Source organism: Nocardioides dilutus, from assembly GCF_054779555.1.
The window spans coordinates 282,220-394,631 of sequence record NZ_BAAGYA010000001.1 but is presented as its reverse complement, the minus strand read 5'-3'; the positions used below and the strand labels follow the sequence as shown (position 1 = coordinate 394,631).

General features: G+C 71.4%; 103 protein-coding genes (2 of these 103 only partly in view). 62 read left to right on the top strand and 41 right to left on the bottom strand.

What is annotated here, in order from left to right; all coding sequences use genetic code 11:
* The 3 genes in view from ACYVC6_RS01865 to ACYVC6_RS01855 are tightly spaced (at most 56 nt apart) and all read right to left on the bottom strand, a layout consistent with a single transcriptional unit that may run on beyond the window.
* A protein-coding gene (locus ACYVC6_RS01865) for a hypothetical protein (protein ID WP_460710382.1) crosses the window boundary here: on the bottom strand, positions 1 to 1,291 show its 5' portion. 620 nt of this gene lie to the left of the window's left edge; only the first 1,291 of its 1,911 coding nucleotides appear in the window; the start codon lies at positions 1,289 to 1,291; its stop codon lies off the left edge, out of view.
* Between the two features lie 56 nt (positions 1,292 to 1,347).
* Positions 1,348 to 3,039 (bottom strand): murein biosynthesis integral membrane protein MurJ, encoded by a 1,692-nt coding sequence (gene murJ / locus ACYVC6_RS01860; RefSeq protein WP_460710380.1) that lies wholly within the window; start codon positions 3,037 to 3,039, stop codon positions 1,348 to 1,350.
* Positions 3,036 to 5,399: a DUF6049 family protein gene (locus ACYVC6_RS01855; protein WP_460710378.1), complete on the bottom strand. Its 2,364-nt coding sequence runs from the start codon at positions 5,397 to 5,399 to the stop codon at positions 3,036 to 3,038. The genes murJ and ACYVC6_RS01855 overlap by 4 nt, the downstream gene beginning before the upstream one ends.
* 130 nt (positions 5,400 to 5,529) lie before the next feature.
* Between ACYVC6_RS01855 and ACYVC6_RS01850 the strand changes: the two genes are divergently transcribed.
* Genes ACYVC6_RS01850 through ACYVC6_RS01840 form a run of 3 tightly spaced genes read left to right on the top strand, consistent with a single transcriptional unit; the run spans position 5,530 to position 8,276 of the window.
* Entirely contained in the window at positions 5,530 to 6,915 is a 1,386-nt protein-coding gene (locus ACYVC6_RS01850) for a CCA tRNA nucleotidyltransferase (RefSeq protein ID WP_460713288.1), read from the top strand.
* Positions 6,908 to 7,615: an AIM24 family protein gene (locus ACYVC6_RS01845; protein ID WP_460710376.1), complete on the top strand. Its 708-nt coding sequence runs from the start codon at positions 6,908 to 6,910 to the stop codon at positions 7,613 to 7,615. Before ACYVC6_RS01850 ends, ACYVC6_RS01845 begins: the two co-directional genes overlap by 8 nt.
* Before the next feature lie 4 nt (positions 7,616 to 7,619).
* Complete coding sequence (locus tag ACYVC6_RS01840) at positions 7,620 to 8,276, top strand: acetyltransferase (RefSeq protein WP_460710374.1); 657 nt, start codon at positions 7,620 to 7,622, stop codon at positions 8,274 to 8,276.
* 33 nt (positions 8,277 to 8,309) lie between these two features.
* Here the strand turns inward: ACYVC6_RS01840 and ACYVC6_RS01835 are convergent, their stop codons facing one another.
* The 3 genes from ACYVC6_RS01835 to ACYVC6_RS01825 all read right to left on the bottom strand — a co-directional run bounded on the left by ACYVC6_RS01835 (position 8,310) and on the right by ACYVC6_RS01825 (position 14,522).
* Entirely contained in the window at positions 8,310 to 12,626 is a 4,317-nt protein-coding gene (locus ACYVC6_RS01835) for a PKD domain-containing protein (RefSeq protein ID WP_460710372.1), read from the bottom strand.
* A gap of 179 nt (positions 12,627 to 12,805) precedes the next feature.
* Positions 12,806 to 13,891 (bottom strand): inositol-3-phosphate synthase, encoded by a 1,086-nt coding sequence (locus ACYVC6_RS01830; RefSeq protein WP_460710370.1) that lies wholly within the window; start codon positions 13,889 to 13,891, stop codon positions 12,806 to 12,808.
* Positions 13,892 to 13,919: 28 nt separating this feature from the next.
* Positions 13,920 to 14,522, bottom strand: coding sequence for a PadR family transcriptional regulator (locus tag ACYVC6_RS01825; protein ID WP_460710368.1), 603 nt, complete (start codon positions 14,520 to 14,522; stop codon positions 13,920 to 13,922).
* A gap of 128 nt (positions 14,523 to 14,650) precedes the next feature.
* Here ACYVC6_RS01825 and ACYVC6_RS01820 point away from each other — a divergent pair, with 128 nt between their 5' ends.
* Together ACYVC6_RS01820 and ACYVC6_RS01815 are read left to right on the top strand one after the other, a co-directional pair.
* The gene (locus ACYVC6_RS01820) at positions 14,651 to 17,104 is read left to right on the top strand and encodes a transglycosylase domain-containing protein (protein WP_460710366.1); all 2,454 of its coding nucleotides are present in this window, start codon (positions 14,651 to 14,653) and stop codon (positions 17,102 to 17,104) included.
* Positions 17,101 to 18,522, top strand: coding sequence for a glycosyltransferase family 87 protein (locus ACYVC6_RS01815; RefSeq protein ID WP_460710364.1), 1,422 nt, complete (start codon positions 17,101 to 17,103; stop codon positions 18,520 to 18,522). The genes ACYVC6_RS01820 and ACYVC6_RS01815 overlap by 4 nt, the downstream gene beginning before the upstream one ends.
* On the opposite strand, the gene ACYVC6_RS01810 is transcribed toward ACYVC6_RS01815, so the two are convergent.
* The 6 genes from ACYVC6_RS01810 to ACYVC6_RS01785 form a co-directional block, all read right to left on the bottom strand.
* Entirely contained in the window at positions 18,483 to 19,544 is a 1,062-nt protein-coding gene (locus ACYVC6_RS01810; protein ID WP_460710362.1) for an alanine racemase, read from the bottom strand. The two genes, ACYVC6_RS01815 and ACYVC6_RS01810, sit on opposite strands and share 40 nt — an antisense overlap.
* A gap of 5 nt (positions 19,545 to 19,549) precedes the next feature.
* Positions 19,550 to 20,698: a lipid II:glycine glycyltransferase FemX gene (locus ACYVC6_RS01805; protein ID WP_460710360.1), complete on the bottom strand. Its 1,149-nt coding sequence runs from the start codon at positions 20,696 to 20,698 to the stop codon at positions 19,550 to 19,552.
* A gap of 155 nt (positions 20,699 to 20,853) precedes the next feature.
* Positions 20,854 to 22,092: a bifunctional glycosyltransferase family 2/GtrA family protein gene (locus ACYVC6_RS01800; RefSeq protein WP_460710358.1), complete on the bottom strand. Its 1,239-nt coding sequence runs from the start codon at positions 22,090 to 22,092 to the stop codon at positions 20,854 to 20,856.
* Positions 22,089 to 24,059, bottom strand: a complete 1,971-nt coding sequence (locus ACYVC6_RS01795) for an ArnT family glycosyltransferase (protein ID WP_460710356.1) — start codon at positions 24,057 to 24,059, stop codon at positions 22,089 to 22,091. Before ACYVC6_RS01795 ends, ACYVC6_RS01800 begins: the two co-directional genes overlap by 4 nt.
* 66 nt (positions 24,060 to 24,125) lie before the next feature.
* Positions 24,126 to 24,923: a deoxyribonuclease IV gene (locus ACYVC6_RS01790; protein WP_460710354.1), complete on the bottom strand. Its 798-nt coding sequence runs from the start codon at positions 24,921 to 24,923 to the stop codon at positions 24,126 to 24,128.
* Between the two features lie 19 nt (positions 24,924 to 24,942).
* On the bottom strand, positions 24,943 to 25,632 hold the full coding sequence (locus tag ACYVC6_RS01785) for a serine/threonine-protein kinase (RefSeq protein ID WP_460710352.1): 690 nt from the start codon (positions 25,630 to 25,632) through the stop codon (positions 24,943 to 24,945).
* A 189-nt stretch (positions 25,633 to 25,821) separates the two neighbouring features.
* Between ACYVC6_RS01785 and rpsF the strand changes: the two genes are divergently transcribed.
* From rpsF to rplI, 4 genes are all read left to right on the top strand, one after another.
* On the top strand, positions 25,822 to 26,130 hold the full coding sequence (rpsF, locus tag ACYVC6_RS01780) for a 30S ribosomal protein S6 (protein WP_292678473.1): 309 nt from the start codon (positions 25,822 to 25,824) through the stop codon (positions 26,128 to 26,130).
* A 131-nt stretch (positions 26,131 to 26,261) separates the two neighbouring features.
* Positions 26,262 to 26,819, top strand: coding sequence for a single-stranded DNA-binding protein (locus tag ACYVC6_RS01775; protein WP_460710349.1), 558 nt, complete (start codon positions 26,262 to 26,264; stop codon positions 26,817 to 26,819).
* An 80-nt stretch (positions 26,820 to 26,899) separates the two neighbouring features.
* Positions 26,900 to 27,136, top strand: coding sequence for a 30S ribosomal protein S18 (rpsR, locus tag ACYVC6_RS01770; protein WP_292678476.1), 237 nt, complete (start codon positions 26,900 to 26,902; stop codon positions 27,134 to 27,136).
* Positions 27,137 to 27,160: 24 nt separating this feature from the next.
* The gene (gene rplI, locus ACYVC6_RS01765; protein ID WP_460710347.1) at positions 27,161 to 27,607 is read left to right on the top strand and encodes a 50S ribosomal protein L9; all 447 of its coding nucleotides are present in this window, start codon (positions 27,161 to 27,163) and stop codon (positions 27,605 to 27,607) included.
* A gap of 62 nt (positions 27,608 to 27,669) precedes the next feature.
* Here the strand turns inward: rplI and ACYVC6_RS01760 are convergent, their stop codons facing one another.
* Positions 27,670 to 28,878 carry a hypothetical protein gene (locus ACYVC6_RS01760; protein WP_460710345.1) on the bottom strand — a complete coding sequence of 403 codons (1,209 nt, stop codon included), beginning with the start codon at positions 28,876 to 28,878 and terminating at the stop codon, positions 27,670 to 27,672.
* Positions 28,879 to 29,592: 714 nt separating this feature from the next.
* Here ACYVC6_RS01760 and dnaB point away from each other — a divergent pair.
* Entirely contained in the window at positions 29,593 to 30,924 is a 1,332-nt protein-coding gene (gene dnaB, locus ACYVC6_RS01755) for a replicative DNA helicase (RefSeq protein ID WP_460713286.1), read from the top strand.
* Positions 30,925 to 31,010: 86 nt separating this feature from the next.
* Positions 31,011 to 31,355, top strand: coding sequence for a DUF1801 domain-containing protein (locus tag ACYVC6_RS01750; protein ID WP_460710342.1), 345 nt, complete (start codon positions 31,011 to 31,013; stop codon positions 31,353 to 31,355).
* A 52-nt stretch (positions 31,356 to 31,407) separates the two neighbouring features.
* On the opposite strand, the gene ACYVC6_RS01745 is transcribed toward ACYVC6_RS01750, so the two are convergent.
* Positions 31,408 to 32,472, bottom strand: coding sequence for a LacI family DNA-binding transcriptional regulator (locus ACYVC6_RS01745; protein WP_460710340.1), 1,065 nt, complete (start codon positions 32,470 to 32,472; stop codon positions 31,408 to 31,410).
* Positions 32,473 to 32,654: 182 nt separating this feature from the next.
* On the opposite strand from ACYVC6_RS01745, the gene ACYVC6_RS01740 reads away from it, so the two are divergent.
* From ACYVC6_RS01740 to mmuM, 4 genes are all read left to right on the top strand, one after another.
* Positions 32,655 to 33,962: an ABC transporter substrate-binding protein gene (locus ACYVC6_RS01740; RefSeq protein ID WP_460710338.1), complete on the top strand. Its 1,308-nt coding sequence runs from the start codon at positions 32,655 to 32,657 to the stop codon at positions 33,960 to 33,962.
* A 134-nt stretch (positions 33,963 to 34,096) separates the two neighbouring features.
* The gene (locus ACYVC6_RS01735) at positions 34,097 to 36,340 is read left to right on the top strand and encodes an exo-beta-d-1,3/1,6-glucosidase (RefSeq protein ID WP_460710336.1); all 2,244 of its coding nucleotides are present in this window, start codon (positions 34,097 to 34,099) and stop codon (positions 36,338 to 36,340) included.
* A 63-nt stretch (positions 36,341 to 36,403) separates the two neighbouring features.
* A complete protein-coding gene (locus ACYVC6_RS01730) occupies positions 36,404 to 36,562 on the top strand; it encodes a hypothetical protein (RefSeq protein ID WP_460710334.1) in 159 nt (52 codons plus the stop codon).
* A gap of 49 nt (positions 36,563 to 36,611) precedes the next feature.
* Positions 36,612 to 37,526, top strand: a complete 915-nt coding sequence (gene mmuM, locus ACYVC6_RS01725; protein ID WP_460710332.1) for a homocysteine S-methyltransferase — start codon at positions 36,612 to 36,614, stop codon at positions 37,524 to 37,526.
* Here the strand turns inward: mmuM and ACYVC6_RS01720 are convergent.
* Both ACYVC6_RS01720 and ACYVC6_RS01715 read right to left on the bottom strand, forming a co-directional pair.
* Positions 37,523 to 38,182 carry a hypothetical protein gene (locus ACYVC6_RS01720; protein WP_460710330.1) on the bottom strand — a complete coding sequence of 220 codons (660 nt, stop codon included), beginning with the start codon at positions 38,180 to 38,182 and terminating at the stop codon, positions 37,523 to 37,525. The genes mmuM and ACYVC6_RS01720 overlap by 4 nt on opposite strands.
* A complete protein-coding gene (locus ACYVC6_RS01715; RefSeq protein ID WP_460710327.1) occupies positions 38,182 to 38,712 on the bottom strand; it encodes a flavodoxin domain-containing protein in 531 nt (176 codons plus the stop codon). Before ACYVC6_RS01715 ends, ACYVC6_RS01720 begins: the two co-directional genes overlap by 1 nt.
* A gap of 156 nt (positions 38,713 to 38,868) precedes the next feature.
* On the opposite strand from ACYVC6_RS01715, the gene ACYVC6_RS01710 reads away from it, so the two are divergent.
* Genes ACYVC6_RS01710 through ACYVC6_RS01700 form a run of 3 tightly spaced genes read left to right on the top strand, consistent with a single transcriptional unit; the run spans position 38,869 to position 41,510 of the window.
* Complete coding sequence (locus ACYVC6_RS01710) at positions 38,869 to 39,831, top strand: ABC transporter ATP-binding protein (protein WP_460710325.1); 963 nt, start codon at positions 38,869 to 38,871, stop codon at positions 39,829 to 39,831.
* A complete protein-coding gene (locus ACYVC6_RS01705; protein WP_460710323.1) occupies positions 39,828 to 40,646 on the top strand; it encodes an ABC transporter permease in 819 nt (272 codons plus the stop codon). The genes ACYVC6_RS01710 and ACYVC6_RS01705 overlap by 4 nt, the downstream gene beginning before the upstream one ends.
* A gap of 54 nt (positions 40,647 to 40,700) precedes the next feature.
* Positions 40,701 to 41,510, top strand: a complete 810-nt coding sequence (locus ACYVC6_RS01700) for a MerR family transcriptional regulator (protein ID WP_460710321.1) — start codon at positions 40,701 to 40,703, stop codon at positions 41,508 to 41,510.
* Here the strand turns inward: ACYVC6_RS01700 and ACYVC6_RS01695 are convergent.
* On the bottom strand, positions 41,499 to 42,569 hold the full coding sequence (locus ACYVC6_RS01695; protein WP_460710319.1) for a saccharopine dehydrogenase family protein: 1,071 nt from the start codon (positions 42,567 to 42,569) through the stop codon (positions 41,499 to 41,501). The two genes, ACYVC6_RS01700 and ACYVC6_RS01695, sit on opposite strands and share 12 nt — an antisense overlap.
* Positions 42,570 to 42,714: 145 nt before the next feature.
* Between ACYVC6_RS01695 and ACYVC6_RS01690 the strand changes: the two genes are divergently transcribed.
* Together ACYVC6_RS01690 and ACYVC6_RS01685 are read left to right on the top strand one after the other, a co-directional pair.
* Positions 42,715 to 43,227, top strand: a complete 513-nt coding sequence (locus ACYVC6_RS01690; protein WP_460710317.1) for a hypothetical protein — start codon at positions 42,715 to 42,717, stop codon at positions 43,225 to 43,227.
* Between the two features lie 9 nt (positions 43,228 to 43,236).
* Positions 43,237 to 43,608: a hypothetical protein gene (locus ACYVC6_RS01685; protein ID WP_460710315.1), complete on the top strand. Its 372-nt coding sequence runs from the start codon at positions 43,237 to 43,239 to the stop codon at positions 43,606 to 43,608.
* A gap of 23 nt (positions 43,609 to 43,631) precedes the next feature.
* Here ACYVC6_RS01685 and ACYVC6_RS01680 read toward each other — a convergent pair whose 3' ends face one another.
* Together ACYVC6_RS01680 and ACYVC6_RS01675 are read right to left on the bottom strand one after the other, a co-directional pair.
* Positions 43,632 to 43,865: a hypothetical protein gene (locus ACYVC6_RS01680; RefSeq protein ID WP_460710313.1), complete on the bottom strand. Its 234-nt coding sequence runs from the start codon at positions 43,863 to 43,865 to the stop codon at positions 43,632 to 43,634.
* Complete coding sequence (locus tag ACYVC6_RS01675; RefSeq protein ID WP_460710311.1) at positions 43,862 to 44,512, bottom strand: RNA polymerase sigma factor; 651 nt, start codon at positions 44,510 to 44,512, stop codon at positions 43,862 to 43,864. Before ACYVC6_RS01675 ends, ACYVC6_RS01680 begins: the two co-directional genes overlap by 4 nt.
* 212 nt (positions 44,513 to 44,724) lie before the next feature.
* On the opposite strand from ACYVC6_RS01675, the gene ACYVC6_RS01670 reads away from it, so the two are divergent.
* Genes ACYVC6_RS01670 through ACYVC6_RS01660 form a run of 3 tightly spaced genes read left to right on the top strand, consistent with a single transcriptional unit; the run spans position 44,725 to position 46,963 of the window.
* Positions 44,725 to 45,144 (top strand): hypothetical protein, encoded by a 420-nt coding sequence (locus ACYVC6_RS01670; protein WP_460710309.1) that lies wholly within the window; start codon positions 44,725 to 44,727, stop codon positions 45,142 to 45,144.
* Positions 45,141 to 45,770, top strand: a complete 630-nt coding sequence (gene folE, locus ACYVC6_RS01665; RefSeq protein WP_460710307.1) for a GTP cyclohydrolase I FolE — start codon at positions 45,141 to 45,143, stop codon at positions 45,768 to 45,770. Before ACYVC6_RS01670 ends, folE begins: the two co-directional genes overlap by 4 nt.
* Positions 45,767 to 46,963: an NAD(P)/FAD-dependent oxidoreductase gene (locus ACYVC6_RS01660; protein WP_460710305.1), complete on the top strand. Its 1,197-nt coding sequence runs from the start codon at positions 45,767 to 45,769 to the stop codon at positions 46,961 to 46,963. Before folE ends, ACYVC6_RS01660 begins: the two co-directional genes overlap by 4 nt.
* Here the strand turns inward: ACYVC6_RS01660 and ACYVC6_RS01655 are convergent.
* On the bottom strand, positions 46,956 to 48,038 hold the full coding sequence (locus tag ACYVC6_RS01655; protein WP_460710303.1) for an NAD(P)H-dependent amine dehydrogenase family protein: 1,083 nt from the start codon (positions 48,036 to 48,038) through the stop codon (positions 46,956 to 46,958). The two genes, ACYVC6_RS01660 and ACYVC6_RS01655, sit on opposite strands and share 8 nt — an antisense overlap.
* A 65-nt stretch (positions 48,039 to 48,103) precedes the next feature.
* On the opposite strand from ACYVC6_RS01655, the gene ACYVC6_RS01650 reads away from it, so the two are divergent.
* Positions 48,104 to 48,853, top strand: coding sequence for an SDR family oxidoreductase (locus tag ACYVC6_RS01650; protein WP_460710301.1), 750 nt, complete (start codon positions 48,104 to 48,106; stop codon positions 48,851 to 48,853).
* A 15-nt stretch (positions 48,854 to 48,868) separates the two neighbouring features.
* Here the strand turns inward: ACYVC6_RS01650 and ACYVC6_RS01645 are convergent, their stop codons facing one another.
* Positions 48,869 to 49,318, bottom strand: coding sequence for a group II truncated hemoglobin (locus ACYVC6_RS01645; protein ID WP_460710299.1), 450 nt, complete (start codon positions 49,316 to 49,318; stop codon positions 48,869 to 48,871).
* A gap of 36 nt (positions 49,319 to 49,354) precedes the next feature.
* On the opposite strand from ACYVC6_RS01645, the gene ACYVC6_RS01640 reads away from it, so the two are divergent.
* The 11 genes from ACYVC6_RS01640 to ACYVC6_RS01590 all read left to right on the top strand — a co-directional run bounded on the left by ACYVC6_RS01640 (position 49,355) and on the right by ACYVC6_RS01590 (position 63,358).
* On the top strand, positions 49,355 to 49,642 hold the full coding sequence (locus ACYVC6_RS01640) for a DUF1905 domain-containing protein (protein ID WP_460710297.1): 288 nt from the start codon (positions 49,355 to 49,357) through the stop codon (positions 49,640 to 49,642).
* A gap of 13 nt (positions 49,643 to 49,655) precedes the next feature.
* A complete protein-coding gene (locus ACYVC6_RS01635) occupies positions 49,656 to 50,072 on the top strand; it encodes a hypothetical protein (protein WP_460710295.1) in 417 nt (138 codons plus the stop codon).
* 85 nt (positions 50,073 to 50,157) lie between these two features.
* Complete coding sequence (locus ACYVC6_RS01630) at positions 50,158 to 51,924, top strand: GAF domain-containing SpoIIE family protein phosphatase (protein WP_460710293.1); 1,767 nt, start codon at positions 50,158 to 50,160, stop codon at positions 51,922 to 51,924.
* A gap of 35 nt (positions 51,925 to 51,959) precedes the next feature.
* A complete protein-coding gene (locus tag ACYVC6_RS01625; protein ID WP_460710291.1) occupies positions 51,960 to 53,168 on the top strand; it encodes a YibE/F family protein in 1,209 nt (402 codons plus the stop codon).
* Between the two features lie 4 nt (positions 53,169 to 53,172).
* Positions 53,173 to 54,837, top strand: a complete 1,665-nt coding sequence (locus ACYVC6_RS01620) for a DUF429 domain-containing protein (RefSeq protein ID WP_460710289.1) — start codon at positions 53,173 to 53,175, stop codon at positions 54,835 to 54,837.
* Positions 54,838 to 54,876: 39 nt separating this feature from the next.
* Positions 54,877 to 56,112, top strand: coding sequence for a cytochrome P450 (locus ACYVC6_RS01615; RefSeq protein ID WP_460710287.1), 1,236 nt, complete (start codon positions 54,877 to 54,879; stop codon positions 56,110 to 56,112).
* Positions 56,109 to 56,645, top strand: coding sequence for a TetR/AcrR family transcriptional regulator (locus ACYVC6_RS01610; RefSeq protein WP_460710285.1), 537 nt, complete (start codon positions 56,109 to 56,111; stop codon positions 56,643 to 56,645). The genes ACYVC6_RS01615 and ACYVC6_RS01610 overlap by 4 nt, the downstream gene beginning before the upstream one ends.
* A gap of 11 nt (positions 56,646 to 56,656) precedes the next feature.
* Positions 56,657 to 57,577: an ABC transporter ATP-binding protein gene (locus ACYVC6_RS01605; protein WP_460710283.1), complete on the top strand. Its 921-nt coding sequence runs from the start codon at positions 56,657 to 56,659 to the stop codon at positions 57,575 to 57,577.
* A complete protein-coding gene (locus ACYVC6_RS01600) occupies positions 57,574 to 58,218 on the top strand; it encodes an ABC transporter ATP-binding protein (protein WP_460710281.1) in 645 nt (214 codons plus the stop codon). The genes ACYVC6_RS01605 and ACYVC6_RS01600 overlap by 4 nt, the downstream gene beginning before the upstream one ends.
* The gene (locus ACYVC6_RS01595; RefSeq protein ID WP_460710279.1) at positions 58,218 to 60,377 is read left to right on the top strand and encodes a hypothetical protein; all 2,160 of its coding nucleotides are present in this window, start codon (positions 58,218 to 58,220) and stop codon (positions 60,375 to 60,377) included. Before ACYVC6_RS01600 ends, ACYVC6_RS01595 begins: the two co-directional genes overlap by 1 nt.
* Positions 60,374 to 63,358, top strand: coding sequence for an FtsX-like permease family protein (locus ACYVC6_RS01590; RefSeq protein ID WP_460710277.1), 2,985 nt, complete (start codon positions 60,374 to 60,376; stop codon positions 63,356 to 63,358). The genes ACYVC6_RS01595 and ACYVC6_RS01590 overlap by 4 nt, the downstream gene beginning before the upstream one ends.
* A 42-nt stretch (positions 63,359 to 63,400) precedes the next feature.
* Here ACYVC6_RS01590 and ACYVC6_RS01585 read toward each other — a convergent pair whose 3' ends face one another.
* The gene (locus ACYVC6_RS01585; protein WP_460710275.1) at positions 63,401 to 64,687 is read right to left on the bottom strand and encodes an MFS transporter; all 1,287 of its coding nucleotides are present in this window, start codon (positions 64,685 to 64,687) and stop codon (positions 63,401 to 63,403) included.
* A gap of 139 nt (positions 64,688 to 64,826) precedes the next feature.
* Here ACYVC6_RS01585 and ACYVC6_RS01580 point away from each other — a divergent pair, with 139 nt between their 5' ends.
* Positions 64,827 to 65,291: a hypothetical protein gene (locus ACYVC6_RS01580; protein WP_460710273.1), complete on the top strand. Its 465-nt coding sequence runs from the start codon at positions 64,827 to 64,829 to the stop codon at positions 65,289 to 65,291.
* Positions 65,292 to 65,338: 47 nt separating this feature from the next.
* Here ACYVC6_RS01580 and ACYVC6_RS01575 read toward each other — a convergent pair whose 3' ends face one another.
* A complete protein-coding gene (locus tag ACYVC6_RS01575; RefSeq protein WP_460710270.1) occupies positions 65,339 to 65,926 on the bottom strand; it encodes a maleylpyruvate isomerase N-terminal domain-containing protein in 588 nt (195 codons plus the stop codon).
* A 97-nt stretch (positions 65,927 to 66,023) separates the two neighbouring features.
* Between ACYVC6_RS01575 and ACYVC6_RS01570 the strand changes: the two genes are divergently transcribed.
* The 6 genes from ACYVC6_RS01570 (at position 66,024) to ACYVC6_RS01545 (ending at position 71,938) form a co-directional block, all read left to right on the top strand.
* Positions 66,024 to 66,428 (top strand): YciI family protein, encoded by a 405-nt coding sequence (locus ACYVC6_RS01570; RefSeq protein WP_460710268.1) that lies wholly within the window; start codon positions 66,024 to 66,026, stop codon positions 66,426 to 66,428.
* Positions 66,425 to 67,645: an RNA polymerase sigma factor gene (locus tag ACYVC6_RS01565; protein ID WP_460710266.1), complete on the top strand. Its 1,221-nt coding sequence runs from the start codon at positions 66,425 to 66,427 to the stop codon at positions 67,643 to 67,645. Before ACYVC6_RS01570 ends, ACYVC6_RS01565 begins: the two co-directional genes overlap by 4 nt.
* A 72-nt stretch (positions 67,646 to 67,717) precedes the next feature.
* Positions 67,718 to 68,581, top strand: coding sequence for a hypothetical protein (locus tag ACYVC6_RS01560; protein WP_460710264.1), 864 nt, complete (start codon positions 67,718 to 67,720; stop codon positions 68,579 to 68,581).
* A 56-nt stretch (positions 68,582 to 68,637) separates the two neighbouring features.
* Entirely contained in the window at positions 68,638 to 70,596 is a 1,959-nt protein-coding gene (locus ACYVC6_RS01555) for a M3 family metallopeptidase (protein WP_460710262.1), read from the top strand.
* Positions 70,597 to 70,832: 236 nt separating this feature from the next.
* A complete protein-coding gene (locus tag ACYVC6_RS01550) occupies positions 70,833 to 71,537 on the top strand; it encodes a PadR family transcriptional regulator (protein WP_460710260.1) in 705 nt (234 codons plus the stop codon).
* On the top strand, positions 71,534 to 71,938 hold the full coding sequence (locus ACYVC6_RS01545) for a DUF1707 SHOCT-like domain-containing protein (protein WP_460710258.1): 405 nt from the start codon (positions 71,534 to 71,536) through the stop codon (positions 71,936 to 71,938). The genes ACYVC6_RS01550 and ACYVC6_RS01545 overlap by 4 nt, the downstream gene beginning before the upstream one ends.
* Positions 71,939 to 71,949: 11 nt before the next feature.
* Here the strand turns inward: ACYVC6_RS01545 and ACYVC6_RS01540 are convergent, their stop codons facing one another.
* The 4 genes from ACYVC6_RS01540 to ACYVC6_RS01525 all read right to left on the bottom strand — a co-directional run bounded on the left by ACYVC6_RS01540 (position 71,950) and on the right by ACYVC6_RS01525 (position 75,597).
* Positions 71,950 to 72,882, bottom strand: coding sequence for a hypothetical protein (locus ACYVC6_RS01540; protein ID WP_460710255.1), 933 nt, complete (start codon positions 72,880 to 72,882; stop codon positions 71,950 to 71,952).
* 92 nt (positions 72,883 to 72,974) lie between these two features.
* A complete protein-coding gene (locus ACYVC6_RS01535) occupies positions 72,975 to 73,742 on the bottom strand; it encodes a hypothetical protein (RefSeq protein WP_460710253.1) in 768 nt (255 codons plus the stop codon).
* Between the two features lie 42 nt (positions 73,743 to 73,784).
* On the bottom strand, positions 73,785 to 74,843 hold the full coding sequence (locus ACYVC6_RS01530; RefSeq protein WP_460710252.1) for an alpha/beta fold hydrolase: 1,059 nt from the start codon (positions 74,841 to 74,843) through the stop codon (positions 73,785 to 73,787).
* A complete protein-coding gene (locus tag ACYVC6_RS01525; RefSeq protein WP_460710250.1) occupies positions 74,830 to 75,597 on the bottom strand; it encodes a class I SAM-dependent methyltransferase in 768 nt (255 codons plus the stop codon). Before ACYVC6_RS01525 ends, ACYVC6_RS01530 begins: the two co-directional genes overlap by 14 nt.
* Positions 75,598 to 75,759: 162 nt before the next feature.
* Here ACYVC6_RS01525 and ACYVC6_RS01520 point away from each other — a divergent pair, with 162 nt between their 5' ends.
* The 4 genes from ACYVC6_RS01520 (at position 75,760) to ACYVC6_RS01505 (ending at position 81,495) form a co-directional block, all read left to right on the top strand.
* Positions 75,760 to 76,143, top strand: a complete 384-nt coding sequence (locus ACYVC6_RS01520) for a hypothetical protein (RefSeq protein WP_460710248.1) — start codon at positions 75,760 to 75,762, stop codon at positions 76,141 to 76,143.
* Positions 76,136 to 77,380 (top strand): acyl-CoA dehydrogenase family protein, encoded by a 1,245-nt coding sequence (locus ACYVC6_RS01515; RefSeq protein WP_460710246.1) that lies wholly within the window; start codon positions 76,136 to 76,138, stop codon positions 77,378 to 77,380. The genes ACYVC6_RS01520 and ACYVC6_RS01515 overlap by 8 nt, the downstream gene beginning before the upstream one ends.
* Before the next feature lie 72 nt (positions 77,381 to 77,452).
* Positions 77,453 to 80,221, top strand: a complete 2,769-nt coding sequence (locus tag ACYVC6_RS01510) for an AAA family ATPase (protein ID WP_460713284.1) — start codon at positions 77,453 to 77,455, stop codon at positions 80,219 to 80,221.
* A 47-nt stretch (positions 80,222 to 80,268) separates the two neighbouring features.
* Positions 80,269 to 81,495: a CE1 family esterase gene (locus ACYVC6_RS01505; protein ID WP_460710244.1), complete on the top strand. Its 1,227-nt coding sequence runs from the start codon at positions 80,269 to 80,271 to the stop codon at positions 81,493 to 81,495.
* 9 nt (positions 81,496 to 81,504) lie between these two features.
* Here ACYVC6_RS01505 and ACYVC6_RS01500 read toward each other — a convergent pair whose 3' ends face one another.
* The 3 genes from ACYVC6_RS01500 to ACYVC6_RS01490 are packed head-to-tail and all read right to left on the bottom strand — an operon-like array spanning position 81,505 to position 84,236.
* Positions 81,505 to 82,284 carry an alpha/beta hydrolase gene (locus ACYVC6_RS01500; protein WP_460710242.1) on the bottom strand — a complete coding sequence of 260 codons (780 nt, stop codon included), beginning with the start codon at positions 82,282 to 82,284 and terminating at the stop codon, positions 81,505 to 81,507.
* A gap of 20 nt (positions 82,285 to 82,304) precedes the next feature.
* Positions 82,305 to 83,270 carry an LLM class flavin-dependent oxidoreductase gene (locus ACYVC6_RS01495; protein ID WP_460710239.1) on the bottom strand — a complete coding sequence of 322 codons (966 nt, stop codon included), beginning with the start codon at positions 83,268 to 83,270 and terminating at the stop codon, positions 82,305 to 82,307.
* A gap of 48 nt (positions 83,271 to 83,318) precedes the next feature.
* A complete protein-coding gene (locus ACYVC6_RS01490) occupies positions 83,319 to 84,236 on the bottom strand; it encodes a GNAT family N-acetyltransferase (protein WP_460710237.1) in 918 nt (305 codons plus the stop codon).
* A 142-nt stretch (positions 84,237 to 84,378) separates the two neighbouring features.
* On the opposite strand from ACYVC6_RS01490, the gene ACYVC6_RS01485 reads away from it, so the two are divergent.
* From ACYVC6_RS01485 to ACYVC6_RS01470, 4 genes are read left to right on the top strand one after another with little or no spacing between them, the layout of a single operon-like run.
* Entirely contained in the window at positions 84,379 to 84,726 is a 348-nt protein-coding gene (locus tag ACYVC6_RS01485; protein ID WP_460710234.1) for a response regulator, read from the top strand.
* On the top strand, positions 84,723 to 86,573 hold the full coding sequence (locus tag ACYVC6_RS01480; RefSeq protein ID WP_460710232.1) for a sensor histidine kinase: 1,851 nt from the start codon (positions 84,723 to 84,725) through the stop codon (positions 86,571 to 86,573). The genes ACYVC6_RS01485 and ACYVC6_RS01480 overlap by 4 nt, the downstream gene beginning before the upstream one ends.
* Positions 86,560 to 88,194, top strand: a complete 1,635-nt coding sequence (locus ACYVC6_RS01475) for a sensor histidine kinase (protein ID WP_460710230.1) — start codon at positions 86,560 to 86,562, stop codon at positions 88,192 to 88,194. The genes ACYVC6_RS01480 and ACYVC6_RS01475 overlap by 14 nt, the downstream gene beginning before the upstream one ends.
* A 9-nt stretch (positions 88,195 to 88,203) precedes the next feature.
* Positions 88,204 to 88,605 carry a response regulator transcription factor gene (locus ACYVC6_RS01470; RefSeq protein ID WP_460710228.1) on the top strand — a complete coding sequence of 134 codons (402 nt, stop codon included), beginning with the start codon at positions 88,204 to 88,206 and terminating at the stop codon, positions 88,603 to 88,605.
* 26 nt (positions 88,606 to 88,631) lie between these two features.
* On the opposite strand, the gene ACYVC6_RS01465 is transcribed toward ACYVC6_RS01470, so the two are convergent.
* Together ACYVC6_RS01465 and ACYVC6_RS01460 are read right to left on the bottom strand one after the other, a co-directional pair.
* Positions 88,632 to 89,204: a YceI family protein gene (locus ACYVC6_RS01465; protein WP_460710226.1), complete on the bottom strand. Its 573-nt coding sequence runs from the start codon at positions 89,202 to 89,204 to the stop codon at positions 88,632 to 88,634.
* 168 nt (positions 89,205 to 89,372) lie between these two features.
* Entirely contained in the window at positions 89,373 to 89,507 is a 135-nt protein-coding gene (locus tag ACYVC6_RS01460) for a hypothetical protein (protein ID WP_460710224.1), read from the bottom strand.
* 143 nt (positions 89,508 to 89,650) lie between these two features.
* Between ACYVC6_RS01460 and ACYVC6_RS01455 the strand changes: the two genes are divergently transcribed.
* The 3 genes from ACYVC6_RS01455 (at position 89,651) to ACYVC6_RS01445 (ending at position 93,613) form a co-directional block, all read left to right on the top strand.
* Positions 89,651 to 89,914: a hypothetical protein gene (locus tag ACYVC6_RS01455; RefSeq protein WP_460710222.1), complete on the top strand. Its 264-nt coding sequence runs from the start codon at positions 89,651 to 89,653 to the stop codon at positions 89,912 to 89,914.
* A gap of 59 nt (positions 89,915 to 89,973) precedes the next feature.
* On the top strand, positions 89,974 to 91,803 hold the full coding sequence (glmS, locus tag ACYVC6_RS01450) for a glutamine--fructose-6-phosphate transaminase (isomerizing) (RefSeq protein ID WP_460710220.1): 1,830 nt from the start codon (positions 89,974 to 89,976) through the stop codon (positions 91,801 to 91,803).
* A gap of 88 nt (positions 91,804 to 91,891) precedes the next feature.
* Positions 91,892 to 93,613, top strand: coding sequence for a DEAD/DEAH box helicase (locus tag ACYVC6_RS01445; RefSeq protein WP_460710218.1), 1,722 nt, complete (start codon positions 91,892 to 91,894; stop codon positions 93,611 to 93,613).
* A gap of 4 nt (positions 93,614 to 93,617) precedes the next feature.
* Here the strand turns inward: ACYVC6_RS01445 and ACYVC6_RS01440 are convergent, their stop codons facing one another.
* On the bottom strand, positions 93,618 to 94,526 hold the full coding sequence (locus ACYVC6_RS01440; RefSeq protein ID WP_460710216.1) for an NAD(P)/FAD-dependent oxidoreductase: 909 nt from the start codon (positions 94,524 to 94,526) through the stop codon (positions 93,618 to 93,620).
* Positions 94,527 to 94,554: 28 nt separating this feature from the next.
* Here ACYVC6_RS01440 and ACYVC6_RS01435 point away from each other — a divergent pair, with 28 nt between their 5' ends.
* The 3 genes from ACYVC6_RS01435 to ACYVC6_RS01425 all read left to right on the top strand — a co-directional run bounded on the left by ACYVC6_RS01435 (position 94,555) and on the right by ACYVC6_RS01425 (position 98,527).
* A complete protein-coding gene (locus ACYVC6_RS01435; protein WP_460710214.1) occupies positions 94,555 to 94,989 on the top strand; it encodes a helix-turn-helix domain-containing protein in 435 nt (144 codons plus the stop codon).
* A 19-nt stretch (positions 94,990 to 95,008) separates the two neighbouring features.
* Positions 95,009 to 96,916: a penicillin-binding transpeptidase domain-containing protein gene (locus ACYVC6_RS01430; RefSeq protein WP_460710212.1), complete on the top strand. Its 1,908-nt coding sequence runs from the start codon at positions 95,009 to 95,011 to the stop codon at positions 96,914 to 96,916.
* A gap of 156 nt (positions 96,917 to 97,072) precedes the next feature.
* Complete coding sequence (locus ACYVC6_RS01425) at positions 97,073 to 98,527, top strand: NAD-dependent succinate-semialdehyde dehydrogenase (protein ID WP_460710210.1); 1,455 nt, start codon at positions 97,073 to 97,075, stop codon at positions 98,525 to 98,527.
* A gap of 24 nt (positions 98,528 to 98,551) precedes the next feature.
* On the opposite strand, the gene ACYVC6_RS01420 is transcribed toward ACYVC6_RS01425, so the two are convergent.
* Positions 98,552 to 98,950: a hypothetical protein gene (locus tag ACYVC6_RS01420; RefSeq protein WP_460710208.1), complete on the bottom strand. Its 399-nt coding sequence runs from the start codon at positions 98,948 to 98,950 to the stop codon at positions 98,552 to 98,554.
* Between the two features lie 63 nt (positions 98,951 to 99,013).
* On the opposite strand from ACYVC6_RS01420, the gene ACYVC6_RS01415 reads away from it, so the two are divergent.
* Positions 99,014 to 100,006, top strand: a complete 993-nt coding sequence (locus tag ACYVC6_RS01415) for a DUF2332 domain-containing protein (protein ID WP_460710206.1) — start codon at positions 99,014 to 99,016, stop codon at positions 100,004 to 100,006.
* Positions 100,007 to 100,129: 123 nt separating this feature from the next.
* Positions 100,130 to 101,461, top strand: a complete 1,332-nt coding sequence (locus ACYVC6_RS01410; protein ID WP_460710204.1) for an MFS transporter — start codon at positions 100,130 to 100,132, stop codon at positions 101,459 to 101,461.
* 64 nt (positions 101,462 to 101,525) lie between these two features.
* On the opposite strand, the gene ACYVC6_RS01405 is transcribed toward ACYVC6_RS01410, so the two are convergent.
* The 5 genes from ACYVC6_RS01405 to ACYVC6_RS01385 form a co-directional block, all read right to left on the bottom strand.
* Positions 101,526 to 102,536, bottom strand: coding sequence for a LuxR C-terminal-related transcriptional regulator (locus ACYVC6_RS01405; RefSeq protein ID WP_460710202.1), 1,011 nt, complete (start codon positions 102,534 to 102,536; stop codon positions 101,526 to 101,528).
* A 9-nt stretch (positions 102,537 to 102,545) separates the two neighbouring features.
* The gene (locus ACYVC6_RS01400; protein ID WP_460710200.1) at positions 102,546 to 103,184 is read right to left on the bottom strand and encodes a TIGR03086 family metal-binding protein; all 639 of its coding nucleotides are present in this window, start codon (positions 103,182 to 103,184) and stop codon (positions 102,546 to 102,548) included.
* Entirely contained in the window at positions 103,181 to 104,254 is a 1,074-nt protein-coding gene (locus tag ACYVC6_RS01395; RefSeq protein ID WP_460710198.1) for a sigma-70 family RNA polymerase sigma factor, read from the bottom strand. The genes ACYVC6_RS01400 and ACYVC6_RS01395 overlap by 4 nt, the downstream gene beginning before the upstream one ends.
* A gap of 187 nt (positions 104,255 to 104,441) precedes the next feature.
* A complete protein-coding gene (locus ACYVC6_RS01390) occupies positions 104,442 to 106,025 on the bottom strand; it encodes a glycerol-3-phosphate dehydrogenase/oxidase (RefSeq protein WP_460710196.1) in 1,584 nt (527 codons plus the stop codon).
* Positions 106,022 to 106,621: a TetR/AcrR family transcriptional regulator gene (locus ACYVC6_RS01385; protein ID WP_460710194.1), complete on the bottom strand. Its 600-nt coding sequence runs from the start codon at positions 106,619 to 106,621 to the stop codon at positions 106,022 to 106,024. The genes ACYVC6_RS01390 and ACYVC6_RS01385 overlap by 4 nt, the downstream gene beginning before the upstream one ends.
* A gap of 17 nt (positions 106,622 to 106,638) precedes the next feature.
* On the opposite strand from ACYVC6_RS01385, the gene ACYVC6_RS01380 reads away from it, so the two are divergent.
* Both ACYVC6_RS01380 and ACYVC6_RS01375 read left to right on the top strand, forming a co-directional pair.
* Positions 106,639 to 108,231: an FAD-binding oxidoreductase gene (locus ACYVC6_RS01380; protein ID WP_460710192.1), complete on the top strand. Its 1,593-nt coding sequence runs from the start codon at positions 106,639 to 106,641 to the stop codon at positions 108,229 to 108,231.
* Entirely contained in the window at positions 108,228 to 109,157 is a 930-nt protein-coding gene (locus ACYVC6_RS01375; RefSeq protein ID WP_460710190.1) for a diacylglycerol kinase family protein, read from the top strand. The genes ACYVC6_RS01380 and ACYVC6_RS01375 overlap by 4 nt, the downstream gene beginning before the upstream one ends.
* A gap of 40 nt (positions 109,158 to 109,197) precedes the next feature.
* Here ACYVC6_RS01375 and ACYVC6_RS01370 read toward each other — a convergent pair whose 3' ends face one another.
* On the bottom strand, positions 109,198 to 109,572 hold the full coding sequence (locus ACYVC6_RS01370; RefSeq protein WP_460710188.1) for a hypothetical protein: 375 nt from the start codon (positions 109,570 to 109,572) through the stop codon (positions 109,198 to 109,200).
* A 122-nt stretch (positions 109,573 to 109,694) separates the two neighbouring features.
* Here ACYVC6_RS01370 and ACYVC6_RS01365 point away from each other — a divergent pair, with 122 nt between their 5' ends.
* On the top strand, positions 109,695 to 111,260 hold the full coding sequence (locus ACYVC6_RS01365; RefSeq protein ID WP_460710185.1) for an HD domain-containing phosphohydrolase: 1,566 nt from the start codon (positions 109,695 to 109,697) through the stop codon (positions 111,258 to 111,260).
* A gap of 2 nt (positions 111,261 to 111,262) precedes the next feature.
* On the opposite strand, the gene ACYVC6_RS01360 is transcribed toward ACYVC6_RS01365, so the two are convergent.
* On the bottom strand, positions 111,263 to 111,928 hold the full coding sequence (locus tag ACYVC6_RS01360) for a pirin family protein (protein ID WP_460710183.1): 666 nt from the start codon (positions 111,926 to 111,928) through the stop codon (positions 111,263 to 111,265).
* Positions 111,929 to 111,944: 16 nt separating this feature from the next.
* On the opposite strand from ACYVC6_RS01360, the gene ACYVC6_RS01355 reads away from it, so the two are divergent.
* Positions 111,945 to 112,412, top strand: the beginning of a protein-coding gene (locus ACYVC6_RS01355) for a GH1 family beta-glucosidase (protein WP_460710181.1). Its footprint extends 909 nt past the window's final position; only the first 468 of its 1,377 coding nucleotides appear in the window; it begins with the start codon at positions 111,945 to 111,947; its stop codon lies beyond the right edge, outside the window.

The window sequence follows — 112,412 nt, the reverse complement described above, 5'->3', positions numbered from 1 at the left end:
GCCGGCCCGGGACCGCCCCCGGGTGGTGGTCGTGGTCGTCGTCGACGTACGCCGGGATCGTCCCGCTGCCGCTCGATGACCCGTGGCCCGGAGACGGCCAGTAGTCGTCTCCCTTCGGGCCGCGATGCGGGCCTCCGGCGGTGCCCGGCTGCTCGGTCTCGGTCCGAGGTCGTCGGCGCCCGGTGTCATCGGGAGCGAACAGCGGCCGGACCGGCGGTTCCTCGAAGGGCGGCGGCGGAGGGGGCGGGTCACGGCGCTTCTCCAACCACGAGACGTCGTCGGTCTCGTCGTCGAAGATCGGCAGCCCGGCCTGGGTGGGCTGCTCGGTGACCGCCTCGACGGCCGCGCCGGTGCCGGTGAGGTCGGCGTCGGGCTCGGTCTCGACGTCCTCGGCGGCCTCCTGGTCCGGGCCTTCGACCGGTGGCATCTCGACGTCGTCGGGCCGGGCCAGGATGTCCGGGACGAACGGCAGGGTCACGGTCTCGCTGCGATCGGGGTTGCGGCGCGCGATGGTTGACGCGAGCCCGCCGTCGTCGCCGACGAACTCGTCGAGGAAGGCGTGGATGCCACGGGCGCTGGCGATGTCGCGGACGTCGCGAACCCTGCGGCCCTGAGGGTTGAGGAGCTCGTCGCAGAGGTCGTCCAGCGGGCGCGGGACGCCGGCCCGCACCTGACGAGGCCGCAGCACGCGCCCGTGGTCGCGAGGGACCGGGGGCACCTGTGAGGCCGAGTCGCCGGCCCACTTGCCGGTGAGGGAGGCATGCAGCAGACCGGCCAGGTCGCGGACGTCGGTGCGCGGCTCGCCCGGGGGGAGACCATGCAGCGCGGCGTCGACGCAGAACCCGATGATCCGGATGCCGCCCGCGTTGTCGACGAGGACGTTCTCCGGGACCAGCCGTCCGTGGGGAACGGCGTGCGCGTGCGCCGCCGCGATCGAGTCGGCGACCTCGGAGACGATCCAGGCGGCCTCGCGAGGGGCCAGCGGCCCGTTGGTGGCGAGCATGATGTCGAGCGAGGTGCCAGAGCCCCACTCGTTGACGACGAAGCAGAACTCCGCGCCGCGCTCCGCATCCAGGACCCGCAGGAACCGGGCGTCCTGCACGGTCGCCGACCTCCGCGCGGCCTCGAGCAGCAGCTCCGCGCGCTCGTCGTCCGCCGGGATCACGTGCAGGGCGACGTGGCGCTCCAGGATCCGGTCGTGGGCGCGCCAGAACCGCCCGTGGGGCGTCTCGCTGAGCAGGTCGACCAGGCGGTAGCGGTCGGCGAGCACGTCACCTGCCTTGGTGGTCATCACCAGAGGTGGTGCTGACCGGTGGTCGCGTGCCGCACCCCGCCATCGTAGGGCGGTCAGGACGTCCTGGTCCGGCGTAGCACGGTGCTCAGGACAGACGTGACTTCTTTGAGACCGAGCAGCCGTGCGGTCAGGAGGAACGCCAGCACGGCGGCCACACCGGCCAGGGCGAGCTCCAGCAGCGCCCGGACCGTCGAGGGGTCCTCGGGCAGGTCGGGCAGAAGCAGCCGTACGCCGAGGGCCAGCGCGGCCGACACCAGCACGGCGCCCAGCAGCCGGGCCAGGAAGGCCGGCCAGCCGGCGCCGTCGGCCACCGCCAGCCCGCCGAGCGCGCGGCGGAGGACCAGAGCGGAGATGAGCGCCCCGACCAGGTAGGCGCAGGCGTAGGCGCCCACCAGTGCCGGTGAGGTCCCGCGGTCATTCGTTGCCGAGACCAGGAGCACCGCGGCCAGGATGTTGGTGGCGGCCACGGCGCACTGGATGAAGAAGACGGTGCGCGTCTGCTCCAGCGCGTAGAAGCCGCGCAGCATCAGATAGTGGATGGTGAACGCGACGAGCCCGGGGCCGAAGAGCGCGAGCGATGGCACGTAGTTCTCGACGTACGCCGAGGCGGCGCCGTATCCGAACAGGACCTCGGCCAGGGCGGGCGCGATGACCGGGAGCAGAGCCGCGAAGGGGACGACCACCACGAGTGCCGTGCGCAGGGTGCCGGCCAGCAGACCGCCGAGGCCGGCGAGGTCGTCCGCGGTGGCCCGTCGTGACAGTGCCGGGAGGATCGCGGTCGCCAGTGACACCGTGATGACCGAGTGAGGCACCATCATGATGAGGAAGCTCGCCGAGTAGACCGAGTAGCCGGTGCCCTCCGGGTCGCCCGACGCGGTGCCGCCCGTGGAGAGCCGCACCACGACGGTGTAGGCGATCTGGTTGACCACCACGAAGAGCACGGTCCACCCGCCCAGCCGCAGCGTGTGCCCGAGGCCGGTGCCGCGGAAGTCGAAACGCGGACGGACGACGACGCCGGACGCGGCGAGGTAGGGCACCAGGATGAGCAGCTGGGCCGCGATGCCGAGGGTCGAGCCGATGCCCAAGAGGGCCTCGCGCCCAGCGGTGTAGCCCCCGTCCTGCGGGTCGTCGGCGCCGAAGACGACCAGGTAGACGACGAGCATCGCCACCGAGATCACGTTGTTGGCGATCGGGGCCCACATCATCGGGCCGAACCGGCCGCGGGCGTTGAGGATCTGCCCGACCAGGACGTACATCCCGTAGAAGAAGACCTGCGGCAGACAGAGGCGGGCCAGGTCGACGACCGACTCCCGCGCCTCCGGGCTCCAGTTCGGGTCGACGAACAGCCGCATCAGCCACGGTGCACCGATGACGAGCAGGACCGTGACCGCCCCGAGGAACAGCGCGGCCAGGGTGATGACCCGGTTGGTGTAGGCCTCGCCGCGGTCTGCGTCGTGCTTGGCGGCGCGGACCAGCTGCGGCACCAGCACCGCGTTGAACACACCGCCGGCCAGCAGGATGTAGAGCATGTTGGGGACGGTGTTGGCGACGGTGAACACGTCGGCGTGGATCAGGTTGCCCAGCGCCGCGGCCAGCAGGATCGAGCGGACGTAGCCGGACAGCCGCGACACCACCGTGCCGGCGGCCATGACTGCGCTGTTGGCGAGGACCCTCGAGTCGTCGTCCACGCCGGCGCCAGGGTCGGCGCCAGGGTCGGCGCCAGGGTCGGGGCCAGCGTTGTTCATCGGCGTGCCGTCCGGACCCGGCGGACCAGCCTGAACGCGATGGTCCCGAAGAGCAGTGCGCTCCCTGCCGCGAGGAACAGCCAGATCACGTTGCTCACCCGGGCGGAGCGGATCGAGAGCTCGTCGGAGCCGCCCAGTGGGCGACCTGTCTTGTCGGTGACCACGATCGTGACCTCGTGGACGCCCGGCGTCTCCGTGCGGGCCTCGAGCAGGACCGTGGTGCTGGTCCCGGGGAGGATGTCGATCTTGCCGACGTCCGCGATCTGGAGGTCCGCCGCGCTGGAGCCCTGGGCGGCCAGCTTCACTGTCACCTGCTGGTCGAGGTCGTTGCTGATCGTGGCCGGGAAGCTGCCGTTGATGCTCGAGAGGGTGACGTCTGGGGGCGTGGACACGCTGACCTCCTCGAGGCGCTCCTCGATCCAGACGCGCGAGCGGTCCGCCGCCGCCCGGTTGGAGTCCGGGCGGGCTCTGGCGGCGTACGACACCATCGCCAGCGACTGGTCGGTGACCGTGCCGCCGACAAGGTTGTTCAACGTCAGCAGCGACTGCAGGCTCTCGCCGGCCTGCCGGAGGGCGTTGACCGCGACGAAGTTGGAGGCGTCCAGCTCGAAGGCCGCCTGCCGCTCCGGGTAGTGCACCTCGTCGGCGGACCGCGGCTGCTCGGCGACGTCATCGGTCGCGCGGGTCACCGAGGTGAGGTCGACCCAGTCGAGGTCGAGGCCGGAGAAGAACGACGTGCTCGGCGGCGGCACCCAGTCGGGGGGCAGCAGCACCACCAGGGGCGAGCGCGCCGGCTTGAGGAAACGCACCGCGGCCTCGGCCAGGATGCGCTGGCGCAGGGCGATGATCCCGCGCGGGTCGCCAGGGGAGGGACCGCCGTCTGTCGACCCGCTCGACGTCATCACCACGCGTCGCCCGCTGACGGCGGCGACCGCGGGCGCCTTCGTGAGCGTCCGGTCACTCATCAGGATCACGGTGTCCTCGTCGAGGGAGGCCAGCGCCTCGGGGCTCAGATAGCCGCTGGGCGCCGCGACGACGGGGGTAGCGGTGATGCCCAGTCCGGGGAGTGGTCGGTCCGACCGGGCGCGGGCCCGGGCGTACGCGCGGGCGGCGGCGCGCTCGTGCCGGGCAGCGGCGGAGACGTCCAGGTCGCCGTAGGGCAACGCGAGCACCTCGTCGCTCTGGGTCATGGCCGCGCGCAGCCGGCCGAGCCACTCGCGCGCCGCCGCGGCGGCGGCCCGGGTCTGAGGGTCGAGGTCCTCGGGGAGCTCCGCCTCGGTGGGGTCGACCTCGGGCTCTGCGGTCTCCGCCTCCGACGGGGTCTCGGACGGCGACTCGGTCGGCGACTCGGACGGCGACTCGGTCGGCGACTCGGTCGGCGACTCGGTCGGCGACGGAGCGCCGGTGGACTCCCCGGGGCTCTGCTCGTTGGTCACCTCGCCGCTTGCTTCCGGCGCCGGCGTTGCAGTGGCATCGTCCTCCCCGTCGTCCTCGCCCTCCTGGAGGTTGGGCTCGAGGGAGCGCGGCGGGTTGCCGGACGCGAGCTGTCGCACCGCGTCGAGCAGCGCCGGGTCCACGACCCAGCTCACCGTCCGGTCACCGGCCGTGGCGGCCAGCTCCACCAGCGAGCGCAGCCGGCCCTCGGGCGACAGGGTGGTGATCCATCGCTCGAGGTCGGTCAGCGACCCGTCGTCGGCGTACTCCAGGGTGCCCCGTAGCGGAACGACGACCGAGACGGACTCCCTGCCCTCGCGCCGGTTGGGGACCATCGGCAGGAACGTCCGCGCCCGCCCGTCGGCCACCTCGTCGCGTCCCTCGTCGGCGCGCTGACCCAGGGCGTGCACCCCGAACCAGTAGACGCCGGGGGTGTCGGCCTCCAGGGACGCGGCGTCCACCTTGAGGCTGAACGACTTGGTCTCACCCGGCTGGACGGCGTCGATGGTGTCGAAGCTGCCGGGGTCCAGGACGCGCTCACCGACCGCCGTCGACTCCTCCACCTGCGCGGCGGCTGCGAGCTGGGCACCGGTGGTCATCGGATCCGCGGAGATGAAGGAGTAGACGTTGACCGTCAGCCAAGGCACGGAGTCCGTGTTGGTGACGGTGCCGGCGACCCGCACCGGTCCGGTCGCCGGGATGGAGGACGGGGTCAAGGTCTCGATGGTGACGGTCAGGGGAGTGGTCGCGGCCCGGGGTCGGCGCTGTCGCGGGGCGACGGCGGCGCGGCTGGCGGCCGGCGTGGCCGCCCGGACCTGAGGGGTGATGATCTCCGGGTCGTCCGCCGTGGCCGGGCTCCCCGGCAATGTCGTCGACACCAGCACGGCCGCGGCCACCACGAGGGCAGCACGAAGCGACCTTGGCATGGCGCGACTGTAGTGCTGCGTCCTGTGCCTCAGCTCGGCCCTCCTAGACTGGTCGGTCGTGTCCGCCGCCGAGCCCCGTCCACTCACCGTGGTCGAGCTCCAGCGCGCCGTCGGCGACGTGCTGGACGGGATGGCGGAGGTGCTCGACCCGCTGGGTGCGCGGTTCGCCGAGGCCGGCCACGAGCTGGCCCTGGTCGGCGGGCCGGTCCGCGACGCGATGCTCGGCCGGCCGCACACCGACCTCGACTTCGCGACCTCCGCCACGCCTGAGGAGACCGAGCGGCTGCTGAAGGGCTGGGGCGAGGCGACCTGGGACATGGGCCGCGACTTCGGCACCGTTGGCGCCCGCTCGGGCCCGTGGATCGTCGAGGTCACGACCTACCGTTCCGAGGCCTACGACCCCACCTCGCGCAAGCCGTCGGTGGCATTCGGCGACAACCTGACCGGTGACCTGGTTCGCCGCGACTTCACCGTCAACGCGATGGCGGTGCGCATCCCGGGACGCGTCGTCGAGGACCCCTACGGCGGCGTGGTCGACCTCGCCCAGCGCCTGCTGCGCACTCCCGGCCGGCCCGAGGACTCGTTCTCCGACGACCCGTTGCGGATGCTGAGGGCCGCCCGGTTCGCTGCGCAGCTCGGCTTCACCGTCGCCCCGGAGGTAGTCGAGGCGATGACCGCGATGGCCGACCGGATCTCCATCGTGTCCGCCGAACGGGTCCGCGACGAGCTCGTCAAGCTGGTCTGCGCGCCCTACCCGCGGCGCGGCCTGAGCCTTCTCGTGGAGACCGGGCTCGCCGCCCTGGTGCTGCCCGAGCTGCCGGCCCTGGCGCTCGAGCGCGACGAGCACCACCGGCACAAGGACGTCTACGAGCACACGCTGACCGTCCTCGAGCAGTCGATCGACCTCGAGGACCGGCTGCCCGAGGGCGGTCCCGACTTCGTCTCCCGCTTCGCCGCGCTGATGCACGACATCGGCAAGCCCCGGACTCGGAAGTTCCTCGGTGACGGCACGGTGACCTTCCACCACCACGACGTGGTCGGCGCCAAGATGACGCGCAAGCGGATGCAGGCCCTGCGCTTCTCCAATGACGAGACCGACGCGGTGGCCAAGCTCGTCGAGCTGCACCTGCGGTTCCACGGCTACGGCTCGGGGGAGTGGACGGACTCGGCCGTACGCCGCTACGTGCGTGACGCGGGCGACCAGCTCGAGCGGCTGCACGTGCTCACCCGCGCCGACTGCACGACCCGCAACCAGCGCAAGGCCGACCGGCTGCGCCGCACCTACGACGACCTCGAGGCCCGGATCGCCGCGCTGATGGAGCAGGAGGAGCTGGCCGCCGTACGTCCCGCTCTCGACGGCAACCAGATCATGGAGATCCTCGGCATCCCGCCGGGCCGCGAGGTGGGCCAGGCCTACAACTACCTCCTCGAGCTGCGGCTCGACCGGGGACCGATGGAAAGGGCGGAGGCGGAGGTGGCGCTGCGGAAGTGGTGGGAGACTCGCCGGCATGCGTAGCGACCTCTTCGAGCAGGCCAACCTCGAGCAGCAGAGCCAGGACCGGTTCGTGCTGCAGAACAGCCAGATGCTCCGGGTCTCGCTGGGGCCCGACGTGCTGGCGACCAAGGGCTGCATGGTCGCGTTCCAGGGCACCGTCCGCTTCGACCACGAGAAGGCCGGCGGCCTCGCCAAGCTCGCCAAGAAGATCATGACGTCGGAGGACGTCTCGCTGATGCGGGTCTCCGGCCAGGGCGAGGTGTTCTTCGCCGACCAGGCCGGCTACGTCTATCTGCTCCACCTGGACAACGAGGCCATCTCGATCAACAGCCGCAACCTGATGGCCTTCGACGCGACCCTCCAGTGGGACATCAACCGCACCAAGGGCGCCGGCATGGCGAGCGGCGGCTTCTTCAACACCACCGTGTCCGGGACCGGGACGGTCGCGATCAACGTGGTCGGCAAGCCGGTCGTCCTCGACTGCTCCCAGCAGCCGACCTACGTCGACACGCAGGCCGCGGTGTGCTGGTCGGCCAACCTGGTGCCCGGGATCCACAACGCGATGAACATGAAGTCGATGCTGCGCGGCGGCAGCGGAGAGGCGTTCCAGTACGCCTTCCACGGCCCGGGGTTCGTGGTCGTCCAGGCCTACGAGTGGGTCGGCGCCCAGCAGGGCAAGTCCGGCGGGGGCGGCGGCCTCGGCGACCTGCTGGGCGGGTGACGCCGTGCCAGTCCGGCCCGGCCACCTCACCGTCTTCGCCGTCGCCTCGCCCTACGCCTGGGACGTCGTCGAGAGCGCGTCCCGCGCCCAGCTCACCCCGCACTGCGTCGACAACTACGGCGGCGCGGACGGCCGGCTGCCGGGCCTCGGGGAGCAGGCGGACACCGAGCAGCCGTTCGTCCTCGGACTGTCCTCGTCGCTGCACCGGGCCGCGGCAGCCCACGCCGCGGTCGCCCTCGGTCACCTCAGCCCCACGACGCTGGTCGACCCGAGCGCCGTGGTGGCGAGCACGGTCACGCTCGGCCACGGCTCGTACGTCAACGCCGGGACGGTGGTCGGCTCGCACACGGCGATCGGGTGCCACGTCAACATCAACCGCTCGGCCTCCGTCGGTCACGACAACGTCATCGAGTTCGCGGCCTCCGTCGGTCCGGGTGCACTGACCACGGGCCACGTCCACGTCGGCCCGGCGGCGTTCATCGGCGCCGGAGCGGTCGTCCTGCCCGGGGTGCGGATCGGGCGACGCGCCACGGTCGGTGCCGGAGCCGTCGTGACCCGTGACGTCGCGGACTTCGAGGTCGTGGTCGGCAACCCCGCCCAGGTGATGAGGCCGCGCAAGCACATCGAGCCCGTGGCGGAGGATCGCTGCCCCCACTGCTGACGCCCCGTCGGGTGACGGGGCGTCAGGCCTCGGTCACCAGGACGCGAACAACCCCGTGAGGTCGTCCAGTCCGGATGCCCGCGACATGCCGGCTCGAGGGGTGAGCGGCGGGATCCCCCGCACTCGGAACTTCCTGGTGGCCTTGTCGCGCTGGCCGTCGATGTCGGTGACGAACAGGGTCACCTTCTTGCGCCCGGGCCGCTTGAACTCGATCTTGACCCGCTTGCCGGTGGCGTCGATCTTCTTGCCACCGTTGTGGAAGTTCCAGGCGTAGGTCAGCGGACCCGCGCCCGTCGACTTCCGCGCGGTGAGACGGACGTTCCTCGAGATGTCGGGCTTCCTGGTCTTCAGCTTGATCCGGGCCTTGGGAGGCGTGCTCGCGCCGCCGCCACCACCGCCCGCGGCGGTCACGGTGACCGTCGCTGAGGCCGTGTCGGTCAGACCCTGCGGGTCCGTGATGGTGACGGTCGCGGTGTAGACGCCGGGCGTCGGGTAGCTGTGCGTGACGACCTTGCCGTCGGCGTCCTTGGTGGCGCCGCCGTTGCCGAAGTCCCAGCTGTAGTCGAGATCATTGGGAGTCTCGGCGTCGGTCGTGCCCGCCGCGGACAGCGTGACCTGCTGTCCCGTGCTGACCGAGCTGGGGGTGGCCGACGCCGCCGCGACCGGGGCCGTGTTGGGGCCGCCGCCAGGGGCGGTGGTGTAGCCGTAGTCGTAGTCCCCACAGCCGGTGCCCATGGTGAAGGCCACCGAGCCGGTGAGATCGCCGGCCAGCTGGATGGTGTCCTCGCCCGTCATCGCGTCGACGTTGAAGCCGAGGCAGCCGTAGTCGAACTCCCAGTTGCCCGACTCGCTGCTCGGGTCCGTGTAGTTGTCGACGTGCGGCGTGGCCGGGTCGTCGGTGTAGGAGGCGCGCTCCGCCGTGTCGACGAACGCGGCGTCGTTGAGGTTGGGTGCAGCCTCACCCGGCTGCGGCACCGAGTCCAGCGGCGACTGTGCCGGCGGGTCGTCCGTGCCGGTGTTGCCGTAGCCGTGCGCCTCGTCGGTGTAGGAGAGGTAGAAGCCCGGGGTGAACGCGATCGGGTCGCGGTCGATCTGGCCCATGCCCTCGAAGTCGAAGCCGGACCGGTCACGCATCTCGAGGTAGTAGGCGTGGTCCTGCGCCGACTCCGCGCCCGCCTCGAGGTACTTCCACCCCTGCGTGCACTTCCTGGCAGTGGACAGGCCCTCGCGGCAGCCGCCGTTGAAGATGCGCGGGTCGTCGGGATCGCCGCTGGTCTCGAAGTCGGAGACGAAGAGGTCCTGCGCGGGCTGCGGCCCGGGACCGTCGGGGTCCGCGGTGACCTTGACGTCGTCGATGAACCAGCCCGGACGTGACAGCCCCGGGTCAGTGACATAGCTGAACCGCAGGGCTCCCTGGTCCTCGCCGGCCAGGTCGCTGATGTCGTAGGAGTCGGCGAGGAACACCGCCTCGGGGTAGGTCCCCGCCCCCACCCGGTCGACCGCCTCGGTGCCGGCCTGGTAGGAACCGCTGCTGCCGGTGAGGCCGTTGCCGTAAGTGTCCTGGCACGCGTTGTTGGACGTCGCCGGCGGGACGGTGTTGCTGCCGGTCGTGTAGCCCTCGTTGGACTCGTGCGAGGTGTAGGTCGACCCACCGTCGGTGGTGGTCATGACGAACCCGTAGTCGTAGTCCCACTCGATGTCCCAGCGCGACTTGAAGCTCAGCGTCACCGTCGCGGCCGGGTCGGTGAGGTCCGCCAGCTGTGGGATCCGCAGGTCGAGGTTGTGCCCCGCCACCGGGGTGCAGTTGAAGTCGTTGCCCGACCCCGACCACCACAGGTGGGTGGGACTCGCGCCGTCGCCGGAGGTGAACGCGTCGGCGTCGAGCAGCTGGCGGCCGGGCAGCTTGGCGACGTACATCTGCGAGTTGTGGACGACGCCGTCCGCCCCGTCGGTGAGCGTGTAGGGCGTGCCGTCGGGCTTGCGCCAGGTGATGGTGCCGATGTCGACCTTGGAGTCGGGGATGTCGGTCTCGACGCGACTGCTGTCGAGAACCTCGGGCACGACCCAGCCCAGCTCCTGGCGGCTGTAGGCGTCCATGTTCTGCGACTTGTCGGTCGCCATCAGGTTCCAGTCGCCGTAGGTCTCGCGGCCGGTGCTGGAGTAGAAGTCGGGCAGGCCGAGGCTGTGCCCGTACTCGTGGGAGATCACCGAGGCCTTGTCGATCGCGGTCTCGGGGTTGACGTTGTAGGGGCCGACCCGGACGAAGACCTTGAGCGCGTCGCCCATGTCGGTGGTGGTGGTCGCCGAGTAGCTGGTGTCGGTGTACCAGAGCGGCCGGCCCTCGAGGTCCTTGAGCTGGTCGTCGGTGGTGAAGCCGGGCAGCCCGGTCACCGGGTCGGTGTAGCCGCTTTCCAGGGTCGAGCTGTGCGGCCAGATGTTGTCGTAGGACACCTCGTCGTAGGGGCAGGCACCGAGGGGGTCGCCCGGTGCGGCGAGCTGGCTGGCGCCGTTGCCGCCGCACCCGGCGAAGACGACCATGAAGAAGTCGACCACGCCGTCCTTGTCGGTGTCGTAGTCGGAGTAGTCGATCTCCGGGTCGGCGATCGTGGCTGCGTCGTAGACCAGCTTGCCGGTGTCACCGCACCCGGAGTCGATGTCCTGGATGGGCGCCGGGGTCTGGCTGGTTACGACGGCCGAGCCGTAGGAGTCCGAGCCGTAGTACTCGGTCTGGCCCGGCAGGTTGTAGACCCCGTTGGTGATGCGCTCGGGATAGATCGGGGTGCCCGCGACGTCGACCGGCAGGTCGGCGTATGTCCCGCCGTGGCAGGTGTTGCCCGGCACCTCCGCGTTGGTGAACTCGAAGCCCGGGCCGTAGGTGAAGTCCTTGGAGGCGATGCCCTGCGAGGGCACGGTGCCGTTGGGGAACAGCTGTCCCAGCGACATCTCCTGGAACAGGTTGAACGTCGAGCCCGGGAAGCCGGCGTCGTTGATCACCGTCTCCAGGGAGCTGCCGGAATGGGTGTCCTGGTAGGCGCGGTCGCTGTATTGCACCGGCACCACGGGGAACGGCCGGTCGCCGTAGCGCGCGCTGTCGAAGTTCTCGCTGGGCGGGATCACCTTGGGTCCGTGGCTGCTGACGGTCTGGTCGGCCTTGGTCGGCACCTTCAGGACGGCGGTGGTCGACAGGTCGCGCCACACGATCGTGTCGAGCTGGGCCGTGGTCGACGCCTTCGACTCGAGGACCAGCGTCTTGGTCTCATCCGGGGCGATGGCCCCGGGCGTCCATGTGTACGTCGGGCCGTTGACCGTGGTCGCGCCGGCTTTGACGATCGTCGACCCGGCCGGGGCGTCGATCTCGACACTGGTGGGGGTGACGGGGGCGGAGGTCGGGTTGGTCAGGATGATCCGCGAGGGGTAGGTCTCGCCCGGCTTCACCCAGCCGACCGAGGACACGAAGCTGTTCTGGAGGAGGAGCTCGGTGGCCGGCGCCTCGATGGCGTGCGAGGTCGCCCCCGCCGTCCCTGCGGTCCATTCGCCGGTCGGCGGGACCGATGTCGCGGTGTCGTCGTAGGCCGCGTCGACCGCCTCGACCCGCAGGACCGTGTCGGCGGTGATGCCGTCGGTGGCCGTTCCCGGGACCGTGTGGGTGATGGCTCCGTCGGCGGCCGCGGTCAGGTCGGCGGTGTGCAGCACGGTGCCGTCGGCGGCCACGACGTTGAGCGTGAACGTGGCGGGCACCCCGGAGTCGATGAACGTGTCGCGTGCACTGTGCATCTCGATGGAGCCCGTGACGTCGAAAGCTGCACCAGGTGCGCTGCTGACCGGCACCGTGTCCAAGGTGGCCACGAGGTTGTTGTGGCGGAAGTCAAACTGTCCGATCAAGGCGGCGTCCTCCTTGATCACCAGGCGGATCCCACCGGCCGGCCAGGTGTCGTCCGGCTGGAGGCTGACCCGCCGCAGCTCCGGCGATGCCGCCGGCGTCGTCACCGGCAGGGTGGCGAACGGCGTCGACGCACCTTCGGCGTACAGCTCGCCGGTGAGCGTGCCTGCGACCCCGGTCGGTGTGAAGTTGACGAACCCGCACGCCTCCCGGTCGATGGAGGGATCGACGGTCGTGTCCGTCGCGAGACCGCTGCACAGCGGCTGAGGTGCCGGGAGGACGAACATGGCGAAGCCTGACGCGGAGCCGAGGCTGGGCGGTGCCGGTGCCGCGGTCGGTGCCGCGGCACCCACGGTCGTGGGCTCCGGCGACACGGCGGAGGCGATACCGCTGATGGAGGAGACGACGAGGCCGGCGAGGACCGTCGGGGTGACGACGGCGGCACGCAGACGGGTACGCGAGATGTTCATGGGTTCCCCGGGGATGAGAGGCCGCTATGGATGTGCGGGCGCTACCTCCATGAACGACTGCGTCAGCAGGGGGTTATGCGGGCGCGTGCCGACTGACCCGAAAGTCTTGCGGGCACCATGCAACGACCCGCCCGAACATCTCTCGGGCGGGTCGTTGGTGGTGCTCAGCTGGGAGAGGTCTACTCCTCGCCCTTGATGAAGGCCTCGACGCGGGCGCGGCCCTCCTCGTCGGGGAGCTGCACCGGCGGGGACTTCATCAGGTAGGAGGACGCCGAGATGATCGGGCCACCGATGCCGCGGTCCTTGGCGATCTTGGCGGCGCGGATCGCGTCGATGATGATGCCCGCGGAGTTGGGGGAGTCCCAGACCTCGAGCTTGTATTCCAGGTTGAGGGGGACGTCGCCGAACGCGCGGCCCTCGAGGCGGACGTAGGCCCACTTGCGGTCGTCGAGCCAGGCGACGTAGTCGGAGGGGCCGATGTGGACGTTGCGGTCCGCGACCTTGCCGGCCAGCGCGCCGTGGAGGTTGGACGTGACCGCCTGGGTCTTCGAGACCTTCTTGGACTCCAGGCGCTCGCGCTCGAGCATGTTCTTGAAGTCCATGTTGCCGCCGACGTTGAGCTGGTAGGTGCGGTCGAGCGTCACGCCGCGGTCCTCGAAGAGCTTGGCCATCACCCGGTGGGTGATGGTCGCGCCGACCTGGGACTTGATGTCGTCACCGATGATCGGCACGCCGGCGTCCTCGAACTTCTTGGCCCAGACCGGGTCGGAGGCGATGAAGACGGGGAGGGCGTTGACGAAGGCCACGCCGGCGTCGATCGCGCACTGGGCGTAGAACTTGTCGGCCTCCTCGGAGCCCACCGGGAGGTAGGACACCATCACGTCCGCCTTGGTCTCGCGCAGGACCTGGACCACGTCGACGGCTTCCTCGTCGGACTCCTCGATGGTCTCGCGGTAGTACTTGCCGAGGCCGTCGAGGGTCGGGCCCTTCTGGACCGTCACGCCGAGCGGCGGGACGTCGGCGATCTTGATCGTGTTGTTCTCCGAGGCCTGCGTCGCCTCGGAGAGGTCGAAGCCGACCTTCTTGGCGTCCACGTCGAACGCCGCCACGAACTGGACGTCGTTGACGTGGTAGTCGCCGAACATCACGTGCATGAGGCCGGGGACGGTGGCGTTGGGGTCGGCGTTCTTGTAGTACTCCACGCCCTGGATGAGGGACGTGGCGCAGTTGCCTACTCCGACGATTGCTACTCGAACCGAACCCATGGGGCACGTTCCTTTCAGGTGGTGGCCCTCAGGCCTGTTCCGGCGTTGGGGTGGGGCTGATGGGGGTGGGTGCTGCGGTGGGTGCTGCGCTGCGTTCTGCGTTGATCAGGTCGGAGAGCCACATGACCTCGCGCTCGACCCGGTCGACCCCGTGGCGCTGGAGCTCGCCGGCGTAGCGGTCGACCTCCTTCTGCGTCATCGCGAGCTCGCGCTGGATGCGGTCGAGGCGCTCCTGGAGACGGGTGCGCCGGCCCTCGAGCACGCGCAGCCGGATCTCCATGTCGGTAGAGGAGAAGAAGGCGAACCGGATGTCGAAGTTGTCGTCCTCCCAGGCCGTCGGCCCGACCTCGGACATGAGGCGCTCGAACTCCCGGGTCCCGGCCTCGGTCACCTGGTAGGTGATCCGCGGTCGCTTGGACACAGGGGTCCCGGGCGTCCTGGTCGACAGGGTCTCCTCGATCAGGGCACCCCGGAGCATCTTCTTCAGCGCGGGGTAGAGGGAGCCGTAGGACAGCACGCGGCCCCAGCCGAGCATCAGGTTGAGCCGCTTGCGCAGCTCGTAGCCGTGCATGGGCCCCTCGTGCAGCAGCCCGAGGACCGCCAGCTCGATGGTCTCCCCACGACGTGCCATACGACCTATCGTAGCGATATATCCGCGGTACGCGAATTTTCGCTACATCGGTGCATCGGTGTGGTTGAACAGTGTCACGATCCCGTGGTTTCGCGGGTTCTCAGGCCAAGTGCGTACTCTCGACTCCCGTGAGTGGCGGCAAGCGCAAGGCCGGTTCCACGCCCAACCGACCCGCCAAGAAGGCCGCCTCGAAGAGGCCCGCGGGCCGGCCGACGAGCGGCCCCACGAAGAGGCCCACGAAGCGGCCCTCGAAGAAGGCCACCGCCAGGAGCAAGAAGAAGGCGGCCCGCAGCCCGCTCAAGCGGCGTCTCATCTTCGCCGCCAAGTGGGGAGCGCTGGTCGGCCTGGTCCTGACCCTCATCGGGGTCGGTGGCTTCATCTGGCTCTACCGCGCGACCGATCTTCCGGACCCGAACGCGGACTTCGAGAAGCAGACCTCGTTCGTCTACTACGACAACGGCAAGGGCAAGCCGGGCACGGAGATCGGTACCTACGCCGTCCAGAACCGCGACAGCATCGGCTACGACGAGATGCCGCAGACCGTGAAGGACGCGGTCGTCGCCGCAGAGAACCGGAGCTTCTGGACCGACAGCGGTATCGACCCCAAGGGCATCCTTCGCGCGGTGTTCAACAACGCCTCGAGCGAGAACACACAGGGTGCGTCCACGATCACGCAGCAGTACGTGAAGATCCTCTACCTCACCAGCGAGCGCTCCTACACCCGCAAGCTCAAGGAGGCGATCGTCTCGTTGAAGCTCGCCCGGCAGCAGACCAAGGAGCAGATCCTCGAGGGCTACCTCAACACCATCTACTTCGGCCGCGGCGCCTACGGCATCCAGGCGGCGGCGAAGGCGTTCTTCGAGAAGGACGCCCAGGACCTCGACCTGCGCGAGAGCGCCGTCCTGGCCAGCGTCATCAACAACCCGAGCCGCTTCGACCCGGCCAACGGGAAGGACGCCCGGGAGGCGCTCAAGGGCCGTTACGCCTACGTCCTCGAGAGCATGGCGAGGTCCGGTGCCATCAGCGCCGCCGAGGCGGAGGAGGCGGCCCAGAAGCTGCCGAAGTTCCGCAAGCAGGAGGTGACTGACGCCCTGGCCGGCAAGGAGGGCCACATCCTGGCGATGGTGAAGAAGGAGCTGCTCCGGCTCACCAACGAAGAGACCGGGGAGCTCTTCACCGATGACGAGATCGATGGTGGCGGGCTGCGGATCACCACCACCTTCACCGAGAAGGCCATGGAGGCCGCGGAGGACGGCTACATCGAGGCGCGTCCGACTGGCGACGACGGCAAGCCGCTGTTCAGCGACCGGCAGCTGCACGTCGGCATCGGCACCGTCGAGGTCGGCACCGGTGCGGTCCGCGGCTTCTACGCCGGCCAGGACTTCCTGCGCTCCCAGCTCAACTGGGCGGTCTCCGGTGGACAGGCCGGCTCCAGCCTCAAGCCCTTCGCCCTGACTGCCGGCATCCGCCAAGGGTTCGAGCTCAAGGACACGTTCGAGGGCAACTCGCCGCTCGAAGTCAACGACACCATCGAGTTCGAGAACCAGGGAGACCGGGACTACGGCTCCGCGGTCAACCTCATCAAGGCGACCCAGGACTCGATCAACACGGCCTTCATCGATCTGACGATGAGCATGGACGACGGTCCCAACGCGGTCGTCAAGCAGGCCAACCTGATGGGCATCCCGCCGGCTCCCGACAAGGTCAAGGACCCCAGCTTCGGCTTCCCCAACAACACGCCAGGCCTGGAGCCCAACGTTGGTGTGGCGCTGGGCAGCGCGACCGTCAGCCCGATCAACATGGCCAACGCCTACGCGACCATCGCCAACGGCGGCCGGGCTGCCAAGCCCTACATCATCGAGTCGGTCACCAAGGACGGCGAGCCGCTCTACACCCACTCCGTCACCGACAAGATGGCCATGAACGAGGACATCGCCGCCGATGTCTCCTACGCCCTGCAGCAGGTCGTCAAGGCAGGATCGGGAGACGCCGCGCTCGCCCTCGGCCGGCCGGCGGCGGGCAAGACCGGCACCTCGACCAACACCGCGGGCGACGTGGTCTCGGCCTGGTTCACCGGCTACACGCCGCAGATGGCGACCTCGGTCGTCTACCTGCGCGGCAACGGGGTCGGCAAGCTCGACGGCTGGCTGCCGTCGTACTTCGGTGGGGACTACCCGGCGGAGACCTGGACCGCGGTCATGGAGGGCGTCATGGAGGGTCTCGAGGAGGAGGACTTCCCGCCGCCGGCCTACGTCACCGGTGACGCGCCCACCGACGGGCACGAGCCGGTGAAGCCCTCGCCGACAAAGAAGCCGTCGGAGACGCCGAGCGAGACCGAGACGTCGCCGACCGAGGAGCCGACGACGGAGGAGCCGACCCCGACGCCGACCCCCACCCCCACCCCGACACCGACGCCGACGCCGACCCCCACGGAGTGCGGCATCCTCACACCCTGCGAGACGCCCACCGAGTCGCCGACACAAGGCCCGCCGTCGACCCCCCCGGGCCAGGAGACCCCGTCGGCGGGCGCGCGCCCGATGGCGGCCACCTCGCGCTCGGCCTGGTGGATGCTGACCTGGTGAACCCCGCCCATCCCACCCACGACGACCCCGTCGTCGCGGCGCTCAGCGAGGGCGTGGGTGGGCCGCTCGGGAACCGGTCCGCCGGCCACCGGTGGTGGACTCCGGTGCGGGTGGTGCTGGCGCTCACCGCGCTGTGCGTCGCACTGGGGATGGTGCAGAAGGCGGGCTGCTATGCGGAGACCTGGTCGGGCGACAAGCGCTACACCCAGATGTGCTACTCCGACCTGCCCTACCTCTACACGGGCCGCGGGTTCGTGGAAGCGCAGTGGCCGTTCTCGGGTGACCAGCAGGTACGGGCGCGCTACGAGGTGATGGAGTATCCGGTCGGGATCTCCTACTTCGCCTACGGCGCCGCGAAGGTGACCCACCTGCTCGCGGGGTCGCCGGACCTCGACGGACGCAAGCGGGTGTCGTCGAGCTCGTTGTTCGGCACGCCGCAGGTGCAGCACGAGATCAGGATCTTCATGCTCGTCCACGTGCTGGTGTTCGCCGCGCTGGCGCTGCTGTCCGCGTGGCTGCTGGCCGGCGTCAACCGGGGCCGTCCCTGGGACGCGGCGCTCTTCGCGCTCTCCCCGGCGCTGGCCCTGACCTTCCTCATCAACTGGGACATGCTCGCGGTGGTGATCGTCGCGGCCACGCTGTGGTCGTGGGCCCGGGGCCGGCCCCTCCTCACCGGGGTCCTCATCGGTCTCGGCACGGCCACCAAGCTCTACCCGCTGTTCCTGCTCGGCGCGCTGGTGGTCATCTGTCTGCGCGACCGCCGGTGGCGCGACCTCGCCGGTGTCGTGCTGGCGGGCGCCGCCACCTGGCTGGTGGTCAACGCACCGGCGTACCTCTCCGGGCGCGAGCAGTGGCAGGTCTTCTGGACGTTCAACTCCGAGCGCGTCGCCGACCTCGGCAGCGCCTGGCTGGTGATCAGCCAGGCCACGGACCAGGCGTTCTCGGCGCACACGATCAACGTGTGGTCCTACGCGATCTTCGGCGTGTGGTGCGCGGCCGTCGCCCTGCTAGGGCTGACCGCGCCGACCACGCCGCGCTTCGCCCAGCTGGCGTTCCTGGTGATGGCGGGGTTCCTGCTGGTCAACAAGGTCTACTCCCCGCAGTACGTCCTGTGGCTGCTGCCGCTGGCCGTGCTGGCCCGGCCACGGTGGCGCGACCAGGTGGTCTGGCAGGCCGGCGAGGTCCTCTACTTCGCCTCGGTGTGGTGGTATCTCGACGGCGACCTCGCCCCCGGTGGTGGGCAGGACGCCGGCTTCTACTGGCTCGCGATCGCGGTGCGCGTCTCGGCCGAGCTCTATCTCTGCGTGATGGTGGTGCGGGACATCTGGTGGCCCCGGGAGGACCCCGTGCACGCCACCGCGCTGGCCCGCTCTCCGGGTCAGGTCAGCTCGACGCGGTCGAACGTCGTCGCGGTGTAGCGCACCCGCGCGTCGACCAGGTCGCCGACGGCGGGCACTGCGGCGCCGGCGGGGAGGAACAGCATCGAGGCCTGCATGTGCGGGGGCTCTGCGAACAGGCGCTGCTCGCCGCCCACCCAGAACGGCGAGCGCACCCGGCCGACGGCGTCGAGGCCTCCTCGGGCGAAGGTCGCCGCCCGGTCGCGAAGGCCGGAGCCGCTCATCGGTGACTCCAGCCCGATGCCGTGTGCCGTGCCGCCGCTGACCACCAGCAGATGTCCGTCCTTCGGGGCCGCGCGGCCGCGGTAGCCGAACGCCTCGCCCTTCGCGACCGGGTGGACGTCGAGCACGGTCGAGGTGACGGCGAGTGCGGCGCGGTCGCCTAGCCACAGATCGGTGCCGATCCGGGGTCGCACCCGCAGCTCGGGGTGGGCGGCGCTCAGGGCGGTGAGCTCCTCGCCGGTCAGGTGGCTCACCCAGACCTGGCCGATGCCCGGACCGGCCTCCTCCAGCACGCGTTCCACCTCGGCGAGGTGTGCCCCCTGGTTGATCGGGAGGTGGGCCGCGACGCCCTCGAGCCGGGCATGCGGGTGCGCCGAGACGCGCTGGATCGCGGTGCGCAGGTCGTCGGCCGAGAGCCCGTGGCGCCGCATCGAGGTCAGCCGCTCCAGGACCAGCCGGGCGCTCGGCTGCAGGTCGAGGAGGTCGTCGAGGTCGCCGAGCCGACCGACGGTGTGGACCACCCGGTGAGCGTGCTTGGCGGCGAGGGTCCCCTGGTCGGCGAAGGGCCGCCAGGGCGTCAGGACGAGCAGGTCGCCGGCGTAGCGGTCGGCGACCTCGGGGAGCTCCTCGTAGGTCCCGACCGCGAGCGTCTCGACGCCGAGCCCCTGGGCATTCAGCCATTGGGCCTTGCGGGCCAGTCGGCCGAGCCCGAAGCCGTAGCCGTTGCCCTTGGCGACCGGCACCAGGCCCGGGAGCCCTTCGGCGAGCCGGCGCAGGTGTGCGCGCCAGCGCTCGCCGTCGACGGTCAGCTGCAGGGCCACGACACCTAGTTTCCTCGGCGCTTCATGTAGAGGTTGAAGGCCTTGTAGAGCGGCGTGTTCAGGGCGAGGTCCCACTCGCCGACGGTCTCCACTGCCTCCCCTCCGGTGCCGACCTTGAACTGGACCAGGCCCGCGTGGGAGTCCTCGGGGTCCAGGGTCGAGGTGATGCCTCGCAGGTCGTAGACGTCCGCCCCAGCCGCCAGGGCCGCACGCAGCATCGCCCACTGGACGGCGTTCGAGCCGCGGACGTCGCGCTTGGCCGTCGAGCTCGCGCCGTAGAGGTACCAGGTGTGCGCCCCGACCCGGACATAGAGGGTCGCGGCGACCACGTCGTCCTCGTGGGTGGCCAGGAACAGCCGCAGCCGGTCGGGCGACTCGGCGTTCATCGCGTCGACCATCTGGCGGAAGTAGGCCAGGGGTCGTGGCGTGAAGTGGTCGCGGGCGGCGGTCTCGACGTAGAGCTCGTGGAACCGCTCGAGGGCGACGCCGTCGGTCCCGTCGCTGGCCGTGACGACCACCCCGGACTTGTCGGCCTTCTTGATGTTGCGGCGCCACAGCTGGTTCATGCCGCGCAGCACGTCGTCCTCGTCGCGCTCGGCGAGCGGCACCGCGAAGGTGTACTGCGGCTGCCCGGGCCCGAAGCCCTCGGCGACGTGCTGGTCGCGCCACCCGTGCGCCGCGAGGTGGTCGGTCACCCGCTCGCCGACCGGGTCGACCTCGGTCGGGACCTCGCGCAGGGTGCGGACGGCCGGGTCGGCCAGGCCCTCTTTGACCTGCGCGGCGGTCCACCTGCGGGTCACCACCGGCGCGCCCATCCGGATGCCGAAGGCGCCCTGTTGCTTGAGGTAGGCCGCCATCGGGTCCAGCCAGCGACCGAGCCCCTCGTCGACCGCGCCCGCCCAGTCGAGGAGCGGACCCTCCGGAACGTAGGCCAGGGTGTACTTCTTCAGCTTGGGGATGGGCCGGTGCAGCACCAGGGCCGCCCCGGCCAGCGTGCCGGCGCGGTCGCGCCAACCGATGGACTCGGCTCGCCACTCCGACTTGACCGCGGCCCAGGCGGGTGTCTGCAGGAAGCTCGCCGATCGCCTGCCGTCCACGAACGCGAGGTGCTCCTCGGCCGAGATCGCCGCGACGGTCAGATCTCCCTGGGTCACCCGGCGAGGCTATCGGGACCTCAGGCCCGCCCGGACGGGCGGTGAGCCAGGCACGGTTTGGGTCGGCGGGACTGTGTCTGGCTCACCGCTGGGTCAGGGCCGGTCGGGTAGGCGGTGAGCCAGGCAGGGTTTGGGTCGGCGGGACTGTGTCTGGCTCACCGCTGGGTCAGGGACCGGCGCCGGACGAACACCCAGGTCCGCAGCGCCACGAACCGGCCGACGGTGACGGCCAGGTTGGCCACGGTCAGCACCGCGACTTCGACGCCGTGGTGCGTCGAGCCGGTCGCGTGCAGCAGCCACAACGAGCCGCTGGTCACGCCGAGGCCGACCGCGAAGATCACCAGCCCCTGCCCCTGGTGGCGCAGCCGGTCGGTGGGGCCGCGGACGCCGAAGGTGAAGCGCCGGTTGGCGGCGGTGTTGCCGATCGCGGTGAACAGCAGGGCGAGCAGGTTGGCACTCTGCGCACCCATCGAGCCACCGAGCGGTCCGCGGAAGGCCAGGTAGAGCGCGGCATAGGCGACCGTGGACAGCACGCCGACGAGGCCGAACATCACCAGCTGCATGCCGAGCCGGCCGCCGTGGGCGTCGGCGGAGACGCGGCCGAACCGTTCGGTGACGTCGGCCAACGGGATCCGGCCGGCCACGAGGTTGCGCCCGAGCCGGGCGATCCCGCACACGTCGTCGTACGCCGTCCGGAGGATGTCGACCCGGCTGTCGGGGTCGTCGACCCAGTCGACCGGTACCTCGTGGATGCGCAACCTGGCCCGCTCGGCCAGGACCAACAGCTCGGTGTCGAAGAACCAGGCGTCGTCCTCGACCAGCGGCAGCACCTCGCGGGCGACGTCGCGGCGGATGGCCTTGAAGCCGCACTGTGCGTCGGAGAACCGGGTGCGCAGGGCCTGCCGCACCAGGAGGTTGTAGCCCCGGGAGATCACCTCGCGCTTCGGGCCGCGGGTGACCCGCGCCCCGCGACGCAAGCGGCTGCCGATGGCCAGGTCGGAGTGGCCGCTGATCAACGGCGCGACCAGCGGCAGGAGCGCGTTGAGGTCGGTGGACAGGTCGACGTCCATGTAGACGAGCACCTCGGCGTCCGAGTCAGACCACACTCGCTTGAGTGCCCGGCCCCGGCCCTTCTCCGCCAGGTGCACGACCCGGACCTCCGGGTGCTGGTGCGCCAGGCGCCGGGCGACGACCGCGGTGCCGTCGGTGCTGGCGTTGTCGGCGATCGTCACCCGGAACGGCCAGGGCATCCCCGCGAGGTGGCCGACCACCCGCTCGACCGAGGCGGCGAGGTCGGCCTCCTCGTTGTAGACGGGGATGACGACGTCGAGGGTCGCCGTGGTCGTGCGCGCTGCGACTCCGGTGACCCGCGAGTCCACGACCTCGGTGCTCACGCCGGGTCCGTCAGGTCGTAGAGCGTGGTCCCGCCGACGGTCACGGCGGTGTAGTTGGCGGCCACCCAGGCCGCGATCTCGTTGCTCGACTCGCTGCCGCCCCTCTGGGCGCCGAAGCCACCGCCGCCGCCGATGAAGTAGTGGATCTCGCCGTCGGAGACGTAGGCCTGGAACTCCTCGAGCGTCGGCGACGGGTCGGACCCGTTGAAGCCGCCGACGGCCATGACCGGCTCCTCGCTGGCCAGCTGGTAGCCGGCGGCGCTGTTGGACCCGACGGCCGCCGCGACCCAGGTGTACGACGCCGCATCGGCCTGGAGGAGTGCGGTGAGCTCGGCGGAGGGCTCGCTGCCGTTGAGCAGGCCGCCCGCGCGGCCTCCAAGGCCACCGGTGCCCGTGGCGCCCTGTGGAGCCCCGCCCGCCGGCGGCTGGCCGCCGCCCGGGCCTCCCCCGGGGCCTGCCGCCGTGCCCGACGGACCTGCGCTCGGGATCGATCCGGTGTGCGGCGTCGCGGCGGTCTCGACGGCGTACGCCGCCGGGCCGGTCAGCGACACGAGGAGCGCTGTTGCCGCGACCGCCGCGGCGACCCGGCGGGGCATCAGCGCGAGGCCGGCGACCAGCAGCGCGGCGACCAGGCCGACGACCAGGACCGCCCAGCGCAGCCACGGCAGGAAGTCGGGGGTGCGGCCGAGGAGGAAGAAGGACAGGACGGCGGTCAGGGCGACCGCGGTGGTGGCGACGAACCCGGCCACCAGCGAGCCACGGTGCGTCCAGAGCAGCCAGGCACCGATCCCGACGAGCGCGGCGAGGGCCGGAGCGAGGGCGACCGAGTAGTAGGCGTGGAAGATCCCGGCCATGAAGCTGAACGTCGCGGCAGTGATCAGCAGCCAGCCGCCCCAGAGCACCAGCCCGGCCCGGACCCGGTCGGTCCGCGGGGCGTGCCTGGTGAGCCAGAGGCCGGCGACCAGCAGGAGCAGCGCGGTGGGCAGCAGCCAGCCGATCTGGCCGCCGTTCTCGCCATTGAGCAGCCGGCCGAGACCGGTCTCCCCCCACATAGCACCGCCGACGCCGCCTGCGCCGCCCCCGACGGAGCCGACCTCGTCACCGGTGAGCCGGCCCAGGCCGTTGTAGCCGAGGGTGAGCTCGAGGATCGAGTTGTCCTGGGAGCCGCCGATGTAGGGACGGCTCGACGCAGGCCACAGCGAGACGACCGCGACCCACCAGCCGGCGGTCAGCAGCATCGCGCCGAAGCCGACGAGCAGGTGGCCGAACCGCTTGAGCAACGGCGCACTCGCGACGAGCAGGTAGACCAGGCCGAGTGCGGGCAGCACCAGGAACGCCTGCAGCATCTTGGTGAGGAAGGCCAGCCCGACCAGGGCGCCGGCCAGCGACAGCCAGCGGACGGGGTGCCTGGTCTGCTTCTCGGCGGCCCGCAAGGTGGCGGCCGCAGCGCCGACGAGAAGCAGCGTCAGGAGGGCGTCGGGGTTGTTGAACCGGAACATCAGGACGGCCACCGGCGTGACGGCCAGGGCCAGGCCGGCCAGGAGTCCGGCGACGGCCGACCCCGTCGTACGCCGGACGGTCGCGGTCAGCAGCCAGACGGTCCCGATCCCCATCAGGGCCTGCGGCACGAGGATGCTCCATGACGAGAGACCGAAGAGCGTGACCGACAGCGCCATCGGCCACAGCGAGAGCGGCGTCTTGTCGACGGTGATGCTGTTGGCGGCGTCGGAGGACCCGAAGAAGAACGCCTTCCAGGACTCCGAGCCGGCCTGGGCCGCCGCGGAGTAGAAGGTGTTGGCCCAGCCGGAGTCTCCGAGCCCCCACAGGTAGAGCACCCCGGTCCCGAGGAGCAGCACGACCAGCGCCACTCGGGTGGGGTCGACCGATCGTCGTGGCGGTGGGTCCGTGGAGGCGGCGGGGGTCGCGGCGGGGGCAGGGACGGGGCGTTCGTCGGTCGCGAGGCTCATGCCTCACACGGTGGGAGTCCTGCCTGCTGGTGCGGTGTGGTGGACCTGTGGCCCAAGTGTGAGCGATCAGACCCGCTCGCGCAGCCAGGCGATGTCGTCGACGTGCGCCTCGGCAGGACCCGGGGTCTCGAGCACGACCGGCGCGCCGGCGTCGCGTACGACGGCGGCCAGCAGGTCGGAGTCGATCTGCCCGGCGCCGAGGTTGGCGTGCCGGTCGGCGCCGGAGTCGAAGGAGTCGCGGCTGTCGTTGCAGTGGACGAGGTCGATCCGGCCGGTGATCGCCAGGACGTCCTCGACGATCGTCTCCATCGCGTTGCCGCCGGCGTGCGCGTGGCAGGTGTCGAGGCAGAAGCCGACCTGGTCGGCGCCCTCGGCCGAGCCGATTGCGTCCCACACGCCGGCGATCCGGTCGAGGTAGCGGGTCATCGCGTTGGTGCCGCCAGCGGTGTTCTCGATGAGCAGCGGGAGCTTGAGGTCGGTGGCCTCGACCGCTTTGCGCCAGTTGTCGAAGCCCTTGGCGGGGTCGTCGTCGTCGGTGACGTGACCGCCGTGCACGATCAGCCCCTTGGCGCCGATCTCGGCGGCGGCGTCGACGTGCTGCTGGAGCAGCTTGCGGCTGGGGATGCGCTGGCGGTTGTTGGTGGTGGCGACGTTGATCAGGTAGGGCGCGTGCACGTAGAGGTCGACGCCCGCGGCCTCGGCGTCCGCCTTGAGCCTGGCGGCCCCGCCCTCGTAGGCGAGGACCGGGCCCTTGTAGCTCTGCGGGTTGCCGAGGAAGAACTGCACGAGGGATATGCCGCGCGCCTGGGCCTCGGCGAGGGGGTCGGTCTGCTCGACGTGGGCGCCGATCGCGAGCGTGGTCATGGGGGCAATCTACGAGCCACTACCGACGGCGGGGCAGCGGCCCGAGCCGGTCCGGGACCGCCGGCCAGCGCCCGGCGCGCGGCACCGGCAGCTCGCGCAGCCTGGTCAGCGCCTCGGCGGCGCCCGGCCGCCGCCCGGCGTCGGGACGACACATCGAGTCGGCGAGGGTGACGAGCGGTCCCGGCCGGTCGAGTAGCCGCCGAGCGACCACGCCCGCGGCGTAGACGTCCTGGCTGGGGCAGGCCGGCGCGCCGGCCTCCCGCTCGGGGGCCAGGTAGCCCGGCGTCCCGATGGTCGCGTCGTCACCGAAGTCGGTGAGCCGGACGTGCGGCCGTCCAGGGCCGGTGACCTCGAGCAGCAGGTTGGCCGGCTTGACGTCGCGGTGGACGACGCCGGCCGCGTGGACCGCGACGAGGGCCTGGAGCACCTGGTCGAGCACGACCGCGACGTACGCCTCGGGCAGCCGGCCCTCCTGGGCACACAGGTCCAGGAGCGACCCGCCGCGGACCAAGGGCATCACCACGAGGCCGTCGTGCACCTCGAAGGGGAGCACGTGCGGGTGTTGGAAGGGCAGGGTGCGCGGAGGTGGTCCGGCGAGGAGCACCTTGACCGCGACGTACCGGCGCTGGGACCGGTCCCAGCTGACATGGACGCGACCGGTCGCACCGTGCCCGATCTCGTCGAGCAGGACGAACCGCTGTGTCGACACGGGCCGGACGCTAGGCGGCGTACGGCGTCTCCGACGCCCGCTCTCCACAGCGCAGCGATTGGGAGCCAGGCTCCGGGCGCTGGTAATCTCGCTCGCTGTTGCTCCTGCCCGTCAAGGCGCCGGTGCAACCGCATCCCTCCTGTCACGGATCGCCCGTGGCCGCTTAGTCCAGAGGAGGTAGGGACTGCTGTGCGCAACTACGAAGTGATGGTCATCCTCGACCCGAGTCTTGAGGAGCGGACCATCGAGCCGTCGCTGACGAAGTACCTGGGCGTCGTGACCAAGGACGGTGGCACCGTCGACTCCCTCGAGGTCTGGGGCCGTCGTCGCCTCGCCTACGAGATCGCGAAGCACCACGAGGGCATCTACGCCGTCATCCAGCTGACCGCCGAGCCGGCCACCGTCAAGGAGCTCGACCGCCAGCTGACCCTCAACGAGTCGATCCTGCGGACCAAGGTCATCCGGCCGACGGTTCCCGTGGCGGCCCCCGCGTCCTGATCCCGGCAGTGCGGTCCCTGTGGACTGCACCTGGCAGGTGTCGGCGCCGAGGGCCACGATGGGCGCATCAGCGCTCGTCCGGCCGTCCGACGACACCGCCGCGAGATCACAGACCTAGCTAGGAGACTGCTATGGCAGGCGAGACCCTCATCACCGTGGTCGGCAACCTCACCGACGACCCCGAGCTGCGCTTCACCCCCTCGGGCGCGGCCGTCGCGAACTTCACCGTCGCCTCGACGCCGCGCAACTTCAACAAGCAGACCAACGAGTGGGAGGACGGCGAAGCCATGTTCCTCCGCTGCTCGATCTGGCGGCAGGCGGCCGAGAACGTCGCCGAGTCCCTCCAGCGGGGCATGCGCGTCGTCGTCCAGGGCCGCCTCAAGGCGCGCTCCTACGAGACCCGTGAGGGCGAGAAGCGCACCGTCTTCGAGATCGACGTCGAGGAGATCGGCCCGTCGCTGAAGTTCGCGACCGCCAAGGTCAACCGGGTGAGCCGCTCCGGCGGTCAGGGCTACTCCGGCGGTGGCGGTGCCCCGTCCGGTGGCGCCTCGTCCGGTGCTGCCCAGTCCGGTGGCCAGCCCGGTGGAGAGGCCGCCGACCCGTGGGCCACCCCGGCTCCCGCGGCGGCCGCCCCTGCCAACGACCCGTGGGGGGCACCCGGCGTGCCCGCCGACGAGCCCCCGTTCTGACCCCGCACCCGGACTCCTCCCGGACCCATCCCGGGACCCTCCCCTGAACTCCACGAACCACCGAAGGAAGCACTGAAACCATGGCCAAGCCCGTCCTGCGCAAGCCGAAGAAGAAGGTCTGCCAGTTCTGCAAGGAGAAGGCGACCGGTGTCGACTACAAAGACACCGTCCTCCTCCGCAAGTTCATCTCCGACCGCGGCAAGATCCGCGCGCGTCGGGTGACCGGCAACTGCGTGCAGCACCAGCGCGACGTCGCCATCGCGGTCAAGAACGCCCGCGAGGTGGCGCTGCTGCCCTACACGTCCACCGGTCGCTGACCGGCCTCAAGGGAGTCTGAAGACATGAAGCTCATCCTCACCCAGGAGGTCACCGGTCTCGGTGCGCCGGGCGACGTCGTCGAGGTCAAGGACGGCTACGGCCGCAACTACCTCGTCCCGCGTGGCCTCGGCATCCGCTGGACCCGCGGCGCCGAGAAGACCGTCGAGTCCATCAAGGCGGCCCGCAGCAGCCGCGCTCTCCGCGGACAGGACCACGCCGAGGAGATCCGCGCCAAGCTCGAGGCGGCCCCGGTCAACGTGCAGGTCCGTGCCGGCGAGTCCGGCCGCCTGTTCGGTGCGGTGACCGTCAGCGACATCGCGGGCGCCCTGGCGCAGGTCACCGGCGAGGACGTCGACAAGCGCACCATCGCCATCGCCAACCCGATCAAGTCGCTCGGCACCCACGAGGTCACCGTGCGCCTGCACGAGGACGTCACGGCGACGGTCACGATCAACGTCGTCCCCGCCTGACCTCTTCGCACACCCCGTCCACACCTCGCCCACCGGTCGTGGGCGAGGTGTCGACGTTCCTGTCAGTTGCGGGCGACCAGCGCGTCGAGCCGGATCTTGGACTTCTTGCCGTTCAGCGACTTGACCCGGATCTGGATGGCGCCGCTTCGCAGCGGTGAGTACTCGTCGCGCACCAGGACCTGCGCGAACTTGGCCTTCTTGGCGAAGAGGTTCACGGTGTACCACTGGCTCGTGCCGATGCGCACCTCGATGACGCCGGTCTTGGGCCCGACCGCGGCGATCAGCCGGACCTCCCGAACCTTCCTGATCCGCTTGATCTTGAGCACCTGGCCGACCTTGGTGGCCTGGACATAGTCACCGCCGAACAGGCCGGTCTTGCGGAACGTCTTCCAGCCTGACCCCTTGTTCCTCTTGATGTTCGAGGGGAGGAAGAACCTGGTCGTGACGGGCGTCGGGTCGAGGTTGCCCCCACGGTCGACGGCCTGGGCGACGAAGGTGTTGTCACCCGGGGACAGGTCGCGCAGCTGCAGGGTGCCAGGGCCGCAGGGCGTGACCGCAGCGCCGTTGACCCGGCAGCTGAAGCTGGCCGGCTCGTTGCTGTCGACCGCCAGCACCGGGGACGCGGTCAGGACGACGGGCCAGTCCGGGCGGATCCGGTCGACCGGCTGCCGGCTGAGGAACGTGTTGGGAGCGACGGTGTCGACCTTGAACGCGAGGGAGGCTGGGGTCGGATCGATGTCGTCGTTGTCCGGTGCCAGTGGCTCGTCGTCGAGGCAGGCTGGATCCAGCACTTCACCATCTGCGTCGCACGCGCTGATCGCTGCGTCGAGGGTGTCGACGGCTCGCACCTGGAACGTGTAGGGCGTCGACGTCGTGTCACTCAGGCCCGGGTAGGTCTTCGGGCTCGTGCAGGAGGTCCACGTCCCGGCCGACCCGGGGGAGTCGAGCTTGCACTGGTAGCTGATAGGTCCGGTGTCGGTGTCGGTGTAGCTGCCGCTGAAGCTGAACGTGATGTCCTTGGAGTTGATGTAGCCCAGTGGGTTGACCGCTGGGGTCACAGCGCCGAGGGCGGTCTCGGGGGCGGAGGTGTCGTCGCAGCCGGTTTCCGGGAGGGGGAGGGGTCCTCCCTCGTGGGTCTCGTCGAGGCAGGGGTCGGCACCGGCGGAGGTAGATGCACCCACCCCGAGCTGAAGCAGGGCCACGACAAGTCCCGCGATCACGAGCGCGGCGCCCCGTCGTACGGCGTGCGTCGGTGTGCTGACCCGATTCATGCGGCGGTGCCCCCTCGAGCTTTCTCCCTTGCGCCGCACAACGAGCGACAGCCCGACCAGGCTACGCACCCCGCCGTCCCAGCCGCACCGAATGTAGCTGTTCGCGCAACGGCGTCGCCCGAAGGGACTAGGCAACGTAAGAGGCAAATGGCTGGTACTGGGTTACGCATCTAGTCATCAACAGTCGGTGGATAACTATGTGGACACCGGTCTCAGCGACTTTGTCGACAAAGCCCCTCGGCCAACCCCAGGCAACGGTCCGGTGAACGAGACTGAGGGTGAAGTTTCTTGGTTCCACACCCTCCGGGGCGTGTTTCCGCAGGTCAGAGGGCTGAACTCGACCCGTCACCGGCGGCGTTCCACAGGTCGGTCCCCATGCTGTGCACACTCGGTCACCACTACTCCACGGTTGCTGCGGACTTATCCCCAGGAACCCGCAGTGCCTGTGGATAGGGCACTTCCCAGGGCTGCGGTGGGCACCTACCTTCGCAAGGCACCAGTCCGGCGCCGAGGGGCACGGGTCAAGGGTGGTTGTCGGCGGCGGTCCCTACTGTCACGGACAACAGCAGAGTCTCATCGGCCTCACTGGCCACAGGCATGACACCGATCGGGGAGGAGGTCACAGTGAGCGTCACCGAGTCCGACGTACCCCCCGAGCTGCCCGAGCCGTCCGACTACGAGTGGAGCACCGGCGCCCCGTCCTACGAGGCCGGACTGCGCACCAGCTCGGCCGGTGACCGGACCCCGCCGCAGGACATGGCGGCCGAGCAGTCGGTGCTCGGCGCGATGCTGATCAGCAAGGACGCGATCGCCGACGTCACCGAGCATCTCCGGGGCGCCGACTTCTACCGGCCCTCGCACGAGACGATCCACGACGCGATCATCGACCTCTACGGCCGCAGCGAGCCGGTCGACATGGTCACCGTCGCCGCCGAGCTGCAGAAGCGCGGTGAGCTGCAGCGGATCGGTGGCGCCGCCTACCTGCACACCCTCTCGGCCAACGTGCCGATCGCGGCCAACGCCGGCTACTACGCCGACATCGTGCGGGAGAAGGCGATCCTCCGGCGGCTCGTCGACGCGGGCACCCGCATCGTCCAGATCGGCTACGCCGGCGAGGGCGACGTCGACAACATCGTCGACGAGGCCCAGGCCGAGGTCTACAAGATCACCGAGAAGCGCAACAGCGAGGACTACGCGCCCCTCTCGGAGATCATGGCCGGCGTCCTCGACGAGATCGAGGCGATCGGCAACCGCGAGGCCGGGCTCTACGGCGTCCCGACCGGCTTCGCCGACCTCGACGAGCTGACCAACGGTCTGCACGCCGGCCAGATGGTCATCGTCGCGGCGAGGCCTGGGGCCGGGAAATCGACCCTGGCACTCGACCTGTGCCGGTCGGCGTCCATCCAGGCCAACATGGCGACCGCGTTCTTCAGCCTCGAGATGACTCGGTCGGAGATCACGATGCGGCTGCTCTCGGCCGAGGCGAAGGTGCCGCTCAACCACATCCGCAACGGCAACATGTCCGACGACGACTGGACCAAGCTGGCCCGCAAGATGGGTGAGGTCTCCAGCGCGCCGATGTTCATCGACGACTCGCCCAACATGACGATGATGGAGATCCGGGCCAAGGCCCGGCGCCTCAAGCAGCGCCACGACCTGCGGCTGATGGTCATCGACTACATGCAGTTGATGACGTCGGGCAAGAAGGTCGAGTCCCGCCAGCTAGAGGTCTCGGAGTTCTCCCGCCAGATCAAGCTCCTCGCCAAGGAGCTCGGCATCCCGATCATCGCGCTGTCGCAGCTCAACCGTGGTCCCGAGCAGCGCTCAGATAAGAGACCTATGTTAAGCGACTTACGCGAATCGGGTAGCTTAGAGCAAGATGCCGACATGGTGATCCTGCTGCACCGCGAGGACATGTACGAGCGCGAGTCGACCCGGCCCGGCGAGGCCGACCTGATCGTGGCCAAGCACCGCAACGGCCCCACCCGCGAGATCACCGTGGCATTCCAGGGCCACTACTCGCGCTTCGTCGACATGGCTCCCTAGCAGCCCCGTCCAGTCGAAGCCGATGAGTCCGGGGCCACGGAGCGGTCTGTCCCGGCCAGACAACAGCGACTCCGAAGGAGGAACCCGTGAACGACGACGTGACGGCCTACATCAGCAAGCTCTCTTCCTGGCAGGTGGACGTGTGCGAGCGGCTGCGCGCTCTCGTCCATGAGACCGTGCCCGGCGTCGAGGAGCGGCTGCAGTACGGCAAGCCGCACTACCTGAAGAACGGCCACTACGCTGCGGTCATCCACGCGGCGAAGGCCAAGGTGACCTTCATGGTCTTCAACGCCGGCGACATCGAGCCGATCAAGAACGTGCTCCGGCCGCTGGGCGACGGCGACCGCAAGGCCGCCGACATCGTCGAGGGCCAGGATCCCGACTACGACCTGCTTGCCGACGTCCTCGGCAAGGCCGCGAGCACTCTCTAGCGCCGAGACCGGGCCGCCGGACTGCAGTGCCTGGTCCGCCATTTCGGAGGGGTCATCCCGGAGGGCATCCGCAGCTCTGCCTCACCACCAGCTGCACCGGAAGGGATCGTGAGCTCGGTCGCTCGAGGGGTCGCTCGATTCGGTCGATCAGGATCTTGACTGCCTCGACCCCGATGGCCGCCATGGGCTGGCGCACGGTGGTGAGCTGAGGGGAAGCGATGCGGCCGGCCACGATGCCGTCGAAGCCCGTCACCGCCACCTGACCGGGAACGTCCACCCCTAGCTCACGCAGCGCGTCCATGAGTGCCAGCGCCACTTCGTCCGTTTCGCAGACGAAGGCCTCTGGCAGCGCGTCCTGGCTCAGGAGATCGCGCACCATCGCCCGGTGGTCCCCGGTGACCCCGACCGCCTCTTGGGGGACCGGAAGTCGAGCGGCTCGGAGTGCTTCTTGGAATGCCGCGAAGCGCGCGATCCGGTCGGTGTCGATGAGCGCCCCGACGAACGCCAGCTCACGCAGGCCGTGCGCGTCCAGCAGGTGCTCGACCAGGGCCCGGATGCCGCCGCCGTTGTCCACGTCGATCTGTGGCAGATCGCCGGAGAGTCGCGACTCCGACAAGACCACCACGGGAAGACGCTCAGCGATGCGCCTGAGCGCAGCCTCGGCGACCGAATCGGAGAGGACAGCGAACCCGTCGACCCGACCGGCGAGGTCGGTGAGCACCGCTTCGGAGTTCGCGCTGGTGGCCCCGGCGAGCATCACTGCGTAGCCCCGGCGCCAGCACTCTTCCTCCACGCCGCGTTGGACCTCGTCGAAGTAGAGCGGAAAGCGTCGCCAGTCGGCATCCGGATCGGCCACCCCTGCCTCAGCGGGGATCTCGGGATCGGGTTCGGCAGGTCGAACGGCCCGGGTGAGCAGACCCAGGGCGCCCGTCCGACCGCCGGCGAGTCCCCGCGCGCTCGCGCTGGGGATGTAGCCCAGCTCCCGGGCGGCGGCCTCGACCGCCGCACGGGTCGACTCCTTCACCTTCGCTGGGTGACGGAACGCGAACGAGACCGTCGCGATCGACACCCCGGCCCGGGCCGCGACGTCGTAGACCGTGGGTCGACTGCCAGCCACCTCTACCTCCTCGGTGGCCATTATGCGCATAGACGCCCCTCGCCTGTGTTTGGACCTGCCACTTGCCCAACCCTGATCTATGCGCTTAACATGACGGTCGTCACATGAATCTAAGCGCTTCAATCCGCACGACTCGGGCGCGGTTGGCGTTTCGGAAGGGTCAAGCTCCCGAGGAGGAGACGATGAAGAAGTCACGGCGCACCAGGCTGCTCGCAGTCCTGACTAGTGGCGCCATCGCGCTGGGCCTCACCGCCTGCGGTGGCGATGGCGGCGTCGGTGGAGGCGAGGGCGAGCCGGTCACGATCTGGTTGGGCCTGGACGAGACCACGGTCGCCGGCCTGACGGAGACACTGACCGCCAAGGCCGAGGAGGCCGGCATCGAGGTCAAGATCGAGCGTGTCGACAGCATCGACAAGCTGGTGAAGACCCGCATCCAGGCGGGGGACCCGCCCGACATCGCACTGGTGCCCCAGCCCGGCGTGGTTCAGTCCATCGTCGATCTAGGGGCGGCCTACCCGCTCGACGACGTGGTCGACGTGGACGCGCTCGAGGAGAGCATGGTCCCCGGCACCCTCGACGCGGGCCGGATCGACGGGGAGCTCTACGGCCTGATGGCGTCGATGAACGTCAAGTCGCTGCTCTTCTATCCGCGCAAGGCGTTCGAGGCCAAGGGCTACCAGGTGCCGGAGACGCTCGACGAGCTCACAGCATTGGCCGACCGGATCCGGTCGGACGGTGGGACACCGTGGTGTCTGACCATGGAGGCCGGCGGCGCGACCGGCTGGTTGGCCACCGACTGGTTCGAAGACCTCATCATGCGCATCGGCAGCTCCGAGGAGTACCGCCAGTGGGTCGACCACGAGATCCCGTTCGACTCCGACCTGGTCCGCGAGGCGGCGGCCTACTTCGAGGAGGTGGCCTTCACCGAGGGCAATGTGCACGGTGGTCGCGAGTCGATCGCGGCGACACCCATCGACCAGGCGGCACAGCCGATGTTCGAGGAAGGTGGCCCGCACTGCTGGTTGCTCAAGCAGGGCTCGTTCGTCAACGGCCCCGACTTCCTGCCCGACGACATCTACCAGAACGCCGATGAGGAGCTCGGTGTCGCGGGGTTCCCGCCGGCGGAGTCCGGTGGCGAGAGCCCGGTGATGGGTGGCGGCGATCTCGCGGTTCTGCTCAGCGACAACCCCGACGCCGAGGAGGCGATGAGGTTGTTGTCGCAAGCCGACCTCGGCAACGTTGCGGCGACGAACTCGTCGTTCCTCTCCCCGCACAAGGTGTTCGACGCGTCGCTGTACGCCAACGACACCGTGCGGACCATCGCGGACGTGGCCTACGACTCGACGGTCTTCCTGTTCGACGGATCCGACGCGATGCCGGCCGCGGTTGGTGCCGGGACGTTCTGGAGTGAGATCACGGCCTGGGTGGTCGGCGACCGGTCGCTCGACGAGGCCCTGGCCGCGATCGACGCGAGCTGGCCGAACGACTGACGAACCAACAGAGTAGTCAGCGCGTGGCGGGGCCGATGCGGCCCCGCCACGCGCCCCCACGTCCCCAGGAGAGCAGCACGTTGACATCAGCGAACAGGTCCGCGGCGAGTGTGCCGGCGACCGACGACGGTTCGGTGCCATACCGTGATCCGTCCCTCAGCGTCGAGGAGAGGATCGACGACCTCGTCGCACGGATGACCACGGCGGAGAAGGTCGGCCAGCTGCTGCAGCTGGACGCCAACGCCCAGGACGACCTCGAGGACTTGGTCCTGGGCAGGCATGCCGGGTCGATCCTGCACGGCTCGAGGCAACGGCTGACCCAAGCGATCTCGCTCGCGGCGCGCTCGCGCCTCGGCATCCCGCTGCTGATCGCCGAGGACTGCATCCACGGTCATTCCTTCTGGCCGGGAGCCACCATCTTCCCGACCCAGCTGGCGATGGCGGCCACCTGGGATCCGGACCTGGTCGAGAGCGCCGCCCGGGTCACCGCGATCGAGGCGTCGGCGACGGGCGTCCACTGGGTCCTGTCACCGGTCCTGTGCATCACGCGGGACCTGCGTTGGGGGCGAGTGAACGAGACGTTCGGCGAGGACCCCGTCCTGATCTCGGAGCTCGGGGCCGCGATGATCCGCGGCTACCAGGGCTCAGGTCTGCAGGACCCGACGGCCGTGCTGGCCTGCGCCAAGCACTTCGCCGGCTACTCCGAGACCCAGGGCGGGCGCGACGCGAGCGAAGCGGACCTCAGTCGGCGCAAGCTCCGGTCCTGGTTCCTCCCGCCGTTCGAGCGGGCGGTCCGGGAAGGTTGCCGGACGTTCATGCTGGGCTACCAGTCGATGGACGGCGTGCCCATCACGGCCAACTCGTGGCTGCTCAACGACGTCCTGAAGGAAGAGTGGGGCTTCACGGGAACGCTGGTCACCGACTGGGACAACGTCGGACGCATGATCTGGGAGCAGAGGATCTGTGCCGACGAAGCTGAGGCGGCAGCCCTGGCCGTCCGAGCCGGCAACGACATGGTGATGGCGACCCCCAGCTTCTTCGAGGGAGCCCAGGAGGCCCTGGCACGAGGCTGGATCACCGAGCCCGATATCGAATCCGCGGTTCGCCGCATCCTGCGGCTCAAGTTCGAGATGGGGCTGTTCGAGGACCCGCGACCGGCTGATCCGCAGCGCCAGGCCACGGTGATCGGGGCCGAGGAGCACGCCTCGCTCAACCTGGAGGTGGCGCGCCGTTCACTGGTGCTGCTGCGCAACGACGGCACGCTCCCGCTGCCCGCCGACCGCCCCTTGACCATCGCTGTCGTCGGCCCCGGTGCCGACGATCCGCAGGCCCAGCTCGGGGACTGGGCGGGAGCCTCCGGCCAGGTCGAGTGGATGATGGACGGACATCCCCGAGAAACCGTCGAGACGGTCCTCGACGGCATCCGGGCCGTCGTCCCTGGCGAGTGGAGGGTCATCCACGCCCGAGGAGCCGACATCGGGCATCTCGCGCCCGACCCGTCCGGCCCGAGCTACCCCAACGGCCTGCCGCGGCCGCCGATGCTCGTGCCCGCAGGCTCGGATCCCGCGATGATCGCCGACGCGGTGGCCGCGGCGCACGAAGCCGACCACGTCATCGCCGTCGTCGGCGACAACATCGCGCTGACCGGGGAGCTCTGCTCCACAGCCACCCTGGAGCTCGTCGGCGGCCAGACCGCCCTGCTCGAAGCGCTGGCCGCCACCGGCACACCCATGATCGTGGTGCTGCTCAACTCCAAGCCCGCCGTACTTCCCGAGGCCGTCCTCGACGCGGCCGCGCTGATCCAGGCCTTCAACCCCGGAATGCGAGGAGGGAGGGCACTCGCCGAGCTCGTGCTGGGCCGGATCGAGCCCTCCGGACGCCTCCCGGTGTCGTTCCCACGCCACGTGGGCCAGCAACCGATCTACTACAACGGCATCCGAGGACAACATGGCGATCGCTACGCCGACCTCAGCCAGGACCCGGCGTTCGCCTTCGGTGAAGGGTTGAGCTACACAACCGTGACGTACAGCGATCTCGTCGTGCACACGCCCGAGGTGGCCCTCGGCGAGACGATCCGAGCCGAAGTGACCCTGACCAACACGGGGGCACGTCCCGCCCGGGAGACCGTCCAGGTCTACGTCAGCGATCTGGTCACCAGCGTGACCTGGGCGGAGATGGAGCTCAAGGCCTTCAAGCAGGTCCAGGTCAGCCCCGGAGAGCGCGTCACCGTTGACCTCGAGCTGCCCGCCGACTCCTGCACGTTGGTCGACGCCGAGGGCCTCCGCGTCGTCGAGCCGGGCGCGTTCGCCATGCTCGTGGGGCCGAGCTCCAGGGCGACGGACCTGCTGACCGCGAGCTTCCGGGTCGCCGCCGGGTGACGTCCCGGTCCTGGTTCTGAGTTCTCGGGTCGCTGCCAGGCCGCCGGACCTCGCGGTTTTCGGATGTCCATCTCCGCCTCGATCGACCTCGCCCCGGGCAACCGGGAGCAGGCGCCCATCACGGCCGACGAGGCGGCCGAGGTGGTCTGGAACACGGCGACGCTCCCGGCTGCCGCGGCGTCGGGGACCTTCGTCGACGCGCATGGCACCGTCCCCCGGTGACCATGCACCTGCGCCGTCCGTGGCCGGCCAGCGATGCCAGGATGACCGGATGGGGGATACGCCGACGGTGACCGTGCTCGACGGCGGTCTCTCGACCGCGCTCGAGCAGCAGGGGGCCGACCTCACCAACACGCTGTGGACGGCAAGGCTCCTCGCCGAGGACCCGGGCCGGATCCTCGAGGCACACCGGGCGTTCTACGCCGCCGGCGCGCAGGTGGCGACGACCGCCACCTACCAGGCATCCCTGGACGGGTTCGTCGGCGCTGGGTACGACGCGGGCACGGCGCGTCGGTTGGTCGGCCTCAGCGTGCGGATCGCGAAGGAAGCCAGGGACGAGCTCGCCGACTCCAGGCCGGGGCTGCTCGTCGCCGCATCCGTGGGCCCGTACGGCGCGTTCCTGGCCGACGGGTCGGAGTACCGCGGCGCCTACGGGGTGACGCGGACGCGCCTGCGCGACTTCCATGCCCCTCGTCTCGAGCTGCTCGCCGAGTGGTCGCCGGACCTGTTCGCGGTCGAGACCATCCCCGACACCGCCGAGGCCGAGGTGCTGGTCGAGCTGCTGGACGAGGTGGGCCTGCCCGCCTGGTTCTCGTACTCGGTGCGCGGGCCTGCGACCTGCGCCGGACAGCCGCTTCCCGACGCCTACGCGGTCCTCGCCGGCAGCTCGTCGCTCATCGCCGCCGGCGTCAACTGCTCGGACCAGGAGGACGTCCTGGCGGCCGTCGAGACGGAGATCGCCGTCACCGGCCTGAAGGCTGTTGCCTACCCCAACAGGGGCGGCAGCTGGGACAGCACGACGAAGGCCTGGTCGTACGGCGAGCCGTTGGACCTCGACCTCGTCGAGGCGTGGATCGCCGCCGGCGCGGAGTACGTCGGCGGCTGCTGCGGCACAGGCCCCGCGGACATCGCGGTGCTGGCACAGCGGTTCGGGCCGGACTCGGCGACCGGACCCCGACCGAGCTAGGCCGGCGTAGCCTCCGCCCGGTCCCGGATGCCGAGCAGCATCCGGCGCATCATCGGGAAGTCGCCGAACTCGTTGAGGACGACGGAGAACAGCGAGATCGCCGGATGGCTCCAGTCGAGGTGGATGCGGAGCCGGGTGACCAACCGCGTCCGGCCACCCGGCAGCGCGGCCAGCGTCCACGACCAGGTGCTGAGCGGCTGGTGCCACAGCAGCCACCGGTTCGGCTCGAACCCGGCGACCTTGAAGGCCGTGGTGTCGCTCGGAGTCGGTGACATCGGCACCCACTGGCCGACCTCGAGGCTCTGGAACTCCGGCAGCACGGTCGTGGCACTCGGGTGACCGAGGTTGTCGAGCAGGTCGTCGGCGTAGAAGCCGGCCCGCAGGCAGCCCACCTGGACCAGCCAGGGCCAGACCGCTTCGGGCGGTGCGTCGATCGTGATCGCGCGGGTCGCGAGGTAGGCGACGTCGTCGATCAGGTCGTCGCCGGGCATCGGCGCCTCGACCTCGGCGTCGGTGGCGCCCCATCGCTGGTGCCACCTGCGGAACAAGGGCGCGGTGGCGAACCGTGGGAGGTCCGCGGCCACTGCACGGATCTCCGTGGCGAGCTCAGCCACGGTCGGCCGAGGCCGCCTCTGCAGCGTCGTACCTGCGTTCATCATGAGCCTCCTTGCAGCTGTCCGGCGATCTCCTCCGCCCACGATTCGACGTCCGACCAGTCGCGGAAGTCGCCCTCCGGCAGCAGCTCGCGTCCTGCCGGGAGGCGGCGCAGGGCGCGCTCGGCCAGGGTCAGCTGGGACGGGTCGAGCGCCCCGAAGAAGACCCGGTGGTCGCGCGGTTGCAGGGCGTCGACCAGCTCGGGCAGCTCCCGGGGGTCACTCACCTCGCGAAGGTCCCGGCCTTCCTCGTTCGTGGTCTTCTCACCGATCGGGCCGCTGCTGAACAGCCACACCGGACGCGAGTCCAGCACCGTGCGGTGGCGGCGTACGAACTCGGTCGCGTCCTTCAGCCACCGGCCCAGATAGGCGGCGCTGCCGACGACCACGGCGTCGTAGGTGGATGGGTCGGGGACCTCACGAGCCGGCCGTACGTCGACCTCGTGGCCCGCCGCGGTCAGCGTCGCGCCGATCCGCTCCGCGATGCCGGCGGTGGCCCCGTGCTTGCTGGCGTGAACTATGAGGATGCGCATCTCTCCATCTCCTCTGCGGCCGTCGCAGCAGGACAGGCGTTGTCCGCCCCACGCTCCGATGCTGCTCCGGTTGCCTGCCGTCCCTCCAGGGTCCTTGGTCCCGGCTCGAAAGGGGGCTTGACCCTGACGCAGCGTCAACCCTCGACCATGGTCGGCATGAGGAACGACGTAGCGGTGTCGGTCGCCGGTCTCCGCAAGAGCTACGGCGACAACGAGGTGCTCATGGGCGTGGATCTCGAGGTGCTGGAAGGCAGTGTCTATGCACTCCTGGGACCCAACGGCGCAGGCAAGACCACGGTCGTCAACATCTGTTCCACCCTGCTCTCCGCGGATGCCGGCGACGTCCGCGTGGCCGGGCACGACGTCCGGCGCGAGTCGGACCTGGTGCGTCGGTCCATCGGCGTGACGGGACAGTTCTCGGCCATCGACGAGTTCCACACCGGCCGGGAGAACATGCAGCTCATGGCCGACCTGAACCACCTCGACAGAGGTCGTGCCACGAGACTGATCGACGACCTGCTCGAGCGCTTCGAGCTCGCCGAGGCCGCGGGTCGTCGGGCCCAGACCTACTCGGGTGGCATGAAGCGCCGGCTCGACCTGGCGATGACCCTGATCGGGTCGCCCCGGCTGATCTTCCTCGACGAGCCGACCACCGGGCTGGACCCGCGCAGCCGGCGTGAGCTGTGGCAGATCGTGCGGGAGCAGGTCGCCCACGGCGTGACTGTGCTGCTGACCACGCAGTACCTGGACGAGGCCGACCAGCTGGCCCACCGAGTGGGCGTGCTCGACGGGGGCCGGATCGTCGCAGACGGCTCTCCGGCAGAGCTGAAGAAACGAGTGCCGGGGGGCCACGTCGAGGTCCAGTTCACGGACGGGGCTCGGTTGGCCGAGGTGGCGGCGAGGCTGCCCGGGGCGAGCGTCGACGCGGCGTCCCTCACACTGCGGACGGCCAACGAAGGGGTGGCCTCCCTCCGCCGGCTGCTGGACCGGCTCGACGACGAGACCGTCGCCGGCCTGACTGTCCAGAGCGCCGACCTGGACGACGTGTTCCTCGCGCTGACCGGTCACCCCGCACAGGCCTCCGACGAGGACGAGGACGAGACGGAGGCGGTCCGATGACCAGCCAGGCGTTGCGCCGGCCGACCACGAGCTACGTGGTCCGGGACTCGGTCACCATGCTGCGGCGCAACCTGCTGCACTGGCTGAGGTATCCGAGCCTGGCGATCATGCTGGTCGCTCAGCCGGTCCTCTTCCTGCTGCTGTTCGTCTACGTGTTCGGGGGGACGATGGGGGCTGGTCTGCCGGGCGCGGCAGGCGGCGGCGACCGCGGCGACTACCTGGTGTTCATCACCCCGGGCGTCTTGGTCATGGCCGTGGCCAGCGTGGCCCTCGGCACCGCGGTCGAGGTGGCGATGGACATGACCGGCGGCATCATCGCCCGGTTCCGGACCATGGACATCGCGAAGGTCTCGGTGCTCACCGGCCACGTCCTCGGTGCCGTGGTCAAGACCCTGTTCGCCGTCACGGTGACGCTGGCCTTCGCGGTGCTGCTCGGCTACCGGTCCGCCGCGAGCCCTGGCCACTGGCTGCTAGTGGTCGTCCTGCTGGTGCTGATGGCGTTCGCGATGACCTGGCTGACGGTGGGCATGGGGCTGGCCGCCGACAGCGTGGAGACCGCGAGCAACACCCCGCTGTTCCTGGTGCTGCTGCCGTTCCTGAGCAGCGGGTTCGTGCCCACCGGGGCGATGCCCTGGGGCGTCCGGCACTTCGCGGAGCACCAGCCGTTCACCCCGATGATCGACTCCCTGCGGGCACTCACCACCGGCCAGGACGCCGGATCGGACCTGTGGCTGGCCGTCGGCTGGTCCCTGCTGATCGCGCTTGCGGGCTACCTCTGGTCACGGCGGTTGTTCACCAGGGTCCCGACGAAGTAGCAGGACGAAGTAGCAGGACGAAGTAGCAGGACGAAGTAGCAGGAGACTGACCCCATGCTCACCATCGGCCAGCTCGCGTCGTACGCAGGTGTCACGGTGCGCGCCGTTCGGCACTACCACCAGATCGGGCTCCTGCCCGAGCCCGAGCGAGACCACTCCGGCTACCGCAGCTATGCCGCCCCGGACGTCGTGCGGCTGATCCGGATCCGGACCCTCGCCGAGGCGGGTGTCCCGCTCGCCCGTGTCCAGACGCTGCTCGCCGCGGACGACGAGGGCTTCGCCAGGGCGGTGGCCGACATCGACCGACGGCTGCGCGGCGAGATCAAGGAGCTCCAGGGGCACCGGCGCCGGATCGCCAAGCTCGCGGCCGGCGACAGCCTCGCCCTGCCGTCCTCGGTGACGGACTATCTCGACCGGATGCGGGAGCTGGGCGCTCCCGACGTCTTCGTGGAGATGGAGCGGGACGCCTGGATCCTGATCGCGGCGCAGTGGCCCGAGCAGATCGACGAGTTCATGGTGGCGAAACAGACCCACCTCGACGACCCTCTGATGCGGCGCTTCCTGCGTACCTTCGGCGACACCCTCGCAGCTGACGACGACGAGTCGGACGCTCGACTCGTCGAGACGGCCGATCTGCTCGCCGAGATGGCGGAACAGGCGGCTGCCAGCGGCGAGCTCGACGGGCAGGACGAGATGCTGCCCGACAACTCGTTCGTCGACCTGCTGGAGAGCGTGGTCCTGACCGGTGGGCCCCACCTGGTCCGGCTGCGGGACCGGCTCCAGGAGCTGATGGTCGAGCGTGGCTGGAGCGGGTGGGTCAAGATGGAGCGGGTCGACCCGTGCGTCCCCGACTCACCCCCCTAGCGTCGAGACCTCGGAGGTCGACACTCGGGTCGACCGGTCCCACCGCACGTCCAAGTCGTCGGTGTCTCGCTCCAGCGCGGCGAGGACGTCACCGGCGTCGAACGCCTGGCCCGGCGCCATCGCGCCGGATCCCCGGTGGCGTCCGTCGAGGAGCCGGACCGCACCCTCGACCACGATCGGCGCGGTGACCGCGTAGATGTCCCGGCCGGAGCTGGTGACGCGTCGGGTGTCCGAGCCACGGCGTACGACGACGTCCACCACGAACCGCTGGCTCGATCGTCCGGTGTCGTCGACCGCGGCCGGTGGCGGGGTCGCGGAGTCGCGGAGCTCGGCCAGCGATGCGGTGTTGAGGTGGGAACGGAGCTCGCCGACGGCGAGATGACGGTCGATCACGACGACCTCGGAGAACGGCAGCTCCACAACGGGCTGGTCGCCGAGCGGCTCCGGGTAGGACCACGTACCGGTCGGTGCCGGGTCGGCCAGCGGTGTCAGCTCGCCATCCCGGATCACCTGGCGTACGGCCGTGTTGCGGGCACCCGTCGCCCGCGTGCCCTCGGTGGGCCACCAGCGGTCCAGGCCGATCGCGACCTCGACCTCGTCGGCTCCGGACTCGCCCTCGAGTGCGGCGGTGACCATCAGGTCGGCGAGCCCGCCGTAGAAGGCCATGGCGGGAACCACCGTGACGCCGGCTTGGCGGGCCGGGCCGTCCAGCTCGCGGTAGACCTCCTGCACGGCCGGCTGCTCGGCGGTGACGTCGAGGTAGTGGGCGCCGACGTCGACCGCCGCCCGCGCGAGCGGGACCGCGGTGTCGATGAACGGCCCGGCGCAGTTGATCACTGCGCCGACGCCGGCTGCCGCCTCCCTCAGCACGTCGTGGTCGTCGTCGCTGCGGGCGACGCGTCGGTCGAGGGCGGCGTACCGCGGGTCGACGGCGGCGAGCCGCTCCGCACTGCGCCCCGCGAGCACGGGCGTCAGCCCGCGCCGCAGCAGCTCGTCGATGACGAAACGCCCGGTGTGACCAGTGGCGCCGTAGACCAGGACTCGCTCGGTTGCGTGCATGCCCGTCATTCTCGGTGTGCCAGGTCAGCTGTCCCCCAGTGGGGAGTGGTACGACGTCCGTCACGCGTGACGTCGATGGGTCTGCCCAAACTCTTCGATCGGTGCCACACTCGAATGAGCTGGAGCAGACAAAGGACGTGATCCGATGAGTCTGACTGACCGTGAGTTCTGGACGCTCGTGCACGGCATGGGTTTCGGCGCCCTGTTCCTGCTGGGCTTCGCCGGAGGAGTCGAAGGCCTCTACAGCCTGAGACCGCAGCTTCTCACTGCTGAGGGCATCCGCGACCGGGTGCTTCGCCTCAGGATCGGCGTCGTCACGATGGCCGTGGCTGCGTGGGGCACCGTCATCACGGGGACGTGGGTGGTCTACCCGTGGTATCGCGATGACATTCCCGACAGCCCACGATCGCTGCTGCTGGCCGACCCCGATCTGGAGGAGTGGCACCACTTCGGGATGGAGTGGAAGGAGCACGTGGCCTGGATCAGCCCCGTCCTGGCGACCTTGGTTGCCTTCATCGTCGTGTACTACGGGGCGAGCCTGATCCGTCACGACCGGGTTCGGCGTACGGCGCTGCTCCTGTTCGTGATGGCCTTCCTCTTCGCGGCGATCGCCGGTCTCTTCGGCGCGCTGATCACCAAAGCCGCACCGCTCGTCTAGGAGATGGACATGGCAGCAAACCTCGAACCCGCCGCCGGCTATGACGAGCCCGACATCGCCGACAAGCCGGAAGGGCCGATCTCTGCGGCCATCCTGGCCGGCGGCGTCTTCGCTCTCGCGCTCGGGATCCTGACCACGCTGGCCGAGGCCAGTGTCGACATCAAGGACTTCCTCAACTTCTACGATCCGGTCGGTCCTCTGTCGGGCAAGACCATCGGCGCCGTCGTCATCTGGGTCGTGGCCTGGGTGGTGCTCCACCTGATGTACCGCGACAAGGCACTCGAGTCGCGCAAGGCCCTGACGGCGGCCCTCGTCCTCATCGCCTTGGGAGTCGTGGGGACGTTCCCCATCTTCTTCCAGGCGTTCGCGCCGGCCGAGTAGTCAATGCGGGCGGCTGCCCGCGGTCAGCCGGAGTCGTGGCCGAGGAGCTCGCGCAGAGTTTCGGCCTCCTCGGCACAGGCGCCGCACCCGGCCAGGTGGGCCTTCATGGCGGCGTCCTCGTGGTGCGGGTCCGCGAGGGTTCGTTCGACGTAGACGTCGATCCGGGCGAAGCAGTCGTCGCAGGACAGGTAGGGACTCGTGTCGGCCAGCAGGCTGCTGACGGTCTCGGCGCTCAGGCCTCGGGTTGCGTCGGTCATGGGGTGCTCCGGTCGGGGAGGGCGTCGAGGTGGCCGCTGGCGGTGAGGGCGGTGCGCAGTCGGCGGCGGGCGTCGTGCAGGGTCTTGTAGAGCGCGTTGCGGGTGCTCCCGAGCCGGTCGGCCAGGACGTCGATCGGCACTCCTTCGACGAGCAGCGCCAGCGCCACGCGTCGTTGGTGCGGGGTGAGCTCGGCGGCGATCGCCGCGGTGACCGCCCTGGCCAGGTCGCTGCCTTCGCTCACCGCTGCTGGGGTCGGTGAGGTGTCGGCAAGGGCCAGGGTGTCGGGCAGGGGGACCTCACGGTGTCGCCAGGCCTGGCGGCGTACGGCGACGCCGGCGTGCAGCACCCCGAACTTGTAGGCCCAGGTGGTGAACCGGCTGCGTCCCTCGAAGGTGTCCAGCTTGCGCAGCACGGCCATCAGGGCGTCGTCGGCGGCTTGCTGGGCCAGGTCCTCCAGCTCCCCTGCGCCTGCGCCGGGGAGGAGGTGGCGCAGCCGCCACACCTGGTGTCGCGCAGCCCGGAGCAGGACCTCCTGCAACAAGGCCAGGGCCTGGGCACCGGCCGGACCGTCGTCGGTCAGGTCGGCCTGCCACGCGTCGTCAGCCGGTGGGACGACATCCGGTGTCGTCGGGTTCACGGTGGTCACGGTGCCACCTCGTGGCGCGATGGAGCCACCATCCGGACTGCCGGCTCGTGCGAGAAGCCAGTCGTGCGACTGGATCGGCGGTGCGTTGCGGCATCCGATCGTCAAGTGCGGGCCGCGGAACGTCATGTCTTGTTGGTGTCACGGACCAGCGTTGTCTTACCCCTTGGAAGTCTCCCGGTAAGAACCGTGCCGCCCACTGACACCAACACGGCATGAACACCTCGACCTCGTCAACCCCCGCCACTACCCATACCAGCGGCGGCGCCGATCGCGCCTTCCTGCTGCTGCGCACCGTGTTCACCATCGCGCCGATCCTCTTCGGCCTGGACAAGTTCGCCGAGCTGCTCACGGACTGGGAGCAGTACCTCGCCCCCTGGGTCGACGACCTGGTGCCCGGCACCGCCCACGAGGCGATGCTCGCCGTCGGCGTCGTCGAGGTCGTCGCCGGCATCACCGTCGCCGTCGCGCCGCGCTTCGGCGCGCTGCTGGTGGCCGGCTGGCTGGGCGGGATCATCCTCAACCTGGTGACCATGGGCGACTACTACGACATCGCCCTGCGCGACTTCGGGCTCCTGGTCGGCGCCCTCGCGCTCGCCGTGCTGGCCTTCGACCGGCACTGGGCCGAAGCGTGAGCAGCGCGGCACTCTCCCCGGAGCCGGCGTCGAGTCGGCGCTGGCGCCCCCGCGTCACGCACACGCGGCCGGAGCCGGACCCCGGGGCGGCGGAGCGGGCGGCCGCCGACCTGCTCACCGCCCTGGGCTTGGACCTCTCCGACGAGAACCTCGCGGAGACGCCGCGCCGGATGGTGCACGCGCTGATCGAGATGACCAGCGGGCCCGACTTCGAGCTCACCACCTTTCCGAACGACGAGGGGTACGACGAGCTCGTGCTGGTGCGGGACATCCCGCTGCGCTCGGTGTGCGAGCACCACATGCTCCCCTTCGTCGGGGTCGCGCACATCGGGTACCTCCCCGGAGACCGGATCCTCGGCCTCTCCAAGTTCGCCCGCATGGTCGAGCTGCACGCGCGGAGGCCTCAGACACAGGAGCGACTCACGAAACGCATCGCCGACCACCTCCGTGACGAGCTCCAGCCCCACGGCGTGGGCGTGGTGGTCGAGGCGGAGCACACGTGCATGAGCCTCCGCGGAGCCCGCACCCCCGGTACGCGCACCATCACCTCCGCCTTGTTCGGGCGGCTCCGCGACGACTCGCGCAGCCGCGCCGAGTTCCTCGCCCTGACCAGGAGAACGCTATGAAGATCGTCATCGTCGGCGCCGGCCTCGCCGGTGCCAGTGCCGCCGAGGAGCTCCGTAGCCAGGGCCACGACGGCGAGATCGTCCTGGTGGGCGCTGAGCAGCACCCGCCGTACGAGCGACCTCCGCTCTCCAAGGGACTGCTGCTCGGCGAGGCCGAACCCGACTCGGCCTTGGTCTACCCCCACGAGTGGTACGCCGAGCACGACGTCGAGCTCCTCACCGGGAGCGCGGTCACCGAGCTCGACCTGGACACCGGGCACGTCGTGCTGGGTGAGCGCCGGCTGCCCTACGACCGCCTGCTGCTCGCCACCGGCGCCCGGCCTCGACGCCTCCCGCTCGCCGACGGCTCGGGGGCGGACGTCACCTACCTCCGCACCCTCGAGGACGCCCTCGCGCTCAAGGGCCGCCTCGCCGAGCACCTGCTGATCATCGGGGCCGGCTGGATCGGTCTCGAGGTCGCCTCGGCCGCCCGCGCCGCCGGCGGCACCGTCACCGTGGTGGAGACCGCGCCGCTCCCCTTGGCCAACGTGCTCGGACCCGAGCTCGCACCCCTCTTCGCCGACCTGCACCGCGAGCACGGCGTCGACCTCAGGCTCGACACGACGGTCGCCGCGATCGAGCATCACGCCGGCCGGACCACGGTGCGGCTCTCGGACGGCGACGAGCTGACCCCCGGGCTGGTCCTGGTGGGCATCGGCGCCGAGCCCGACGACGACCTGGCGGCGAGTGCCGGACTCGCCACCGACCACGGTGTCCTGGTCGACGCGGCGCTCCGGGCCAGCGACCCCCACGTGTTCGCCGCCGGCGACGTGGCCAACCACGACCACCCGCTCCACGGCCGGCTCCGGGTCGAGCACTGGGACACGGCGATCCACCAGGGCCGCCACGCGGCGCGCAGCATGCTCGGCCACGACGAGGCCTACGACCGGCAGCCCTACTTCTTCACCGACCAGTACGACCTCGGCATGGAGTACGTCGGCCACGTGGGGGCTGGCGGCTACGACGAGGTCGTGGTCCGTGGCGACCTCTCGGCCCGGGTGGTCACGGCGCTCTGGGTCACCGACGGCCACGTCGCCGCCGGCATGCACCTCAACGACTGGGATGCCATTGAGCCAATCCGGTCGTGGGTCGGGCGGAAGGCGAGCGATGCGCTGCGGGATCCCTCGGTTCCGCTCGCGGAGGTCCCTACCTGACCGACCGCGAGAAGGTGCCGTGACCGGTCGGCAGGGGCAGGTCCAGGGTGGTGCGGATGCCGGGCTCCGCGGCGATGACGTCGGGGATCGAGTTCACGATCCGCCCGCACGCCGCCACGATCGCGGCGTGGTTGTGGTCGCCGTGCTCGCTGCTCGGCACCACGTCGACGACATAGCTGGGCTCGCCGGTGATCTCGACCCGGTAGGAGCCACCGCCCGCGGCGGGCCGGGCCCAGTCGGGTCGGAGGTCGTCACGGGTGCGCGTGACGTGCTCGACCACGATCGCCGGGTGGCCGTCGACCAGGCCGGAGATGGAGAACTTCAGGGCCGCGATGGTCCCCTTCTCGATCCGGCCGGCCGCGATGTCGTAGGACTCCGGTGCGGGCTCGGCCTCCCAGTGCTCGACGATCTCGTCCACCTCGATGCCAAGACCGGTGGCCATCATCCGGATCGCCGTCCCCCAGGCCATGCCGAGGACACCGGGCAGGAAGAGCAACGGGGTGTCGGTGAGCGGCTTGCCGAAGCCCATCAGGTCGAACATGACCTCGGCGCCGTCGTACGTCGCGTAGTCGGCCAGCTCGTAGCACTTGACCTGCTCGATCCGCTGGCAGGTGCTGGCCAGGGCGAGCGGCACCAGGTCGCTGGCGAACCCGGGGTCGACGCCGGTGATGTAGACGGACGTGCCGCCTGCCCTGGCCGCCGTCTCGACCTTGTCGATGACCTTGTCCGGCATCGTCCCCCAAGGGAACTGCAGGGTGCCCGGGGCCGAGCCGACGACGTCGATGCCCGCCTCCAGCAGCCGGCACACGTCGTTGGTGGCCTCGACCGGCCGGGTGTCGCCCATCGCGCAGTAGACGGCGCACTCGGGCTCGACCTCGATGAGCGCGTCGAGGTCGTCGACCGCGGTGATCCCGGTGACGACGTCGAGCCCGGCGAGCTCGCCGGCGTCCTTGCCCACCTTCGCGGGGGTCGACACGCAGACCGCCACCAGCTCGAAGCGGTCGTCGGCGATGAGCTGCCGCAGGGTCAGCATCCCGGCGTTGCCGGTGCCGACCTGGGCGACGCGGATCCTCATGGTCAACTCCCTGGGCCTGGGCGAGGAACTAGAACGTGTTCTAGGCGCACGCTATCTTCTCCGACATGGGACGTGTAGAGGGCCGTGTCGCAGGCAAGGTCGCCCTGATCAGCGGAGGGGCCCGCAACATCGGCGGCGCCAGCGCCCGGATGCTGGTCGCCGAGGGCGCGCAGGTCGTGATCGGTGACCTCCTCGACGAGGAGGGCGCGGCCCTCGCTGACGAGCTCGGGGACTGCGCCCGCTACGTCCACCTCGACGTGACCAGCGACGAGGACTGGCGGGCCGCGGTCGACTTCACCGTGGCCGAGTTCGGCAGGCTCGACGTGCTGTTCAACAACGCGGGGATCTTCAACGGTGGCCGGCTCCAGCGCTACCAGACGGACCAGTGGCAGCAGATGCTCGACGTCAACCTGACCGGTGCCTTCCTCGGCATCCGGGCAGCGGCCGACGCGATGATCGCCTCCGGCGGCGGCTCGATCATCAACACGTCCTCGATCGAAGGGCTGCGCGGCACGCCGTGGGCGCACGGCTACGTGGCCTCCAAGTGGGGGCTGCGCGGCCTGACGAAGTCGGTCGCGCTCGAGCTCGCCCCGCACGGCATCCGGGTCAACTCGCTGCATCCCGGCCGGATCAGCACGCCGGCCACGGACGCGATGCCCGCAGACATGATCCCCATCCCGCTGGGCCGCCCCGGCCTGCCCGAGGAGGTCGCCTCCTTCGTGGTCTTCCTGGCCAGCGACGAGTCGTCGTTCGCCACCGGGTCGGAGTTCACGATGGACGGCGGCACGGTGACCGCCATCCCGACCAAGTTCTGAGCTCCTACCTGGGACTCAGCGCGCAGGCCCGTCCCAGGACCAGGACGGCAGCGGGAGGTCGTCGGGCACGTCGTCCACGGACGGGTAGGCGTGGTTGAGCTCGGCGATGCCCCAGGCGAAGTAGTCGGTGAGCGCCGACCGCAGCCTCGGGTCGTCCGGGATCCCGGCGTCGTCGAGCGCGGCGACGAAGCAGGCCATGGCCCGCCGGTCCATCTCGTCGTGCGGTCCGTTGCCGGAGTGCATCCGCACGACCGTGCTCTGGTCCTGGATCGATGACGTGTAGGAGGCCGGGCCGCCCAAGGCCTCCGCCCAGTAGGCCGCCAGCCGCTGGGTGTGGTCGGGGTGGAAGCCGTGCGAGAACGCGTGGCTGACCACCGGGTCGGCCAGGCAGCGCTCGTGCCACGCGTGCGCTAGGGCGACCAGCGCAGGCATCCCTCCGGCCGCGTCATAGACGTTCTGGGCCATCGCCCGAGCCTGGCACCGATCCCTATCGTTGGCCAGGTGGAGCTGACGTTCTCCGGCGACGTGTGGGAGTGGCGAGGTCCGGCGCCCTACCACTTCGTCTGGGTGCCCGACGACGTCGCCGCGGCCATCGACGACGTCGCCGCGATGGTCAGCTACGGCTGGGGGATGATCCCGGCGGACGTCACCATCGGCGACACCGAGTGGTACACAGCACTGTGGCCCAAGGACGGCCGCTACGTCGTGCCGCTGAAGGACCGGATCCGCAAGGCCGAGGGCATCGAGCTCGGCATGGTCGTCGACATCTCGCTGTCGATCAAGGTGTAGGAGGTAGCCGTAGATGGCGAGGACGCGACGAGCCAGGGTCGCCGATATCCATGAGATCGCCGGCGCCATGCCGGGCGTGGCGAAGGTCGAGGGCGGCCGCGGCGTCTACCAGGTCGGAGGGAAGAGCTTCCTCTTCTTCCGTGGCCCGCGGCCGGACGCCGTGGACGAGGAGACAGGTGAGCGGCTGACCGACGTCGTCGTCTTCTGGGTCGCCGACGAGACCGAGAAGCAGGCGATCCTCGCCGACGAGTCGCTGCCGTTCTTCACCACGCCGCACTTCAACCGCCATCCCTCGGTGCTGCTGCGGGAGTCCCGGGTCGGCGATCTAGACCGGGACCAGCTCGCCGAGTTCGTCTACGACGCCTGGCTGGCGCGCGCCGGCAAGCGGGCTGCCAAGGCGTGGCTGGCCGAGCGGGGACTCGCCGAGTAGGCCTCACCCGCCCCCGCGATAGCCCGGCCGGGCCAGCCCGTTCGGGTGGGTCCGCGGTGGGGACAACCTCGCCTACGCTCGGGAGATGCCGCCCGTGGGATCGCCGAGCTATCGGCGGCTCCACCGCCTGGGCGAAGTGACCGGTGTGCTGCTCGCCGCCGAGAGCCGCCAGGCGGTGGCCAAGGCGGTGACCGAGCAGCTGACCGACGCTGCGGGAGCAGAGATCGGCTCACTCTCGCTGATGCGCGACGGCGAGACGCTGGAGCTGATCGGGATCCGCGGCGTGGGCGAGGGGGTGGCCGCGCAGTGGGCGACGTACCCACTCTCCGGGGTCAACCCGGCCGCTGAGGCGTGCCGCACCCGCGCGACCGTGCTCGCCGTGGGGCTGGAGGAGATCCGCCGCCGCTATCCGGACCTCGAGATGGCCGCCGACGGCGAGCGGACGCTGCTGAGCCTGCCCCTGCTCGTCGGTGATGGGCGCTGTATCGGCGTCTTCAGCCTCTCTTTCGCCGGGATCCACGAGATCGACCAGCCGGAGATGATCTTCCTCCGGCTCCTCGCCGACACCTGCGCGACCACGATCGACCGCATCGACGCCCAGGCGGCCGCGCACGACCGCGAGGCCAAGCTGGCGTTCCTCGCGGACGCGACCGCCGAGCTGATCGGTGACCTCGACTACGAGTCGACCCTGGTCGCGGTGGCGGAGGCGGCGGTCCCCTGGTTCGCGGACTGGTGCGCGATCGCCCTCGAGGAGGACGGCTACCTGCGCAACATCGCGGTCGCCCACAACCAGCCCGACCTCGAGGACACGGTGCGCGAGCTGCTGGAGCGCTACCCGGCGTCGCCGGACGACCAGGGCGGCAGCTATGAGGTGCTGCGCACCGGCCGGAGCAACCTGGTCCCGGACGTGACCGACGAGATGCTCGCGCTCAGCGCCAAGGACGAGGAGCACCTGCGCCTGATCCGGATGCTCGAGCTGCGCAGCGGCATGTCCTGCCCGCTCAAGGTCCGCGACCGCGTCTTCGGTGTCATCACCTGGGTGACGGGCGAGGGGGGACGCCGGTTCGGCCCGGAGGACCTGGAGTTCGGTGAGGAGATCGCGCGCCGCGCCGCCGTGGCCATCGACAACGCCCAGCTGCACAGCCAGGTGCGCGAGGTCGCCCTCGAGCTCCAGCGTGCGGTGCTGCCGGCGACGCTGCCGCTGGTGGAGGGCTGGAGGGCGGCTGTGCGCTATCTCCCCGCCGGCCGCACGGACGCCGGCGGCGACTTCTACGACTTGGTACCCCTCGACGGCGGCCGGCTCGCGATGTTCGTCGGCGACGTGATGGGCCGCGGTGTCCAGGCCACCTCGGTGATGGCCCAGATGCGCTCGGCGATGCGCACGCTGATCGCGATCGACCCCAGGCCCGAGGCGCTGATGGCCGCGCTCGACCGGGTCTTCGAGACCCTGCACGTCGACCAGCTCGTCACCACCGTCTATGCCTTGGCGGACCCGGCCGCCGACCGACTCGAGGTGGTCAGCGCCGGTCACCCCGAGCCGCTCCTGGTCCGGGCAGACGGCACCATCGAGACGCTGAGCCAGCGCAGCACCCTGCTGCTCGGCGTGGGAGGTGGGGAGCGCTCGGTGCTCGAGGTGGACCTGCGGCCCGGCGACGCGCTGCTCCTCTACACCGACGGGCTGGTGGAGCGTCGCGGCGAGGACAGCGACGCCGGGACGGCCCGGCTGGGGACCGCGCTGAAGACGTTTCGTTCCGAGGACCTCGAGGACTGGCTGACCCGCGTGGTCGAGTCGACCCGTGACCTCACCCGCGACGACGACGTCGCCGCCCTGCTGGTGGTCCGCGACCGCTGACCCGGGGTGTCCAGGGCCTCCGTAGGGTCGGTCCTGTGGGCCACGGACACTCGCACCGCGCCGGAGACGACGACCTTGTCGAGGTGGCGGCGCTCCCGCGCACGGTGCTGCTGAGCGTGCTCGCCGCCGCCCTGGCGTTGACGGTCGTCGGCCTGTTGACGCTCTGGCCCGACGGCGACGAGGTCGACGACCTTCGCGGGTCGGTGAGCTTCGCCGCCGAGGGGGTCACGTTCCCCGAGGCGAAGGTCGAGGACGTGGCTCCGGCCTGCGAGTCACTGACCGAGCCCGCCGAGGGCTGCGGGACGCTGGAGGTCACCGTCGTCGAGGGGGCGGACGAGGGGACGGTCGCGGCGGTGGAGGTCCCGCCCCAGGTGAGCGCTGCGGGACTGCGGCCCGGCGACCGCGTCCAGCTGATCCGCACGCCTGCGGCCGAGGACGCCCCCGCCACGCTGGCCTACTTCGGCATCGAGCGCAGCCGGCCACTGTGGCTCCTCGCCGCCGCCTTCGCGCTGGTCGTGCTCCTGGTCGCCCGGTTCAGGGGCCTGATGGCGCTCGTCGGGCTGGGTTTCGCCGGCGGTGTCGTCGGGTTGTTCGTGGTGCCGGCACTGCTCGTCGGCGAGTCGCCCGTGCCCGTGGCGGTGGTCGGTGCGGTCGCGATCATGTACGTCGTCCTCTACACGACCCACGGCTTCTCGATCCGCACCAGCGCCGCCCTGGCCGGCACCCTCGGCGGCATCGGGCTGACCGCGGCCATCGGGGCCTGGGCGGTCGGCGCCTCACACCTCACCGGGGTCACCGGCGAGGAGGGAGGCGTGCTCACGGCGTACGCCGGCGGCCTCGACTTCCAGGCGCTGCTGGTCGCGGCCGTGGTCATCGCCGGGCTCGGCGTGCTCAACGACGTCACCATCACCCAGGCCTCGGCCGTGTGGGAGCTCCGGGGGGCGGCGCCCACGATGACCCGGCGGGCGGTGTTCGCGAGCGCGATGCGGATCGGCCGCGACCACATCGCCTCGACGATCTACACCATCGTCTTCGCCTACGCCGGCACGGCGCTGCTCCTGCTGCTCGTCGTCTCGCTCTACGACCGCCCGCTGCTCGACCTGGCCGGCACCGAGGAGATCGCGACCGAGGTCGTGCGCTCGCTGACCAGCAGCATCGGGCTCGTGCTGGCCGTGCCGCTGACCACCGTCATCGCGGCGCTGACGGTGCCGGGCCCCTCCGAGGCCGTGAGTACGACAGTCTGACCCCGTGCACTACCTCGGGATCGACCTCGCCTGGGGGCTCAACCGACCCACAGGCCTGGCGGTGCTCGACGAGTCCGGCCGCCTCGAGCACCTGTCCGCCGTGCGCACCGACGAGGAGATCGCAGCGACGCTCGCGCCCTTCGTCGCCGGCCCCTGCCTGGCCGGCATCGACGCACCCCTGGTCGTCACCAACGCCACCGGGTCCAGGCCGGCGGAGCAGGCGCTGAGCAAGGACTTCCGCAAGTACGAGGCCGGCGCCCATCCCTCCAACACGGGCAAGCCGGAGTTCGCCGACGGTACTCGCGGCGCGCGGGTGTGCGCCCTGCTCGGCCTCGACCTCGACCCCGACTCCACCGCGGACCGCCGCGCGCTCGAGGTCTACCCGCACCCCGCCACGATCGTGCTGTTCGGCCTCGAGCGGACCCTGAAGTACAAGCAGAAGCAGGGGCGGGACCTCGCGCTCCTGCGGCGCGAGCTGCTCACCCTGATGGACCACGTCGAGCGGCTGGTCGACACCGGCGGCGCCGCTGGTCCGTGGGCGGCGCTGCGTGCCTCGGCCGTGGCCGCCTCCCGCAAGAGCGACCTGCGCGTGGTCGAGGACCAGGTCGACGCGGTCATCTGCGCCTACGTCGCCCTGTTCGCCGACCGCTGGCCGGAGCGCACCACGCGCTACGGCGACCTGGCGACCGGCTACATCGTCACGCCGTCGCTGGTGACCGACGTCGCGGCCGCCGCGGTCCGCGCCTACGCCGCCGACCATGCCGCTCTCGAGAAGGCCGGGCGGGAGGCGGTCGAGCGGGTCGTGGGCATCCTCGACGAGGCGGGGATCAACTACTTGAGCGTGGGCGGCCGGGCCAAGAGCATCGCCTCGTTCGCCGAGAAGGCCAGCCGCACGCGCGACGGGCGCCCGCTCTACCCGGACCCGCTGCGCGACATCGGTGACCTGCTGGGCGTCCGGGTGATCACCTTCGTCGCGCGCGACGTCGAGATCGTGGCCGACCTGATCACCGAGCAGCTCGTCGTCCTCGACGACCGCGACCTGGGCGAGCTCACGGCGAGCGAGGGCCGCTTCGGCTACGCCTCGCGGCACCTGCAGGTCGAGGTCGACGGGCACGAGGTGCAGGTGCAGCTGCGCACCGTCCTGCAGCACGCCTGGGCCGAGTTCGAGCACGACATCCGCTACAAGGGCAGCGTCCCCCCGGAGCACGCCAGTGAGTTCGACCGCCGGTTCACCCTGGCGGCCGGGCTCCTCGAGCTCGCCGACCGGGAGTTCTCCGCGATCCGCGACCGGCTGCGCGGGCCGGCCCCGGCGGCCGGTCCGGTCGACGCTGCCGAGGACCACGACCCGCGCATCGCACCGCGTGAGCTGGCGGCGTTCCTCGCCGGGCAGTACGCCGACGCAGGCTGGTCCCGCACAGACCACTACGCGTGGATCTCCGGGCTCCTCCTCGAGCTCGGCATCGCCAGCCTGGCCGAGCTCGCAGAAGTCCTGCGGGGCACTGACGACGCAGCGATCCAGCTGCGGATGGACTACCGCTACCCACCCGCCGCGGTCCGCCGACTCGACGACGCGCTGCTCACCGCCTACCGGGAGCGCTATGTGGCCCTGCGCGGCAACGAGCACCGGCGAGCCGCCCTCGAGGCCCGGCTCGAGAAGCTGGTCGGGTAGCACCTAGACAACAGCAACGAGTTGTCTCAAAGTGTCAACGTGACCACAGCGGTGTCCCACCCACCGGTGGCCTACGCGCCAGGCGGCGGCGAGGCCTGGCGCAAGCCGTGGGCCGGCCTGGCCGCGCTACGCGACCATGACCCGGTCCACCACGTCGTTCCCGAGCACCGGCCCGACGCCGACTTCTACGTCCTGACCCGCCATGCCGACGTGCTCGCAGCCGCAGTCGACGGGGCCACATTCTCCTCCGCCCAGGGCCTCACGGTGGAGTACGGCGAGCTGGAGAAGATCGGGCTGGTGGACAACCCGCCTCTGGTGATGCTCGACCCGCCGGAGCACACGGCGTTCCGGCGCCTGGTCAGCCGCGGCTTCACCCCCCGGCAGGTGCAGGACGTGGAGCCGGCGGTGCGCGCCTACGTCGCCGAGAGGGTCCAGCGGATCGTCGACCGCGGTCACGGCGACATCGTCGTCGAGCTGTTCAAACCCCTGCCCAGCATGGTCGTCGCCCACTACCTCGGGGTCCCGGCGGAGAACCGCGACCGGTTCGACGCCTGGACCGACGCGATCGTCGCGGCCAGCTCGACCGGTGACCCCACCGACGCGGCGGACGCCACCGCGGAGCTGCTCGGCTACTTCTCCTCGCTCATCGAACGGCGGCGGACGGCGCCCGGAGACGACACCATCTCCCACCTCGTCGCCGCGGGCGTGGGCGACGCTGGACCCGACCATGGGGCCGGCCTGGTGTCGATCCTGGGCTACGTGTTCGCGATGGTCACCGGCGGCAACGACACCACGACCGGCGCGCTCGGCGGCGCCGTCCAGCTGCTCGCCGAACATCCCACCCAGCGCGCCGTGTTGGTGGCCGACCCGCTGCTCACGAAGGCCGCGGTCGAGGAGTTCCTGCGGCTGACGTCCCCGGTGCAGGCGCTCGCCCGCACCACCACCCGCGACGTCGAGCTGCACGGCATCCGGATCCCTGCCGGACGCAAGGTCCTCCTCCACTACGGCGCTGCCAATCGCGACCCGCGCCGCTACGGTCCGGACGCCGACGAGCTCGACGTCCACCGTGCGCCGTCGCAGATCCTCGCCTTCGGGCAGGGTGGACACCACTGCCTGGGCAACGCGGCCGCTCGGATGCAGGTGCGGGTGGCGCTCGAGGAGCTGCTGGCGCGGATCCCGCACTTCTCCGTCGATGCCGAGGCAGTGCGCTGGGCACCGGGGCCCTACGTACGCCGTCCGGTGACGATGCCCTTCGTCGTGACGGAGCCTCGGTGAGCTGGCTGGCCGACGACCGCTCCCGGCTCGCCACCGAGCGGATCCTCGACGCCGCGGGCGAGCTGTTCGCCGACCGTGGCCCTTCGAAGGTGAGCATGGGCGAGGTCGCCCGCGCGGCCGGGTGCTCGCGGGCCACCCTCTACCGCTACTTCTCAGACCGGCGCGAGCTCCAGCTCGCGTACGTGCACCGGGTGGCTCGCCGCATCGGTGCCGCAGTGACTCGGGAGACGGCTGCCGTCGAAGGACGGGAAGCCCGTCTGGTGGCCGCTGTGCTGTCCGCCCTCCGGCACGTGCGGGGTACCCCCCTCCTCGCTGGCTGGCTGGTGGGGGACGGCACAGCGGTCACCGCTGACATCGCAGCCTCGTCCGAGGTGCTCGAGACCCTCGGCATGGGGCTCGTCGACGACCCGCTCGCGGCCCGGTGGCTGCTGAGGGTGGTCGTGTCGCTGCTGCTCATGCCCGGCCGGGACGAGGACGACGAGCGCGAGCTGATCGAGAGGTTCGTGGCTCCGATGCTCGTCACGCACGTGTGACGATGGGGGGCGTGCCCGCCCTCGACGTGACCTCGGGGGGAGGTGGGCCGTCAAGGCAGCGCGGCGGCGTCGAGGTCCGCTGTGAGGGCGTCGTCCATATCTACCGCACCTTCGCCGGCCACGACGTGGTGGCGCTCCGGGGAATCGACCTGAGCATCGGGCCCGGCGAACGGGTGGCGTTCCTCGGACCGTCCGGGTGCGGGAAGTCGACGCTGCTCACCCTCCTGGGCGGGATCCAGCGTCCGTCTGCGGGCCGCATCTTCCTGGGCGATGAGGAGATCTCCCGGTTGAACGAGCGCGGGCTGACCCGGGTGCGCGCCCGGTTGGTGAGCACGATGCTCCAGGGCGCGACGCGCAACCTGTTGTCATACGCCACGGCCCGGCAGAACCTCGCCTTCGCCCGGCTCGGCTCCGGCGTCCATCCCGACGACGAGTCGCGGTCCGAGCTCCCGGACCCGACGGAGCTGCTCGAGCGTGTCGGTCTCTCCGACCAGCGCGACCAGGCGGTGTCCACCCTGTCCGGTGGCCAGCGGCAGCGCCTGGCCCTCGCCTGCGCCGTGGCCACCGGCCCGCGCCTGCTGCTCGCCGACGAACCGACCAGCGCGCTCGGGCACGAGGACCGTGACGCCGTCGTCGACCTGCTGCACCGGGTGGCCACCGACCTCGACACCACCTTGGTCGTGGTCACCCACCAGGCCGAGGTCGCGGCGTCCTTTCCACGCACCATCACGATGAGGAACGGCCGGATCGGCGCCGAGGGCCGCTCGGGCTCCGAGTACGCCGTGCTGGGCGAGGAAGGCCTGCTGCACCTGCCGACCGAGCTGGTGGAGCTGTGGCCCGCGGGGCTGCTGGTCCGGATCGAGCCCGATGGCGACCACCGCCTGGTCATCAGCCGGGAGGACCGGCAGAACCCCGAGGACCGGTCCCGGTGATCGAGCTGAGTGGCGTCGGCTACGACGTCGACCGGGTGCTGCTCGACGAGATCGATCTCGCCTTCGAGCCGGGGCGGATGGCGGCGTTGTTCGGGGCCAGCGGTTCCGGCAAGACCACGCTGCTCTCCGTGGCGGGCGGTCTGCTCGAGCCGACGCGCGGCACGGCGACGTACGACGGCGTGCCGACCTGGCGGGGCACCGGCGACCCCGGGCCGGAGTTCGCGTTCGTGCTCCAGGTCTACGGGCTGGTGCCGATCCTCTCGGCGCGCGAGAACGTGTCCGTGGCGTTGCGCGCTCGCGGTGTACCGCCCACCGAGGCCGATGCGCGGGCCCGGGAAGCGTTGGCCGAGCTGCACATCGGGGACCTCGGTGACCGCCAGGTCGAGGAGCTCTCGGGTGGCCAGCTCCAGCGGGTGGCGGTGGCCCGCGCCCTCGTCGTGGACGCACCGGTGCTGCTGGCCGATGAGCCCACGAGCGAGCTCGACTCCGTCACCGCCGGGCTGGTGCTGCGCCTCCTCCGCGCGAGGGCCGACCAAGGAGCCGTCGTCGTCGTGGCCACGCACGACCCCGAGGTGGTCGACCTCTGCGACGACAGTCACGGGCTCGCCGACGGACACCTGGTCGGTCGGCCCGCGTCCTGATGCGCCCGCTCCGCGCGGTCTGGGCCAACGCCGGGCCGGTCCTCCTCCTGGTCGCCACGACCGCGCTGTCGTTGGTGACCATCGTCGTGTCTGCCGCGGCCGCAGAGGAGGCTCGTCAACCGGTGCTGCTGGCGCCGGCGGCGCTCGCCCTGCTGGTGACTGCGGGACCCTCCGTGGAGCTGGCTCGACGGCGCCGCGCCGAGGTGACCCTGGTGAAGCTCCGCGGCACTCGAGGCCTGCGACTGCTGGCACACGTGGCGGGCCAACCGGTCACGGTGGTGCTCGTCGCCGGCGGGGTCGGGTCGACCGCCGGAGCCGCCGCGGTCCGCATGCTGCACACGACCTGGGACCTGCCCCGACTGATCGGCGTCGGAGTGCTGGTCCCCGCGGCCCTGCTGGTCGGTGCCCAAGCCGTCGTCGCAGCGGGGGCGGCCGTGGTCGTCGCGCGCGAGCCCCTTCCCGTGGCGGTCCGGCGTCGCAGCTGGTCGGGACCGGGGCCGGGCGCCCGGTTCGTGGGGATGGTCGCCGGGGTCGCGACCGTGCTGGGCGCCGTCCTGGCGGCGTACTCGGGCTCCGGCGACGACCCGGGCAGCCTGGTGCTGGCCGGTCCGGTTCTGTTCGGGCTGGCCGCCGGACAGCTGGTCGTCTGGATGACCCGCAGTGCGTCGAACGCCGCTGGGCGCGTCGCCGGTGTCCGCTCGACGGGGTTGCTCCTCGGCGTCCGTCGCGCTCTCGGCACCGAGCACGCCGCCGGGGTGCGTGCGGTGATCGCCGCCGGCGTCGTGACGGCGACCAGCCTCGGTGCGTTGCTCGCGACGGCTGGCTGGGCCGACGAGTCGGCACGGCTGGGACAGGGCGCTCCACTGCGGCTGGACCTCTCGGACGGCACCGCGCAGGAGACCCTGCTCCTCACCAGGCGGCTCGACCCGGAGGGCCGCTGGTTGATGGCGGCCGCCGTCAACGACGGCCGCGACGAGGCCAGGTATCGCACGGCGTGGCTCGACCTGGAGCGCTACGACGAAGTGGCCTCGGACTTCCTTTCGTCGACACCTGCCGACGTCGACCCCGCCGTCGAGAGCCTGCGGGCCGCGCCGCCGGTCCGGTTCGTGACCGGGGACGGCCTCGAGCTGGCCGCCGCAGGGGCGGAGACCGCGTCCGTGACGGTGTCGTACGTCGGCGACGGCGGCTCGGTCGGTTCGGTTGCCGTGCCCCTCGGCAGTGGGCGTGCCCAGGTCGAGGACTGTGCCGAGGGCTGCGTCGTGCTGAGCCTCGCGGCGACGGAAGCGGTCGAGGTGACCGGCCTGTCGCTGGGCGGCACCGATCTGCTCGACCTGGCCTGGGTCGACGCGAGCGGGGCGATGGTCGGCCCCGGTGCGGTGAGGTTGGGCGCGGGCGCCGTCGTCCGTCCGGGCGACGGCGCCGGGCCCGAGCCGATGCTGGTCGCGGGCCGCCTCGACTTCGGCGAGGACGCCCCCCAGGTGGACGACGTCGGCGGCGCCCCCCGTGCCCTCGAGCAGGTCGGCGCTCGCCCCGCACTGCCGCTCGTCCGCGGTGCGGGTCTGCTCGGTGACCTGCCCGTGGCGCTCGCCGGTGCTCCCGGCACGATCCCGGCCGTCCGCAGCCTCGTCCTGGCCCGGTCGGACACTCCGGAAGACCTGCTCGCCGCTCTGCGCGAGGCCGGGGCGGGGCCGCCCGTGTCGCTCGACCCGGCCCGAAGCGACCTCGGAGCTCAGCAGCGCGCCGAGGACCGGGTACGCCGGGTCGGGCTGGTGTCCGCGACCGCGCTCGGCCTGCTCGCCCTGCTCACCGGACGTCACCGGAGACGGCAGGAGCACGCGCACGATGACGCAGTGATGCGGCTCCTCGGTGTCCGCGCCGCCGAGCTGCGTCGGGCGCGGGTCGTCGAGGCGACCGTCCTGGCCACTCTCGTCCTCGGGGCGATCCTGCTGGGAGGCTGGGTGGCGGCCGTGACCGTCGTCGACTCCGCCGGCCTGGTCCCGACCGGGCCCGCCCTGCTGCCGCTCGACGCGTCGCCACGGCTCGACGTGCTCCTCGGCACCGCCGTCGCCGGAGCCCTCGCGACGAGCGCCTCGGTGGTGCGTGGCGCGAGACGAGGCTCGGCGGCCCTCCTGGTCATCGGCGAGGAGCCCGAGCCGTGACCACCCTCGCCACCGTCCTCCGCGGCCTGCGCGCCCGAGCCCTGCTCTCCGTGAGCACCCTGGTGATGATGGTGCTCGCCCTGGGCGCGGTGGTCCTCGGGCCGATGTTCCAGCAGAGCTCGATCGACAGCTACACGCTGACCCGGGTGGACGCCACCCCGGAGGCCTTGACGGCAATCTCCTGGTCGGCGTTCGACGACCGCCGCGCCGGGGAGGGCGAGCCCGACCTCGACGGCCTGGTCGCCGCGGCGCTCGCCGAGGTCGAGCGGGTCAGGCCTGAGTTGTACGCGAGGCCCGACCTCCTGCTCATCGCCAACGATGTGATCCGCGACAGTGACGGCGCGGTGGTGCGCTACCTGGCCCGGGACGACATCTGCGCGACCCTCGAGGTAGAAGGTCGCTGCCCGGCGGGGCCGGGTGAGGTGCTGGTGAGCCGGGACGACCTGCGGACACTCGGGATCGGCGACGCGCTCGAGGCGCCGCTGCTCGGGGCGCTGGAGATCGTGGGGGTCTACTCGCTCCCGACCACGACCGACGACTGGCTCTTCCCGTCGCTGTTCACGAGCCGCCCCTCGATACCTCCACCGGACGGGGAGCCCTACCGGCCGGCGCCCTTCGTGGTGAGCCCCGACGTGTTCGCCGACCTGCGTCCGGCGCTGTGGGAGGTCCGCATCGAGAGCCGGCTGCGGGTGCCGGACCGGTTGAGCGACCGGGCCTTCGACGAACTGGTGAGCGACGTCGAACGGGCCCGCTCCGTGGACTCCACGCTCGAGGGCGGCGGCCGGCTGGTCGGCACCTCCAACGCCAACGCGCTCGCCGCGGTGCTGGTGGACGTGCGTGGGCAGCGCGAGGCCGCGCGGACAGCTCTGGCACCGGCCGTCGTCTCGCTCGTGCTCGTCGCGCTGGCGATGATCCTCCGGCTCCAGGTCGCCGCGGTCGGCCTACGGGCCCCCGAGCAGGCACTGGCGGCCCTGCGCGGCCTGGGCCGGCGTCGTTCGTGGGTGCTGGGACTCAGCGAGCCGTGGCTGCTGGTGCTGGTCAGTGTCCCCCTGGGTCTGGCCGCAGGCTACGGCGCGGCGGCGGGCCTGGCCCGAGCCTGGCTGCGCCCGGGTATCGGGCTCGACGTGCCGAGCACGTCGCTGCTGGGGGCCGCACTGGTCATCGCCGCCCTCGCCGTGGTCTCGGCCGGGGCCGTCGCCCAGGGGATGCGGCAGACGATCGGCGAGCGACTCGCCGGGGTGCACCGGCCCCGGCCCAGCTCCCGACTCGTGGTCACCGCCGAGCTCGTGGTGGTGCTGTTGGCCCTGGCGCTGCCCCTGACCCGCGTGGGGGCCGATCCGGACGGCCTGGGGCTCGCCGACCTGCTGCTCCCGGTAGCGGTGGCCGTCGCGGCCGGTCTCGTCACCACCCGGGTCATCGCCGCCCTCGCGACACGCTGGACGGCTCGTGGGGCGCAGCGCCCGCTCTCGGTGTTCGTCGCGGCCCGCGCCGTCGCCCGGAGATCGCAGGGAACCCTGGTCGTGCTGCCGGTCACCGCGGCGATCTCGCTCGCCGTCTTCGCGGTCGGGGTGGACAGCGTCGCCGCGGGCTGGCGGGGCAGCGTCGCGGCCACCGTGGCCCCGGCCGACAACGTCTACGACTCGCCGTTGACGCTCGACGAGACGCTGCAGCTCACCCGGGACGTGGACCCGGAAGGCCGCTACGTGATGGCGGCCGGCCGGGTCGGGATCCCAGCCGTGGGCACAATCGCGGTGGTCGACTCCGCGCGGCTCGGCCGGGTGGGTGCCTGGCCGGCGCAGTGGCTCGGCGGACGCACCGGCGCGCAGGCGATGGAGCTCGTGGGGCCCACCGCGCCCGTGCTGCGCATCGGGGGCCAACAGGTCGCCGTCACCGCGATCGCCCCGTCGGCGGGGGCGACCGTGGTCCTCGGCGTCCGCACGGTGGTCGGCGACCAGACGATCCGGCTCGGCACCTTCCCCGCGGGGGAGGCGACGCTCACCGACACGACCGGCGCCTGCGCGCGCGGCTGCCTGTTGCGCTCCATCTCCGTGGACGGTCTCGACGCACCCCTGGTGGTCACCGGCCTGGCGGTGGACGGGGCTCCGGTGTCCCCGCCGCTGGGTGACGGTGGCTGGACCAGCCCGGGAGACGGTGCCTCGGGCCGCCCCGTGGGCACCGATACCGGCGGAGTGACGGTGGCCGCCGACGCGACGATCCTGCCTTCGGCGGCGGTCGTGCCGCTCCCGCTGCTGGTCGGGGTGGACGCCCACGACCTCCTCGGCCCCGGGGGTTCCCTGGAGACCGCCAGCGAGGTCATGGACGTCCGCGTCGCGGCCGAGGCGGAGAGCCTGCCCTTCGTCGGACCGGCTGGGCTGCTCGCCGACCTGCCGTCGTTCCTGCTCCACTCCGACCCCGCCCCACCGCTGGTGCTGCCTTCGGTGCTCGTGCGGGACGACGCCCCGGCGCACGTGCTCGACGGGTTGCTGCGCGTGGGGCTGGTCCGCGTCGGTGGCGTCGCCGACGAACGCCGGTCGCTCGACGACAGTGCCTATGCCCAGGCCCTTCGGCTCTACCTCGTCGTCGGTGCCGTGCTCCTTCTCATGGCCCTCGGCGGACTGGTGGTCAGCAATGCCGTGCAGGTCCCGGCACGCCGACGGGACGCGGCGTCGCTGCGGGTGGTCGGGGTGCCCCGCCGGACCGTCGTCCTGTCGTCGGTCTGGGAGTCGGTGGCCGTTCTGGGCGCCGCCGCGACGTCGGGGGTGGGTGCCGGCGTGGCTGCGCTCGCCGTGCTGCTGCCGTCGCTCGAGCTCGGGGTGACCGACGACGCAACGATCCCGCGGGTGCTTGCTGACCCCGACGTCGGCAGGCTGGTGCTGCTCGCTGCTGTGGTCGGCGCGGTGCTCGTCGTCGTGGCAACGGTGACCTCGGTGCTCGTCGTCGGCCCGGCGCGGGGGGCGTCCCTGCGCGAGACCGAGCACTGACCGTCAGGACCTCGACGACGCCGAGCACGTGGGCGAGCAGGATCACGTGTGGGGTCTGCCCACCCGGTAGCGCACGAACGACGGCACGACCAACGCGGCCAGCACCGTGCCCACCACGACCAGGACGCCGCCACCCGCAGCGGTCGCCGCGGTGCCGACCGCAGCGGCCGCGGCGCCGTGCGCCGTGTCCGCGATCCTCGGACCGCCCACCACGACGACGATGAACACCCCCTGGAGACGGCCGCGCACGTCGTCGGAGGCCGCGCTCTGCAGCATCGCCTGACGGAAGGCCGCCGAGGCCATGTCGGCTGCTCCACCGATCATCAGCATGGCCAGGGCGGCGACGAGCATCAGGCGCATCCATCCCTCGTCGCGGAGGTCCGCGGCCCCGACGGCCAGGCCGAAGCCGGTCATCGCCAGGCCCCACACCAGGATGCAGGCGAGCACCGCCCGCCCTTGCGCCTCGACCCGTGACACCCAGCCGCTGAGGACGCCGCCGACGACGGCTCCTGCAGGGATGGCGGCGAACAGCAGGGCAAACACCAGACCGCCCTCGGAGGGGCCGCCGAACTCGATGTCGGCGATCTCGGGGAAGAGTGCCCGCGGCATCCCGAAGACCATCGCGATGATGTCGACCACGAACGACATCAGCAGGACCGGCTGGTGCCTCAGGTAGGCGAACCCGTCGACCACCGCACGGACGCCGGGGGCGCCGCCCGGCGAGGCCAGCACCGGCAGCCGGGGCAGCCGGATCACCGCCGACAGCGTGGCCAGGAGCGTGACCGTGTCGACGAGGTAGAGCCACTCGAGCCCGACCACCGGGATGAGCACGCCGGCCGCGAGCGGACCGGCGATCGCGCCGGCCTGCATCACGGTCATGTTCAGGGAGTTGGCCGCGGGCAGCAGTTCCAGGGGCAGGAGCTTGGGTAGCACTGCGCTACGGGTCGGCTGGTTGACCGCGAAGAAGGCCTGTTGCACCGCGAACAGGCAGAGCAGCGACCACACCCCGATGCCCCCGGCCGCGGCCTGGAGCCAGAACAGCGCACTGGTCGCGATCAGGCCGCCCGTGGTGACCAGGAGGATGGTCCGCCGGTCGAAGACGTCGGCCAGCGCGCCGCCGTACAACCCGAACACGACCAGCGGGACGAGCCCGAACACGCCGGTCAGCCCGACGTACGCCGATGAGCCGGTCTGCGAGTAGATCTGGGCGGGCACCGCCACGACCGTGAGCTGGGCGCCGATGACCGTGACGACGTTGGCGGTCCAGAGCCGGCGGAAGGCCGGGACCGCGAGGGGCCGGGTGTCGGCCAGCAGGCCCCTCAGACGCACTCGACCAGTGTCCTCGCCCAGTGACCCGCCCAGTGCCTCGACCGGTGTCGGACGCTCGTCGGACGCCCGTGTTCCAAGGTTTCGGATGACGGATCGGGACGTCGCCACCGGATCTCGGACTGAACAGGAGACCCATGTCGTGACACACCACCACCCGTCGACCCGCATCGCCGCCGCCGCGTTGCTCGGCGTCACCGCCACGGCCTGCTTGATCGCAGTGCCGGCGCCGGCCGCGCTCGGCGCCGCCGCCTCGCCCAAGGCGGCCACACCGAAGGCCAACACGGTCTACAAGGGCGACATCAAGACCACCACGTCGAACATCACCGGCGCCGTCAAGATCGTGATCGGCAACGACAAGTCCAAGGTCGCCAAGATGACGGTCAAGCTCGTCTGTGGAGGTGAGAACGTCAAGATGGTCCGCAAGAACATGCCGATCAAGAACGACGGCAGCTTCCTCAAACAGACCTACGACGGACCGAACCCGTTCCCGGTCACCCAGGTCGACGGGAAGTTCAAGAGCAAGAGCAAGGTCACCGGAGGTGTCGTCCCCGACGCCGAGGGACCATGCGGGTTCGCCTTCGTCAGCTACACGGCCAGGGACTGACCGACGAGCTCAGTCGATGCCCGCCGCCTTGTCGGGCTCCTGCAGCACTAGTCAGGGAGAGGCTGGTCGTCCTCTCGGGGACCGAAGATGCACAGCTCGTCGAGCTCTTCGGCGCTGAGATCGGTACCCCACGCCCGCATCTGGGCACGGGACCGACGCGAGAAGAGCGCCCGGAACAGCTCGTAGGCCGGAACCGACGCGGCGGCTGCGGGCACCCGCGCGGAGAGGGACTCGGAGATCGGCAGCCAGAACCGCTCAGCGAGGGCGGGCAGCCCGAGCGCCTCGTGCAGATCGGCGTGGTGCACGGCGATGTTCCAGACGAACGCCGGCCGTGGGTTGTCGACCACGCTCTCGACGATGCCCTCCTGGAGCTCGCGGAGCTCGGTCAGCAGCTCGTCCACCGAGGCGTCGCGCCGCTCGCCGACGTGCCGCTCGGTCCACTCCGGGCTCGGCGCGCCGTCCATCCGTCCGGTGACCGCGTCGCTCGCGCCGCCGGCGAGGTGCGCGAGCACCTCCAGGACGGTCCACGAGGGAGTGGCCGGGACGATCGTCGCCAGCTGCTGCTCGGTCAGGGTCGGAGCCAGGGCTTCGATCGCCTCGACGTGGTCGCGGTAGAGCTGCCCCCAGTCGGTCATGGCCCCGAAACTAGTGACCACTAGCCCGGATCAGAAACAGCCCGGAGCAGAAACTTCTCGCAGGTGTCGTATCGAGTGACCGCCGTTCGTGGAGAGGATGAGGGCAGCCACCCGGGCCGCCCCGCTGACGATGGAGGAGACCGAGATGACCCAGTACATGCTCACCGTGCACGGCACCGCCGACGACCCGACCGAGTTCGACATGGAGGCCATGCAGCCGATCTTCGAGGCGGTGGACCGGTTCAACCAGAAGGCCAAGGACGCCGGCATCTGGGTGTTCGCTGGCGGGCTCGAGCCGATCGAGGTGGCGACCACGGTCGACAACACCGGAGCCGAGCCGATCGTCACCGACGGCCCGTTCGCCGAGGCCAAGGAGTGGGTCGGTGGCTTCTGGGTCTTCGAGCTCCCCGACCTCGACGCGGCGCTCGAGTGGGCGACCGAGGCCTCCAAGGCGTGCGAGGGCCCCGTCGAGATCCGTCCCTTCCAGGCCGAGCCTGCGTGACGGTCGCGGACTCGCAGGCCGCGATCGAGCGGATCTACCGCGAGGAGTACGGCCGGATCGTGGCGTCCCTGGTCCGCCGCTTCGGTGACATCGACATCGCCGAGGAGGCGGCCGGGGAGGCCCTGCTGGCCGCGGTGGAGAAGTGGCCGGTCAGCGGTGTGCCGCCCAACCCGGGCGGCTGGCTGACCACCACCGCCGGCAACCGCGCGATCGACCGGATCCGCCGCGAGTCCCACCGCGACGCCAAGCATCAGGCGGCCCTCATGATCACTGACGACACACCCCACGAGCCGACCGGGCCGCTCGAGGACGACCGGCTGCGGCTGATCTTCACCTGCTGCCACCCGTCGCTCGCCCCGGAGGCGCGGGTGGCGCTGACCCTGCGCCTGCTCGGCGGCCTCACCGTTGCCGAGATCGCGCAGGCGTTCCTCGTCCCCGAGACGACCATGGCCCAGCGCATCACCCGCGCCAAGAAGAAGATCAGCCTGGCCAAGATCCCCTACCGGGTGCCCGACGCCGAGGACCTGCCACCGCGGCTGGGCGCGGTGCTTGCGGTCGTCTACCTCGTGTTCAACGAGGGCTACCTCAGCTCCAGTGCCGACGCCGCGCCGGTCCGTGAGGAGCTCACCGCGGAGGCCATCCGGCTCGGCCGGATCCTGCGCCGGCTCCTGCCCGACGTCCCTGAGGTCACGGGTCTGCTCGCGCTGATGCTGCTGATCGAGGCACGGCGTACGACGCGGGTGGCCGGCGGCGAGCTCGTCCCGCTCGACCAGCAGGACCGGGGCGGGTGGGACCGCGAGCTCGTCGACGAAGGGCACGCCCTGGTGCGCGAGTGCCTGGCCGTGGGAAGGCCCGGGCACTACCAGATCCTCGCTGCGATCAACGCGGTGCACACCGACGCGCGGACGGCGGCCGACACCGACTGGGGTCAGATCGCCGCGCTCTACGAGCAGCTGCGGGTCATCGCGCCCTCGCCCTTCGTCGAGCTCAACCGGGCCGTGGCGGTCGCCGAGCTGGACGGTCCAGAGGTCGCGCTGGCGATCGTCGACCGGCTGGACATGACCTCCTACCACGCCTGGCACGCCACCCGGGCCGACCTGCTGCGGCGGATGGGCCGCAGCGCCGAGTCACGGGCGGCGTACGACGCCGCCATCGCCGCCACCGACAACGAGGCCGAGATCGCCTACCTCGCTCGCCGGCGTGACCAGCTGGCGTGATTCGCGGCCTGAAGACTTCCCGAATCTCGCTCCATAGGTTCCGAGACCACCCGCACCTCCGGAGGTCAGCCCATGGGAGCCCGTCGCCACGTCAGCTTCGCCAACGTCTGCTCGCTTCTTGCCCTCGTCGTCGCCCTGGGCACCGGCGGCGCCTACGCCGCCAACACGGTGCGCTCCAAGGACATCGTCAACGGCCAGGTCAAGGGTGTGGACCTGAGGAAGAACAGCGTCACGTCGGTCAAGATCAGGGATGGTCAGGTGGCAGCGGTCGACCTGATGACGGGGGCGGTGAGCGGCGCCGCGGTTGCCGACGGCAGCCTGACCGGTGCCGACCTCCTTGCCGGCTCCGTGGGCGGGGCTCAGCTCACCGACGGCAGCGTGACCGGGGCGGACCTCGGCGACGGAACCGTGGCTGCGGCGGACGTCCTGGCCGGGTCGCTCACCGGCGCCCAGATCGCCGACGGCAGCCTGGTCGACGAGGACCTGGCCGTCGACTCGGTGGGCGCGTCGGAGATCGCGGCCGGCGCCGTCGACAGCAGCGAGGTGTTCAACAACTCGTTGACGTCGAGCGACCTGGCGAGCTCGTCGGTGGACTCGACAGAGCTGGCCAGCAACGCGGTGGACTCCAGCAAGGTCGAGAACAACAGCCTGACCTTCAACGACATCGTGGGGGGCTCGGCCACCGGACTGGTCAGCATCGGCGGCGGCCAGGTCCCCACCGGCACCTGCAAGGAGGTCAACGTCGGCATCGGCGGGGGCGCCAGCGCGGGCGACGCGGTGGTCTTCTCCGTCCAGGCGAACATGCAGGAGGGCGTCTTCTTCTACGGCGCGCAGGTCGTGGACGCCGGCACGCTGCGCGCGCTGCTGTGCAACCTGAGTGGCACCACCCAGGGCGCGATCTCCAACCTGCCCGTCCGCATCGTCACCTTCCGGTGAGCACGGGTGCCTTCGAGGCCCAGGCCGCTGACCGCTGGGCCGCTTAGGGTGGCTGCGTGACGCCACCCGTGCCGCTGCAGCTGCCCACCACCGACGAGGCCCTCGGGTGGGTCGAGACCCGGACCGCCGACGGGCTGGCCCGCGCGCGAGAGATCGTGGAGGGGCTGAAGGCGTCCGGGTCCGGGGGGCTCGAGGCGCTCGACGTGCTACGCCGCTGGGACGAGGTGACCCTCGCCCTGAGCAACGTCGGCGCCCTGTCGTCCCTGCTGGCCAACGTCCATCCCGTCGAGGAGGTCCGGACCGCGAGCGAGCGCGCCGAGATCGAGGTCGACAAGCTGCTCACCGAGCTTCGTCAGGACCGCGGGCTCTACGAGGTGTTCGCCGGGGTCGACGCGTCCGGCCTCGACGAGATCCCGGCCCGGTTGCTCGACAAGACGCTCGAGGACTTCCGGCGCGCCGGCGTCGACCGCGACGACGCGACCCGGGCCCGGCTGGCGGAGATCAACGAGCGGCTGACCGCCCTGGACCAGGAGTTCAGCCGCAACATCCGCGACGACGTGCGCTACGTCAAGGTCACGCCCGACCGGCTGGCGGGGCTGCCACAGGACTGGCTCGACGAGCACCCGGTCGACGAGGACGGCCTGGTCGCGATCAGCACCGACTACCCCGACACCGTCCCCGCGCGGATGTTCGTGCACGACGCCGGCGTACGCACCGACCTCGCCCAGGCCTTTCTCGGACAGGGCTGGCCACAGAACGACTCCCTGCTCAAGGAGATGTTCGACCTGCGCCAGGAGCTGGCCGACCTGGTGGGCTACGACGACTGGGCGTCGTACGACGCGGACGTGAAGATGATCGGCAGCGGATCGGCGATCCCCGAGTTCATCGACAAGATCGCCGACGCGGCCGAGAAGCCGATGCGTCGCGACCTCGAGGTGCTCCTCGAGCGCCTGCAGCGCGACGTGCCCGGGGCCGAGGCGCTCGACGCGACCAACTCGTCCTACTACGAGGAGCTGGTCCGCAAGGAGCAGCATGACGTCGACTCCCAGCTGGTCCGCACCTACTTCCCCTTCGAGTCGGTGCGCCGGGGACTGCTCGAGGTGACCGGCCGGCTGTTCGGGCTCCGCTACGACCCGGTGCCGGACGCGACCAGCTGGCACGAGGACGTCGCGGTCTACGACGTGCACCGGCTCGACGGCCCTGGACATGACGGGGACGGCGCCGGCGAAGGCGAGCTGATCGGCCGCATCTACCTCGACCTCTTCCCACGGGAGGGGAAGTACAAGCACGCCGCGCAGTTCACGATCGCGGGCGGCGTCGGCGGGCGCCAGCTGCCCGAGGGCGCCCTCGTGTGCAACTTCAACCGCGGCCTGATGGAGCACGACCACGTGGTCACGCTGTTCCACGAGTTCGGCCACCTCGTGCACCACGTGCTCGGCGGCCAGGCGCCGTACACCCGGTTCTCCGGGGTCGCGACCGAGTGGGACTTCGTGGAGGCCCCCAGCCAGATGCTCGAGGAGTGGGCCTGGGACGCCGACATCCTGCAGACCTTCGCCCGCAACGCGGCCGGCGAGCCGATCCCGGCCGACCTGGTCGAGCGGATGCGCGCGGCCGACGACTTCGGCAAGGGCATCCAGGCCAGGCAGCAGATGTTCTACGCCTCGATGTCCTACTGGTTCCACACCGAGCGCCCCGCCGACCTGACGGCCAAGACGATCGAGCTCCAGGAGCGCTACTCGCCCTTCCGCTACCTCGACGGCACCCACATGTTCGCCAGCTTCGGCCACCTCGGCGGCTACTCCTCGGCCTACTACACCTACATGTGGTCGCTGGTCATCGCGAAGGACCTGTTCTCGGCGTTCGACCCCGGCGACCTCTTCGACGCCGAGGTCGCCGGTCGCTACCGCGACCGGATCCTCGCCCCCGGCGGCACCAAGGACGCCGCCGACCTGGTCGCCGACTTCCTGGGCCGGCCCTACACCTTCGACGCGTACGCCGCCTGGCTGGCGCGGTAGCCCTGGAGGATTCCCCGCATAGCCGGTGACTCCTGACGTTCGCGGCCGAAATTTCGGCCGCGAACGTCAGGAGTCACCTGTCATGCGGGGATTCCTGCGCGCCCGCCCTTGCCTCAACGCAACTATCGCCGTACAGTCACGATATATCGCGAACCGTCGCCGACAGTCACACGGACCGGACCGAGCGACCGCGATACCCGGACCGACCGGGACCAGATCACGGAGGGAGTCCCCGCATGGGACACCAAGGATTCAACCGACAGTGGGTGCGCCCCGCCGAGGGCGAGTGGCAGCAGCACGGGGGTCACGGCCGACGCCGCGGCGGACCGTGGGGGGAGTGGGGCGGCTTCGGCGGCCCTGGTGGACCCGGAGGGCCGCCGCCGTGGGTGGCGGGGCTGTTCGGGATGGGCACCCGGGGCACGACGTCCCGCGGTCCCCGGGTGCGCCGCGGCGACGTCCGCTCGGCCATCCTCGACGTGCTCCGCACCGCCGCGGAGAGCGGTGAGCAGCTCAACGGCTACCAGGTCATCCAGCAGATCGACGAGCGCAGCGGCGGGGCCTGGAAGCCCAGCCCCGGCTCGGTCTACCCGACCATCCAGCTCCTTCATGACGAGGGCCTGCTCGAGACAGACGACGAGATGGGCCGCAAGTCGCTCCGCCTCACGGCGCAGGGCGCCACGCACGTCACCGAGCACGCCGAGGAGCTGGCGGCGGTGTGGCGGCCGTTCGACCGGACCGACCGGGCGACCGGCGACTACGCCGACCTCAAGCCGGAGATCGGCCAGGTCATGGGGGCGGTCTGGCAGATCGTCACGCAGGGTTCGGAGAGCCAGCGCCAGGCGGCTGTCGACGTCCTCGTCGAGACCCGGCGCAAGCTCTACGGAATCCTCGCCGACGGCCATGACACAGGGGACCCCGAGACCGGGGACGCCGAGTCGTGAGCGCCGGCCCGTTCGAGACGATCCGGATCGGCGACGCCGAGCGCGAGCGGGCGGCGGCGGACCTGGGCGAGCACTACGCCCAGGGCCGCCTGTCCGCCGACGAGCACGCCGAGCGGCTCGAGCAGGTCTGGGCCGCCAAGACCCACGCCGAGCTCTCGCCGCTGTTTCGCGACCTGCCGGGAGGGGCGTACGGCGCCCGCCCGGCCGGGCCGCCGCCTCGACCGGAGCCGAGGTGGCGGACCCGCCGTTCGCCGGTGCCGCTGTTCGCGGCTGTCCCTCTGCTCGCGCTGGTGGCCGTGGTCATGCACGCGCCGTTCGTGGTCTTCGCCGTCCTAGGGCTCTGGTTCCTGGCCCGCGGGCCGCGGCGCCACTGGCGCCACGGCTCCTACGGCTGCCGCTGAGGGCCGGGCCCCTACCGCGTCCCGCGCAGCTTGACCGACGAGGTGTCCTTGGACTTGCGTCCACGGACGTCGATCACGCTCGCCGTGAAGGTGACCTTGATGAACTTGCTGGACGGGAGCTTGGCAAGGGCCGCCCTGAGGACGCTCGGCACGGCGACCTTGAACCGGCCCAGCTCGCCGGGCTTGACGGTCTTCTGCTTGCCCCCGAGCTTGACGACCTTGCCGTTGACCCTGGCCTTGCCGGTGACCTTGACCTTGGCCTTGTTGTCGATCCCGACGACGACGATGATCGAGCCTCCCTGCGAGGCGGCAAACGAGTCGACGACGGGGCACTCGCCCTGGAAAGCGGCGCTCTGCGGGCACTTGTCCTGCGTGATGTCTCCGAACCCGTCCTCGTCGCGGTCAGGCTCCAGCGTGACGACCACGGGTAGCGCATGGCTCGTCGAGGCGAGGTAGGTGACTGCGGACCCGGGTGCAGAGTCCCCTTCAGCCCCCCCTATCACGTCGCTCGCCGATGCGGTCGTGCAGTAGAGGGTCCCGGTATCGCCCCCGTAGAGGCCAAGGAGGTCGCCACCGGCGACGGGCAGCCGCACATTGAACGACTCCGTGCCGGCCGTGGCTTCCAGTGGCGGGCTCTCGGCGGTCACCGTGTACTGGTTGGCCACGCCCGTCGAACGGACGATCTTGAGCTTCTGCGGGTAGACCAACGTGGCGTTGGGCGGCAGGTTGAACTGTGCCTTGGTGACGACACCCGCAGACTGGGCGGCAACGGGCAGCGGGTTCGAGGGCGCACCGGCCGCCATCACGAACGTGTAGTCGGGGCTGACGCTGGTCGTCTCACAACCGTTGCCGAACTCGCCGGGCGCAGCTGAGGCCGGGCTGGGCACCAGGGCCGAAGTGGCACCGAGGAGCAGGGCACTGGCGAGCGTGAGCGGCGTACGCATTGGTGCTCCTCCGATGGGCGGGTTCCCTTGCCCCTCGGCAGGCTAGCCGCCAGGCAGCGGCGCGACCATAGGCCAAACGGGTCTCGACGACGTCACCCGAGCAGCTCGTCGATCCAGGCGAAGGTCAGGTCCGAGAGCTCACGAAGCGGTCGGGGGGAACACCCCGGCACCAGCGCCTCGACCCGGTCCGCCACCGCCGCGGGCAGGTCGTCACGCAGGTAGCGCAGCCCGTAGTCGTGGCGTTCCGGGCAGTGCTCCGCCCGCAGCAGCCGCACCAGCAGGTGCAGCCCGTGCCGGAGATAGAGGTCGACGCCCTCGGCCACGTGCCCCCGGGCGAGCGCCCGGTTGACCAGCCATTGCGACGTCGGCCGCTTCTGCCGCACCTGGTCGACCGCCTCCGCGATCGCGCGGGCCGTCTCGCCGGCGTCCTCGGGACGCAGGACGAGCAGACCCCCGGGGTCGTGCAGGACGAGCGGAGTCCCGTGCCGGCGTACGTCGAGGTGGCGGTGCTCCTCGGAGAGGTCCGACATCACCAGGTCGACCAGGACGGTCGGCTCCTCCAGCAGCCCCGGTCGCTGCTGCATGCAGACGAAGCACTGGCGACCGTCGGGGCGCCACTCCCTCGGGGTGTCCCACACCGACGCGGGCTCGAAGGCATCCAGCAGGTCGGCGAGCCACCGCTCGTAGGCCGCCACCGCGGTGCCCGGCCGGCACAGGACGTCGACGTCGAGGTCGGACCACTCGTCCCAGCCGCCGGTGACGGCCGACCCGCCGACCCAGGCCACCAGCACGTCGTCGTCGGCCGCGGCACGTGCGGCCAGCCAGGCGAGCCAGTCGTCGTATCGCGAGAGGTCGGCCACGCGGTGCAGTCTGCTACCTCGGCGCGCGGAGTCGCAGGCGGCTCACAGCCTGGTGTGCTGGGCGGCCCACGCCGCGGCGGCGGCCCTGGTCGTGACGCCCAGCTTGATGCGGATGTTGGACACGTGCCGGTGCACCGTGTGCGAGCTGAGGACGAGCTGGGTGGCGATCTCGGTGTCGGTGAGGCCGGCGGCGACGAGCCGGAGGACCTCGAGCTCCCGGGCGGTCAGCGGCACCGGGTCCCCCTGAGTCGCAACTGCCTGCCGGGCGTCCCGGCCGCGCAGGTGCGCGATCGTCGCGTCGAGGACCGACGCCGCATCCCCCAGCCAGGGGAAGTGGTCCTGACCGGGCAGGGGCACGAAGTGCGAGTTGGGGATCCGGGCCGCCAGGTCCTCGCCGAGCCAGTAGGGGATCGCCCGGTCGTCGCGGCGGTGGAGCACGAGAGTCGGGACGTCGGCCAGCGCCGGTAATGCGGATCGGATGTCCAGGGCATACACGTGCTCGAGCTGGGCCGCGGCCACCTCCGGTGTGCCGAAGGTGCGCTGGAACCTGGCGAACTCGCTGCGGTCGGCCGCGCCGGCACTGGGCATGAACACGTCAGCGAGCACCCGGGACCCGAGCCCCCAGTGACCGCGGACGACGTCGAGCACGGCATCCCTCGCAGCAGGCGACGCGATGTCGGCGCCGCACGCGTAGCCGCCGTAGAGAACCAGCCCGGCCATCCGACCGGGCTGGTCGGACGCCAGCGCAGCGGCGGCGCCGACGGCAGCCGCTGACCCCGAGCTCGCGCCGAACGCGGCGAAGGTGTCCAGCTCCAGGGCATCGGCAAGCCCCACCAGCACGGCGACCTCCTCCTCCAGCGAGGAGGGCGAAGGGCCGTCGCGGTCCGAGAGCCCGCACCCGGGCCGGTCGTAGCGGATGACCCGGAAGTGCTCGCCCAGGCGGCTCACGAACCGGCGGAACCGGGCGTTGCGCCAGTCGACCCCGAGGTGGCTGGACCACCAGCCACCGACGACCAGGGGCGGGCCGGAGCCCGTCTCGGCCCAGGCCACCGAGCGACCGGCCACGTCGGCGTGGCGCACGTGCTGCTCATCGCTCGGCACCCACCGAGTCTAGTGAGACCAGGTCCCCCACGTGGTGGGCCCAGGCGCCGGCCTGGGCTGTGCGCACAGGCGTCGCGGACCCGACGACGAGCGGTCGGACCAGGGCGGGCATGCCGGTCCACTCTGCGGTCGTCGTCTCGAGGAGCTCGAAGTGTGACCGGATGGCACCGACGAGGTCCCGGTCGCAGCGGCAGCCCTGGGCATAGGCGGCCCACGCCCCCGACAACCGACGCTGCCAGCGGCCGAGGCGGGTCCCGTCGGCGTGGACGTGCTCGATGAAGAGCAGCCTGCCGCCCGGCGCCAGCACCCGAGCGACCTCGGAGAGCGCGGACTCGACGTCCACCACGGTGCACAGCACCATCGTGGAGACGACGGTGTCGAAGCTGCCCGTCGGGAACGGCAGCACCTCGGCGGGCGCCTCGACGATCTCGGCGTGCGCCAGTCGGCCGTGCGCGGCCACTCGGCGGCGCAGCCGCTCGGCCATCGCGGCGACCGGTTCGGTGAGCACGAGTGCCTCGAGTCCGGCCGGGTAGTGGTCGACGTTGAGCCCGGTGCCGGCACCGACCTCGAGCACCCGGCCGCCGGCCGTCTCGAGCAGCTCGGCGCGCCGCCGGGCCATGCCCTTTCGCTCGCCCTTGGCCAGGAAGGGGTCATACAGGGCTGCGTCGAGGCGCTCCCACAGCGCGGCGACGCCCGTGGGCGGCTGGTAGGTCCTGACGGTGGCGGTCGTGCTCGTGGTTGTGGTCGTGGTCATGGTCATCACTCCGGTCGGTCGTCGTCCTCGGGCTGCTCCCGAGCACCGCTCCATCCCACCGGCGCGCCGGGTCGCGGCTCATCGCGCGACCCGGCCATCCTCGCCATGGCCGGATCCGGCCATCGAGCGACGTCGCAGCCCTGAGCGGCTAGATTCGTCCGCATGTGGCGGACTCCCGCGGGCGTGGTCGGCGCCCTGCTGCTCGTCGCGCCTGCGGGCTCGACGGCCTCCGCGGCGGGGGTCGCGGATCCGCCCCGCTACAAGACGTACGTCGTGTGCAGCGCCAAGAAGTCGGCGCCCCCGGCCACCACGTGCGGTGTCGCCAAGCCCAAGACCGCGATCTTCCTCAGCAAGGACCAGGCGGCGACCTACAAGGTGTGCGTGAAGTTCCCCAGCAAGGAGAAGCTCTGCGCGAGCCACCAGCCGGCGAAGAAGGGTGTGAAGTCCGGCGTCTCGATCACCAGCAACAAGATCGGCAAGCACAAGGTGACCTGGTTCGTCGGCGGGGAGAAGGTCGGCACCTACTTCTTCACCGTTCATGACTGAGCCGCTGAAGCCCGACTTCGAGCTCGGGCCCGACCACCTCGAGCTGCGCTCGTGGGTGCACGACTTCGCCGCCGAGGTCGTCCGGCCGGCGGCCGCGGAGTGGGACGAGCGCGAGGAGTTCCCGTGGCCGGTGGTCGAGGAGGCCGCCAAGGTCGGCCTCTACTCGGTCGACTTCATCGCCACCCAGGCCTTCGACCCGACCGGACTCGGGTTCCCCATCACCATGGAGGAGCTCTTCTGGGGTGACGCGGGGATCGGGCTGTCCATCGTCGGCACGTCGCTCGCCGCGGCCGGCGTCCGTGCCAATGGGACCGACGAGCAGGTCGGGGAGTGGGTGCCGGCCATGTTCGGCACCCCTGGCGACCTCAAGCTCGGGGCGTTCTGCTCCTCCGAGCCGGACGCCGGCAGCGACGTCGGCGCGATGCGCACCCGGGCGCGCTATGACGAGGCCACCGACGAGTGGGTGCTCAACGGCACCAAGACCTGGGCCACCAACGGCGGCATCGCCGACGTCCACGTGGTCACCGCCGTCGTCGACCCGGACCTGCGCACCCGCGGTCAGGCCAGCTTCGTCGTCCCGCCCGGCACCCGGGGGCTCAGCCAGGGGCAGAAGTTCCACAAGCACGGCATCCGCGCGTCACACACCGCCGAGGTCGTCCTCGAGGACGTGCGGATCCCCGGCCGGTGCCTGCTCGGCGGCAAGGACAAGCTCGACGCCCGGCTGGCCCGGGCACGGGAGGGCGCAGCGGCACCAAAGAGGTCGGGGGAGATCCGCAGCAACGCCTCGATGGCGACGTTCGAGCGGACCCGCCCGGCGGTGGGCGCCCAGGCCGTTGGCATCGCCAGGGCGGCCTACGAGGTGGCGCTGGACTATGCGAAGACGCGGGAGCAGTTCGGCAAGGCCATCATCGAGAACCAGGGCATCGCGTTCATGCTCGCCGACATGAAGGTGGCCATCGACGCCAGCCGGCTGCTCGTCTGGCGGGCCGCGCAGATGGCCCGCCAGGGCCGGCCGTTCGAGGCCGCCGAGGGCTCGATGTCCAAGCTGTTCGCCGGCGAGACGGCGGTCAAGGTCACCGGCCAGGCGATGCAGATCCTGGGAGGCAACGGCTTCACCCGGGAGTACCCGGTCGAGCGGATGGCGCGCGACGCCAAGATCTACACCATCTTCGAGGGAACCTCGGAGATCCAGCGGCTGGTCATCGCCCGGGCGATCAGCGGAGCCCCCATTCGCTGAGACTCGGCAGCGCCGGACGTCGCGTCCAACAGCCCGACTCGGCTCGGCGACCAGCGCTAGCCTGCCCGGGTGATGGTCGGCCGGGCAGCGGTGATCTCCGAGCTCGAGGAGCGACTGCGGTCCCGACAGCCCGCCCGCGGAGGCGTCGTCAGCCTGGCCGGGCCGGCCGGGATCGGCAAGACGGTGGTGGCCGACGAGCTCGTCTCACGCTGGCCCGGCACCACCCTGCGGGGGATCGGCGTCCAGACGGCCGCTGTTCTTCCCCACGCGACGCTCGGCCAGCTGCTCGAACCGCTGCACGCGCATATCGACACGCTGCCTACGCGTCAGGCGACGGCACTGAGCGGCGCCCTGGCGCTGGGACCCGCCGTCCGGGGGGACCCGTTGGCGGTGGCCGTGGCCGCCCTCGGTCTGATCCGCGCCGAGGCGCAGGAGCGGCCGGTGTTGCTGGTGGTCGACGACGTGCCGTGGGTGGACGCGCCGTCGCTGGACTGCCTGGCCTTCCTCGCCAAGCGGGTGTGGGAGCTCGATGTCGGACTGCTCCTCGTTCGCCGGGTGGACGACCGGGTGCCGGAGTGGGTGCTCGGGGTCGACACGGTCGAGCTCGGCCCGCTCCCACCGCAGTCCGCCCACGACGTCGTCGTCGACCGGTCCCCCGACACCGCCGTTCAGGTGCGCCAGCTGGTGGTCGAGGAGGCGGCTGGCAACCCCCTGGCGCTCGTGGACCTGCTCGAGTCGATGACTGCCGAGCAGCGCCGCGGCACCGCGCCGGTGGCGACACCGCTACGGGCGTCCGGACGCCTGCACCTGGCTTTCGACGAGCGGCTGCGCCGGCTGCCCGCGCAGGAGGCGCGGGCACTTCTGGTCTGCGCCGCCGCCCACACCGCGCGGGCCAGCACGCTGACTGCGGCCCTGAGAGGGCTGGGCATCCCTGCCGAAACGCTGGTCGGGCTGGCCGACCGGGGCATGATCGCCCTGGCCGAGGGCGAGGTGATCTTGGCCCACCCGCTCCTGCGTGGCGCCTGCTACCACCGGGCCGACGGCTCGCAGCGCCGTGAGGCGCATCTCGCCCTCGCGCGGGTGGTCGGCGAGGACGAGAAGCCCTGGCATCTGGCGGCCGCGGCGGTCGGGCTGGATGAGTCGGCGGCCGAGGCGCTGGTGGGGCTGGCGACGAGGGCCGCCGAGCGGCGCGCCTACGACACGGCCGTGCGCGCGCTGCGGCGTGCCTGCGACCTCATCGCCGACGACCGGCAGGCCGCCGACTGGCTGCTGTGGGCCGCCAGCCTCGCGTTGACGGGCAACGCGGGTCTCGACCAGGTGACCGCGCTGGTGGAGGCCGGGAGATGCCGGGCGGCCGCGGACTCGCCGACCCAGCTCAGACTCCGGTACGTCCTGGGCTTGGCGCGTCACCGTGCCTCCACGGATCTCCTCGCCGTCGAGCGCGAGATGGCCGAGTCCGCCACCCGCACGACCGATGTCGACCACGACCTGTCCGCGTCGATGTTGGCGCTGGCCTCCTACTGCGCCCTGGTCCGCGGGGACTGCCGCTCGTCCCGTTCGCACGCGGAGGCCGGCGCGGCCAGGTTGGCCGCCGGGAGCGACCCGGACAGCCGAGCCGGGGTGCTGGCCACGCTGGCGGCCGGGCTGGCCTATCGCGGGGACCCCGAGGGGGCTGCCGATGCGCTGGACCGGCTCCAGGCGATCGCCGCAGAGGTGTCACCCGGTGGGCAGGCCCTCGCCCTGCCCCTGGCCCTGCAGACGACGGTCGGGCTGGGGCGGTACGCCGAGGCGCAGAGCGTGTGCACCCTCTTCATCGACGACCTGCGGGACCGCGGCGACCTGACGGCGCTGCCGTTCCTGCTTGCCACCGCGTCCGACGCCGCCTACCGGCGCGGCGGCTGGGCGTCCGCGGACCCGCTCGCCGAGGAGGCGAGGGCCCTGGCGGTGGAGACCCACCAGACCTCCGTCGTGTGCATGGCCAGCGTGGTGCTCGCCCGGCTGCGCGCCGCCTGCGGTCGGCGGGCCGAGGCCGTCGCGCTGCTGGACGAGGTGGCCACCTTCGCGGGAGACCGTGACATGGGCGCCCTGCTCGGCTATGAGCGGGCCACGCGACTCTTCCTGGCGCTGGGGGACGGCGACGTGGAGCGGGCGAGTGGGCTGGTGCCCGGTCTGGACGAGCTCGACGAGCAGCTGGGCATCCTGGAGCCGACGATGATCCCGTGGCGTGTCGACGCGGTGGAGGCGCTGGCCAGGGGCGGCCGACGCGACGAGGCGCGACGGCAGCTGCGGATCCTCAGCGACCGCGCGGACCTCTACCGGTCCGCCCTGGCGCTGGCGTGGGTCGCGAGGGGCAAGATCCTGCTCGAGGACGATCCGGACGCGGCCTTCACCGCCGCGCTCGAGCACCACGGCCCGGATGGCTCACCCTTCGAGCGCGCGCGCACGTTGCTGGTGCACGGTGAACGACTGCGGCGCGACCAGCGCCCCCGGGAGGCCCGGCGCTGGCTCCGGGAGGCGCTGGAGCACTTCGAGGGGCTGGGCGCCGAGCCGTGGGCGTCCCGCGCGGCGGCGGAGCTGGCGGCCGTCGGTGGCCGGCGCCGACGGGCGTCCACCGGGCCCGAACCGCTCACCGACCGGGAGCACCGCATCGCCGAGTTGGTCGCCCGTGGCTTCACCAACCGTGAGATCGCCGCAGCGCTCTTCGTGTCGGCCAAGACGGTCGAGTTCCACCTCGGCAAGATCTTCCGGAAGACCGGCGCGAACAAGCGCGCCGAGCTCGCGGCTGCCTATGCGGTCGGAACGCTCAGCGGCGCCGAAGCAGCCAAGCAGGCCACTGATTAGGGATTTCCCTGATGCTGGTGGGCGCGGGTCCCCCTACGGTGCCAGCCATGACCGCATCCTCAGCACGTCGTCCACGCCGCCGCTCGGGGCTGCTCGTCGCACTCGGTTGCTCGCTCGCCCTACTGCTGGTCGGCCCACACGGGTCCACGAACGCCGCCGTGCCCTCCGCGCCCGTCACGCCCGTCACGCCCGGAGACACCGCGAGCAGCGGGCACCGGGAGGCGGTGCCACTGGGCCAGCGAAAGCTGAGCCGCAAGGACTGGAACCGGATCTGCGTCAACACGGTGGACCACCGCATCGGACGGCCCTACCGCGCGAGCACCTCCAAGGCGAACTGTCGGCTGGTGACCCCGGCCGGGTCACCCGCCCAACGCCGGTTCGTCGTCGCCGTTCCGCCGGGGGCGCTGCGGCGCGACGACAAGATCCCCGTCGTCGTCTTCTTCCACGGGACCTCAGGGACCGGCGAGCAGTACTGGAATGTCAGCCGGTTCCGGGAGCTGGCCAAGGTCAAGAGGTTCATCGCGGTCTTCCCCTCGGCGCTGGCCTACCGTCTCACTCCGGCCGAGGGCGGAGGCATGCCGACGAAGTGGGTCGACTATGGCCAGCCGTGCCGGGTCGTGGATCCCTCGGCGCTGGCCGACGACGTGGCGTTCGTGGACGCGATCCTCCGTGACCTGAGGCGGCAGCTTCCCATCGACCGGCGCCGGGTGTTCGCCGCCGGCTTCTCCAACGGCGGCCAGTTCGTGGCGCGCCTGGCGGCGGAGCGCTCCCGTGTCTTCGCCGCTGCGGGTGACTGGGCCGGAAGCATGAGCGAGTGCGCCCTGTCTCCCGTGGACACGGCCGCCAGGCCGGTGCCCCTCCTCGTCGGCGTCGGTTCGGTCGACGACCGGTACGCCGTAGGCATCCCCGAGATCCCCGAGGACGCCGCGACCGTGTACTCCGCTGCGGGACCCCAGCTCGACGCCTTCGCGACCTCACAGCAGTTGCAGGACAGCGCCTGGCGCGAGGACGACCTGGCCAACGTCGCCACGGTCGGCCCGCCGATCGGGGTCGCCCAACCCGCCACGTGGGCCCCGGTGATGACCTGGGACACCCCCGTCCCGGGGAACACTCGTGGCAACGCCTTCCACTTCGTGGTGCTCCGGGGGCTCGGCCACAAGTTCCCGAACGCGTGGCCGGGCGCAGGGGGAGGGATCAACAGAAGATCGCAAGGCGTCACGGCGGCCCGGATGTTCGTCGACTTCTTCGAGCGTGCCACGTCTCCGTTCCGGTGAGCGGCGAGATCAGCGAGGCACCCATTCGCTGATGGCGGTCGCCACCTCGGGCCAGCACGGCTCGAGCATCAGGTCGTGTGCGCCGTCGAACATCACCGCGGTGGTGCCGTACGCCTTCGCGGTGGCGTGCACCTCCGGCGGGGGGAAGATCGTGTCCAGCTTGCCACCGAGCACGAGCACGTCGGTGGCCACGCGCTTGGGCCGGGGCAGGTCGAGCAGCAGCATGTCGAGGAACGCGAGATAGGACTCGTCCTGGAGCCTCGCGGTGTAGCCGAGGGCGGTCACGTCGTCGAGACCGTCGCTGAAGAACAGCGCCCGGGCGTCGTCGGGGTCGGCCACCAACGGGTAGAGCGACCAGGTGGCGTTCATCCTCAGGAAGGTGAGCGGGTGCTGGCGCAGCACCCTGAGCGTGACGCCGACCACGCCGCGCGGCGGGCCGGAGGCGAGGAGCACGGCACCGGGGGCCGGGTGCTTCTCGAGGTACTTCTGGACGACCATGCCGCCCATCGAGTGCCCGACCACGACCGGTGGGGTGTCGAAGGTGGCGGCGACCTCCGCCACGTCGGCGACATAGTGCCGCAGCCGACGGGTGCGGAACCGTCCCCGGGCCGGTGAGGAGCCGTGCCCGCGGAGGTCGAGCGCCGCGACCCGGAACCCCTGCTGGGCGAAGTGGTCGAGGAAGTGCTCCTCCCAGCACCACGCGCCGTGCCAGGCCCCGTGCACGAAGAGCAGCGGCGTCGGGTGCGGGGTGCCATGCGGCTCGCGGCGGACGACGTGGAGTTCGGTCATGGATGCCATTGTCGGCGGGACTAGCCCCGAACAGCCGGGATGACCGTCTCGCAGATGAGCCGCAGGCTCTCCCACGACGGCTCGGCCGGGAGACCACCGCAGGCCGGATGGCTGGTCACCAGCCGGATCTCGCCGGCCCGGCACCGCTCGATCAGGTCATCGGCCGTGTGCACTACGTAGACCCCGGCGGTCTGCATCTCCTCGACGGAGCCCGAGTCGTCGCGGACGTACGACGCGGTGTCGGCGGACCGCCAGGCCGCATAGCCCTGCGCGTCGGCCAGCAGGTGGTGGCCGTGCTCGGCCCAGAACCGGTCGGGGTCCGCGGCGCAGAACACGTTGGCCGGGCCTGAGGGGGCCAGCAGCGTGTAGCCGGGCTCGCGACCGTGGGCGCGGCACTCGTCCTCGTAGACCGCCTTGAGCTCGGGACCGCCGATCTGCGGCTGGAAGTTGAGGCCCAGCCGGGCGGCCCGCCTGGCGGCCGCCACCGAGCCACCGCCGTAGAAGAGCACCGGGTGCGGCCGGGAGTAGGGGCCCGGCGTCACCGCGCCGGTCTCCCAGGCCTCGAGCATCCGGCGGATCCGAGCTTCGACGTCCGCGCCGCGGGTCGCCCACGCGACGCCGAACAGGTCGTACTCCTCACGCCGGTAGCCGAGGCCGAGCGTGTAGTTGACCCGCCCGCCCGACAGGTGGTCGAGCACCGCGATCTCTTCCGCCAGCCGGATCGGGTCGTAGAGGTTGACGAGCAGCGCGGCGACCGAGATCGGGATCGTCGAGGTGACGGCGGCGAAGGCCGCGGCCATCGGGATCGGGCTGGGCAGGTAGCCGTCGGGGGAGGCGTGGTGCTCGGAGAGCATCAGCGCCTGCTGGCCGTGCGCCTCGGCGTACGCCGCCTGCTCTAGCGCCCGGTCGAACAGCTCGCGCCGTTGCTCCGGCGAGGCCCCGGGCGCCCGGAAGTCGTAGCGGACGACGAAGCTGGTGCGGGCCATCGCCGCACACTAGAACACGTTCTAGAGCAGGGCCAGGGTCGTGACGCTCTAGAGGTCCTTGGCTCGGTTGACCCAGACCGAGGTGACCGACATCCCGACCTTCTCGTAGAGGGCCAGCGCTCCGGTGCGGGAGTCGGTGGACAGCTCCGACCGGACCGCCCCGTGCTCGCGGCCCACTCGGAACGAGTCGACGAGCAGGGCCTGGGCGAGCCCACGGTGACGGTGTTCGCGGTGGGTGGCGAGCCGGTCGATGTAGGCGCCGAGACGCCCGGGCTCGCCGCTGACGTGGATGTTGGACGTCGCCACGACGGCGCCGGCGGGGTCGGTCGCGACCCGGATGTTCCACGGCTGGAACCCCGGCCGGCCGGGCACCGCGGCCTGCCAGTCCTCGAAGGACTGCCGCTTGCGCTCCGACCACTCGAGGAACGCGTCCTCGGTCACGGTCCACACCGCCTCGTAGTCGTCGGGCGTGGCCTCGCGGACGGCGTAGCCCGACGGCAGATCGCGCTCGGCGATGGTCGCGCCGTCGAGCAGCTCGAGCACCCAGCTGGTCCAGCGGACCCGGTAGCCGAGCTTCTCGAGCAGTTGGTCCGCGGCCTTGCCCTGCGGGACCGGGGCACCCACCACGCGCATGCCCTGCCCGCGGGCGCAGTCCTGCATCCAGCCCGCCAGGGCCGTCCCGATGCCCTGGCGCCGATGGTCGGGATGCACGGCGGCGTCGCCACGGTCGTGGTCGACCATGGCGAAGCCGACGAGCTGCTCGCCGCGCCACACCCCGATGCTCTGGGTCTCGAGATCGAACGACGGGCGCTGCCATTCGGCGACGTAGTCGGCCTCCTCGATCAGCACCTCGCCTATGTCGTGGAGCTCCTCGGCCGCGACCAGCGCAGTGACGGTCTGGGCATCCGCCATCTCGATCGGGCGGGCGGCGTAGCCCTGCGGGAGCGTGGGGGCCGGCGACGACATGAGGCCCTTCCTACCCAACAGCTGCCGGTCGGCGCCTCCGGTTTTCGGTCGCCCGATGAGTGATTCAGCCCGCCGATAGTGGGCTACGGTGCCAGAATCTGAGCACTTCGTCTCGGGGGAGTCGCGGGGGGGACGAGGGCGCATGGCTGTAGTGGTGGTCGCCGACAACGACCCGGATGCGCTGGAGCTTGCCCTGACCGACCTGCGCCTCGAGGGTCACCAGGTGCACGGCGCCCTGGACGCCGCGCAGGCCGAGGGGCTCGTCGAGGACCTCGGCCCAGACGTCGTCGTGCTCGACCACCGGATGCCCCCCGGCGAGACCGGGCTGACCCTTGCCGAACGGCTGGTGGTCGAGCACCCCGACGTCCGGGTGGTCATCTACAGCAACTACCAGAGCCCCGAGCTCAGCGCCCGGGCGGCGGCCATCAAGGTGCCCTTCCTGGCCAAGGGCAACCTGCGAGCCCTGCGCGCAGCCGTGGTGGGCACGTGACGCCGGGGGCCGGCCGGTGGGGCCTCTACTGGCGGGCGGGCGTAGTGCTGGTGTTCGCCGTCGGCGTGTCCATCGGCGTCCTGGTCGAGGCGCGCGACCACGTCGACATCCAGGACCAGCGGGACGCGCGCCAGGTGGCGGCGAGAGCCGTTCTCCCGGTGGCGGCGGCCCTCGACGACCAACTGCAGAGCGCGCTCGGCGCGGGGGGCGCTGGAGTGAGGCAGGTCGGCGTGGAGGACCCGGAGGGGCCCGGGGACTCAGCGGCGGCCCTGGCCCGTGACACCGGCCGGCCCGTGCTCGACGACGCGCACGGCGGGGTCGTGGTCACGGCCCGCTACGACCCGCCCGCGCCCACGACGGTGGCGGAGCGTCGGGCGACGCTGGTCGGCTTCACCCTGACCCCCCTCGTGCTGGGGACCACGCTCGACTCCCTCCAGGGTGACGTCGGGTCGCTCGCGGTCACCGGCCCGACCAGCCAGGTGGCACTCTCGGGGACGAGACCGGACGACGGAGCAGCGTTCCGTGTCGAGCTGGGCGAGGACGCCCCTGGGTGGACGCTGGAGGCCGTCGTGCCGCGCAGCCCCTTGCCGCCCGCAGCCTGGTTCTGGGCGTTCTTCATCCTGCTCGGGGGGCTGGTCGTGCCCGCCACGATGGTGCGCCAGGCGCGGCGCGCCCAGGCGGAGCAGGAGGACGCGCAGCGACGGCATCGTTCCGAGGCGACCCTCGCCGAGCTGGCCAGCGTGTCCCAGCACAGCCTGGACCTGGCCGAGGTGCTCCCCGCCAGCTGCGCCGTCCTGGAGTCCCCGCTGGACCTGGAGGGGGTCACCCTCCTCAGCAGCAACGGCCGGCCGACCTTCGCGTGGCGAGACGCGCCGACCGCCGACGAGCCGTGCCGTCCGCTCGAGGCGCCCGCGCCCGCCGGCTGCTGCCTGCACGTCCCACTGTCCCGCGGCGGACGGTCGCTCGGCGCGCTCCGGGTGCGCCCGCGCCGGGACCTCGACGAGCTGGACCTGCGCACGCTCACCGGAGCCGCGGAGACGCTCTCCTCGGCGATCGCCAACGCCGAGGCCTACGCGCACCAGCGGGACATGATCACCCGGATGCGCGGGCTCGACGACCTCAAGACCGTGTTCGTGGCCACCGCGTCCCATGAGCTGCGTACGCCCGTCGCCGCGGTGATCGGCTACGCGAACATGCTCGTCGACAACTGGGACGAGCTCGACTCCGAGACCGGGCTGCTCTATGCCCAGCGCGTCGACACCAACGCGAGACGACTCGCGGACCTGGTCGAGCACCTGCTCGACTTCTCCCGGCTCGAGCAGGGCGGCACCTACAACGGCGAGAAGGTCGAGATCGACCTCGGGCAGGAGGTGTCCACCCTGGTCGAGGGCCTGCGTGAGCTCATCGAGGACCACGACCTGGAGGTCCAGGCGGACTCCGGCCTGTCCGTGGTGGGCTCCAGGCTCGCGGTCGAGAGGGTGCTCACCAACCTGGTCGGCAATGCGGCCAAGTACTCCCCCGCCGGAAGCAGCATCCGGATCAGGGTCGCGGGCGACCACGAGACGGTCGACCTCATCGTCGACGACGAGGGCCCCGGTGTCCCGGAGCAGGAGCGTGAGCAGGTCTTCAGCCGATTCTTCCGGGGCAGGGGCGACGCGGTCATCCGCACCCGCGGCGCAGGGCTCGGCCTCTCGATCGTCACCGAGTTCGCCGCGTCCATGGGTGGCGAGGTCTCGACCCACGTCGCGCCCAGCGGCGGCGCGCGTTTTCGGGTGACCTACCCGCGGCACCACCCGGCAACTGTTCCCCTCGTCTCGGACCTAGGAGACCCCGATGACCCTGCGTGAACGGCTGCTTCCTGCCGTGGCGGCCCTGACGGTGCTGGGCGTGGGCCTGGCCGTGATCCTGATGCTCCGAAGCGCCACCAACGACGGAGTCGAGGCCCTGGAGGAGGCGCAGGTCTCGCGGGTCTCGACCACGGCCCGCAGCTTCAACGCCCGGGTCGAGTCCAGCCTGGGCAGTCTCGCCGGCATCGGGGCCCGGCCCTGGGAGCTCACCCCGGGCAGCACGGCCGACCAGTCGGTGCTCGAGACCTTCGCGCTCGACCCCAGCGCCCGGTCCGGCATGTTCCTCGTCGACGCCCAGGACGAGATCACGTCCGGCACGCTCCTCCCCGAGGGGGCGCTCGGGTCCACCTACGACGCGCCGGGGTGGGCCGAGGCCAAGACCCTGCTCGCCAGCCAGGCGGGCGCGGTCCTTCCGGTGACCCCCGAGGGCGTGACCACCGACCTCCCGAGCTATGCGTTCGCGATCGCGATCCCGGGCACCACGCCGGGCACCCTGCGGGGCGCGCTGATCTTCGAGGCCGCGCTCACCGAGGACTCGGCGTTCAACCAGGAGATCCAGGCGCTCGCGGCCTCGGACGACGACTCCGCGACCTGGCGGTTCCTGGACAGCAACGGGGTCGTCGTCGCGACGAGCTCGTCCAGCGGGCTGGGGGAGCCCGTGACCGATCTCGACCCGGGGGACCTCGACGAGGGGCTGTCGGACGTCTCGGGCTCGCTGGTCGTCGTGGCCGACGTACCCATCGTCGGCTGGCGCGTCGTCTTCACCCAGGACCGCGAGGAGTTCGAGGCACCTCTGGCCGGCCCGTTGAGGCTCGCTGGGACGGTGCTGGTCCTGCTCATGCTCGTCGTCGGGCTCGTGCTGGTGACCATCCTGGTGCGCCGCCTCCGGCAGGCCCAGGAGGAGGAGCGCCGGCTGCGCGAGCTGGCCCGCGCCCAGGAGGAGTTCATCTCCGTGGTGTCCCACGAGCTCCGCACGCCGGTCGCCGGCGTGCTGGGCTTCCTCCAGACCACCCTGGACCACTGGGAGCAGATGAGCGAGGAGGAACACCTGACCGCGGTCCGCCGGGCGTTCGTCAACGCACGCCGGCTCCAGGCGATGACCCGCGACGTGCTCGACACCGAGAGCATCGAGACCGGCCTGTTCGGCTACACGATGACCGACGTCGACCTCGGCGCCGAGGTCAGCACGGCGGTCGAGGGCTTCCTCGGCGGCCCCGTCGACCAGCTCTACGTCGACGTGCCCGACGAGCCGGTCGTCGTTCACGGCGACCCCGACCGGCTGCAGCAGGTGATGGCCAACCTTCTGGACAACGCCCGGAAGAACGCGCCGCCGGACACGATGATCCGGGTGGCGCTGGAGCGGGTCGACGGCAAGGCCCGGATCGTCGTCCAGGACCAGGGTGGGTCCGTCGACCCGGACCAGATCGAGCGGATCTTCGAGAAGTTCGTCCGGGGGCGCGACGGCAGCGTGACGGGCACCGGTCTCGGTCTCTACATCTCCAGGCGGATCGTCGAGGAGCACGGAGGGCGCGTCTGGGCGGAGAGCGCCCCTGGCGAGCACACCCGGTTCATCGTCGAGCTGCCGTGCCGGGACGCCGCACCGACAGGAGTGTCCGGCTAGTCTTCACGGGTGCGACCCACGGTGGCGATGGCCCGGCCCGTCTCGGTGCTCATCGTCGACGACGAGGAGATGATCCGCGAGCTTGCCCGCATGGTGCTGGAGCGGGCAGGCGCCACGGTCCTCGACGAGGCCGAGAACGGCGTCGTCGCTCTGGAGCGCTATCGCTCCCGCACTCCCCCGACCGCCCCGAAGGTCGTCCTCCTCGACAACCGGATGCCCGGGCTGACCGGGCTCGAGGTGGCCGCCGAGATGCTCGGAGACCACCCCACACAGATCGTGGTCCTCTTCTCCGCGCATCTCGACGACGCAACCGTGTCGACTGCCGAGGGCCTGGGTGTCGCGGCCTGCGTCTCCAAGAACGACGTCACCAAGCTCCCGGGCATCCTCGACGACATCCTCGCCGCCTCCTGACGGCGGTCCGGCGTCGCGCCGGCGGCTCAGGCGTTGCGGATGGCGCTGATGTCGAACTCGAGCTTGACCTTCTCAGAGACCAGCACGCCGCCGGTCTCGAGCGCGGCGTTCCAGGAGAGGCCCCAGTCCTTGCGGTTGACGGTCACGTCGCCCTCGAACCCGACGCGGACGTTGCCGAAGGGGTCCTGAGCGGATCCGGTCTGCTCGAAGACGATGGTGACCGGCTTGGCGGTGCCCTTGATGGTCAGGTCGCCGGTGATCGACCACTCGTCGCCGTCACGCTCGACCGACGTCGAGACGAAGGTGAGCTCGGGGTAGGTCTCGGCGTCGAAGAAGTCGGGCGAGACCAGGTGGCCGTCGCGGTCCTTGCTGCCGGTGGTGACCGAGCCGGCGCCGATGGTCACGGTGACCGAGGACCTGCTCGGGTCGGCGGTGTCGATGTGGGCCGTGCCGGAGTAGTCGGCGAACTCGCCGCGGACCTTGGTGACCATCGCGTGCCGGGCGACGAAGCCGAGGCGGCTGTGCGAGGGGTCGATGGTGTAGTCGCCGCTGATGTCGTCGAGGGCGGTGGTCGGGGCGTCGAAGGTGCTGCTGGTCATGTCGTGTCCTCCTGCTGGTGGTAGTGAAGAGTCGTTCACTCTTCAACCACCCCTAACGGACCACGGTCCGTTTCCATTCCCGGCGCTGCCGAGAAACTTCGGGAGACGTGACGAGAGCCCCGCCGACAGTCGGCGAGGCTCTGGGTCGTGGTGACGCGTTCGGGCAGGTCAGGCGGCCTGGGTCGGGGCCGCGGGCGCCTCGGTGGCCGGGGTTGCCTGGGTCGCCCAGACCGCTTCCAGACGGGTGCGCCCGGACGCGTCGGCCACCGGGAGCCAGCGCATGCTCAGCTGGGTCGACGTCATCTGGACACCTTTCGTTCATGTTCTGTTCATCTAGGCTACCCCACGACATCGTCGGTCCACTCTGTGGGGTCCAGAACCCACAGTCCTGCCCGAATTCGGGCAGGAACTTGCTCTTCTGGCCGCGATCCCCTTCTCTAGTTGTCGTGCGCGGTGAACCAGACCTGGTCGGCCACCTGGTCGCGACCACCGGACTCTCGGAGTCCGAGGCCGCTCGGGTGGTGGAGGACGTGGTCGCCTACCTCTCCGAGCCGGTGGAGGACTACGTGCGTCGGCGGCACTCCGAGCTGAAGACCTACGGCGCCAAGAACTCCCAGATCTTCGAGCAGATCGCCGGTGAGCTGGCGGGGCGCGTGGTCGCGCCTCCCGAGCTCACCGAGCGGCAGCTGCGCCGAATCGTCTACGGCTGACACCACCCCGGCATCACCACACCCGGAACCCCCAACAACTCAGGACAGAGGACAGGACCATGTGCGGAATCGTCGGCTACATCGGAGGCCAGCAGGCAGCCCCGCTGCTCCTCGAGGGTCTCGGGCGACTGGAGCATCGCGGCTACGACTCGGCCGGCCTGGCCGTCCTCAGCCCGGGCAAGGGTCTGAAGGTCGTGAAGAAGGCCGGCCGGGTGCGTGACCTCGAGGCCGAGCTCCCCAAACGGTTCGGTGGCAGGCTCGGCGTCGGCCACACCCGCTGGGCCACGCACGGGCCCGCCAACGACGTCAACGCCCACCCGCACGTCGACGCCAAGGGCAGTGTCGCGGTGGTCCACAACGGGATCATCGACAACGCCTCGGCACTGCGGGCCGAGCTCATCGAGAGGGGCGTCGACCTCGCCTCCGACACCGACACCGAGGTGGTCGCCCACCTGGTCGCCCTCTCCGACGCCGACACCCTCGAGGGCAGGGTCAGCGAGGCGCTCGGGCGGATCGAGGGCACCTACGGCCTGGCGGTGCTGCACGCGGACTTCCCGGACCGGATCGTGGTCGCGCGCAACGGCAGCCCGCTGATCATCGGCGTGGGCGACAAGGAGATGCACGTCGCCTCGGACCTCGCCGCGCTGGTCCGCTACACCACGACGGTCGTCCACCTGGGTGACGGCGAGATGGCCACGCTGACGGCCACCGGCTACACGACCTACCGGGAGGACCTCAGCGCCACCGACCGCCGGGCCAAGAAGCTCGACATCGACCCGGCGTCGTACGACGCAGGAGAACACGCGTCCTTCATGCGCAAGGAGATGCTCGAGCAGCCCGAGGCCGTCGAGCGCACCATCCGCGGCCGGCTCGACGAGCGGTTCGGGACTTCCCACCTCGGCGGGCTGGAGATGGACGCCCGCGACCTGCGCGCGGTCAAGCGGGTCAAGATCCTCGGCTGCGGCTCGGCCTACTACGTCGGCCAGATGGGCGCGATGCTCGTCGAGGAGCTGGCCCGGGTGCCTGCCGACGCCGAGGCGGCCAGCGAGTTCCGCTACCGCAACCCGATCATCGAGCCGGACACCCTCTACGTCGCGGTGAGCCAGTCCGGGGAGACCGTCGACACGCTGCTGGCGGTCCAGGAGATCCGGCGCAAGGGCGGCCGCTGCATCGGCCTGGTCAACGTCGTGGGCAGCGCGATCGCCCGTGAGTGCGACGGCGGCATCTACCTGCACGCCGGCCCCGAGGTCGCGGTTGCCTCAACCAAGGCGCTCACCACCATGTACGTCGGGTTCGCGCTGCTCGCCCTGCAGCTCGGCCGGGTCCGCGACCTCTCGATCGCCGACGGCAAGCGGCTCGTCGCCGGGCTCCAGCGGCTGCCCGGTGACCTTGAGAAGGTGCTGGCCCTCGAGCCCGACCTCGTCGCGGTGGCCGAGCGGCTCGCCCAGGCGCAGAGCCTGTTCTTCGTCGGCCGGGTGCGCGGATACCCGGTCGCCCGGGAGGGTGCCCAGAAGTTCAAGGAGGTCACCTACCGGCACGCGGAGGCCTACCAGACCTCCGAGCTCAAGCACGGCCCGCTCGCGCTGATCGAGGAGTCCGTCCCGACGGTGGCGATCGTGCCCCACGACGAGCTGGCCGACCGCAACGTCGGCGCGCTCCACGAGATCTCCGCCCGGGGTGGCCCGCTGGTCGTCATCACCCACGCCGGCGTCGACCTCGGCGACGTCGAGGACCGGGTGCTGCGCATCGACGTACCGCACAACGAGCGCGAGCTGGACCCCATCCTGCTCACCGTGCCGCTCCAGCTGCTCGCCTACCACGCGGCCCTGCACCTCGAGCGCGACATCGACAAGCCGCGCAACCTGGCGAAGTCGGTGACGGTGGAGTAGGTGGCTGCGGTGAAACCGCCCACCCAGTGACCCAGCGCACCGCGACCGGGAATCGGGGCGCAATGGACAGCGGCCCTACCGTGGAGAGGTGAGCACCGTGGAGTCCTTCGCCGACCTCGGCCTCGCCGACGGCGTCCTGGCGGCCGTGCGCGAGGTCGGCTACGAGACGCCGTCGCCGATCCAGGCCGCCACGATCCCGCCGATGCTCGAGGGCCGCGACGTGGTCGGGCTCGCGCAGACCGGCACCGGCAAGACCGCGGCGTTCGCGCTGCCGATCCTCTCCCGCCTCGACCTCTCGCAGAAGAACCCCCAGGCCCTGGTGCTCGCCCCGACCCGTGAGCTCGCGCTGCAGGTGTGCGAGGCCTTCGAGCGCTACGCCGCCAAAGTGCCTGGCGTGAAGGTGCTCCCTGTCTACGGCGGCCAGGGCTACGGCGTGCAGCTGAGCGCCCTGCGGCGCGGCGTCCACGTGATCGTCGGGACCCCGGGCCGGATCATGGACCACCTCGAGCGCGGCACCCTCGACCTCACCGAGCTCCGGTTCCTGGTGCTCGACGAGGCCGACGAGATGCTCAACATGGGCTTCGCCGAGGACGTCGAGACGATCCTCGCCGACACCCCCGAGGACAAGCAGGTCGCACTGTTCTCGGCGACCATGCCGGCCCAGATCCGCCGGCTGTCGACCAAGTACCTCCACGACCCGGTGGAGATCACGGTCAAGAACACCGCGACCACGACGCCGAGCATCACCCAGCGCTACCTGACCGTGTCCTACCCGCAGAAGGTCGACGCGCTCACCCGGATCCTCGAGGTCGAGAACTTCGAGGGGATGATCGTCTTCGTCCGGACCAAGAACGAGACCGAGACGCTCGCCGAGAAGCTGCGGGCGCGGGGCTACTCCGCAACCGCGATCAACGGCGACATCGCTCAGAACGTCCGCGAACGGACCGTCAACCAGCTCAAGAAGGGCGAGCTCGACGTCCTCGTGGCCACCGACGTGGCCGCCCGCGGCCTCGACGTCGAGCGGATCAGCCACGTCGTCAACTACGACATCCCCACCGACACGGAGTCCTACGTGCACCGGATCGGCCGCACGGGCCGGGCCGGGCGCAAGGGCGACGCCATCTCGTTCGTCACGCCGCGCGAGCGCTATCTCCTCAAGCACATCGAGAAGGCCACCAAGCAGACGCTGGTGCAGATGTCGCTGCCCAGCGTCGAGGACGTCAACAGCACCCGCCTGGCCCGGTTCGACGACGCGATCTCCTCGGCGCTCGGCGAGACCGAGCGGGTCGACTTCTTCCGCGACGTCGTCGCCCACTACGTCAGCGAGCACAACGTGCCCGAGGTCGACGTCGCCGCGGCCCTGGCCGTGGTGCTCCAGGGCGACCAGCCCCTGCTCCTCGACCCGGAGAAGGAGCGCCCGATCCGGGCACCCCGGGAGGAGCGCGACGACCGCGGCGAGCGGGCCGCCGGCGCCAAGGCCGAGCGACACCGCGCCCGCAGCGACAGCAACCTGGCGACCTACCGGATCAGCGTGGGCAAGCGGCACAAGGTCGAGCCGCGCCAGATCGTCGGCGCGATCGCCAACGAGGGTGGCCTCTCGCGCAAGGACTTCGGCGCGATCTCCATCCGCCCGGACTTCTCACTGGTGGAGCTGCCCGCCGACCTGCCCGCGTCCACCTGGGACGCGCTGCGCAGCACCCGGATCTCCGGCAAGCTGATCGACCTCAAGCGCGACGAGGGCAGGCCCTCGGGGCGGCCGGACCGGGCGGACGCCAAGCCGGCGGGCAAGAAGCCCCGGCACAAGAAGTAGAGCGCTAGAGCAAGTACGCCACCAGCGACGCGGCCGCCACCTGGCCGGACGCGGCGGCCGCCAGCACCGACGACATCGGCATCGGCAGTGCGGCCAGGTGGGCCATGTCGCCGGCGGCATGCACCCCTGGCACGCTCGTCCGCCCCATCACGTCGACCTCGACGCACCCCGAGGGCAGCAGTGCGAGACCGAGCTGCTCGGCGAACGGCGCCGCCTGCGAGATGTCGGTGCGGATGTAGAGCCCAGCCAGCTCCTCGTCCGGCCCCGAGCCGAACCCGACCCGGACGCCGGCCGGGCTCCGGCAGACCCCGGTCACCGGCTCGGTCCGCACCGTGACACCGTCCGGGAGCTCCACGTCGAGCGGCGCCCCGTCGGTGAGCACGGTGATCCGCGAGACGACCGGACCGAGGACGCCGGGCAGGTGTCCGGCTGCGGTGGTGCCGAGGATGCCGACGTGCCGGCCGGCGAACTCGTGGCCGTGGCAGAACGGGCAGTGGACGACGTCGTCGCCGAACAGCTCGGCGAGGCCGGGCTTGTCGGGCAGGGTGTCGCGGACACCGGTGGCCAGCACCAGCCCGCGGGCGGAGACGCTCTCGCCGCCGACGTCGGCGACGAAGCCGTCACCGTCCGGTCCGCGTCGCACCGCTCGCGCCGCCTCCTCGCGGACGTCCACGGTGTCGTACGCCGCGAGCTCCTTGCGGGCCGCTGCCCGGAAGTCCGCGGGCGGGGTGCCGTCGTGGGTCACGACGTTGTGCATGTGGGCCGCCGGGTCGTTGCGGTAGCGCCCGGAGTCCACCATCAGCACCCGGCGGTGGACGCGGGCCAGGGTCAGGGTCGCCTGGAGTCCTGCCGGGCCGCCGCCGATGACGATCGCGTCGAAGTCCGTGTGGTTGGAAGCGTTGGAAGTTGCCATGCACAGAAGGATCTGACTTCATGTCGACATGAAGTCAAGCCGTGATGACATCGACTGGTCGATCGGCGAGGTCGCCCGCCGGTTCGACCTCGAGACCCACGTCCTGCGGCACTGGGAGGACGTCGGGCTGCTGCAGCCCGAGCGCGACGGCGCGGGTCGTCGCCGCTACGCCAGGGCCGACGTCGTCCGGCTCGCCGTGATCATCCGCAGCAAGCACGCGGGCATGAGCCTGGAACAGATCGGGGTGCTCCTCGACTCCGAGGCCCCGGACCGACACCGGATCCTCCAGGACCACATCGCCGACCTGGACCGGCGGATGGCGGACATGCAGCGCGCCCGGGAGATGGCGGTGCACGCCTACGAGTGCCGGGCCCACGACGTCGCCACGTGCCCGCGGTTCCGCGAGCACGTGGAAGACCTGGTCTCGGGAGCGGTCGGGTCCTTCCCGTTGCCGTTCGGGTGACCTATCTAGGCTGGCCCGCATGCGTGCTCGGCTCTCGGTCCTGGTCGTGCTCGGACTCCTGGCCGCGTGCACGGGTGACGACGGCGGGGGTCCCGATCCTGACGAGGGGCCGTCGCCGGAGGCAGCCGCCGAGGCATTGGCCGCGGGTCTCCAGTCCGGTGACCTGATCCGGGTCGCCTTCGACGCGGAGACCGCTCAGGGCGCCCAGGCGGCGTACGACGAGGTCGTCGCCGGCATGGGTGAGCGCACCCGGACGGTCACCGTGGTCGACGTCGCCGAGACCGACGGTGCCGGGGAAGCCGACGCCGCGGCCGAGGCGACCTTGCGCTGGTCGTGGGACCTCGGGGGCGACGAGCCGTGGACCTACGAGGTCACCGCGCCGCTGACGGAGGGGAGCGCGGAGTGGCAGGCCACCTGGTCGGCCGCGCTGGTCGGACCGGATCTCGAGCCGGGTGACGTCCTCGACCTCACCACCCTCACCCCCGACCGTGGCGACATCCTCGGGGCCCGCGGACTGGCCCTGGTGACCGAGCGACAGGTCTCCCGGGTCGGGATCGACAAGCCGAGCGTGGAGGCTTCGCTGGCGGGCGCGTCGGCCCGGGCGCTGGCCAAGCTCGTCGGCATCGACCCGAAGGACTACGCCAAGCGGGTCGAGGCCGCCGGTCCGCAGGCGTTCGTCGAGGCGATCGTCTACCGGCAGGAGGAGGTCGACCCCGGACTGGTGGCTGCCGTCGAGGGCATCGCCGGCGCCCGGATGATCGCCGGCTCCCTGCCGCTCGCCCCGACCCGTGAGTTCGCGGCGCCGCTGCTCGGCCGGGTCGGCGAGGTGACCGCCGAGATGATCGAGGAACACCCCGACACGTACCAGGCCGGCGACATCGCGGGGATCTCGGGCCTCCAGGCGCGCTACGACGACTCGCTGCGCGGCACCCCCGGCCTCAAGGTCGACGCCGTCGACGACCAGGGCGCCCGCTACGAGCTCTTCCGGACCGAGCCGACCCCGGGCCAGCCGCTCCAGCTCAGCCTCGACCTCGACCTCCAGGTGGAGGCCGAGCTGTTGCTCGCCGACGTCGTGCCCGCGAGCGCGCTGGTGGCGCTGCGGCCGAGCACCGGTGAGATCCTGGCCGCGGCCAACGGCCCGGGCACGGGCGGACTCAACCTCGCGACGTTCGGCCAGTTCGCCCCCGGCTCGACGTTCAAGTCCGTCAGCACGCTCGCGCTGCTCCGGTCGGGGCTGACACCGGACTCGGTGGTCCCGTGCACGTCACGCGTGGTCGTCGACGGCAAGACGTTCACCAACTACGACGACTACCCGGCGGGAGCGCTGGGCGACATCCCGCTGCGGGCGGCGCTGGCCAACTCGTGCAACACCGCGTTCATCTCGCAGGCCTCCAGGCTCGAGGGCACCGAGCTGTTCGACGCCGGCGTCTCGCTCGGGATCGGCCTTGACCACGACCTCGGGTTCCCGGCCTACTTCGGCAACGTCGTGCCGTCCACCTCCAAGACCGAGTCGGCGGCGCAGCTCATCGGCCAGGGCACGATCCTGGCCTCGCCGATGGTGATGGCGGCGGTCATCGGGTCGGCGCAGTCCGGACAGCTGGTGATCCCCCGGCTCGTCGAGGGCGTCGACGTCTCCGCACCGGAGGGCGCGAAGCCGCTCGAGGCGGGCGAGGCCGAGGCCCTTCGCTCGATGCTGCGCTCGGTCGTCACCGACGGCAGCGGCCGCGGGCTGGCCGACGTCCCCGGCCCGCCGGTCATCGCCAAGACGGGGACGGCGGAGTTCGGCTCGGGCGACGACCTGCAGACCCACGCGTGGATGATCGCCGCCCAGGGCGACCTCGCGGTGGCGGTGTTCGTGCAGGTCGGCTCCTCCGGCTCCGGCACCGCCGGGCCGATCATCGAGGGCTTCCTGCGGGCTGCGCGCTAGGCGGGGCACCTGCCGGGAAGGAGCGGACCCCCCGCTGCATGGGGTCAACGAGGGGCCCTTGCCGATTTCGCAGTGCTCCCTCCGAAGTCGACGCGCCAAGCGTACGACCGCGGCTGACGACTGTCATGTTTTCGGCGCTGGTGACAATCTGGCCTCATGACTGGTCTTGACCTCTTGAAGCCCGAGCACCGGGGGCTCTTCATCGGCGGCACCTGGCGCGAAGCGGGCGAGGGCGAGGTCTTCGACGTCCTCGACCCGGCCGACGGCTCGGTGCTCACCCAGGTAGCCGACGGCACGGTCGCCGACGCGGTCGACGCCCTCGACGCCGCCGTCGACGCCCAGCCGGGCTGGGCGGCGACGCCCCCGCGCGAGCGAAGCGAGATCCTGCGGCGCGCGTTCGAGATGGTCAACGCGCGCGCCGACGACCTGGCGCAGCTGATGAGCCTCGAGATGGGCAAGACGGTCAAGGAGGCCAGGGGCGAGGTCGCCTACGGGAACGAGTTCTTCCGGTGGTACGCCGAGGAGGCGGTGCGCATCCACGGCCGCTGGATGCAGGCGCCGGCTGGCGGCAGTCGGCTGCTGACAATCAAGAAGCCGGTCGGGCCCTGCCTGTTCGTCACCCCGTGGAACTTCCCGATCGCGATGGGGACCCGCAAGATCGGCCCGGCGGTCGCCGCCGGCTGCACGATGGTGGTCAAGCCGGCCCAGCAGACGCCGCTGACCATGCTCGCGCTGGCCGCGATCCTCGCCGAGGCCGGGCTGCCCGACGGGGTGCTCAACGTCGTACCGACGACCCGGGCCGCCGAGCTGAGCAAGACGCTGCAGGCTGACGTCCGGTTGCGCAAGGTCAGCTTCACCGGCTCGACGGGCATCGGCCGGGTGATGGTCCGCCAGTCCGCCGACCAGCTCCAGCGGGTCAGCATGGAGCTCGGCGGCAACGCGCCGTTCATCGTGTTCGACGACGCCGATCTCGACGCTGCCGTCGAGGGTGCGATGGTCGCCAAGATGCGCAACATGGGCGAGGCCTGCACGGCCGCCAACCGCTTCCTCGTGCACAGCTCGGTCGCCGACGAGTTCGCCCAGCGGCTGGCCGACCGGATGTCGGCGCTGGTAGTCGGCCGGGGCCAGGACGAGGGTGTCGACGTCGGCCCCCTCATCGACGACAAGGCGGTCGAGTCCGTCTCCCAGCTCGTCACCGACGCGGTCCACGACGGCGCCAAGGTGCTCACCGGCGGCAGCCCCGCCGAGGGGGACGGCTTCTTCTACCCGCCGACGGTGCTGGTCGGCGTACCGCCCGAGGCGGCGATCAACCGCGAGGAGATCTTCGGCCCGGTCGCCCCGGTCACGACCTTCGAGACCGAGGAGGAGGCGATCGAGCGGGCCAACGACACCGAGTACGGCCTGGCGTCCTACGTCTTCACCCGCGACCTCGCCCGGACCGTCCGGGTGGCCGAGGGCCTGGAGTACGGCATGGTCGGCATCAACACCGGCCTGGTCTCCAACGCAGCGGCCCCGTTCGGTGGCGTCAAGGCCAGCGGGTTCGGGCGCGAAGGTGGTTTCGAGGGCATCGAGGAGTACCTCGAGACGACCTACGTCAACCTGCCCGTCTGAGGACCGGCTGAGGCCCGCCGACCCCTACAGGTGGTCCGGCACGATGAGCGCGTCCGGGTCGGCACGCGGGGGCACGTGCGACAGCGTGAGCTGCACCAGCGCCACTCGCGCCTTGAGGAGCACCTTGGCGCGCAGGCCGCGCTCGCTCTCGCCGGCAAGCTCCCGGACCGCCGCACCGACCTCCTCGTCGGTGAAGGTGGGTCGAGTCCCGACCGCCACCTCGACGTCCGGCAGGGCGACCAGCACGCCGAGCACCTGGCCGCCGAGGCCGTCGAGCATCTGGTAGCGCTGGTAGCGGCTCAGTGCCGCCCAGGCGTCGTCCGCCGTCCGGCGCCCTTTGCGGACGTCTTTGTCCTGCGCCGCCAGCACGCTCTTCGCGGCGCCCTCGAGGGCCACGGTGAGCTCCCGCTCGGTGAGACGCATGGCTCCCGCCGCTCCCTCAGAATGACGTCATGTGGAGACGCGAGCCTAACTGCGCCTGCGGTGGTGCCTGACGTGGAGCCGTACGCCGAGGTCTCCGCCCAGTACCTCGAGTTCGCCGCGCACGCCGCTGGCGAGTCAGCATGCTTCGTCGAGTGGAGCCGCGGCGTCGCGGCCGACCCCGAGGTGCTGGCCTGGGTCGACGACCTGTCGGGGCTGAAGAAGCAGCCCAACATCGTCTTCGCCGCGGCCCGGTGGCACGGCGTCCCGGCGCCCGGACCGTACGCCGGCCTGCGCGAGGCCCTGCTCTCGGACGACGGCACGATCCGCGCCACGATCATGGCCCGGTCGACGCAGACCAACGAGGTGGGCCGGCTGGCCACGCTGCTGCCGGCGTTCGCGGCACTGGTCCCTTCGGGCCCGGTCGCGCTGCTCGAGGCCGGCGCCAGCGCGGGGCTCAACCTCTACCCGGACCGATGGGGATATGCCTGGTCCACGCCGGACGGCTCCGTCACGCTGGGTCCCGCACCGCACCTGCCGTGCGTGGTGACGGGTGCGGCGCCGCTGCCGAGCACGCTGCCTGAGGTCGGGTGGCGCGGCGGGGTCGACCTCAACCCCCTGGACGTCACCGACCCCGACGCGATGGCCTGGCTCGACAACCTCGTCTGGCCCGAGGACGACGCCCGCCGCGAGCGGCTGCGGCACGCGGTCGAGGTCGCCCGGGCAGACCCGCCGGCCCTGGTGCGCGGCGACCTGCTCGAACGGCTCCCCGACCTGGTCGCCGAGGCGACGGCGTACGCCCCCGTGGTGGTGTTCCACAGCGCCGTCGCGACCTACCTGACCCGGGAGGACCGGGTGAGGTTCTCGGAGCTCATGCGGGGCCTGGTCGCGGACGGCGCCTGCCACTGGGTGAGCAACGAGGGCGCGAACGTGTTCCCGGAGATCACTGCCACCGCGCCGGACGGCGTGCCGGACGCCCACCACTTCGTCCTCGGTGTCGACGGGCAGATGGTCGCGCGCACCCACGGGCACGGGAAGTACCTGCACTGGCTGGCTTGACCTCACGTGCACGTGAAGTTGTCTGATGGTGCCCGTTCGGATGGCGCCGGGCGCGGCGATGAATCCGGTCGCGGATGTCGGTCCGTCCGTGTTGAGTGGGAGTCGGCAAAGAGGAGGCAGGGCATGAGCGAGACGACCGGCAAACGGCCGTTGCCGCGGGCCCTGACGCCCTTCCGGCACGACGCCTACCGCAAGCTCGCCGTGGCCCTGGTGCTCTCGACCTTCGCGTCCGGGGTCTGGGTGGTCGCGCTGGTCTGGGAGGTCATCCGGATCGGCGGCGACGCCACCCAGCTCTCGGTCGTGTCGACCGCGGGCGCTGTCGGCGTGCTGCTGCCCGCCCTGCTGGGCGGCGTGGTCGCCGACCGGGTCCCGCAGAAGAAGATCCTGCTGGTCGTCGCCGCCGTCGAGCTCTCGGGCATGGCCCTGGTCGCGGGCTTGTCGATCACTGACACGACCCGGCTGTGGCACCTCGCCGCGGTGTCCTTCGTGACCGGCATGGGCTTCGCGTTCTACTGGCCCGCCTACTCCGCGTGGATCCCCGCGCTGGTGCCCGAGTCCGACCTGATGGCGGTCAACGGCTTCGAGGGCATGGTCCGGCCGACCATCGGCCAGGCCATCGGACCTGGCGTCGCCGGGGTGCTCGTCGGCACGATCTCGCCGGGCGCCGCGCTGGCGGTCGCCGCGGCGGTGTCCGGCGCGGGCCTGTTCGCGCTGACGCTCGTCCCGCTGACGCCGGTCCGGCGCGAGGTCGACCCGGACGCCGACCCGGCGACCCGGCAACACCCGGTGCGCACGGCCTTCGCCGACATGCACGAGGGCTTCTCCTACATGGTGCGGACACCCTGGCTCCTGGCGACGCTGCTCTACGCGTCGCTGATGATCCTGGTGATCATGGGACCGCTCGAGGTGCTGATCCCCTTCCTGATCAAGGACCGGCTCGGTGGCGGTCCCGGCGACCACGCCCTGGTGCTGGCCGCGTTCGGGATCGGGGGTGCGGTCGGCTCGATGCTGATGGCCTCACGGCCGATGCCGCGCCGCTACCTCACCGTGATGAACCTGATGTGGGGGCTGGGCGCCCTGCCGTTCGTGGCGATGGGGGTCGCGACCGCGGTGTGGCAGCTGGTGGCGGCGGCGCTGGTGCTCGGCGCGCTGTGGGCCGCACCGATGGTCATCTGGGGGACGCTCCTCCAGCGCCGCGTGCCGCCGCACATGCTCGGCCGGGTGTCGTCCCTCGACTTCTTCGTCTCGATCAGCCTGATGCCGGTCTCGATGGCCCTGGCCGGTCCGGTCTCGGAGCTCATCGGGCTGCGCACGACGTTCCTCATCGCCGGCGTCGTCCCGGGGATCGTGGCCACCGTCGCGATCGTCTGGGCCAGGATGCCCGCCGACGAGATCGCGCATCCGCTCCGGGACGACGACGATGAGGTCCCAGCCTCGGATCACCTGGTCTCGTGACGCTCGCTGCGCGAGCTCCTCGACCACCGTCCGCGGCGCCAGCTCGCTGCGCTCGCCAGGCTTGCTAGGCCACCCGCTCGGGGACGCCGAGCGTCTCCGCGAGCAGGGTCCGCGAGCCGATGCCAAGCTTGCGGTAGACGTGCGAGAGGTGCCACTCCACGGCCTTGACCGTCACCACGAGCTCGTGGGCGATCTGCCGGTTGGTCAGGCCGTCGGCGGCCATCCGGGCCACCCGGCGTTCCGAGGCGGTCAGGGCAGCCATCGCCTCGGTCTCGACCTTGCGCGGCTGCTGACCCAACCGGTCGAGCAGGCGGCGGACCCGGCCCTGCAGCGGCCAGAGCTCCTGGCGTCCGGCGTGCTCCTCCGCGGCGCGCAGCAGGGTCAGGGCGCGCTGCTCGGCGTCGGGCGCATGGGTGAGCAGCAGCAGCCCGGCGAGGTCGGTGTCGATCTGTGCCGCGAGCCGGTCGGCACGGTTGCCGCTCAGGACCCCCCGGGCGCGGAGCAGGTGCTGGATGCGGTCCGGGCCGGTGTCGATGGCGACGGCCGCCAGGGTCCGCAGGGCGGTCGCCATGGCGTACGGCGAGCCCGCGGCCTGCGCGAGGTCGACCTGCTCGCGGGCCAGCGCCGTAGCGGTCCGGGCGTCCCCGCCGCGCAGGTGGGACAGCGCGGCGCCGCAACGCCAGGGGAGCCGGTCCGGCGGTGCATCGGGAGCGATCGCACCGGCTCGGTTGTAGTGGGTCAGGGCCAGCTCGGCGTCACCGAGGGCGGCCGCGATGTCGCCGCGGGCCTGGTGGGCGAGCGCAGAGGCCAGGGCGGCGCCGTCGCCGTCCGCGGCGGCGTCCCCGCTGAGGTAGGGGGTCAGGTCGTCGCCCAGAGCCATCGCCTCGGCGAGCTCGCCACGGGCGAGCCGGCACTCGACCAGGGTGGTCAGCAGGGTCGCGAGCTCGGCGTGACCGAGCGTCTCGCGGTTCTCGATGTGGTCCGAACGGAGCGCCAGGAGGCGGCCCATTCCCTCCTTGAGGTCACCGGCCCGCACCTGGGCGCACGCGTCCGACAGTCGGGCGGTGGGCACCATGTGGCAAGGCTAAGAAGCAATGCCCTCCGGTGAGGGCGGTTCGCCACTTTTCCATCCGACTGGACCAGTCATCCGACCCAGAAAGGCTAGGAGCGCGTCCGATCGGCTGGGCGGCGTGCCGCCGGCGATGGCCGGGGCGAGCGCAGGGGCGAAGCGAGTGCCGCGGTCGGCGGGCTGGACGACCCGGGCCGCGACCGGCTGGAGCCGGCGGGCCAGGTCCTCGGGGATCGGCGTACGCCTGCCCGTTGCCTGACCCACGTCCCAGCCGTGCACCGTGATCTCCAAGGCAGCCATCGCCACGAGTACGGGCGCGTCGACCTGGCGATCGCCGACCCGCACCGAGCGCGGGCGGGCAGCGGTCCAGGCGCCCAGCAGGGCGCACGCCTTCTCGCGGAGGGCGTCCACCATGTCATTGGTGGGCGGCACCGGATCGACGTGCACCAACCCCGCTGCGGCCTCGGTGAAAGCGTCGAGGGCGTCCTCCATATGACCCAGCAGGCGAGCCAGGGTCCACCCGGAGCAGGGGGTGGTGGCCAGGAGGTTGTGGGGGCCGACGTCTGCCAGCACCACCCGCGTGTAGGCCAGTGCCCTCTCGAGCAGCTCGACCTCGGCGGCCAGCGGTTGCCCCGGGGTCGGGGCGGGGGTCATGGGTGGCCCAGGACCACGTGGTCGCCGGTCGCGACGGTGCCGGGCCCGGAGGGAACGGGGTCTCCGGGCCGGAAGCCGGCAGGCAGCCGCGCGGGCAGGCCGAACGTCGCGAACAGCCGTGGGTCGAAGAACGCGCCGACGTGCGACACCTTGGCGTCGGCCCCGTGGCCGTCGATCTGCAGGACCTGGAGGTGGAAGGGCGTGAAGTCCCCCTCCGGCGTCTTCATGTAGAGCCCGAACGCCGGCTGGCCGTTGGCCCGGGTCTCGACCATCGGCATGTCGTGGTGGCCGCCCGGGCACTGTCGGTCGATCAGCTCACCGATGGTGGCGGCGCCCAGGTACCAGCCCGTGAACGGCGGCATCTCCCAGATCGCCTCGGCCTTGAGCAGGTTGACGATCGCGGAGATGTCCTTGCGCCAGAAGGCGTCGACGTACTGGTCGAGCAGGTCGCGTTGCCGGTCGTCGAGCTCCGGCTCGACGGTGTCCGCAGTGAGGCCGCGCTCCTGCATCTGCGCGTGCGCGCGCTGCAGAGCCGAGTTGACCGCGGCCACCGTCGTGTCGAGGGCCTCGGCGGTCTCCGCGGCCGACCAGCGGAGCACGTCGCGCAGGATGAGGACGGCGCGCTGCCGGGCGGGCAGGTGCTGCAGGGCGGCGACGAAGGCGAGCCGGATCGTGTCGCGCTCGGCGACGACCACCGCGGCGTCCGGGACCGGTTCCAGCCACGCGACCTCGTGGTTCTGCTCCAGGGCGTCGCCGGCCATCTGGTCGGTGGTGCCGAGGCCGGCCGGGAGCGGCCGGCGCGGCTTGTTCTCGAGGTTGGTGAGGCAGACGTTGGTGGCGATCCGGTAGAGCCAGGTGCGGACCGAGCTGCGGCCCTGGAAGGTCGCACTCGCCTTCCACGCACGCAGGAACGTCTCCTGGACGAGGTCCTCCGCCTCGTGCACCGAGCCGCTCATCCGGTAGCAGTGCGCCAGCAGCTCGCGCTGGTAGCGCTCGGTCAGGGTGGGGAAGTCGTCGAGCTCGCTCGGCGCTGCCGGCTGCGTCGCCGCGTCCTGTCCCTGCGTCGTCACTGGTCGCTCCTGCACGGTCGTCACGGGTCCCGCTCCCTCGCTCGCTCGAGTCTGCCTCAGGGGTGGACCCGGGTCGAGGGCAGAACTCATCGGTCGGGTGGGCGGCGCCGGGTCGCGGGAGCTGTAACCCGGTGTCCGGACCACTGCCACCGTGTCCGGCCACCGTGGCAGTGACCGGGACACCGAGTTACAGCCGAGCGGCCGCGGCCAGGCCCAACGCCCGCTCGGCAGCCGGGACGGCCCGGACCCGGTCGGCGGGCACGAGGCCGACCCGGGTGCGCCGGTCGAGCAGGTCGTCGACGTCGTGGGCGCCCTCATGGGTGACCGCGAACACCAGCTCGGCCAGCGTGACCGGGATGTCGTCGGCGACGGGCGCGAGGAGCTGGTCCTCGCTCAGCCCGGTGACGGCCCCGGCGTCGGCGAGCACCAGCTCGGCGTCGGTGCCGAACCGCCGCACCAGCCGGGCCGGCTGCTCCAGCCCGTCCAGTACGTCGCGGGAGGCGGCGCCGAGTAGCGGCAGGGACGAGGTCCGGCACGGGCCGGCGTCCAGGCCGGAGGCCGAGAGCGCCGCGTCGACGGCGTCCTGCGCCATCCGGCGGTAGGTCGTCAGCTTGCCGCCCACGATCGTCACCACGCCGGTGCGCGAGGTGAGCACCGCGTGCCGGCGCGAGATGTCGGCGGTCTCCTCGCTGGTCCCCTCCTTGGCGGCGACGTCGAGCAGCGGCCGGAGCCCGGCGAAGGCGCCGACCACGTCGGTGCGGTGGATCGGATGCTCGAACGCCGCCGAGACCACGTCGAGGAGGAAGCCGATCTCCGGCTCGGTCGGCTGGGGGACGTCCGGCACCGGCCCGTCGGCGGGCTCGTCGGTGAGGCCGACGTAGAGGGTGCCGTCGGGCTGGGGGAGCACCAGCACGAACCGGTTGAAGCTGCCGGGGACGGGGGCGTAGACGACCACCCGCAGGTCGGGGAGCGTCTCCTCCCTCAGCACCAGGTGCGTGCCGCGGCTGGGGCGCAGCCGGACCTCCTCCACGAGGTCGCCGGCCCACACGCCGGTGGCGTTGACCACGGTGCGGGCGGAGACGTCGTGAGTGGCGCCGGTGAGCTCGTCGCGCAGCCGCACCGACGTCCCGGTGGCCGCGACGACCCGGGCCCGGGTGCGCACGTGGGCGCCGTACGCCGCCGCCGTGCGGGCCACCGTGGTCACCAGCCGGGCGTCGTCCTCGAGCTGGCCGTCCCAGCCGAGCATGGCGCCGCGCAGCCCGTTGCGCCGCAGTGAGGGGGCGAGCTGCAGAGCCTCGGTGCGGGAGAGGTGGCGCGGCCGGGGGAGGGTCTCGACGCTGGTGCGCGCCCCCCGGCGCAGCAGGTCGCCGGCCCAGGTCGCGGCCCGCGCCGCGACCTCCTGGTGGCGCGGCATGTCGGAGCCGAAGGGCATCAGCGTGGGCATGGCGTGGGCCAGGTGGGGGGCGGTGACCTCCATGAGGGTCCCGCGCTCGACGGCGCTCTCGTGCGCGACGCCGACCTGGCCGGAGGCGAGGTAGCGCAGCCCGCCGTGCACGAGCTTGGAGGACCACCGCGAGGTGCCGAACGCCACGTCGTGGGCGTCGACCGCGAGCACCGAGAGACCGCGGGTCACCGCGTCGAGGGCGACGCCGGCGCCGGTGATGCCCAGGCCGATGACGACGACGTCGACCTCGGTCGGTGCATCGGCCAGGCCGGGGGTGATCCGAGTGGCGACAGAGGTGGCGACCGAGGAAGAGGAAGGGGTGGTCATGTCGCGAGGCTCCTCGTGAGCAGGGTGGTGAGCTCGGCGTCCAGGTCGTCCTCGCGGACCCCGTCGTCGGCCATGGTGTGTGCCGACAGCACGAAGCCGTGCACCGCGAGCAGCACGGCGCGCGCCATCGTGCGCGGGTCGCCGGCCCGGATGGACCCGTCGGCCTGGCCCGCCTCGATCGCCTCGACGGTCAGCGCCAGGATCAGGTCCTGCGAGCGGCCGCGGCGGGAGAACAGGTAGGGAAGGATCAGCTCCGGGTCGAGCTCGACGATCCGGACGAACAGCTCGTTGTCCCGCAGCATCCGGGCGGTGCCCACGATCCCCTCGACCAGCCGCTGGAGCGACGTGGCACTGCCCGCCGCGGCCAGCTGGTCGGTCACGACCCCGGCCCACTCGCGGGTCATCAGGTCGCCGAGCAGGGTGGGCATGTCGGCCCAGGTGCGGTAGATCGTCATCCGGGAGACACCGGCGCGCCGGGCGACCTCGGTCAGCGTCGTACGCCGCCAGCCGACGTCGAGGATGCAGGCCCGCGCGGCGTCCAGGTAGACGTCCCGCGGCTCGCGCCCGGAGTCCGGGTTGTGACGAAGTGACGTCATGTGTCACACTGTAACACATGACGCTGACGAGTCCCACCGCCGAGCAAGGCGAGATGCACCCCTCCCGCTGGGGCGACCCGGCCCGGGCCACGGCTCTGCCCGACACCGCCCGCGGGCTGATCGAGATGGTCTTCGGCCTGGACGAGCGCCCGGCGGCCGAGGACGTCACGGTGCCCGCGCCGGCCATCGACCGGGCGCTCCTCGACGAGCTCGCCGGGACCCTCGGTGCCGAGTACGTGCTCACCGACGACGAGAGCCGGCGGCTGCGGACCCGCGGCAAGTCGACGCCCGACCTCCTCCGCCAGCGCACGGGCGACCTGAGCGACGCCCCGGACGCGGTTGTCCGCCCCGGCTCCCACGACGATGTCGCGGCGGTCCTCGCCTGGGCGGTCGGCCACCACGTCGCGGTCGTGCCCTTCGGTGGCGGCACCTGCGTCACCGGTGGCCTGGCCGCCCGCCGCGACGGCTTCGCCGGCCTGGTCTCCCTCGACCTGATCCGGATGAAGGGGCTGCTCGCGGTCGACCACACCTCGATGACCGCGACCCTCGAGCCCGGCCTGCGCGGCCCCGAGGCCGAGGCGCTGCTGGCGGCGGAGGGCCTGACCCTCGGTCACTACCCGCAGTCCTTCGAGTACGCCACGATCGGCGGGTTCGCGGCGACCCGGTCGAGCGGCCAGTCCAGTGCGGGCTACGGCCGCTTCGACTCCCTCGTCGTCGGGCTCCGGGTGGCGACCCCCAGCGGCGAGATCAGCCTCGGCAGTGCCCCGGCCAACGCCGCCGGCCCCGACCTGCGCCAGCTCTTCCTCGGCTCCGAGGGCGCGTTCGGCGTCATCACCGCGGTCACGGTGCGGGTGCGCAGGCTCCCGGCTGAGAAGGTCTACGAGGGCTGGCGCTGGGCGTCGTTCGTCGACGGTGCCACTGCGATGCGCACCCTGGCCCAGGCCGGGCTGCTCCCGACCGTCATCCGGCTCTCGGACGAGTCCGAGACCGCGATCAACCTCGCCCGACCCGATGAGATCGGGGGGAGTGCGGCCGGCGGTTGCCTGATGATCACCGGCTACGAGGGCGAACCCGCGGCCGTGGCCGCCAAGCGGGCCGCGGTCACGTCGGTCCTCGCGGGGCTGGGCGGGGAGAACCTCGGCGAGGAGCCGGGGGCCGCCTGGGCGAAGGGCCGCTTCGACGCGCCCTACCTCCGCGACTCGCTCCTCGACGTCGGCGTGCTGGTCGAGACCCTCGAGACGGCGACGTTCTGGAGCGATGTCGACGCCCTCTACGACGGCGTGAAGGCGGCGCTCACCGGCAGCCTCGGCGAGGGGGCGATGGTGCTCTGCCACATCAGCCACGTCTACGAGACCGGCTGCTCCCTCTACTTCACGGTCGCCCAGAAGGCGGCGCAGGACCCTCTGTCCCAGTGGCTGGCCGCCAAGGCCGCGGCGTGCGACGCGATCACCGAGGTCGGCGCGACGATCACCCACCACCACGCCGTCGGCACCGACCACAAGCCCTGGCTGGCGGCCGAGATCGGCGACCTCGGAGTCTCGGTGCTGCGCGCGGTCAAGGCCGACCTCGACCCATCGGGCGTGCTCAACCCGGGGGTGCTGATCCCGTGACTGCCGCCGCAGGAGGCGCGAGGTCCTTCACCTTCCTGGTCAACCCGGCTTCGGGTGGGGGCGCGGCGCCGGCCGCGGTCGTCCCGGTCGCCAGGCTGCTGCGCGAGGGCGGCGCCGAGGTCGAGGTGACCTACTCACCCGGCCCCAAGGCAATGGGCGCGCTGGTCGAAGCCGCGGTCCTGAAGGGCGACATCGTCGTCTCGGTGGGCGGCGACGGCATGCTCTCCTCGCTGGCCGGCCTCGTCGCCAAGGCCGGCGGCGTGCTCGCCGTCGTTCCAGCGGGCCGGGGCAACGACTTCGCGAGGATGCTCGGGCTCCCGGAGGACCCGGCCGAGCTCGCGACGCTGCTCCTCGAGCGCGACGCCCGCCCGGTCGACCTGGTGTCGCTGACACTGCCCGGGGCCGCGGAGCCGCGCATCGTCGCCGGGTCGGTCTACTGCGGCGTCGACGCCCGGGCCGGCGAGATCGTCGACAAGGCTCACTGGCTGCCCTCGGCGCTGCAATATCCCTACGCGGCGCTGCGCGCGCTGGCGACCTACAAGCCCGGCCACTTCGTCGTCTCCGTCGACGGCGACGAGCGGCGCTACGACGCCGCCAGCGTCGTGGTCGCCAACTCCGCCTACTACGGCAAGGGCATGAAGATCGCACCGGCCGCCAAGGTCGACGACGGCATCCTCGACGTGGTCGTGATCGAGGCCGCGTCCAAGCTGGAGCTCATGCGGTCGCTGCCCAAGGTCTACGACGGCAGGCACGTCGAGCTGCCCGAGGTCACCGTCCTCACCGGCACCCGGGTCGAGCTACGTGCCGACGCGACCCGCCCGGTCCCCGTCGGAGGCGACGGCGAGCCGCTCGGCGCGCTCCCACCGGAGTCGGGTCAGCCGGCTGTCGTCGAGCTGATGCCGGGCGCGCTGTCGGTCATCGCTTGAGCCCGCTCCGGAGCCTCCGGGAGCGGGCCCTGGAGTCACGTCAGTGCGACTGCAGTGCCGACTCGATCGCGGCCTCGGTGGCCGTGAGCTGGTCGGTCGGGCTGAACATGAGGAACTCCGTGCCTGCGTCGATCTCCGGCACGTGGCCCGGCGCCATGTAGTACGCCTGCCCGGCCTCGATGACGTCGTCGTGGTCCTCGTAGTGCACGACGACCCGGCCGCTCAGCAGCTGTCCCCAGTGGGGACACGAGCATCGGCCGCCGGGGAGTGACGCGAGCACGGGTGCCATGTCGAGGGCTTCGTCGAAGCTGGTCCAGTTGACGGTGTAGCCCCCGTCGAACCTGGTGGTGCGGTCGTGGACCGGTCCGTAGTCGGCGACCTCGTCGGCGGTGTCCTTGGTGGCGATCCTGGCCATGGTGACCTCCTCTGGTGAAGTGATGTCTGGCAACGTAGGGACCGGACCCGCGTCGTCTCCTGAGGCGAATGCCCCATCTTTCGGTGGTTTCTGGGGTCTCGCCGACGCCGTACATTCGCGGTGTGGGCACACGGCCCGAGAGCGAGAACGTCAGGTTGGCCGAGCTGGTGGCCTCCCTGTCGCTGGGGGTCGACCTCGGCTTCGGTCAGCCGATGGAGCACGTGTTGCGCCAGTGCCGGATCGCGCTGCGGATCGCCGAGCTCGCCGGGCTCGACGAGCAGACCCGGTCCGCGATCTTCTACTCCGCGCTCCTGCTGAACGTCGGCTGCCACAGTGACGCCCACGAGCAGGCCTACTGGTTCGGGGACGACATCGCGCTCAAGGCGGCCAAGTACGACGCCGAGCCGTTCTCGGCCGCCGACCTGCTCGCGATGCTGCGCATGCTCGGCTCCGGCGGCACACCGCTGCACCGGCTCCGGATCGGTCTCGACTTCGTGCTGAGCGGGCGCAAGGAGCTGGACGGCATGGTCACCCAGCACGCGCGGCTGGCTCGTTCCCTGGGTGCGGAGCTCGCGCTCGACGACGACACGCTCGCGGCTCTCGAGACGTCGTACGAGCGCTGGGACGGGCGTGGGTTCCCCGGCGAGCTCGACGGTGAGCGGATCCCGATCGCGTCGCGTGTCGTCCACCTGTCGGAGTTCCTCGAGGTCGCCTACCGGACCGACGGCGTCGGTGCCGCGGTCGCCCTGGGCCGGCGTCGCTCCGGGTCGCAGTTCGACCCGGCCCTGGTCGAGCTCGTCGAGGCGGACGCCGAGAAGGTCTTCCACCAGCTCGACGACGTCGACTCGTGGGACGAGGTGATCGACGGCGAGCCGGGGCTGGCGCGCACGCTGGGACCGGACGAGTGCGACGAGGCGCTCCGTGCCATCTCCCGGTACGTCGACCTGAAGTGTCCCGCCACCCTGGGGCACTCGGAAGCGGTAGCGGCACTGGCCGCGGCGGCGGCCGCCGAGATGGGCCTGCCACCGTCAGACCAGCAGCTCGTGCGCCGAGCCGGGCTGGTGGCCGGCTTCGGTCGACTGGGGGTCTCCAACGCGATCTGGGACAAGCCCGGTCCGCTCGGTGCGGCCGAGTGGGAACGGGTGCGGCTCTATCCGCACTACACCGAGCGGATGCTGAACCGGTCGCGGGCGCTCGCCCCGGCCGGACGGCTCGCCGGTCAGGTGCGCGAGCGGCTCGACGGGTCGGGCTACCCCAGTGGCCTGAGCGGTCCGGCGCTGAGCCTCGCCAGCCGGGTCCTGGCCACGGCCGAGGCGTTCCAGTCGAAGCGGGAGCCTCGGCCGTACCGGCCGGCCTCCTCGGTCCCGGAGGTCACCCGGGCGCTGCGCGACGACGTCCGCGCCGGTCGGCTCGACGGAGCTGTGGTCGACGCGGTCCTGCGCGCCGCCGGTGAGCGCGTCGGCCGGCGACGCGGCGGTCCCGACGGACTCACCTCACGCGAGGTGGAGGTGCTCCAGCACCTGGCCCGCGGGTTGCCCAACAAGGAGATCGCGCGCCTCCTCGGGATCAGCCCGAAGACGGTCGGCAACCACGTCGAGCACGTCTACTGCAAGATCCGAGCTGAGAACCGGGCTGCGGCCGGGCTGTACGCCATGCGTCATGGCCTGCTCCCGTCCGACACTGTCTGAGCTCAGCGCTCGAAGGTCCAGCAGAGCAGCTCGGTGTCGACGCCGGCAGTCAGCTCGTACGGCGACTCGTCGGTGAAGAGGAACGCGTCGCCGTCGTGCAGCGGCTCGGCCAGCGACGAGCGCAGCAGGGCGCCGCGGGCGACGAAGACGTGCACCCTCGCCGCGGCCGGGGTGGTCACGGTGGCGCCGGCGTCCAGGCGGGACACCCAGAACGTCGCGCCGGGGACGGGTCGGGCGACCTCGACGAAGGACCCCCGCGCGGCCGGCGCCCTCAGGACCTCGTAGGACGTCGGCCCGCCCGGTGCTGGTGGGGTGAGCCAGACCTGGACGAACCTGGTCTGCGGCGCGGCCGCGACCTCGGCGTGCTCGACCCCGGCGCCGGCGTACAGGACCCCCACCTCACCGGGTGTCAGCGTCGCGGTGGCGCCGCCCGAGTCGGTGTGGGTCAGCGCTCCCGAGAGCACCCACGAGACGATCACCTGGTCGGCGTGCCGGTGGGTGTCGAACCCCTCACCGGCCCGCAGCAGGTGCTCGTCGTGGCAGACCATCGGGCCGAACGAGACTCGCTCGGGGTCGTACCAGGTGCCGAAGGAGAACGCATGCAGCGTGCGGCGCCCCGGAGCCCGGTCGACGAATCGGTCCGTTCCCCGACGGATCTCCACAGTCATCTGAGAGATTGTGCCGGTGGGGAAAACACAGGCTTCGGGCGCCTCGTCGCGCACGCTCTCGTTCCCGCCCGGCTTCCGGTTCGGCACCAGCACTGCGGCGTACCAGATCGAGGGCGGGGCGAGCAGCGACGGCAAGGGCCCGAGCATCTGGGACACCTTCACCGCCAAGCCGGGGACCGTCATCGACGGCTCGTCCGGGGTGCACGCGTGCGACCACTACCACCGCTACCGCGAGGACGTCGCTCTGATGAAGCGGCTCGGCGCCAACGGCTATCGGTTCTCCATCTCCTGGCCGCGGATCCAGGCCAGCGGCAAGGGACGACCCAACCCCAAGGGCCTGGCGTTCTACGACCGGCTCATCGACGAGCTGCTCGCGGCAGACATCCAGCCGATGGCCACGCTCTACCACTGGGACCTGCCGCAGGCCCTCGAGGACGACGGCGGCTGGCTCAACCGCGGGACGGTCGAGGCGTTCGCCGACTAC

What these genes read in the sequence shown, in the direction of transcription:
- ACYVC6_RS01830 (WP_460710370.1), bottom strand. Translation starts at nt 13,891, where the DNA reads ATGGGTTCGGTTCGAGTAGCAATCGTCGGAGTAGGCAACTGCGCCACG.
- ACYVC6_RS01440 (WP_460710216.1), bottom strand. Translation starts at nt 94,526, where the DNA reads ATGGCAACTTCCAACGCTTCCAACCACACGGACTTCGACGCGATCGTC.
- ACYVC6_RS01520 (WP_460710248.1), top strand. Translation starts at nt 75,760, where the DNA reads ATGTGGCGGACTCCCGCGGGCGTGGTCGGCGCCCTGCTGCTCGTCGCG.
- ACYVC6_RS01715 (WP_460710327.1), bottom strand. Translation starts at nt 38,712, where the DNA reads ATGCGCATCCTCATAGTTCACGCCAGCAAGCACGGGGCCACCGCCGGC.
- ACYVC6_RS01515 (WP_460710246.1), top strand. Translation starts at nt 76,136, where the DNA reads ATGACTGAGCCGCTGAAGCCCGACTTCGAGCTCGGGCCCGACCACCTC.
- ACYVC6_RS01510 (WP_460713284.1), top strand. Translation starts at nt 77,453, where the DNA reads ATGGTCGGCCGGGCAGCGGTGATCTCCGAGCTCGAGGAGCGACTGCGG.
- ACYVC6_RS01405 (WP_460710202.1), bottom strand. Translation starts at nt 102,536, where the DNA reads ATGGTGCCCACCGCCCGACTGTCGGACGCGTGCGCCCAGGTGCGGGCC.
- ACYVC6_RS01795 (WP_460710356.1), bottom strand. Translation starts at nt 24,059, where the DNA reads ATGAGCCTCGCGACCGACGAACGCCCCGTCCCTGCCCCCGCCGCGACC.
- ACYVC6_RS01360 (WP_460710183.1), bottom strand. Translation starts at nt 111,928, where the DNA reads ATGACTGTGGAGATCCGTCGGGGAACGGACCGATTCGTCGACCGGGCT.
- ACYVC6_RS01390 (WP_460710196.1), bottom strand. Translation starts at nt 106,025, where the DNA reads ATGACCACCCCTTCCTCTTCCTCGGTCGCCACCTCTGTCGCCACTCGG.
- ACYVC6_RS01730 (WP_460710334.1), top strand. Translation starts at nt 36,404, where the DNA reads ATGTCCATCTCCGCCTCGATCGACCTCGCCCCGGGCAACCGGGAGCAG.
- ACYVC6_RS01400 (WP_460710200.1), bottom strand. Translation starts at nt 103,184, where the DNA reads ATGACCCCCGCCCCGACCCCGGGGCAACCGCTGGCCGCCGAGGTCGAG.
- ACYVC6_RS01695 (WP_460710319.1), bottom strand. Translation starts at nt 42,569, where the DNA reads ATGCACGCAACCGAGCGAGTCCTGGTCTACGGCGCCACTGGTCACACC.
- ACYVC6_RS01500 (WP_460710242.1), bottom strand. Translation starts at nt 82,284, where the DNA reads ATGACCGAACTCCACGTCGTCCGCCGCGAGCCGCATGGCACCCCGCAC.
- ACYVC6_RS01740 (WP_460710338.1), top strand. Translation starts at nt 32,655, where the DNA reads ATGAAGAAGTCACGGCGCACCAGGCTGCTCGCAGTCCTGACTAGTGGC.
- ACYVC6_RS01670 (WP_460710309.1), top strand. Translation starts at nt 44,725, where the DNA reads ATGAACACCTCGACCTCGTCAACCCCCGCCACTACCCATACCAGCGGC.
- ACYVC6_RS01560 (WP_460710264.1), top strand. Translation starts at nt 67,718, where the DNA reads ATGGGAGCCCGTCGCCACGTCAGCTTCGCCAACGTCTGCTCGCTTCTT.
- ACYVC6_RS01685 (WP_460710315.1), top strand. Translation starts at nt 43,237, where the DNA reads ATGGCAGCAAACCTCGAACCCGCCGCCGGCTATGACGAGCCCGACATC.
- ACYVC6_RS01575 (WP_460710270.1), bottom strand. Translation starts at nt 65,926, where the DNA reads ATGACCGACTGGGGGCAGCTCTACCGCGACCACGTCGAGGCGATCGAA.
- ACYVC6_RS01680 (WP_460710313.1), bottom strand. Translation starts at nt 43,865, where the DNA reads ATGACCGACGCAACCCGAGGCCTGAGCGCCGAGACCGTCAGCAGCCTG.
- rplI (WP_460710347.1), top strand. Translation starts at nt 27,161, where the DNA reads ATGAAGCTCATCCTCACCCAGGAGGTCACCGGTCTCGGTGCGCCGGGC.
- ACYVC6_RS01430 (WP_460710212.1), top strand. Translation starts at nt 95,009, where the DNA reads ATGCGTGCTCGGCTCTCGGTCCTGGTCGTGCTCGGACTCCTGGCCGCG.
- ACYVC6_RS01550 (WP_460710260.1), top strand. Translation starts at nt 70,833, where the DNA reads ATGGGACACCAAGGATTCAACCGACAGTGGGTGCGCCCCGCCGAGGGC.
- ACYVC6_RS01760 (WP_460710345.1), bottom strand. Translation starts at nt 28,878, where the DNA reads ATGAATCGGGTCAGCACACCGACGCACGCCGTACGACGGGGCGCCGCG.
- rpsR (WP_292678476.1), top strand. Translation starts at nt 26,900, where the DNA reads ATGGCCAAGCCCGTCCTGCGCAAGCCGAAGAAGAAGGTCTGCCAGTTC.
- ACYVC6_RS01465 (WP_460710226.1), bottom strand. Translation starts at nt 89,204, where the DNA reads ATGACCAGCAGCACCTTCGACGCCCCGACCACCGCCCTCGACGACATC.
- ACYVC6_RS01490 (WP_460710237.1), bottom strand. Translation starts at nt 84,236, where the DNA reads ATGTCGTCGCCGGCCCCCACGCTCCCGCAGGGCTACGCCGCCCGCCCG.
- ACYVC6_RS01595 (WP_460710279.1), top strand. Translation starts at nt 58,218, where the DNA reads ATGCGCCCGCTCCGCGCGGTCTGGGCCAACGCCGGGCCGGTCCTCCTC.
- ACYVC6_RS01720 (WP_460710330.1), bottom strand. Translation starts at nt 38,182, where the DNA reads ATGAACGCAGGTACGACGCTGCAGAGGCGGCCTCGGCCGACCGTGGCT.
- ACYVC6_RS01410 (WP_460710204.1), top strand. Translation starts at nt 100,130, where the DNA reads ATGAGCGAGACGACCGGCAAACGGCCGTTGCCGCGGGCCCTGACGCCC.
- ACYVC6_RS01705 (WP_460710323.1), top strand. Translation starts at nt 39,828, where the DNA reads ATGACCAGCCAGGCGTTGCGCCGGCCGACCACGAGCTACGTGGTCCGG.
- ACYVC6_RS01380 (WP_460710192.1), top strand. Translation starts at nt 106,639, where the DNA reads ATGACGCTGACGAGTCCCACCGCCGAGCAAGGCGAGATGCACCCCTCC.
- ACYVC6_RS01635 (WP_460710295.1), top strand. Translation starts at nt 49,656, where the DNA reads ATGGCGAGGACGCGACGAGCCAGGGTCGCCGATATCCATGAGATCGCC.
- murJ (WP_460710380.1), bottom strand. Translation starts at nt 3,039, where the DNA reads ATGAACAACGCTGGCCCCGACCCTGGCGCCGACCCTGGCGCCGACCCT.
- ACYVC6_RS01540 (WP_460710255.1), bottom strand. Translation starts at nt 72,882, where the DNA reads ATGCGTACGCCGCTCACGCTCGCCAGTGCCCTGCTCCTCGGTGCCACT.
- ACYVC6_RS01630 (WP_460710293.1), top strand. Translation starts at nt 50,158, where the DNA reads ATGCCGCCCGTGGGATCGCCGAGCTATCGGCGGCTCCACCGCCTGGGC.
- ACYVC6_RS01710 (WP_460710325.1), top strand. Translation starts at nt 38,869, where the DNA reads ATGAGGAACGACGTAGCGGTGTCGGTCGCCGGTCTCCGCAAGAGCTAC.
- ACYVC6_RS01495 (WP_460710239.1), bottom strand. Translation starts at nt 83,270, where the DNA reads ATGGCCCGCACCAGCTTCGTCGTCCGCTACGACTTCCGGGCGCCCGGG.
- ACYVC6_RS01855 (WP_460710378.1), bottom strand. Translation starts at nt 5,399, where the DNA reads ATGCCAAGGTCGCTTCGTGCTGCCCTCGTGGTGGCCGCGGCCGTGCTG.
- ACYVC6_RS01475 (WP_460710230.1), top strand. Translation starts at nt 86,560, where the DNA reads ATGACCCTGCGTGAACGGCTGCTTCCTGCCGTGGCGGCCCTGACGGTG.
- ACYVC6_RS01460 (WP_460710224.1), bottom strand. Translation starts at nt 89,507, where the DNA reads ATGACGTCGACCCAGCTGAGCATGCGCTGGCTCCCGGTGGCCGACGCG.
- ACYVC6_RS01825 (WP_460710368.1), bottom strand. Translation starts at nt 14,522, where the DNA reads ATGGCACGTCGTGGGGAGACCATCGAGCTGGCGGTCCTCGGGCTGCTG.
- ACYVC6_RS01645 (WP_460710299.1), bottom strand. Translation starts at nt 49,318, where the DNA reads ATGGCCCAGAACGTCTATGACGCGGCCGGAGGGATGCCTGCGCTGGTC.
- ACYVC6_RS01650 (WP_460710301.1), top strand. Translation starts at nt 48,104, where the DNA reads ATGGGACGTGTAGAGGGCCGTGTCGCAGGCAAGGTCGCCCTGATCAGC.
- ACYVC6_RS01525 (WP_460710250.1), bottom strand. Translation starts at nt 75,597, where the DNA reads ATGACCACGACCACAACCACGAGCACGACCGCCACCGTCAGGACCTAC.
- ACYVC6_RS01385 (WP_460710194.1), bottom strand. Translation starts at nt 106,621, where the DNA reads ATGACGTCACTTCGTCACAACCCGGACTCCGGGCGCGAGCCGCGGGAC.
- ACYVC6_RS01790 (WP_460710354.1), bottom strand. Translation starts at nt 24,923, where the DNA reads ATGACCACGCTCGCGATCGGCGCCCACGTCGAGCAGACCGACCCCCTC.
- ACYVC6_RS01425 (WP_460710210.1), top strand. Translation starts at nt 97,073, where the DNA reads ATGACTGGTCTTGACCTCTTGAAGCCCGAGCACCGGGGGCTCTTCATC.
- ACYVC6_RS01835 (WP_460710372.1), bottom strand. Translation starts at nt 12,626, where the DNA reads ATGAACATCTCGCGTACCCGTCTGCGTGCCGCCGTCGTCACCCCGACG.
- ACYVC6_RS01485 (WP_460710234.1), top strand. Translation starts at nt 84,379, where the DNA reads ATGGCTGTAGTGGTGGTCGCCGACAACGACCCGGATGCGCTGGAGCTT.
- ACYVC6_RS01505 (WP_460710244.1), top strand. Translation starts at nt 80,269, where the DNA reads ATGACCGCATCCTCAGCACGTCGTCCACGCCGCCGCTCGGGGCTGCTC.
- mmuM (WP_460710332.1), top strand. Translation starts at nt 36,612, where the DNA reads ATGGGGGATACGCCGACGGTGACCGTGCTCGACGGCGGTCTCTCGACC.
- glmS (WP_460710220.1), top strand. Translation starts at nt 89,974, where the DNA reads ATGTGCGGAATCGTCGGCTACATCGGAGGCCAGCAGGCAGCCCCGCTG.
- ACYVC6_RS01660 (WP_460710305.1), top strand. Translation starts at nt 45,767, where the DNA reads ATGAAGATCGTCATCGTCGGCGCCGGCCTCGCCGGTGCCAGTGCCGCC.
- ACYVC6_RS01690 (WP_460710317.1), top strand. Translation starts at nt 42,715, where the DNA reads ATGAGTCTGACTGACCGTGAGTTCTGGACGCTCGTGCACGGCATGGGT.
- ACYVC6_RS01435 (WP_460710214.1), top strand. Translation starts at nt 94,555, where the DNA reads ATGAAGTCAAGCCGTGATGACATCGACTGGTCGATCGGCGAGGTCGCC.
- ACYVC6_RS01775 (WP_460710349.1), top strand. Translation starts at nt 26,262, where the DNA reads ATGGCAGGCGAGACCCTCATCACCGTGGTCGGCAACCTCACCGACGAC.
- ACYVC6_RS01420 (WP_460710208.1), bottom strand. Translation starts at nt 98,950, where the DNA reads ATGCGTCTCACCGAGCGGGAGCTCACCGTGGCCCTCGAGGGCGCCGCG.
- ACYVC6_RS01845 (WP_460710376.1), top strand. Translation starts at nt 6,908, where the DNA reads ATGCGTAGCGACCTCTTCGAGCAGGCCAACCTCGAGCAGCAGAGCCAG.
- ACYVC6_RS01370 (WP_460710188.1), bottom strand. Translation starts at nt 109,572, where the DNA reads ATGGCCAGGATCGCCACCAAGGACACCGCCGACGAGGTCGCCGACTAC.
- ACYVC6_RS01570 (WP_460710268.1), top strand. Translation starts at nt 66,024, where the DNA reads ATGAGGGCAGCCACCCGGGCCGCCCCGCTGACGATGGAGGAGACCGAG.
- ACYVC6_RS01700 (WP_460710321.1), top strand. Translation starts at nt 40,701, where the DNA reads ATGCTCACCATCGGCCAGCTCGCGTCGTACGCAGGTGTCACGGTGCGC.
- ACYVC6_RS01850 (WP_460713288.1), top strand. Translation starts at nt 5,530, where the DNA reads ATGGCGGAGGTGCTCGACCCGCTGGGTGCGCGGTTCGCCGAGGCCGGC.
- ACYVC6_RS01655 (WP_460710303.1), bottom strand. Translation starts at nt 48,038, where the DNA reads ATGAGGATCCGCGTCGCCCAGGTCGGCACCGGCAACGCCGGGATGCTG.